The 115,343-nt window shown below is 49.2% G+C and carries 96 protein-coding genes, 1 tRNA gene, 1 other RNA gene, 1 pseudogene and 1 riboswitch (2 of these 100 running past the window's edge); of the genes and pseudogenes, 42 read left to right on the forward strand and 57 right to left on the reverse strand.

Annotated features, from left to right (window positions below; all coding sequences use genetic code 11):
• The 4 genes from ACINK7_RS20360 to ACINK7_RS20375 all read left to right on the forward strand — a co-directional run.
• Positions 1-410, forward strand: the end of a protein-coding gene (locus ACINK7_RS20360; RefSeq protein ID WP_404358174.1) for an alpha/beta fold hydrolase. Its footprint begins 1,930 nt before the window's first position; 410 of the gene's 2,340 nt are visible here — the last part of the coding sequence; the start codon falls outside the window, past its left edge; it ends in the stop codon at positions 408-410.
• Entirely contained in the window at positions 407-1,549 is a 1,143-nt protein-coding gene (locus ACINK7_RS20365) for a thiolase family protein (protein WP_404358177.1), read from the forward strand. Before ACINK7_RS20360 ends, ACINK7_RS20365 begins: the two co-directional genes overlap by 4 nt.
• Entirely contained in the window at positions 1,546-3,861 is a 2,316-nt protein-coding gene (locus tag ACINK7_RS20370; RefSeq protein ID WP_404358179.1) for a 3-hydroxyacyl-CoA dehydrogenase NAD-binding domain-containing protein, read from the forward strand. Before ACINK7_RS20365 ends, ACINK7_RS20370 begins: the two co-directional genes overlap by 4 nt.
• A 228-nt stretch (positions 3,862-4,089) precedes the next feature.
• A complete protein-coding gene (locus tag ACINK7_RS20375; protein WP_404358181.1) occupies positions 4,090-6,393 on the forward strand; it encodes an acyl-CoA dehydrogenase in 2,304 nt (767 codons plus the stop codon).
• Between the two features lie 29 nt (positions 6,394-6,422).
• Here the strand turns inward: ACINK7_RS20375 and ACINK7_RS20380 are convergent, their stop codons facing one another.
• From ACINK7_RS20380 to ACINK7_RS20395, 4 genes are all read right to left on the reverse strand, one after another.
• Positions 6,423-6,566: a hypothetical protein gene (locus tag ACINK7_RS20380; RefSeq protein WP_404358183.1), complete on the reverse strand. Its 144-nt coding sequence runs from the start codon at positions 6,564-6,566 to the stop codon at positions 6,423-6,425.
• 134 nt (positions 6,567-6,700) lie between these two features.
• Entirely contained in the window at positions 6,701-8,521 is a 1,821-nt protein-coding gene (locus ACINK7_RS20385; RefSeq protein ID WP_404358185.1) for a hypothetical protein, read from the reverse strand.
• A gap of 36 nt (positions 8,522-8,557) precedes the next feature.
• Complete coding sequence (locus tag ACINK7_RS20390; RefSeq protein WP_404358186.1) at positions 8,558-9,517, reverse strand: multicopper oxidase domain-containing protein; 960 nt, start codon at positions 9,515-9,517, stop codon at positions 8,558-8,560.
• 757 nt (positions 9,518-10,274) lie between these two features.
• Positions 10,275-10,616, reverse strand: a complete 342-nt coding sequence (locus ACINK7_RS20395; protein ID WP_404358188.1) for a DUF2956 domain-containing protein — start codon at positions 10,614-10,616, stop codon at positions 10,275-10,277.
• A gap of 205 nt (positions 10,617-10,821) precedes the next feature.
• On the opposite strand from ACINK7_RS20395, the gene ACINK7_RS20400 reads away from it, so the two are divergent.
• Positions 10,822-11,655 carry a RibD family protein gene (locus ACINK7_RS20400; RefSeq protein WP_404358190.1) on the forward strand — a complete coding sequence of 278 codons (834 nt, stop codon included), beginning with the start codon at positions 10,822-10,824 and terminating at the stop codon, positions 11,653-11,655.
• A gap of 446 nt (positions 11,656-12,101) precedes the next feature.
• Here the strand turns inward: ACINK7_RS20400 and ACINK7_RS20405 are convergent, their stop codons facing one another.
• From ACINK7_RS20405 to rnpB, 23 genes are all read right to left on the reverse strand, one after another.
• On the reverse strand, positions 12,102-12,368 hold the full coding sequence (locus tag ACINK7_RS20405; RefSeq protein ID WP_404358193.1) for a hypothetical protein: 267 nt from the start codon (positions 12,366-12,368) through the stop codon (positions 12,102-12,104).
• 125 nt (positions 12,369-12,493) lie between these two features.
• Positions 12,494-13,543: a type I glyceraldehyde-3-phosphate dehydrogenase gene (locus tag ACINK7_RS20410; RefSeq protein ID WP_404358195.1), complete on the reverse strand. Its 1,050-nt coding sequence runs from the start codon at positions 13,541-13,543 to the stop codon at positions 12,494-12,496.
• Between the two features lie 117 nt (positions 13,544-13,660).
• Entirely contained in the window at positions 13,661-14,605 is a 945-nt protein-coding gene (locus ACINK7_RS20415; protein WP_404358197.1) for a diguanylate cyclase, read from the reverse strand.
• Between the two features lie 61 nt (positions 14,606-14,666).
• Positions 14,667-18,113: a response regulator gene (locus ACINK7_RS20420; RefSeq protein ID WP_404361488.1), complete on the reverse strand. Its 3,447-nt coding sequence runs from the start codon at positions 18,111-18,113 to the stop codon at positions 14,667-14,669.
• A gap of 506 nt (positions 18,114-18,619) precedes the next feature.
• On the reverse strand, positions 18,620-20,350 hold the full coding sequence (locus tag ACINK7_RS20425) for an oxygenase MpaB family protein (RefSeq protein WP_404358199.1): 1,731 nt from the start codon (positions 20,348-20,350) through the stop codon (positions 18,620-18,622).
• A 1,288-nt stretch (positions 20,351-21,638) separates the two neighbouring features.
• Complete coding sequence (gene lpxC, locus ACINK7_RS20430; protein ID WP_404358201.1) at positions 21,639-22,562, reverse strand: UDP-3-O-acyl-N-acetylglucosamine deacetylase; 924 nt, start codon at positions 22,560-22,562, stop codon at positions 21,639-21,641.
• 332 nt (positions 22,563-22,894) lie between these two features.
• Positions 22,895-24,052, reverse strand: coding sequence for a cell division protein FtsZ (ftsZ, locus tag ACINK7_RS20435; RefSeq protein ID WP_404358203.1), 1,158 nt, complete (start codon positions 24,050-24,052; stop codon positions 22,895-22,897).
• Between the two features lie 35 nt (positions 24,053-24,087).
• The gene (gene ftsA / locus ACINK7_RS20440) at positions 24,088-25,314 is read right to left on the reverse strand and encodes a cell division protein FtsA (protein WP_404358205.1); all 1,227 of its coding nucleotides are present in this window, start codon (positions 25,312-25,314) and stop codon (positions 24,088-24,090) included.
• 35 nt (positions 25,315-25,349) lie between these two features.
• Positions 25,350-26,090, reverse strand: a complete 741-nt coding sequence (locus tag ACINK7_RS20445; protein ID WP_404358207.1) for a cell division protein FtsQ/DivIB — start codon at positions 26,088-26,090, stop codon at positions 25,350-25,352.
• A gap of 6 nt (positions 26,091-26,096) precedes the next feature.
• Entirely contained in the window at positions 26,097-27,029 is a 933-nt protein-coding gene (locus ACINK7_RS20450; RefSeq protein WP_404358209.1) for a D-alanine--D-alanine ligase, read from the reverse strand.
• Positions 27,026-27,919: a UDP-N-acetylmuramate dehydrogenase gene (gene murB / locus ACINK7_RS20455; protein ID WP_404358211.1), complete on the reverse strand. Its 894-nt coding sequence runs from the start codon at positions 27,917-27,919 to the stop codon at positions 27,026-27,028. Before murB ends, ACINK7_RS20450 begins: the two co-directional genes overlap by 4 nt.
• Positions 27,920-27,980: 61 nt before the next feature.
• Entirely contained in the window at positions 27,981-29,420 is a 1,440-nt protein-coding gene (murC, locus tag ACINK7_RS20460; RefSeq protein WP_404358213.1) for a UDP-N-acetylmuramate--L-alanine ligase, read from the reverse strand.
• Positions 29,417-30,472: an undecaprenyldiphospho-muramoylpentapeptide beta-N-acetylglucosaminyltransferase gene (gene murG / locus ACINK7_RS20465; RefSeq protein WP_404358215.1), complete on the reverse strand. Its 1,056-nt coding sequence runs from the start codon at positions 30,470-30,472 to the stop codon at positions 29,417-29,419. The genes murC and murG overlap by 4 nt, the downstream gene beginning before the upstream one ends.
• Positions 30,454-31,632: a putative lipid II flippase FtsW gene (gene ftsW / locus ACINK7_RS20470; protein WP_404358217.1), complete on the reverse strand. Its 1,179-nt coding sequence runs from the start codon at positions 31,630-31,632 to the stop codon at positions 30,454-30,456. The genes murG and ftsW overlap by 19 nt, the downstream gene beginning before the upstream one ends.
• Positions 31,629-33,005 (reverse strand): UDP-N-acetylmuramoyl-L-alanine--D-glutamate ligase, encoded by a 1,377-nt coding sequence (gene murD / locus ACINK7_RS20475; RefSeq protein WP_404358219.1) that lies wholly within the window; start codon positions 33,003-33,005, stop codon positions 31,629-31,631. The genes ftsW and murD overlap by 4 nt, the downstream gene beginning before the upstream one ends.
• A complete protein-coding gene (mraY, locus tag ACINK7_RS20480) occupies positions 33,002-34,084 on the reverse strand; it encodes a phospho-N-acetylmuramoyl-pentapeptide-transferase (protein ID WP_404358221.1) in 1,083 nt (360 codons plus the stop codon). The genes murD and mraY overlap by 4 nt, the downstream gene beginning before the upstream one ends.
• A 1-nt stretch (position 34,085) precedes the next feature.
• Complete coding sequence (gene murF, locus ACINK7_RS20485) at positions 34,086-35,447, reverse strand: UDP-N-acetylmuramoyl-tripeptide--D-alanyl-D-alanine ligase (protein ID WP_404358223.1); 1,362 nt, start codon at positions 35,445-35,447, stop codon at positions 34,086-34,088.
• On the reverse strand, positions 35,444-36,910 hold the full coding sequence (locus tag ACINK7_RS20490) for a UDP-N-acetylmuramoyl-L-alanyl-D-glutamate--2,6-diaminopimelate ligase (protein ID WP_404358225.1): 1,467 nt from the start codon (positions 36,908-36,910) through the stop codon (positions 35,444-35,446). The genes murF and ACINK7_RS20490 overlap by 4 nt, the downstream gene beginning before the upstream one ends.
• Positions 36,907-38,646 (reverse strand): peptidoglycan D,D-transpeptidase FtsI family protein, encoded by a 1,740-nt coding sequence (locus tag ACINK7_RS20495; protein ID WP_404358227.1) that lies wholly within the window; start codon positions 38,644-38,646, stop codon positions 36,907-36,909. The genes ACINK7_RS20490 and ACINK7_RS20495 overlap by 4 nt, the downstream gene beginning before the upstream one ends.
• Positions 38,647-38,925 (reverse strand): cell division protein FtsL, encoded by a 279-nt coding sequence (gene ftsL / locus ACINK7_RS20500; protein ID WP_404358229.1) that lies wholly within the window; start codon positions 38,923-38,925, stop codon positions 38,647-38,649.
• Positions 38,922-39,848, reverse strand: a complete 927-nt coding sequence (gene rsmH, locus ACINK7_RS20505) for a 16S rRNA (cytosine(1402)-N(4))-methyltransferase RsmH (RefSeq protein WP_404358231.1) — start codon at positions 39,846-39,848, stop codon at positions 38,922-38,924. Before rsmH ends, ftsL begins: the two co-directional genes overlap by 4 nt.
• Positions 39,849-39,963: 115 nt before the next feature.
• Complete coding sequence (gene mraZ / locus ACINK7_RS20510) at positions 39,964-40,431, reverse strand: division/cell wall cluster transcriptional repressor MraZ (protein ID WP_404358233.1); 468 nt, start codon at positions 40,429-40,431, stop codon at positions 39,964-39,966.
• 764 nt (positions 40,432-41,195) lie between these two features.
• An RNA gene (gene rnpB, locus ACINK7_RS20515) (RNase P RNA component class A) lies at positions 41,196-41,552 on the reverse strand.
• A gap of 182 nt (positions 41,553-41,734) precedes the next feature.
• Here rnpB and tnpA point away from each other — a divergent pair.
• The 3 genes from tnpA to tnpC all read left to right on the forward strand — a co-directional run bounded on the left by tnpA (position 41,735) and on the right by tnpC (position 44,065).
• Positions 41,735-42,028, forward strand: coding sequence for an IS66 family insertion sequence element accessory protein TnpA (gene tnpA, locus ACINK7_RS20520; RefSeq protein ID WP_404355498.1), 294 nt, complete (start codon positions 41,735-41,737; stop codon positions 42,026-42,028).
• Positions 42,016-42,366, forward strand: coding sequence for an IS66 family insertion sequence element accessory protein TnpB (gene tnpB / locus ACINK7_RS20525; RefSeq protein ID WP_404355496.1), 351 nt, complete (start codon positions 42,016-42,018; stop codon positions 42,364-42,366). The genes tnpA and tnpB overlap by 13 nt, the downstream gene beginning before the upstream one ends.
• An 85-nt stretch (positions 42,367-42,451) precedes the next feature.
• Complete coding sequence (gene tnpC, locus ACINK7_RS20530; protein ID WP_404355494.1) at positions 42,452-44,065, forward strand: IS66 family transposase; 1,614 nt, start codon at positions 42,452-42,454, stop codon at positions 44,063-44,065.
• A gap of 93 nt (positions 44,066-44,158) precedes the next feature.
• On the opposite strand, the gene rsmI is transcribed toward tnpC, so the two are convergent.
• Positions 44,159-45,019, reverse strand: coding sequence for a 16S rRNA (cytidine(1402)-2'-O)-methyltransferase (gene rsmI / locus ACINK7_RS20535; protein WP_404358235.1), 861 nt, complete (start codon positions 45,017-45,019; stop codon positions 44,159-44,161).
• 107 nt (positions 45,020-45,126) lie between these two features.
• Here rsmI and ACINK7_RS20540 point away from each other — a divergent pair, with 107 nt between their 5' ends.
• From ACINK7_RS20540 to ACINK7_RS20550, 3 genes are read left to right on the forward strand one after another with little or no spacing between them, the layout of a single operon-like run.
• Positions 45,127-46,944: a penicillin-binding protein activator gene (locus tag ACINK7_RS20540; RefSeq protein ID WP_404358237.1), complete on the forward strand. Its 1,818-nt coding sequence runs from the start codon at positions 45,127-45,129 to the stop codon at positions 46,942-46,944.
• A gap of 22 nt (positions 46,945-46,966) precedes the next feature.
• Positions 46,967-47,329 carry a YraN family protein gene (locus tag ACINK7_RS20545; RefSeq protein ID WP_404361489.1) on the forward strand — a complete coding sequence of 121 codons (363 nt, stop codon included), beginning with the start codon at positions 46,967-46,969 and terminating at the stop codon, positions 47,327-47,329.
• An 8-nt stretch (positions 47,330-47,337) separates the two neighbouring features.
• Complete coding sequence (locus ACINK7_RS20550; protein WP_404361490.1) at positions 47,338-47,928, forward strand: SIS domain-containing protein; 591 nt, start codon at positions 47,338-47,340, stop codon at positions 47,926-47,928.
• 396 nt (positions 47,929-48,324) lie between these two features.
• On the opposite strand, the gene ACINK7_RS20555 is transcribed toward ACINK7_RS20550, so the two are convergent.
• The 3 genes from ACINK7_RS20555 to recD form a co-directional block, all read right to left on the reverse strand.
• On the reverse strand, positions 48,325-49,662 hold the full coding sequence (locus ACINK7_RS20555) for a DNA recombination protein RmuC (protein WP_404358239.1): 1,338 nt from the start codon (positions 49,660-49,662) through the stop codon (positions 48,325-48,327).
• Positions 49,663-50,171: 509 nt separating this feature from the next.
• Positions 50,172-50,303, reverse strand: coding sequence for a hypothetical protein (locus ACINK7_RS20560; RefSeq protein WP_404358241.1), 132 nt, complete (start codon positions 50,301-50,303; stop codon positions 50,172-50,174).
• Positions 50,304-50,319: 16 nt separating this feature from the next.
• Complete coding sequence (gene recD / locus ACINK7_RS20565) at positions 50,320-51,954, reverse strand: exodeoxyribonuclease V subunit alpha (RefSeq protein ID WP_404358243.1); 1,635 nt, start codon at positions 51,952-51,954, stop codon at positions 50,320-50,322.
• 221 nt (positions 51,955-52,175) lie between these two features.
• Here recD and ACINK7_RS20570 point away from each other — a divergent pair, with 221 nt between their 5' ends.
• The gene (locus ACINK7_RS20570) at positions 52,176-52,637 is read left to right on the forward strand and encodes a septal ring lytic transglycosylase RlpA family protein (RefSeq protein ID WP_404358245.1); all 462 of its coding nucleotides are present in this window, start codon (positions 52,176-52,178) and stop codon (positions 52,635-52,637) included.
• Between the two features lie 152 nt (positions 52,638-52,789).
• On the opposite strand, the gene recB is transcribed toward ACINK7_RS20570, so the two are convergent.
• Both recB and ACINK7_RS20580 read right to left on the reverse strand, forming a co-directional pair.
• Positions 52,790-56,335, reverse strand: coding sequence for an exodeoxyribonuclease V subunit beta (recB, locus tag ACINK7_RS20575; protein ID WP_404358247.1), 3,546 nt, complete (start codon positions 56,333-56,335; stop codon positions 52,790-52,792).
• Positions 56,336-56,428: 93 nt separating this feature from the next.
• Positions 56,429-57,157: an SPOR domain-containing protein gene (locus ACINK7_RS20580; protein WP_404358249.1), complete on the reverse strand. Its 729-nt coding sequence runs from the start codon at positions 57,155-57,157 to the stop codon at positions 56,429-56,431.
• 253 nt (positions 57,158-57,410) lie between these two features.
• On the opposite strand from ACINK7_RS20580, the gene ACINK7_RS20585 reads away from it, so the two are divergent.
• A complete protein-coding gene (locus tag ACINK7_RS20585; RefSeq protein ID WP_404358250.1) occupies positions 57,411-57,878 on the forward strand; it encodes a YaiI/YqxD family protein in 468 nt (155 codons plus the stop codon).
• A 144-nt stretch (positions 57,879-58,022) separates the two neighbouring features.
• The gene (locus ACINK7_RS20590) at positions 58,023-58,904 is read left to right on the forward strand and encodes an alpha/beta hydrolase (RefSeq protein ID WP_404358252.1); all 882 of its coding nucleotides are present in this window, start codon (positions 58,023-58,025) and stop codon (positions 58,902-58,904) included.
• 60 nt (positions 58,905-58,964) lie between these two features.
• Here ACINK7_RS20590 and ACINK7_RS20595 read toward each other — a convergent pair whose 3' ends face one another.
• Both ACINK7_RS20595 and ACINK7_RS20600 read right to left on the reverse strand, forming a co-directional pair.
• Positions 58,965-60,164: an ABC transporter permease gene (locus ACINK7_RS20595; protein WP_404358254.1), complete on the reverse strand. Its 1,200-nt coding sequence runs from the start codon at positions 60,162-60,164 to the stop codon at positions 58,965-58,967.
• Positions 60,165-60,171: 7 nt separating this feature from the next.
• Entirely contained in the window at positions 60,172-61,383 is a 1,212-nt protein-coding gene (locus ACINK7_RS20600) for an ABC transporter permease (protein ID WP_404358256.1), read from the reverse strand.
• Between the two features lie 799 nt (positions 61,384-62,182).
• Here ACINK7_RS20600 and ACINK7_RS20605 point away from each other — a divergent pair.
• Positions 62,183-62,989, forward strand: a complete 807-nt coding sequence (locus tag ACINK7_RS20605) for a heme-binding protein (RefSeq protein WP_404358258.1) — start codon at positions 62,183-62,185, stop codon at positions 62,987-62,989.
• Positions 62,990-63,213: 224 nt separating this feature from the next.
• On the forward strand, positions 63,214-63,867 hold the full coding sequence (locus ACINK7_RS20610) for a HEAT repeat domain-containing protein (RefSeq protein ID WP_404358260.1): 654 nt from the start codon (positions 63,214-63,216) through the stop codon (positions 63,865-63,867).
• A 182-nt stretch (positions 63,868-64,049) separates the two neighbouring features.
• On the opposite strand, the gene amrS is transcribed toward ACINK7_RS20610, so the two are convergent.
• Complete coding sequence (amrS, locus tag ACINK7_RS20615) at positions 64,050-65,135, reverse strand: AmmeMemoRadiSam system radical SAM enzyme (protein ID WP_404358262.1); 1,086 nt, start codon at positions 65,133-65,135, stop codon at positions 64,050-64,052.
• Between the two features lie 102 nt (positions 65,136-65,237).
• Between amrS and amrB the strand changes: the two genes are divergently transcribed.
• From amrB to ACINK7_RS20635, 4 genes are all read left to right on the forward strand, one after another.
• Complete coding sequence (amrB, locus tag ACINK7_RS20620) at positions 65,238-66,017, forward strand: AmmeMemoRadiSam system protein B (protein WP_404358264.1); 780 nt, start codon at positions 65,238-65,240, stop codon at positions 66,015-66,017.
• Positions 66,004-66,561, forward strand: coding sequence for an AmmeMemoRadiSam system protein A (gene amrA / locus ACINK7_RS20625; RefSeq protein WP_404358266.1), 558 nt, complete (start codon positions 66,004-66,006; stop codon positions 66,559-66,561). Before amrB ends, amrA begins: the two co-directional genes overlap by 14 nt.
• 22 nt (positions 66,562-66,583) lie before the next feature.
• Positions 66,584-67,027 (forward strand): SoxR reducing system RseC family protein, encoded by a 444-nt coding sequence (locus tag ACINK7_RS20630; protein ID WP_404358268.1) that lies wholly within the window; start codon positions 66,584-66,586, stop codon positions 67,025-67,027.
• Positions 67,028-67,454: 427 nt separating this feature from the next.
• A complete protein-coding gene (locus ACINK7_RS20635; RefSeq protein ID WP_404358270.1) occupies positions 67,455-68,363 on the forward strand; it encodes a hypothetical protein in 909 nt (302 codons plus the stop codon).
• Between the two features lie 313 nt (positions 68,364-68,676).
• Here the strand turns inward: ACINK7_RS20635 and ACINK7_RS20640 are convergent, their stop codons facing one another.
• Complete coding sequence (locus ACINK7_RS20640; protein ID WP_404358272.1) at positions 68,677-69,024, reverse strand: hypothetical protein; 348 nt, start codon at positions 69,022-69,024, stop codon at positions 68,677-68,679.
• A 540-nt stretch (positions 69,025-69,564) separates the two neighbouring features.
• Between ACINK7_RS20640 and ACINK7_RS20645 the strand changes: the two genes are divergently transcribed.
• Complete coding sequence (locus ACINK7_RS20645; protein ID WP_404361491.1) at positions 69,565-70,032, forward strand: LexA family protein; 468 nt, start codon at positions 69,565-69,567, stop codon at positions 70,030-70,032.
• Positions 70,032-71,312: a Y-family DNA polymerase gene (locus ACINK7_RS20650; protein WP_404358273.1), complete on the forward strand. Its 1,281-nt coding sequence runs from the start codon at positions 70,032-70,034 to the stop codon at positions 71,310-71,312. Before ACINK7_RS20645 ends, ACINK7_RS20650 begins: the two co-directional genes overlap by 1 nt.
• A 435-nt stretch (positions 71,313-71,747) precedes the next feature.
• On the opposite strand, the gene ACINK7_RS20655 is transcribed toward ACINK7_RS20650, so the two are convergent.
• The 5 genes and pseudogenes from ACINK7_RS20655 to ACINK7_RS20675 all read right to left on the reverse strand — a co-directional run bounded on the left by ACINK7_RS20655 (position 71,748) and on the right by ACINK7_RS20675 (position 75,391).
• Positions 71,748-71,824, reverse strand: a tRNA-Arg gene (locus tag ACINK7_RS20655).
• 565 nt (positions 71,825-72,389) lie between these two features.
• On the reverse strand, positions 72,390-73,313 hold the full coding sequence (locus ACINK7_RS20660) for an ExeA family protein (RefSeq protein WP_404358275.1): 924 nt from the start codon (positions 73,311-73,313) through the stop codon (positions 72,390-72,392).
• A 323-nt stretch (positions 73,314-73,636) separates the two neighbouring features.
• A complete protein-coding gene (locus tag ACINK7_RS20665; protein WP_404358277.1) occupies positions 73,637-74,287 on the reverse strand; it encodes a hypothetical protein in 651 nt (216 codons plus the stop codon).
• 213 nt (positions 74,288-74,500) lie between these two features.
• Positions 74,501-74,713 carry a hypothetical protein gene (locus tag ACINK7_RS20670; protein ID WP_404358279.1) on the reverse strand — a complete coding sequence of 71 codons (213 nt, stop codon included), beginning with the start codon at positions 74,711-74,713 and terminating at the stop codon, positions 74,501-74,503.
• A gap of 38 nt (positions 74,714-74,751) precedes the next feature.
• A pseudogene (locus ACINK7_RS20675) lies at positions 74,752-75,391 on the reverse strand (cupin domain-containing protein).
• A gap of 197 nt (positions 75,392-75,588) precedes the next feature.
• Here ACINK7_RS20675 and ACINK7_RS20680 point away from each other — a divergent pair.
• The gene (locus tag ACINK7_RS20680; protein ID WP_404358280.1) at positions 75,589-75,852 is read left to right on the forward strand and encodes a hypothetical protein; all 264 of its coding nucleotides are present in this window, start codon (positions 75,589-75,591) and stop codon (positions 75,850-75,852) included.
• Between the two features lie 222 nt (positions 75,853-76,074).
• Positions 76,075-76,422 carry a hypothetical protein gene (locus ACINK7_RS20685; RefSeq protein ID WP_404358282.1) on the forward strand — a complete coding sequence of 116 codons (348 nt, stop codon included), beginning with the start codon at positions 76,075-76,077 and terminating at the stop codon, positions 76,420-76,422.
• A gap of 22 nt (positions 76,423-76,444) precedes the next feature.
• Here ACINK7_RS20685 and rep read toward each other — a convergent pair whose 3' ends face one another.
• Both rep and ACINK7_RS20695 read right to left on the reverse strand, forming a co-directional pair.
• Positions 76,445-78,448, reverse strand: coding sequence for a DNA helicase Rep (rep, locus tag ACINK7_RS20690; RefSeq protein WP_404358284.1), 2,004 nt, complete (start codon positions 78,446-78,448; stop codon positions 76,445-76,447).
• Between the two features lie 1,154 nt (positions 78,449-79,602).
• Positions 79,603-81,297, reverse strand: a complete 1,695-nt coding sequence (locus tag ACINK7_RS20695; protein WP_404358286.1) for a tetratricopeptide repeat protein — start codon at positions 81,295-81,297, stop codon at positions 79,603-79,605.
• A gap of 643 nt (positions 81,298-81,940) precedes the next feature.
• On the opposite strand from ACINK7_RS20695, the gene ACINK7_RS20700 reads away from it, so the two are divergent.
• Positions 81,941-82,660: a PEP-CTERM sorting domain-containing protein gene (locus ACINK7_RS20700; protein WP_404358288.1), complete on the forward strand. Its 720-nt coding sequence runs from the start codon at positions 81,941-81,943 to the stop codon at positions 82,658-82,660.
• Between the two features lie 920 nt (positions 82,661-83,580).
• Here the strand turns inward: ACINK7_RS20700 and ACINK7_RS20705 are convergent.
• Positions 83,581-85,407, reverse strand: a complete 1,827-nt coding sequence (locus tag ACINK7_RS20705) for a S8 family serine peptidase (RefSeq protein ID WP_404358289.1) — start codon at positions 85,405-85,407, stop codon at positions 83,581-83,583.
• Between the two features lie 84 nt (positions 85,408-85,491).
• A riboswitch (cyclic di-GMP riboswitch) is annotated at positions 85,492-85,577 on the reverse strand.
• 628 nt (positions 85,578-86,205) lie between these two features.
• Here ACINK7_RS20705 and ACINK7_RS20710 point away from each other — a divergent pair.
• Entirely contained in the window at positions 86,206-87,138 is a 933-nt protein-coding gene (locus ACINK7_RS20710) for a bile acid:sodium symporter family protein (RefSeq protein WP_404358291.1), read from the forward strand.
• A gap of 463 nt (positions 87,139-87,601) precedes the next feature.
• On the opposite strand, the gene ACINK7_RS20715 is transcribed toward ACINK7_RS20710, so the two are convergent.
• Positions 87,602-88,420: a VacJ family lipoprotein gene (locus tag ACINK7_RS20715; RefSeq protein WP_404358293.1), complete on the reverse strand. Its 819-nt coding sequence runs from the start codon at positions 88,418-88,420 to the stop codon at positions 87,602-87,604.
• A gap of 1,346 nt (positions 88,421-89,766) precedes the next feature.
• Here ACINK7_RS20715 and ACINK7_RS20720 point away from each other — a divergent pair.
• Positions 89,767-89,931, forward strand: a complete 165-nt coding sequence (locus ACINK7_RS20720; protein ID WP_404358295.1) for a hypothetical protein — start codon at positions 89,767-89,769, stop codon at positions 89,929-89,931.
• Between the two features lie 475 nt (positions 89,932-90,406).
• On the opposite strand, the gene ACINK7_RS20725 is transcribed toward ACINK7_RS20720, so the two are convergent.
• The 4 genes from ACINK7_RS20725 to ACINK7_RS20740 form a co-directional block, all read right to left on the reverse strand.
• Entirely contained in the window at positions 90,407-90,895 is a 489-nt protein-coding gene (locus ACINK7_RS20725) for a PepSY domain-containing protein (RefSeq protein WP_404358297.1), read from the reverse strand.
• A 568-nt stretch (positions 90,896-91,463) separates the two neighbouring features.
• The gene (locus tag ACINK7_RS20730; RefSeq protein WP_404358299.1) at positions 91,464-93,689 is read right to left on the reverse strand and encodes a TonB-dependent receptor family protein; all 2,226 of its coding nucleotides are present in this window, start codon (positions 93,687-93,689) and stop codon (positions 91,464-91,466) included.
• Positions 93,690-94,096: 407 nt separating this feature from the next.
• Positions 94,097-95,176: a ferrochelatase gene (gene hemH, locus ACINK7_RS20735; RefSeq protein ID WP_404358300.1), complete on the reverse strand. Its 1,080-nt coding sequence runs from the start codon at positions 95,174-95,176 to the stop codon at positions 94,097-94,099.
• A 137-nt stretch (positions 95,177-95,313) separates the two neighbouring features.
• Positions 95,314-96,093 (reverse strand): pentapeptide repeat-containing protein, encoded by a 780-nt coding sequence (locus tag ACINK7_RS20740; RefSeq protein WP_404358302.1) that lies wholly within the window; start codon positions 96,091-96,093, stop codon positions 95,314-95,316.
• Positions 96,094-96,271: 178 nt separating this feature from the next.
• On the opposite strand from ACINK7_RS20740, the gene ACINK7_RS20745 reads away from it, so the two are divergent.
• A complete protein-coding gene (locus ACINK7_RS20745; protein WP_404358304.1) occupies positions 96,272-97,576 on the forward strand; it encodes a hypothetical protein in 1,305 nt (434 codons plus the stop codon).
• 9 nt (positions 97,577-97,585) lie between these two features.
• Here the strand turns inward: ACINK7_RS20745 and rdgB are convergent, their stop codons facing one another.
• The 3 genes from rdgB to ACINK7_RS20760 all read right to left on the reverse strand — a co-directional run bounded on the left by rdgB (position 97,586) and on the right by ACINK7_RS20760 (position 99,869).
• A complete protein-coding gene (rdgB, locus tag ACINK7_RS20750; RefSeq protein WP_404358306.1) occupies positions 97,586-98,179 on the reverse strand; it encodes an RdgB/HAM1 family non-canonical purine NTP pyrophosphatase in 594 nt (197 codons plus the stop codon).
• The gene (gene rph / locus ACINK7_RS20755; RefSeq protein ID WP_404358308.1) at positions 98,180-98,899 is read right to left on the reverse strand and encodes a ribonuclease PH; all 720 of its coding nucleotides are present in this window, start codon (positions 98,897-98,899) and stop codon (positions 98,180-98,182) included.
• Positions 98,900-98,969: 70 nt separating this feature from the next.
• Positions 98,970-99,869, reverse strand: a complete 900-nt coding sequence (locus ACINK7_RS20760) for a serine/threonine protein kinase (protein WP_404358309.1) — start codon at positions 99,867-99,869, stop codon at positions 98,970-98,972.
• Positions 99,870-99,923: 54 nt separating this feature from the next.
• On the opposite strand from ACINK7_RS20760, the gene ACINK7_RS20765 reads away from it, so the two are divergent.
• The 14 genes from ACINK7_RS20765 (at position 99,924) to ACINK7_RS20830 (ending at position 110,993) form a co-directional block, all read left to right on the forward strand.
• Positions 99,924-100,781, forward strand: coding sequence for a YicC/YloC family endoribonuclease (locus tag ACINK7_RS20765; RefSeq protein ID WP_404358311.1), 858 nt, complete (start codon positions 99,924-99,926; stop codon positions 100,779-100,781).
• A gap of 357 nt (positions 100,782-101,138) precedes the next feature.
• A complete protein-coding gene (locus tag ACINK7_RS20770) occupies positions 101,139-101,825 on the forward strand; it encodes a beta-ketoacyl synthase chain length factor (protein WP_404358313.1) in 687 nt (228 codons plus the stop codon).
• A gap of 54 nt (positions 101,826-101,879) precedes the next feature.
• The gene (locus tag ACINK7_RS20775) at positions 101,880-102,143 is read left to right on the forward strand and encodes a phosphopantetheine-binding protein (protein WP_341326584.1); all 264 of its coding nucleotides are present in this window, start codon (positions 101,880-101,882) and stop codon (positions 102,141-102,143) included.
• Positions 102,140-102,388 carry an acyl carrier protein gene (locus ACINK7_RS20780; RefSeq protein WP_404358315.1) on the forward strand — a complete coding sequence of 83 codons (249 nt, stop codon included), beginning with the start codon at positions 102,140-102,142 and terminating at the stop codon, positions 102,386-102,388. Before ACINK7_RS20775 ends, ACINK7_RS20780 begins: the two co-directional genes overlap by 4 nt.
• A complete protein-coding gene (locus ACINK7_RS20785) occupies positions 102,388-102,939 on the forward strand; it encodes a hypothetical protein (protein WP_404358317.1) in 552 nt (183 codons plus the stop codon). Before ACINK7_RS20780 ends, ACINK7_RS20785 begins: the two co-directional genes overlap by 1 nt.
• Complete coding sequence (locus ACINK7_RS20790; RefSeq protein ID WP_404358319.1) at positions 102,929-104,623, forward strand: AMP-binding protein; 1,695 nt, start codon at positions 102,929-102,931, stop codon at positions 104,621-104,623. The genes ACINK7_RS20785 and ACINK7_RS20790 overlap by 11 nt, the downstream gene beginning before the upstream one ends.
• Complete coding sequence (locus ACINK7_RS20795) at positions 104,620-105,354, forward strand: glycosyltransferase family 2 protein (RefSeq protein WP_404358321.1); 735 nt, start codon at positions 104,620-104,622, stop codon at positions 105,352-105,354. The genes ACINK7_RS20790 and ACINK7_RS20795 overlap by 4 nt, the downstream gene beginning before the upstream one ends.
• Entirely contained in the window at positions 105,351-106,274 is a 924-nt protein-coding gene (locus ACINK7_RS20800) for a hypothetical protein (protein WP_404358323.1), read from the forward strand. The genes ACINK7_RS20795 and ACINK7_RS20800 overlap by 4 nt, the downstream gene beginning before the upstream one ends.
• Before the next feature lie 72 nt (positions 106,275-106,346).
• A complete protein-coding gene (locus ACINK7_RS20805; RefSeq protein WP_404358325.1) occupies positions 106,347-106,949 on the forward strand; it encodes a Uma2 family endonuclease in 603 nt (200 codons plus the stop codon).
• Positions 106,949-108,478, forward strand: coding sequence for a histidine ammonia-lyase (hutH, locus tag ACINK7_RS20810; RefSeq protein WP_404358327.1), 1,530 nt, complete (start codon positions 106,949-106,951; stop codon positions 108,476-108,478). Before ACINK7_RS20805 ends, hutH begins: the two co-directional genes overlap by 1 nt.
• On the forward strand, positions 108,471-108,893 hold the full coding sequence (locus ACINK7_RS20815; RefSeq protein WP_404358329.1) for an acyl-CoA thioesterase: 423 nt from the start codon (positions 108,471-108,473) through the stop codon (positions 108,891-108,893). The genes hutH and ACINK7_RS20815 overlap by 8 nt, the downstream gene beginning before the upstream one ends.
• Positions 108,890-109,018, forward strand: coding sequence for a hypothetical protein (locus ACINK7_RS20820; protein WP_404358330.1), 129 nt, complete (start codon positions 108,890-108,892; stop codon positions 109,016-109,018). The genes ACINK7_RS20815 and ACINK7_RS20820 overlap by 4 nt, the downstream gene beginning before the upstream one ends.
• Complete coding sequence (locus ACINK7_RS20825) at positions 108,999-109,379, forward strand: GxxExxY protein (protein WP_404358332.1); 381 nt, start codon at positions 108,999-109,001, stop codon at positions 109,377-109,379. The genes ACINK7_RS20820 and ACINK7_RS20825 overlap by 20 nt, the downstream gene beginning before the upstream one ends.
• Positions 109,380-109,469: 90 nt before the next feature.
• Positions 109,470-110,993: a phytoene desaturase family protein gene (locus ACINK7_RS20830; RefSeq protein ID WP_404358334.1), complete on the forward strand. Its 1,524-nt coding sequence runs from the start codon at positions 109,470-109,472 to the stop codon at positions 110,991-110,993.
• Between the two features lie 107 nt (positions 110,994-111,100).
• Here the strand turns inward: ACINK7_RS20830 and yfbR are convergent, their stop codons facing one another.
• The 4 genes from yfbR to ftsH form a co-directional block, all read right to left on the reverse strand.
• Positions 111,101-111,685 carry a 5'-deoxynucleotidase gene (gene yfbR / locus ACINK7_RS20835; protein WP_125217860.1) on the reverse strand — a complete coding sequence of 195 codons (585 nt, stop codon included), beginning with the start codon at positions 111,683-111,685 and terminating at the stop codon, positions 111,101-111,103.
• A gap of 462 nt (positions 111,686-112,147) precedes the next feature.
• Complete coding sequence (locus ACINK7_RS20840; protein WP_404358335.1) at positions 112,148-112,300, reverse strand: hypothetical protein; 153 nt, start codon at positions 112,298-112,300, stop codon at positions 112,148-112,150.
• Positions 112,301-113,099: 799 nt separating this feature from the next.
• A complete protein-coding gene (gene mscL, locus ACINK7_RS20845) occupies positions 113,100-113,504 on the reverse strand; it encodes a large-conductance mechanosensitive channel protein MscL (RefSeq protein WP_404358337.1) in 405 nt (134 codons plus the stop codon).
• Positions 113,505-113,706: 202 nt separating this feature from the next.
• On the reverse strand, positions 113,707-115,343 hold the 3' portion of the coding sequence (gene ftsH / locus ACINK7_RS20850; protein ID WP_404358339.1) for an ATP-dependent zinc metalloprotease FtsH. 319 nt of this gene lie beyond the right edge of the window; 1,637 of the gene's 1,956 nt are visible here — the last part of the coding sequence; the start codon falls outside the window, past its right edge; its stop codon occupies positions 113,707-113,709.

Consider the following 115,343-nt stretch of genomic DNA (forward strand, 5'->3'; position numbering starts at 1 on the left):
GCCTGGTACGCTGGCTGTCTTCTTTCGAGGGCGTCAAACCGTTCATCGACAACACGCCGGAGCATCCCGATATCAATTACTGTAATACACCGATCCGGGCGCTATTCGAATTACGTCGGCTGATTCAGCATCTTGACGAATTACTGCCCGGTATCGAAACGCCGACTCTACTGCTTTATGCCAACCGAGACCCGATCGTCGCTCCGGAAAGCGCCGAAATCGTATTCGCTAGATTAGGCGCGACAAGAAAATATTTACATTCGATCGATGCCGACCGGCACGGCATTCTGATGGAAAACATCGGCGAGACTTGGTCTATGATCGACGATTTTTTAAGCTCGCTGCAACAAACCGAAGACACCGGATACCCCATGCCGCAAGCCATTACCGAAGAGGAGGCAGCATCATGAATAATGTAGTCATCGCAGGATATGCTAGATCGCCGTTCACGCCGGCGGGCAAAGGAGAGTTAGCCCACGTCAGACCCGACGACCTGGCCGCGCAAGTGGTCAAGGCGCTGATCGACAAGTGCAGCGTCGATCCGAACGCTATCGAAGACTTGATCCTCGGCTGCGCCTTTCCGGAAGGCGAGCAAGGCCTCAATATCGCGCGCCTCGTTGTGCAGCTGGCGGAACTGCCGATATCGGTCGCGGGGATGACCGTCAACCGTTTCTGCGGTTCTTCGATGCAAGCGATTCATATCGCGGCCGGCGCAATTCAAATGAACGCCGGCGAAGTTTTCATTTGTGCCGGCGTCGAATCGATGAGCCGTGTCCCGATGGGCGGATTCAATACCTTGCCGCATCCGGGGCTTTATAAAGATCACCCGGAAGCCTACATGAGCATGGGTGAGACCGCAGAAAACCTGGCTCGCCGCTATTCCATAGCCCGCCGGGACCAAGAAAATTTCGCGTTGGCCAGTCAACGCAAAACGCAGCACTCCAGACAAAGCGGCGACTTTGCCGATGAGATCGTACTGATTCAAACGCACCGAGGCGATCGCATCGATCAGGACGGCTGTCCGCGCCCCGATTCGACGGCGGAAGGTCTAGCCGAGCTCAAGCCGGCATTTCTGCAAAACGGCAGCGTCACGGCCGCGACGTCGTCACCGCTGACCGACGGCGCCGCGGCGGTATTGGTTTGCAGCGAAACCTATGCCGACGCACACGGACTGCCGAAACTAGCCCGCATCAAATCGATCGCGGTATCCGCCTGCCAGCCCGAAATCATGGGCATCGGCCCGGTTGTCGCGACGCACAAAGCTTTGCAAAGAGCAGGTTTAACGCTGGAAGACATCGATCTGGTCGAATTGAACGAAGCCTTCGCCGCGCAGGCCCTAGCCGTATTACAAGAATTGCCCATCCCTATCGAAAAACTCAACCTGGACGGCGGCGCGATCGCGCTAGGCCATCCTCTGGGCGCGACCGGCGCGCGCATCACCGGCAAGGCGGCCAGCCTACTGCACCGCGAGCGTAAGCGTTATGCGCTGGCAACACAGTGCATCGGCGGCGGTCAAGGTATCGCAACCATTCTGGAGGCCGCATCATGAATATCGAACGAGCCGCAGTCATCGGCGCCGGCGTGATGGGAGCCGGAATCGCCGCCCATATCGCCAATGCCGGCATTCCGGTCTCCTTATTGGACATCGTCCCCGATAACGCAACGAACCGTAATCAAATCGCCGAGCAAGCGATCGCTAAAATGCTTGCCGCCGAACCCTCGCCGCTGATGCATCCGAACAACGTTCGGCTGATCATGCCGGGTAATATCGAGGATGATTTAGCCCGTCTGGCCACGGCCGACTGGATCGTCGAAGCCGTGATCGAAGACCCTAAGATCAAACGTAGTCTTTACCGACAACTGGAAACGGTCTGCCGACCCGATACGCTGATATCGTCGAACACCTCGACACTACCGTTGCAGGTGTTGACTTTGGAACAATCCGAAAGCTTCAAGCGGCGTTTCATGATCACGCACTTTTTCAACCCGCCGCGCTACATGCGCCTACTCGAACTGGTCGCGCCACCCGACATCGCACCTGATTTATTCGATGCGGTAGCGACGTTCGCAGACCTGCGCCTCGGTAAAGGCTGCGTTACTTGCAAGGACACACCGGGCTTCATCGCGAACCGAATCGGCACCTTCTGGATACAAACGGCATTGCTCGAAGCGATCGCGAATAACTTGACCGTCGAAGAATGCGATGCCGCGATGGCGCTGTTCGGCATTCCGAAAACCGGCGTGTTCGGCTTGCTGGACCTGGTCGGCCTGGATCTGATGCCGCATGTTCTGAGTGGCTTCAAGCAAAGCCTGCCGGCCAAGGACCGCTTGCGGACAATAGGCGCCGTGCCGCCGTTGCTGCGCCGCATGATCGAAAAAGGCTATACAGGACGTAAGGGTCTCGGCGGCTTTTATCGTCTCAAGCCCGATGCCGACGCCAAAATCAAGGAAGCGGTCGATCTCCAAACCGGCGACTATCGCGTCAGTGAAAAATACCGCATCGACGGCGTCAGTCACAGACCCGAAGATTTAAAAAAATTTTTATCCGGCGGCGAAGCGCTCAATCGCTATGCCTGGCGAGTCTGGTCAGACACGCTAAGCTATGCGGCTAGCTTGATTCCGGAAATCGCCGACGATCCGCTTGCGATCGATACCGCGATGCGCCTCGGCTACAACTGGCGTTACGGCCCGTTCGAACTACTCGATCGTCTCGGCGCCGATTGGTTCGTCGAGCGGCTTCAAGAGAAACACCAACCGATTCCCTATCTGCTCGCGGACCGGCAAAGCCTGTATCGCACAGACAAGCAAGGCGTCCTGGAGTGTAAGGACGAAGGCCGCCGCTATCGGCCGATCCACCGTCCCGAAGGCATGTTGTCGCTCGGCGATATCAAACAGCGCACCGGTCCTTTGCTCAAAAATGCATCGGCCAGTCTGTGGGACATCGGCGACGGCATCGTTTGCTTAGAATTCCATAGTAAAATGAATACCTTGGACCCGGACAGCCTGAGCCTGATCCAGCAAAGCATCGGCGTCGTCCGGGACAATTTCGAGGGCATGGTCATTCATAACGAAGCCGAGCATTTTTCGGCCGGGGCCAATCTAACTCTGCTGGCCCCGGCATTGATGCGGCAAGATTGGGATGCCGTTGCCCGAATCGTCGAACTCGGACAACAAACTTATCACGCCTTGAAATACGCGCCTTTCCCGGTCGTCGGCGCACCATCCGGTTTAGCGCTGGGCGGCGGTTGCGAAATCCTGCTGCATTGCGATGCGGTGCAAGCCCATGCCGAGCTGTATACCGGCCTCGTCGAAACCGGAGTCGGCCTGGTGCCGGGATGGGGCGGCTGCAAGGAATTACTGCGCCGATGGCTTAGTTTGCCTAACCGCCCGGGCGGACCGATGCCGGCGATTTCGCAAGCCTTCGAGACCATCGCGCTCGCTAAGACGTCCAAATCGGCCTTGTTGGCGAAGGCATTACTCTATTTATCCGAACGCGACGGCATCACGATGAACAAAGATCGTCTGCTGGCCGACGCGAAGGCGCGCGTCCTGACAATGATCGCCGATTATCGGCCGCCGGAACCTTATGTTTATTATTTACCGGGCGCTTCGGGCCGCGCGGCGCTTGAGATTGCCGTGCGCAACTTATCGCTCTCGGGCAAGGCGACCGCTTACGACAGGGAAATCGCCGGCCAACTGGCTTTCGTATTGAGCGGCGGCGACACCGACAGCCTCGATCCGATCAGCGAACAAGACATGTTGAACCTGGAACGGCAAGCCTTTTTGCACCTGGTCAAGCAACCCGGCACTGTAACAAGGCTCGAACACATGCTGAAAACCGGCAAGCCGTTGAGAAACTGACGGGGCAATCGAGAAACGTAACGTTCATGAAGGCCCGGCCATCGCCCCGGCAAATGAAAGTTTAACCACGTAGCCCGGATGGAGCGCAAGCGCAATCCGGGACGTTCGAGGCCACGCAATCCCCGTATTCCGCTTACGCTTCATACGGGCTACGCGCTCGAATTATCTATCGAAAAATTAGATAAAGAATCCAAATCTACAAACTTTCACAGTAACAGGACTTAAGCCATGACTGAATTCATTATCGTCGTATCGACCGGGCTTATCCTAGCCGGGATCGTTGCCTATGCTCCGATACGCCGCAGCCTACTGACCCGGCCGCTGTTCAAGGCCATGCGCCGCAATCTGCCGCCGATGTCGCAAACCGAGCGCGAGGCACTCGAAGCGGGCAACACCTGGTGGGACGCAGAACTGTTCAAGGGTCGGCCGGACTGGGCCAAACTCGCGGCGCTGCCCGCGGCGCGCCTCAGCGACGAGGAGCGCGCCTTTATCGACGGACCTGTGGAAACCCTGTGCGCGATGCTCGACGACTGGGACATCACCTTCAAGCGCCGCGACTTACCGGCGGAAGTATGGGACTACATCAAACAACATAAATTTTGCGGCATCATCATTCCGAAGCGTTACGGCGGACTGGCGTTTTCCGATTTCGCGCATTCGCAAATTGTCATGAAGCTCGCCAGCCGCAGCACGACCGCCGCGGTCACGGTCATGGTCCCGAATTCATTGGGGCCGGCCAAATTATTGCTGGCCTACGGCACCGATCAGCAAAAGAATCATTATCTACCGCGCCTGGCCGACGGTCTCGAAATACCGGCATTTGCATTAACCGGCCCACTGGCCGGCAGCGACGCCGGCGCAATGCCCGATACCGGCATCGTCTGTTACGGCGCGTTCGAAGGCAACAAACGAGTTTTGGGCATACTGCTCAATTGGGAGAAGCGTTATATTACGCTAGGCCCGGTCGCCACGGTGCTCGGACTGGCGTTCAAGCTTTACGATCCCGACCGGCTGTTGGGCGAAACCGAAGACATCGGCATTACCGTCGCGCTGATTCCGACCGATACGCCGGGCGTTTCAATCGGCCGCCGCCATTTTCCGCTCGATTCGGCCTTCCAAAACGGCCCTAACTGGGGCAAGGACGTTTTCATTCCGCTCGACTGGATCATCGGCGGCGCGGCACAGGCCGGTCAAGGTTGGAAAATGTTGATGCAATGCCTCGCCACCGGCCGCGCGATTTCGCTACCGGCGCTAAGCGTCGGCGCGGCTAAATTCATCTGCCGCAACACCGGCGCCTATGCGCGAATCAGGCATCAGTTCAATCTGCCGATCGGTGCCTTCGAAGGCATCGAAGAGGTACTGGCGCGCATGGCCGGCAGCGCCTATTTAATGGACGCCGCGCGCCAAGTCACCTGCGCGGCACTCGATGTCGGCGAGAAACCGGCGGTGATCTCGGCGATACTGAAATACCAACTCACCGAAGGCATGCGGCGTATCGTCAACGACGGCATGGATATTCAAGGCGGCTCGGGCATTTGTCTGGGGCCTTCCAACGCAATCGGCCGTGTGTATCAGGTCGTCCCGGTCGGCATCACGGTCGAAGGCGCGAACATTCTAACCCGCACGATGATGATTTTCGGCCAAGGTTCGGTACGCTGCCACCCTTTCGTACAACAAGAAATGCAGGCACTGAACCAAACAGATGCGGCCAAAGCCTTGCGCGAATTCGACTCGATATTATGGCGGCATATCCGTTTTTTTCTGAACAATATCTTTCGAGGCTTCTGGTTCGGCGTTGGCGGTTCGCGGCTAACTGCCGCGCCCGGTAACCGCGAAACGAAGCGTTATTACCGGCAATTGACACGGCTTAGCACCGGCTTTGCGCTGGCAGCCGATGTCGCGCTGCTGACGCTGGGCGGCCGGCTCAAACGCAAGGAACGCATTTCCGGCCGGTTGGCCGACGTACTGAGCCACTTGTACTTGTGTTCCTGCGTACTCAAACATTTCGAGAATCAAGACGCGCCCTCGGACGACCTGCCGCTGTTGCATTGGGCCTGCCAAGACAGCCTATATCGTGCCCAACAATCGTTATTGGAGGCACTTCGACTGTTGCCGGCGAAACTTTCGGCCGGCTTGCTGCGTGCCTTGTTGTTTCCGCTCGGCAAACCCTGCGCGCCGCCGTGCGATAGCTTGACCGGTCCTCTCGCAAAATTGCTATTGACCGACAATCCGGCGCGCGAGCGTTTGACCGATGGCATCTATATCAATACCGATCCGGACGATCCTACCGGCCGCATCGAGGGCGCCTTCAGGGCAGTGCTCGAGGCCGCACCGACCGAGGCCAAAATCCGCGCCGCGCAAAAACAAGGAGCGCTACCCAAAGGAATGCCGTCATCCCTACTGCAGCAGGCTTTGGCATCGGAATTGATCGACAAGGACGAATATGCATTACTCGAAAAAGCCGAGCAAGCCAAAATGAAAGCGATCGCGGTCGACGATTTCGCACCGGAACACTTGACCGGACGTGCTTAGGAAGGATCATGAAATATACCTTTCACACTTCAAATTTCGGCAGCGTCTAAGGAGGCGCCGGGGTGCTCGGCGAGGATGTCGGCGGCAGGGGCAGATTTTTGCTCCTCGGCAATTGCTGAGTTACATGGATGTAACGAATGCAGAAAATGCAGGAGCATTTTTCTGCCCTGCATCGCCTAAAGCGCCTACTGTTGGTGCCCTAATACACGCCATCCTTGGCGTAATGCCGCCGCCAAGCCCCCCAATGGATGGGTTTACGGCGTCCTTTGACGGGCACCTCGGTGCCGATTTCGATCTGCGATGAGTATCAAATCCCTTTTTGTTCCTTGGTTAATTGCTTTAACCAGCCTTCCACTTGCGGACTCAGCTCTTTTTTTCCGCTTAATTTCAAGGTTTGCGCCAAATAGCCGTGTTCAACCAACGGCAACGGCAACACGCCCTGCCCGCCCATGCCGTTATGAGCTTTTATGCTGCTATCTTTAGCATCGGCCAACAAAATACTGCCGGCTAACTCGAGCTTGTCCATATCCACAACTATCAGGTTATTCGCAAATTTGCTGGCGACATAAGCATAATACCCGCCACCTTTTTTCATGCCGAAATGAATGCCATGACATCCTGCCTCACAAGGTAAGCTTTTAACGACTTTATTCGTTGCGGTATCGACAATCGTGATGCTCATACTCAAGGTATTCGCGGTCACCACATACTTACCGTCCGGGCTCACCGGCGTTTGTATCGGCAATAAGCCGTATGCCTCGCCGCTTATTTTTCCGGAAATCGGGTCGTAATCGGCGGCGAGGTCGATGTCGGACAATTTTTTCTTACCCGGAATATCGATAACCGTCAAACTGCTTAACAGCGGCGGTGTACCCAACAGATTTGCGGCATAGGCGCGTTGACCGTCAGGCATTCCCCAAACCGCTATCGGAATGACGCCTCCGGTCGGAATCATGGTATTTTTTTCGGTGTCGAGATCGACGACCGACACGCTACTTGCCAAGGCATTCGGGGTTACCATGTATTTACCGTCATCGGTAATGAAATGCCCGTGAGGTCCGCTATTTTTCCCGGTGTTGATGCTTTTTATTACCGCAGGGCGGCTGCCGCCTTTCATTTTAACGACATGCTCGCTATTGTTGATCGCAACATACAGATTATCATCACCGGGACGCGTCAAAACATGCGATGGCGATTCACCGATTTCGACGTTACTGGTCACTTTACCGCTATCGCGCTCGAAGGTCATCAGTCTTTTATCGAACCATTGCGTCTGATAAACATATTGATAGCGTTTATCGGACCACATATTATGCGGGTGATTCAAATTTTGCTCGACTCCCTTGACTTTGTTGACTAATTTCCAGCTAGCCGCATCGATACGCGTCGCCGAACCGGGCTTCGTTTTCCCTTCGATCATTTCAAATTGGGTATTTACCCAAACCTCGCCGACACCGGGCGTTTTGGGATTGAACAACTTATTGGGCATGGATAAACTCAACGCACTGAGACTGATGGTTTGGCCTTTGATATTCAATGGAATATCCGGAAGACTCACTTTCCATTCCGGCTCCCGATAATCGCGCCATAAGTCCGGCGTGGTAACCACGAAAAAGGTACGCAGTAAACGCTTGGCGATATCACTATCGGCCGGGACTTTTATGCCGGTCACCAAAGCCAGTTCGGAACCGATATCAAGACCTTCGGTTGCCGGATCGTCGACCACGACGGCACCGAACATATACGGATGAACTTTACAGGTAAAGACATAAAGCCCAGGTGTGTCCAAAGCTTCAGTAATACTCACGTTAGACGGTTGGTCTTGGTCGATCGGAAAATCCTTCGCACCCGCCGGCCAAAGCAAGCTGGTTATGGTGTGTTCGGTTCGGGTATCGCCCATTTTTATTTGTACCGCTTGCCCCGGCTTTAATACCACCAAGGCATCACCGTCGACCGGGTCTTTAAACCACAAACCGGGCTCGTCGGTCATTTCCAAGGTTGCCGAAGGCATCAACCCCGGCGTACTTAGGATAGCGTCATCCACGTCGGCTTTAGCCGCCTGTGCATTCCAGCTCAACATAATTCCGGCAATCATCGTTGCTAAATAAGTTTTCTTGTAGCTCTTCATGATATTCACCTTCCAATTTTTATATTTGTTTTAGGATTAATTTTTGGCCGATTCGAAGACTTTGAATCCGCCCATCATGCCGCTTTGCATGTGTTGCAACACATGACAGTGGTAATGCCACATACCCGGCCCGACGCCTTCGCCGGCTTTGACTACGAACGACTCTCGTTGAATCGGTCCGATATTGAAGGTATCGACGATATGTGTCGTGCCCGGTTGAATCCAGCGATGAGCATGTAAATGAAAAGTATGAAACGCGGTGCCGATACCGATGACGTGGAAACGAACCAGTTCGTTCTCACGCGCGCCTAGCGTGGGGTTAGTCCAAAGCGGTACTTGACGGTTCACGATATTATTGATTTCCATGCCCCAAAACGTGGTTTCATGCATCCATAGAATAAAGTCCCGCTTAATGTCTTTTATAGCCACGTTTTGGACTTTGCCGTCGATCAAAGCCGGCACCTTGCCGCTTTTCGGATTGATAATCAACGTTCCGTATAAACCTTTATCCTCGGCACCTAACTTAGGATTGCCGAAAGTATGATCGTGATAAGGCCAAGTACCCGCCGTGCCGACTGCAGCCGTCCATTTATAGGTGTAAGGTTTACCGGGAAAAGCGGCTTGGTCGTTGACGTGATTTAGTATTTTCATGGTTCCGTCACTGTCGATTTTGTAATGTACGCCATGAACATGAATACTAACCGGATCGCTGGAACTTTTGATGCCGTGTTCCAAGGTGACTTCTGCTTTATCGCCTTCGGTCATAACGATAGCCGGCCCCGGTATCGATGCCTCCTGACTGTAACGTTGCGTGATGTCTTCGACTTTACCGGAAGGGCTTTTAATCTTGTGCTTGACCATTTGATAGGCTAATTGACCGGAGTCCAGAGCCACCGCTTTCAGTGTGATCGAATGAACAGACCCTGTCTCGGCTCCAGCAAGCATGGAAAATGCCATCAACCCGGCAAACATAGAGACTGCTAGTGTTTTATACATATCGATTGCCTCATTGAATTAAAAAGTTACCGAAGACTTGTTGTTTTGCATAAAAAATAAGGAACAAGCCGTTTCGCCTAAGCATTGACGGACATCTATCCTCATCAGTCTCCGACACCTCGGTCGATATCACAATCGGAAGGCATGAATTCACCCTCTAAAAATCCCGACATCGAAACCTGCGATTTCCATTAACCGAAACATCCGGCAATCGAATAAAAAAATGACTTTCGACTGAATAATCGGTTCTTGAAAAACGCCGGGTGAAGCCACTATGTCATAATAATGAAACTTATACAATATATATATTGTATAAGTTTGTTATCGAATCGAAACCAGCTTTGCATTTTGCCTACGCCGCATCAAAGCGGTAGGCTTTTTGGCGGCGCTTGTTTCTAAAAAAGGAATTGGAACGATAGCGGCAATAAACCGCAAAGACGAAAAGACGAAAAGACGAAAAGACAGAGATAATAAACGCGTTGTCCTTAGCAAAGGTAGCGAATGCGGACACTTTGGTTAACGCTTCGACTGTCTCGGATTAAACGAAACAACCTTAAACGTGCAGGGAACGATATAAAGATTGGTTTTAGATGCCAAGCCGGATGGGGTATGTATACCTTTCGCACTTCAAATTTCGGCAACGCTTAAGGAGGCGCCGAATTTTATTTACGATGGGTAAATGTATCGACACGTAAAAAGCCTGAAAAACAGGCATTAACAACTTATCTCGAAGCGCGTTTCATGCAATGGCGCTCCTCTACTCTAGGAAAATAAAAAAATAAACGCCCCAGCCTATCCAGCTCAAACCCAATAATAACCATGGCAACCAGTGTTGCCGGTAAACGATCCGTTCAACAATAGCTTGATCTTCGGGGCCGACCGAGTCCCATTGTTGACTTGAAACTTTTTTGAGCTTCCGATTCAACTCTCTCGCTTTTTCCTTTTGTTGCTTCTTATAAAGATCGATACCTTTTTCGATTCCTTGCGCAATCAACTTCGTTTGTTCTTTGGTTTGAGCGGGACGTTGCGTTGACTTGGCGATTTTCAGCGCTTCCGCTTGGGTTTCCGGAGACGGCTTTTGCTTAATGTTTTTGGCCATGTTCTGTATTTTTTATCCTAGAAAAAGTATTTCACCATGAAGGTCATGAGGAATAATAAGTTATAGTGTTTGCGCATCAAATTTCGTTTTTTTACCCCCTCATCCCAACCTTCTCCCGGAGGGAGAGTGTCTTGAAGCGCCGAAATTTGAAGTGCGAAAAGTATATGACCAAGCCCTTAATTGCTATTAAGTCTTACGGTAAATCATGACTCGAACCGACTCAACAAAAAAACTCTTACGTCTTTATCCTCCCCCATCCCAGGAAGTGCCTATCAATGGCTTGTATTTGACGCATAGAGTCCATGAATTAGGACGTCCGGGATTGCCTTTCGTCTATGCTAACTTTCTTTCCAGCTTAGACGGGCGTATCGCTCTAGAGGATATTGATAAAGGCCTTTCTTTTATACCCAAGCATTTAACGACGGCTTCCGATTTCAGTTTATTCATGGAGTTGCATGCACAAGCCGACTGTCTAATAACACATGGGGGCTACATGCGCGCATTGGGCGAAAAACGATTAGGCAATATTTTGCAGGTCACGGACAAAGATTTGCTCGAATGGCGGCGCATCAACGGTTTACCCGAGCAACCTGCAATCGTTATTGCTAGCGCTAGCTTGAATTTTCCCATTCATAATAGTCTGCTTGAAACAAGACAATCGGTCTATATCGCCACCGGAAAGAATGCGTCGCCGGAACGCATTCGCTTTTGGCAAGAACAAGGATTTCCGGTTTTATCTGCCGGAACCGATAAGATGGTCGAAGGCGCACCTTTAGTTAAAATATTGGCAAGCCTTGGGCTCAAAAGCATTTATTTGATAGCCGGCCCGAAAATGCTCGAGACCGTTGTTCGGGACAAGCAATTATCGCGACTGTATCTGACGCTCACCCATCAATTAATAGGCGGCAAAGACTTTCGTACCTTACTGACAGGCTCCACATTAGGACCAATAGGAAATCTAAAACTCGAATCGCTATTCCTGGAGTTAGGCTCTCCTCCTGGTGCAGGACAGTTTTTTGCCCAATTCAATCTGCCGTAAAGCAAAGCATCGAATTCCCCTTCTCTTTTACTCCCTTTTGATCGAAAAACCATCTAAGAAAAAAAAGGTATGGGATGTGTCTATCGAGGACCGCCGTTCACCCAGCACCTAAATTATCCTAGATAGTTAACCATAGCCAATGGACTATGGAATTTAGGTGCTGGGTAAACCCATCCATGGGGGCTTGACGGCAGCGCTCGAACGCCAAGGATGGCGTGAATGCAGATTTTGCAGGAGCAAAAATCTGCCCTGCTGCCGACATCCTCGCTAGCCACACCCCATACCTTCGTAAAGTTAACCATTTTTTGAGTATAAAGGGAGTAAATGAGAAGTGAAATATGTATACCTTTCGCACTTCAAATTACGGAAATGTCTGAGTAGGCGTCGGAGTGTGCGCCAAGGATCGATCCGTCGTCTAAATTCCATCGCCTATTGGCTATGATTGATCACTCGGATAATCTATCTTTAATACGCTGGTATGTAGATTTCAATTCTTCGCCGATCACTTCCGCTTTTTCGACCAATCCTTCCTTACTCCCGCTGGTTTCCTTGCTAATTTTATTCAGTTCAGCTAAAAAATGATCTCTTTGCTTTTCGGCACGCTCCCATTCCTGCTTGGATTCCAAGCTTGCCAAATGGAGTTGAATTTTGACCTCGTCCCTTAATTGCTCCAAACCCTCGGCAAATTTATTTAATTCTTGTAGTAAACCCATAATAACCTCTTTAAATTACTTGGTTAATCAATTACATCAGTCGATCAAGAATGGACTATACCCCGACTCTTAAGATCAATCCAATCTTATCGCATCAGGTCATGGCTTTCTTCGATCGTCATCTATCAAAGAACGCCACGGCTCAACACGCCTAATACGTCAATCACGCGCGAACAATAGGCCAGTTCATTATCGTGCATCAACGAGAGTCCCAAGTGCCGGCCGTTACTCAGCGACAAATGGTTCATTACCAAAACCGCCGAATACGGTAGCCCGAGATAATCGATACTGGCTTTTTCATGACCCCAAGCTCCGTAATCACAATGAATTATCCCCGCCATATCGGTCCGAGCATGATGCTCGAACAACTCCACGCACTCTTCGCGCGTCGTATCTCTCGATAAATTGGCAGTCAGATCGATAACCGATACGATTGCGGTGGGAATTCGGTAGGAAAGCGAATCGAGTTTACCCTGGAGTGCCGGCAACACCAACGCAGCCGAATGTGCAACATTGGTCTTGGTCGGCAAAATCGACACTGCACTGGATCTACCGAGATGAGAAGTCGCATGATAACCGTCTAACACACGTTGATCGGATAGGGCGGGGTGAATGGTAATGATTCTCGCGTAATCGATGCCGATATGTTTTTCCAGAATCGAAAACAACGGAACTAACGCATTGCCGGTACAAGTACTCGCCGAAATCACATGATGACGATCCGGGTCGTATTGATTATCGTTGACGCCATAGACCATACTCAAATCACAACCGGATATATTGGTGGTACAAACGACTTTTTTTGCGACGTTATGTTTGATGATCGAGCGCAAATCTTCGATAGTGGCGGTACCGGTCGCATCGAACAATACATCGAGCTCGTACTTACGCAGATGTCCGAAGCTATCTTCCTCCGGCAAAGCACGACGCCTATCGACTCGTTGGTAATGTATCGTCTTACCTGCCACGATTAAGTTATTGCCGTCGCAGTCGAGGCTAAAGGGAGGATTACCGTAAGTGCTATCGTGCGACAATAGGTAAGCGACCTGATCCACCGACATCACGTCGCACATGACTTGGATATCGAAACGCCCGGAGGCCAAATCGGCATAATTTGCCCGCAACATGCCGCGACCGATTCGGCCGAGACCGACAATACCAACTCGTAAACTCATTTTATCCCCCTTTTGTTATTATTATGACGTTTACCGGTCTGGGATTATAAACATATAGCCCAAAAGGCGTTAGGCAGCGCTCCCATTAGCCATATCCATATTACGTTGCGTAGACGATCAATTCGATACCGAAGACGCTGTATCATCGGCAATGACCACTTGGTTGCGCCCGCTCTGTTTGGCTTGATAGAGAGCGACATCGGCTCTTTTTATTATCGAATCCGGAGACGTATCATCATTGCGCAATTGGGTCACGCCGCAACTGACCGTAAACGAAAAGGCTTTATTGTCGGATTCGATTGTTGTCCGGGCAATTTGCATGCATAAGCGGTTCGCGATTTGCGAGGCTTCGGCCAATGGCGTTTCCGGCAACAAAATCGTAAACTCCTCCCCGCCGAATCGGCTGAAAGTATCATTTTTCCGAAGCATCGTCGTACTGACTTTAACCATTTCTATGATCACTTTATCGCCGATGTCGTGCCCATAGTTATCGTTAATGCTTTTGAATCGATCGATATCGAATACCATCAAAATACTCGGATGCCGATATCTTTGCACGCGTTCGAGCTCTTTCTTGAGCGCGTCCAAAAAATAACGCCGATTATACGCGCCGGTTAGCGGATCGCTCATTGCTAATTGTGTCAGGCGGGTATTGGCTTCTTTCAATGCCGTCGTCAATCGTTGCAATTTTAATTGATGCCTTACTCTTGCCTTGACTACGGCCGAGGCAAAGGGCTTGGTAATGTAATCGACAGCACCGAGATTCAAACCTTTTTCCTCGGTTTCGGCATCGGGAATTCCGGTAATAAAGATAATCGGAATGTCCGCTGTGGTCTGCGATTGCTTTAAATGCTCCAGCACTTCGAAACCGTTGAGCCCAGGCATCGAAATATCCAGCAAAATCAAATCGGGCAAACTCGTGCCTGCTATTTTCAAGCCTTCTTCGCCGCTTAACGCAAAAATGATATTAGCCTGCGATTTCAATAGCCTTGAAAGTACGACGATATTTTCCTTGGCATCGTCGATGATCAGTATCGTTTGCATGGTATCGGGCTCGGTCATGGTGTTATACCTTTTTAGGATTCGGCTGCTCAGGATTGTGAATGCGTCATTAGCGTTAAATTCAAATCGACGTGCGTAAACGGTCCCTCAATTCTTTAACGCAATCGGCAGCCACGTCAAAATCAAGATCCATCAAATAATTTTTTATTATTGCCAACTCTTGAGCATATCCGCCGCCCATCCGTAATTCAAGCTCATCTAAACAATCTTCTGCCTGCCAATTATTCGCTTCCAGAAAATCGATCAAACGCTCGCATAATGCCACGGTTTCATTGACGACCTCGGTTGTCATTTCCGAACAATTCCGCGACTCTTCGACGAGACCTGAAGTATCGCTTAGCTGTCGCCAACCGTCCATTTCCTCGACAAATCGATTCATTTCGTAAGCAAAATTAGAGAGTGCTTCACCAACCATCGACGCGTCCGACTGCCGCAACTCAGATTCTAATTGAGCGGCGGTCTCGAAAACCTTCAAAATATGAAGATTGCCGGCCACCCCTTTAATAAGATGCGCTTTATCGGCTGCATTTTCCGGCTTTTCTTCGGCCAACATTGCCGCGACCGAATCCGCTGCGTAGCGCTGTTCGTCTGCGAATTTAAGCAATAGTTTGAGTAATAGAGAATCATCGTCCTGCAATAAACGCAAGGCCGATTGGACATTAACGGTCTCGAGGGAAGCCAGCGCCGGCAAACGGTCACTCGACTCCGTTGTCGGGGCCTGGTTTTCAGGCAATACGGGTGACTCATGATCCCCGCTCAATACCGTCCATCGGGCCAGTTTCGAAAATAACTGTTCAGGATCGATCGGCTTACCGATGTGATCTTGCATGCCGGTAGCCAAACATTGCTGCCGGTCCGATTCGATTGTATGCGCCGTCATCGCTATAATGGGCAACTTATCGAAACGCGAATCCTTACGCAGAATCGTCGTCGCTTCATAACCGTCCATCTCCGGCATCTGCAAATCCATCAGCACGGCATTATATATCGGCTCGTCGGCGTATTGCCGAAGTCGGTTCACCGCTTCCAATCCATTGTTGACAATATCAACGACAACACCGGCACTTTCCAGCGTTTTGCGCACAACCTCCTGATTGATTTCGTTGTCCTCGACAATCAATACTCGAATTCCTCGTACCGCTGCTTCGTAAAATAGTGCGTTTGCCGTATCATGACGATTTTTAAGGTTTTCAATCAATGCCTCCTTACCGCAAGCATTTAAGATCGCATCCATCAGACAAGACGGCGTGCTCGGCTTATTCATCAGCGTAATATTAGCGAATTGTCTCGATACCTTCTTGATACTTTCGGCTTCGAGCGACGAAACATTGATGATGATCGGTGTCTTTTTCCCGAACGCACTCGTTTCCAAAGCTTTAAGAATATCCGCCTTATCGGCGTCATTCATTTTCCAATCCAGCAAAACCAATTCCAGCGTGGACTGCTCGGAATCTTGATGTTCCCGCAATATGTCCTGTAATTTCATTTTTCCGAGAGAACACAGGGTCACATTAAAACGCAGATCGCGCAGCATCGTTTCGAATATCCCGCAGGCTGTTTCATTTTCGCAAATCAACAATACATGCCAGCCTTCCAATTCGGCCGGAATATGATCGACAGGCTTGCTATCGGGAACGACATTCAGAGGCAGTGTAAAATAAAACTCGCTTCCGGCGCCTTCGGCACTGTCGACACCGAGCTCTCCCCCCATCATTTCGACCAAGTGTTTACTGATCGTCAAGCCTAAGCCGGTTCCGCCGAAATGGCGTGTTGTCGAACTATCAGCCTGCGTAAACGAATCGAAAATCCGACTTTTTTGCTTTTCGGATAAGCCGATTCCGGTATCTTTGACGCTAAAGCGCAATTGATCGTCTCCCTCCGTTTTGACCGAAATAACGACTTCGCCTCGTGTGGTAAACTTTATGGCATTGCTGCACAAATTGGTCAGTACTTGAATCAAGCGTAACGAGTCGCCGATCATGCATAATGGCACGCCCAGGCCGCGATCGATCAACAAATCCAAGTGTTTCTCAGCCGCGACCGGTTCGAGCATCGTGCCGATATTTTCCAATACCGCATCTAAATTGAATTCGACATGCTCGACATCGAGCTTGCCCGATTCAATTTTGGAAAAGTCCAAAATATTATTGATAATGCCGAGCAGATTTTCCGAAGATAGCTGAACTTTGTGCAAATAATCCCGTTGCACTTCATTCAGTTCCGACTTAAGCACCAGGCGATTCAGACCGATGATCGCATTGAGCGGCGTCCGGATTTCATGGCTCATATTCGCCAAAAATTCGGCTTTTGCTTTTGCCGAGACTTCTGCAGCCAATTTTGCCTTGGCCAATTCTTCCTCGGATCGCTTGCGGGCAGTCACATCCATGACTAAGCCTTCCCAGATAATATCTCCGTTATCCTGTAAATGCGGCCTGGAAGCGGCATGAAACCATTTCCATTCGCCGTTAGCCGTCATCTGGCGTGCTTCGAAATTCCAAGGGGATAAATGAATCGCGGAATCCAATACGCTGTTCTGAAAGCCCGGGAGATCATCCGGATGTATCGTATGTAAAATGGGAGTAGCATCATTGGCGACAGCGGCCGGCTCGACGCCGAATATTTCCTTACAACCTCGGCTTGCATAAGGAAACGAAAAAACGCCCTCCGGCGTCATCCGAAACTTATAAATGAATCCGGGAACATTGGATGCCAATCGCTCGTAGCTGGCATTTTGAGACTCCAGCTGACGCGCTATTTTGATTTGCTCGGTAATGTCGACAAAACTGACCAAATAACTAGCTAAACCTTGCCCGTTAGCTTGCAAGGGTACCGATGTCATACGCACATGCAGCGAATTTCCGGCTAAATTTTCAAATTCGCATTCGGTTTCGGACTTTTTTTTCCGTAACACATCCCAAACCCTGGTTAAATGCGACTTTGCCGGCGATACGATTTCAAGAAGAGGAACATCAATCAGATCCGCTTCAGAACCGCCGACCAACTTACATAACGCCGGATTGGCAAAACGAATCACACCCAAATCATCCAGCAAGCAAACACTTTCACCCAAACATTGCAAAACACTTAACACATCGCTTTGAGCTAATTTAGCGCTATTGCTTTGCTGTAAGGATTTGGGCCATAAATGAAATGCCGCAAAACTCAAACCGGAAACCTCGACGCATGACACCGAAGCAGTATATTCCATACGGATTCCTTTACTATGCCGCCAAGACAAAGGAAAAACCGGAAGATAGCGATCCTTCCCGATAAGCGGCCACCACTCTTCCCGCCATTGATCGACATCGAGCGACGGAATTAAACGATCCAATGACATACCGTTTAATTCGTCATCACCGTAACCGAAAGTCTGTAAAAAACGTTCATTGGCATAGCCGATAGCCCCTGACGCATCGACCCATAAATTAGCGACGGGCGCTTGGTCAAAGGCGGCTAATTTAGCGGCCAGTTTGGGCAACTGGCTCCAAACCGGTTTGCGGACAGGCATTTGCAACAATTACTCCACTGAATAAAAAAGACAAAAAACACAGATGACGCTAACGTAGCATATCTTATTTTTTCAACCACTTAGGAAAGATCTGTCGGGGCGCTGATGCAGCATAATGTTTATAGCTTATTTTTATTACCATGAAGGGCATGAAGATAATGAAGGAAAGAGAATTGAGTGCTTTATTAACTATCCCAGTTTCACAGATGAACTCAAAATGCAGTAATACTGCAATTTCAAATCCAATTAATGACTAAAAATATCAAAACAAAGCCAGCACTCCAGCGGTAATAATGATGACATAGGATGTTAATGGTTAGTAACGCATTTAACCCAGCTTTAACAAATATAGTGCCTACGGCCTAGATTATTGAATCATAAAGATAAAAAACGCTGTAACTTCAGGTCCTTCATGCTCTTCATGGTAAAAAATAAATGACATTTTTTGGAATCAGCACCCATCTGTCGGGCCCGAATTAGCCGTATTCTATTGTTACCGATAGGCGCTAGAAATAATCCTCGTGACCCGGCCTCATCTTGAACACGACCGGCAGTCTGAACTGCATCCATGCTAGTGAAATACCCCATGACGATAACGCAACGATCAAGGTCGTTTTAAATGCCGCCCATCCCGAAATAAAACCGACCGGCACCGACAACGTCAATCCAAACACTGCAATGATCAAGAACAATAAACCAATACCAATATTCGCGAATAACTTACGTCGCCATTGCCGCAATAAACGTAAACAGTCTTCATCAATTCCCGGAGCCCGAACCCATGTCGAAGCATTGGCCGGTACGAAAAAAGGCTTTCGACGATAACCGTCCCGCCAACTATCGATCAATAACTCGCTAGCCTCATGAATACGGTTAGCGGTCAAACCGCCGAGATGTTTGAATCGTTTGAATACCTTCTCCCGCATGATCAAATAGCCGCGAAAAGATTTTGCAGCAACTTTATATATCGGCCACCGCCAAAACTTACGGGTTTCCTTAATTAGCGTTTCATCTAAAATGAAGGCTGCATGCTCCATCCCTAGTTGATTGATGATCATCGCTGCCGAGAGCCGGTGCGCTAATCCCGGTAAATGAGGCATGTAATCGTCAAGAAATCCCATCAGCGCTTCGGTCAGAACGACTCCCTCATCGGAAGATCCTGCTTGCCTCTGCTGTATCGCCTCATAAAGAGCTAGCGCCTCATCCCAATTATCGGTCAATAACGTCTGATCGACGCCCATGATGTAGCCGATCAAACGCCATAAATGCAGAAAGGCCTCTTTTTGCTCAAGGCTAAGTGGTAATCCCCAGGTTTCAAGCCCCCTAGGGATGACCAACCCGAAAGTTAGCAAGGTATAGGCTAAATCCTCTTGATTGACCGGAACGCCGAAACGCTCGGTATCCCATGGCGACTTTCGGTGACTCATGGTTTCAACCAGCGACTGGGGATTCTCTTTATTGCCCCAAGGGCGGCAGTTTCCCGGCTGAGTGAGCATAAAGCGCATCGATGCATGTAAAAACCGGACTTTTTTAGCGGCAATATAGCCTTTACCCCATAAATAACGCTTAGGTTTACCGCGTAATTTCTCGATTTCCGCCTGGATCAATGAAGGATCGAGTGGGATATCCGGATTTCCGGCCGTCCGGCAACAGCCCCCCCCCTGTCGCTGCCACACCCCTTCTTCATCTAGTTTTTGTAATACCTCAAGGAGCAATCGATCGTCCTCGAATTCGGCATCCTCGACAACTTTGATACCGCCCGGATCCATCGTCGCAGCCAGCATCAAACCCGTTTCGTAGATGCGCTGAAATATATATTTTTTCTCGCGCAGCTTTTCGGTTTGATAGAGCGCCGGAATACCGTTTTTCATCAAATAACACGCCGGCAAACTAGCGGCATATAACGTGATGAGCGTGATCAGCGTATTGTCCTGCCATAGCTTGGCGCCTAGAGCCAGTTTAGACGGGTCGACCCAGTCGGGCGCCTCCATCGGATCGTAGTAATCGGCCAATGGTTTCGGCATCGATTTCAACTGGCGGCTCAACCTGGAGTCCTTGATGACCGACAATTCCGGCGCTTCAATTAATTTGTCGGCAAGCAAAAGTAACGCATTGTAAGCAAACCTGCCGGACGATTCGCCTTCCTGATCGGACAACACTTCGGCGACCAAGCGATCGACGTCCGGATCGCCGGTTTGCCGGTAGGCATCCAAATCGATCGATTGCCATTTCTGCATAATCATCATCCTCCCCACCAATATCGCAATTATTGTTTTTGTTAATATACCCGTAGATCAAAATTCGGCGCAGGGTGCCCGTCAAGCCAGCAGCATGCTGGCAAAGCCTTCACGGCGCCTCCTCAGGCATTGCCGAAATTTGAAATGCGAAAGGTATAAATAGATGAAAGGGTCTCGAATACCGGACTGAAACGATGCCGGCTGAAATACCCTCACTCAACCGATCCAATCATAGCCTATGATTGAAATGTTGACATAAAAGGGATATCTATTTGAATGGAATATCAAAATAGAATACCAAGGCCTAAATGTTAAATCGACGAATTACCCGGGCAAATCCAACCAAATCGCTTTGTCGATGCATCCGGTCTGGAGACACTGACCAAAATCTTGCTGTCGTTGCAAGATGCGAAACCTGGGAGATCGGCCGAAAGTGCGCTGGATAAACTCATCGTGTGGAAGTGGAACAGTCCGCCGCGCGGCGATTCGTCACATTCCTATAAGTACTCCTTTTATACTCAAAAACTAGCTAACTTTATGAAGATGTGGGTTGTGGCTAGCGAGGATATCGGCAGCATCCATGCCGGCATAGCCTTTGCCGAACACCCCTGCGCCTCCTTAGGCACTGCCGAAATTTGAAGCACGAAAGTTATAGGAAACGTGTTGATCAATAGGAATAATTCAATCGGAGGGATACGGCAGCAATGAATACTGCCGTCTAATCTTCAAGCGAAATTGAAAAGAAGCCCTATTCAGGGCAGGGTAAACACATTAAAATAACTAATATATCAATATGTTATCTTGTCGCTTAGAACGCTTAGTCAATTTGGTTTAGCTTATGGTATCCCTCCCTGGGCCCCGTTAGGGAGCGGCAAAGTCGTCAGCGCACAGGATGTAGCGGCCTCCGAGTGTCTGCTGACTCGCGCCATCCGGGCGCTCGCACTTCGTGCGCCTTTGGCGTCCCAATCCGCTCCCGGCGGATTGGTCTTTTGGATACTTTTCTTTGGACAAGCGAAGACAAAATCGCCTGGCGCGATTTTGAACAGCTTTAGCTGGCCCGCAGGGCGAAACCCATGGATGGGTTTTGGAGCAGTATCGCGGCTGTCGGTCCGCGAACCGACCCTACACAAGCGTCGCGATAGCGACACAAAGCCTTATTTAGGGTTCAAATAAACTAAATTTTATAGTTAACCAGAAAAAATAAATATTTTAACTATTTGATTTTCAATAGTGTTTTAATGCGTTTGCCCTGCTATTCAGAGCGTTTTTCAGGCTATAAAACGATCGATTATGTCGGCGTAACCAATGTCTGTGCGGAACGCATAAATGAAATCGGTGCATCGTTTTCGTCGTCAAAGGTCACCATCTCCCAAGCATCACGATCTTTCAGCAAAGCGCGTAACAGCTTGTTATTCAATCCGTGCCCGGATTTATAGCCAATGAACTCGCCGATTAGACTGTGGCCGAGTAAATATAGATCGCCGATCGCATCGAGAATTTTGTGCTTAACAAATTCATCGGCATAACGCAGACCATCTTCATTGAGAATTTTGTCGTCGTCGACCACGATGGCATTGTCGAGACTGCCGCCCAAAGCCAAGTTATTTTGCCTGAGCATATCGATATCTTTCATGAAACCAAAAGTTCTAGCTCGACTGACTTCCTTGACGAAAGTGGTCGATGAAAAGTCCATAACGGCCGTTTTCAAATGATCTTTGAAAGCGGGATGCTCGAAATCGATCGTAAACGTTACTTTGAAACCGTTGAAAGGCTCGAAAGCCGCCCATTTATCGTCTTCTTCGACCCGAATCGGACGTTTGATACGAATATATTGCTTCGGGCTATCTTGTTCTTCGACGCCGGCGGATTGAAGCAAGAAAACGAAAGGCCCTGCGCTTCCGTCCATAATCGGCACCTCGGGAGCACTAAGATCTATGATCGCATTATCAATGCCGAGCCCGGCGAATGCCGATAATAGATGCTCTATTGTCGATATCTTAATATTATTTTGTACGAGAGTTGTCGACAAGGTCGTTTCGCCGACATTTTCGGGTGTGGCATCGATTGTGACCGGCTCTTCTAAATCCACTCTGCGAAACCGAATGCCCGTATTCGGCTCTGCCGGGCGCAAAGTCAAATAAACCTTATCGCCGGTGTGCAAACCGACACCCGTCGCCCGAATAGTATTTTTTAACGTACGCTGTTTTATCATATCAGTAATGCCAAATAAATGGGGCAAAACGCCGAATTTTAACACAATTTGATACTGTTCTAAGTAATAAAGCTAGGCATACTTCACACGGCCATTTTTACGACTTTTATATTACCCATCGGAGATCAAAATTCGGCACCGGGATGCCCGTCTAAGGCCCAGCACCTAAATTATCCAAGATTGTCACGCTCTGGTTTCCTCTCCCTCCCCGTGAGAAGCACTACCTTGGTCGCGGTGAGACAAGTATACGCTCCCACGCTTTAACGTGGAAACGCATACCTGAATTTGAAGTGCTAAGGGTGCAGATACCCATTCTACCCGCCGGGTCCGGATTAATCGGCTTGCCGTCTCAAAAACGCTGGAATATCCAAATAGTCCATGTCGACGTCTTTTTTCGGCTGCGCACCGAAACGTGTGTTACGCGGCTCCGGCCGGTTTTGGCGAATCACGGTTGGCTTCTCAAAGTTGGTATAGTCATTATCCACAGCGGCTTGTTTGACCGCTAGTTTGATCGGTGCCGCGACTGCTGCAGGTTGCGAGCCCATGCCGGTTGCGACGACGGTCACCTTGATTTCATCGCCTAGGCTTGGGTCGATCGCGGTACCGATTTTGATAATGGCGTCCTCTGCTCCGAACTCATGGACGATATTACCAACTTCATCGAATTCGGAAATCATCATATCGGCGGCACTGATGTTAACTAAGATGCCGCGCGCGCCTTGTAGATTGATGTCTTCCAATAATGGACAGGCAATGGCTTTTTCTGCCGCTTCTCTCGCTCTGTTTTCGCCGGATGCGGAACCGGTGCCCATTATTGCGGCTCCCATTCCCGACATCACTGTTCTAACATCGGCAAAATCGACATTGATCATACCCGGATGGGTAATCAATTCAGTAATGCCTTGAACCGCATCTAATAGCACATTGTTAGCGGCACTGAAGGCACTCATCAACGAAATATTGTTACCCAATACCGGCAGTAATTTTTGATTCGGTATCGTTATCAACGAATCGACATATTTTTCCAATGCGACAATGCCTTGTTCGGCGACCGCCATTTTCTTTTTGCCTTCAAAGTGAAACGGCTTAGTCACGACCGCCACGGTTAAAATCCCCAAGTCTTTGGCGATCTCGGCAATAATCGGAATCGCGCCAGTCCCGGTTCCGCCACCCATGCCGGCTGTCAAGAACACCATGTCGGCACCTTGTATGACTTCGCGAATCCTATCCCGATTTTCTTCGGCGGCTTGCTGGCCCACATTTGGATCGGTTCCCGCGCCCAAACCTTTTGTTAATTCCGCGCCTAATTGAATGATCGTATCGACATTAAGTTTCTTCAATGCCTGAGCATCCGTATTGGCACAAATAAATTGTACGCCGTCGATCTGTTTTTCAACCATATGGTTGACCGCGTTTCCGCCGCCACCGCCGACCCCAATGACTTTTATCACGGCATTTTCAGCGCCGATATCCAACAACTCGTATTTCATTTCGATTCCCCTTACAAAATCACAATTTTTTGTTCTTAAAAATTACCCTGAAACCATTTCTTTATCTTGCCGATGAACCCGGTGTTTTCGACATCGAGTCCTTCATAACTTCCTCTATGCTCTTTCCCATAGAGCAACAATCCAACCCCTGTGGAATGAACGGGGTTCTTCACCGCATCGGTCAATCCTGACACATGTTGTGGCACCCCCATGCGAACAGGCATATGAAAAATCTCCTCGGCTAACTCTATCAATCCCGTTACTTTCGAGCTTCCCCCCGTCACCACGATGCCTGCAGCTATCATTTCTTCGTATCCGCTACGTCTTAATTCCGCTTGCACCAGCAGCATCAATTCTTCATAACGCGGCTCGATGATTTCCGCGAGATTTTGCACCGATATCTTGCGCGGAGCTCGATCCCCGATACTCGGCACTTCAATTAACTGTTCGGTATTCGCTAATTGCGTCAATGCGCAGGCGTATTTCTGCTTGATTTGTTCGGCGTTTTGGGTCGGCGTTCTCAGGGCTACCGCAATATCGTTAGTCACCTGGTCGCCGGCTATCGGAATCACAGCCGTATGCTTAATCGCGCCGTTTGCGAATACCGCGATATCGGTCGTGCCGCCTCCGATATCGATCAAACAGACCCCTAAATCCTTTTCATCTTCGGTTAACACCGAATTACAAGACGCCAGCTGCTCCAAAACGATATCGTCGACTTCGAGTCCGCAGCGGCGTATGCATTTGATGATGTTTTGCGCGGCGCTGGCGCTGCCGGTCACCATATGGACTTTCGCTTCGAGTCGAATACCCGACATTCCGATCGGCTCTTTGATACCGTCTTGTAGATCGATCACAAATTCTTGCGGCAAAATATGCAAGATTTTCTGATCGGCCGGAATCGCAACCGCTCGTGCCGAATCTATCACTCGATCGATATCGTATTGCGTCACTTCTTTTTCCTTTATCGCAACGATACCGTGCGAATTGAGGCTGCGAATATGGCCGCCGGCGATTCCAGCGAATACCGAGGTAATTTGGCAACCGGCCATCAGCTCAGCTTCCTCGACAGCTCGCCTAATCGACTGCACGGTCGACTCCAGATTGACCACGACGCCTTTTTTCAAACCTCTTGAGGTGGTACATCCGATACCGATGACTTCCATTTCTCCGCCGTCCGTATATTCGCCGACAATAGCCGCGACTTTGGAAGTTCCTATATCAAGCCCGACTACTACATTTCGATCTGATTTTTTTGCCATTATATAAACTCTTACAACGCTCTTATCTTCGTCTGTTAGGACTGTCGCCGCTCGGCGGCCATTTTTTTCCAGTCTATTGCTTTAGCATCCGGCTTCCACAACACGGTATATCCGTTTGGATATCTTAAATCGACTTTGGCCATCGCATCGATTTGCTCCGGCTCAAACAATTGCAGTGTTTTCAAAAATCGCTGAAAACTTTTAAGTTGCTCCTTCCTGCCCAACAAAACCTCCGTTCCATTACTCAACAGAATCCGCCATGATCGCCTTTCATCAATAACGAATTCGCTTAACCCTAAGGCCCGATCGGCTAACGTTGTGCTGATGCCTTTCATAATCTCCAGTACTTTTTGCTGCTGCCCGGAAGGCCCCACCAACATCGGTAAATGATCGAAGCGGTCGACATTCGCCGGGATAAACACCTCTCCACGAGCATTGAGTAAGCCGATCTTCCCCCAGCGTGCTACAGCTGCCTGCTCATATACTTTTATATCAATCGCATCGGGCCAAACTCTTTTGACGCTGGCTTTATCGACCCAAGGCATTTGTTCGACTGCTTCCTTGATCGCCTCGATATCGGCGGAAAAAAAACCCGTCTTGACCAGAGGCAACAATATTTCCTTCACTTCGCTTTTGCTAATATATTGAAAAACCCCTTCCGTCCTTACGTATTTGATGGCAGTAGCATGCGCTTCGTAATTTTTCAGATTGCTCCATACGACCCACGATATGCCTATCAGTATCAAGGCACTCGCTATAATTCCGGAACCTCGCATGATTCCTTATCCGTAACTCGTTTCGAGAATTCGCCATACCAATTCCTCAAAGCTTATTCCTGCCTGTTTGGCGGCCATCGGCACTAAGCTGTGATCGGTCATGCCGGGCACGGTATTGACTTCAATCAGTTGCGTTTGACTAGAATTATCGATGAACGCATCAACCCGCGCCCAACCCTCTACCGCCAGTGCCTCGCAAGCCGACACCGCCAATGCCTGAAGACGCTGTTCCGTCTCAGCATCTAGTCCGCATGGACAATGATAGCAAGTGGTATTCGCTCTATATTTCGCTTCGAAATCGTAAAACACATTCGGCGTTTCGAGGCGAATAACAGGCAACGCTTCCCCGTTCAATACCGCGATCGTATATTCGTTGCCGCTAACCCAGGCCTCGGCATAGACATCGCACCCGGATTGCATAGCCAGACGATAAGCTTCAATCAATTCCGTTAAGCTATTCGCCTTGCTCATGCCAATGCTGGACCCTTCCAAGGCTGGCTTAACGATAAGCGGTAAGCCAAGCTTTTCTATGCAAGCCGGCGCATCGTTTTCGCTTTTCAATAAAAACCATTTCGGTGTCGGCAAGCCTAACCCCCGCCAACATAATTTTGTGCGCAGTTTATCCATACTCAAGGCTGAAGCTAATACGCCGCTACCCGTATAAGGCAAATGCATCGCTTCTAAAACGCCTTGTAACACGCCGTCCTCGCCACCGCGACCGTGGATAATATTGAAGATGCGGTCCGCTTTGACGCCGGTCAGTGCATCAATTGCGCTGCCGGTGACATCAACGGCCTCAACATCTAAACCTTGGCTTTTCAATGCCTGAAACACCGCCGCGCCACTGATCAATGAAATCTCCCGCTCGGCTGCCGTACCTCCCATGAGCACGGCCACGCGCCCGAATTGTCCGGGTTGTTTTATTTGAGTCGGCTTCATAAAGGTTCACCTACCACACAAACTTCTGTTAGCAATCTTATCCCCTGCATTGTTTCTACGGTGTCTTGGACATAACCGATCAACGCTTCGATATCCGCCGCGTTTGCACCGCCTGTATTGACGATGAAGTTGGCGTGCTTAGCCGATACTTCGGCGCCTCCAATACGGTAGCCTTTCAATCCGCATGCTTCTATCAGCCGAGCGGCAAAATCGCCCGGCGGATTTTTGAATACCGAGCCGCAACTAGGCTGGTTGGTCGGTTGTGTCTGATTGCGTCGTTCCAACAATATCTTTATTTTTTGCTGGCTCTCGGCGACATCTCCCGGTTCCAGTCTCAACTCGGCGGACAAAAACCATTCTTGCGCCGGACCCGATACCGAACGATAGGCTATGTCGTAATCCGGGCGGTTTCGTTGTCTGACTTGTCCGAACGCATCAACCGTTTCAACGCTGTCAACGATAGCCCAGGTCTCACCACCGAAAGCCCCCGCGTTCATTTTCAACGCACCGCCGAGAGTACCGGGAATACCCGCTAGGAATTCGGCGCCAACCATGCCTTGTTCGCCGCAATATCTGGCGATTAATGCACAAGGAACGCCGGCTTCGACATATACGCGAGACCCATCTTTTTTACTCATGCTCTTCAGTCGGTTACGCGTATTGATAACCGTCCCGCGAATACCACCATCCCTAACCAACAAATTACTACCTAGACCCAACCAAAAAAGCGACTCTCTGCCCTGCTGTGCCTTTATAAAATTGATCAGATCTTGTTTATCCTGCGGTATAAACATCCAATCGGCCTCGCCGCCTACCCGCCAACTGGTATATTTGGCTAATTTTTCATGAGCAATTAACCGCCCCTTTATTTCATCACGCACTGATTTCATCGCTCAATGATTGCGTTTTTCATCATATCTTGGCCACCTGTTTTCATCACGGGGTCTACGATCAACGATGTTCCAGCGCTGCCGCCAATTGCTCCGGCAAATCGGCAGCAATTTGTCCGACATTGCCTGCCCCCATTGTCAGCAATACGTCGCCAGCTTGTAAAATGCCGGCCAAAATTTCCGGTAGCTCTTCCAAGTCTTCGACGAAAACCGGATCAACCTGCCCTCTAACCCTGATCGCGCGACTCAAGGCCCGCCCGTCGGCACCGGTAATCGGGGATTCTCCGGCCGAGTAAACATCAAGCAAAATCAAGACGTCGACACTCGACAGCACCTGTACAAAATCCTCGAACAAATCCCGAGTACGTGTATAGCGATGTGGCTGAAAAACAATGACTTCCCGCCGATTCGGCCATGCCTGCCGCAAAGCCTCCAGCGTCGCGGCAATTTCGCGGGGATGATGCCCGTAATCATCGACCATCGTTAATCTGCCCTTATCGATCGGCAAATCGCCATGTATTTGAAACCGCCTTCCGACGCCTTTAAATGCTTGAAGACTTTTGACAATGGCTTCGTCTTCGACATCCAAAGCCGTCGCGATCGCAATCGCTGCCAATGCATTAAGCATGTTATGCCAGCCCGGCATATTCAAAGTTACCTTCAGCGGTTCGTAGCCTCCGACACGTAATACCGTAAACGTGGTAAACATACCGTCTTGAACGATCTCTACGGCCCGAATATCGGCTTGTTTATCAACCCCGTATGTCTTGAAGGGTTTGGACATCTGCGACAACACTTCTCGAACACCTTCATCATCGATACATATCACCGCCAACCCGTAAAACGGCAATTGATGAATGAACTTGATGAAAGTATCTTTTAGATTGCTATAGCTGCCTTGATAGGTCGCCATATGATCTTGATCGATATTGGTCACGACCGCCATCATCGGCTGTAAAAATAAAAACGACGCATCGCTTTCATCGGCTTCGGCAACTAAATAATGCCCTTGTCCGAGCTTGGCATTCGCACCTGCGCTGTTCAACCGTCCGCCAATCACGAAAGTCGGATCCAGGCCGGCTTCGGCTAGAATGCTCGCGATCAAACTGGTCGTCGTCGTCTTTCCATGCGTTCCGGCGACGGCAATGCCGAAACGGAACCGCATTAATTCGGCAAGCATTTCGGCGCGCGGAATAACCGGGATTCGCTTGATAACGGCTTCGTCGACTTCCGCATTACTGCGGTCGACTGCCGACGAAACAACAACCACATCGGCATCGCTAATATTCTCTCGGCGATGTCCGATAGTGACGCTAACACCTAGTTCAACCAATCTTTTGGTAACAGCGCTTTCCTTAAGATCTGATCCTGAAACTTGGTAACCTAAATTCGATAAAACTTCGGCAATTCCACTCATACCGGTACCGCCAATACCGACGAAATGAATGCGATCAATGTTACCTAAGGCCTTGGTGGGCATTTTGACTTTCGGAAGATTCATCGTCCGGACTCCGCTTGACAACACAATGCCACAGCCGCTGTCGCATCTAACTTGGCACAGGCTCTTGTTTTCTTGCTCATTTCAGCTAAACGTTCGATCACGTCCTTAATTCGCTCAGCCAATGTTTCGGGCGATAAATCTATCTGCGGTAGGATCATGGCCGCTCCGACATCGGCTAAATAGCGCGCATTCGCGTTTTGATGGTCGTCAATTGCGTGCGGTAATGGAATCAATACCGCCGGAATACCGGCTGCAGCCAATTCGCTAATCGTCATCGCCCCGGCTCGGCACACCGCGATATCGGCCCATCGGTATGCCTCTGCCATATCTTCGATGAATGCGGACACTTCCGCATCGACACCTAATTCTTGGTAACGCTGTTCGACTTGAGTACGCATGATTTCGCCTGTTTGATGCCTGACGTTCAATCCGCTCACGGCCGCAACCGCATCCGGAACAACTTGATTCAGCACCTGCGCCCCCTGACTACCGCCGATGACCAGCAACCTGAGCGCATCTCCGGGCTGACGCGCTTTTTTTTCAGGAATCCCGATTAATTCTTTACGCAGCGGATTGCCGCTCCATAGTGCATTTATTTTTTTATCGAAACTTCCAGGAAAAGCTTCCAGTACTCGGTTAGCCCATCTTGCCAATAAGCGGTTAGTCGTACCCGGCACTCGATTTTGTTCGTGAATCACCAGAGGAATGCCCATTAATTTGGCCATTAACCCTCCCGGTCCCGCGACAAAGCCGCCCATTCCTAAAACGACATCCGGCTTGCGGCGACGCAAAATCCGCCACGCTTGTCCGCATGCTTTGATCAACAAGAATACGGCCTTGATTTTCGAAAATAACCCTTTACCGCGAACACCCGCCACCGACAACCAATCGATATCAATCTTGTGCGCCGGAACGACGCGGCTTTCCAAGCCGTTTTTTGTCCCGAGCCAACTCATTTGCCAGCCTTGTTCGACAAGATAATTGGCTACCGCCAGTGCCGGAAACACATGCCCGCCGGTTCCGCCTGCCATAATTAAGATACGCGAGCCCAAACCGGCCTCCTTTTAGGCTGACTTGCTGTCATTTCCTGGACTTCGCTATTGACTCGACACAATATTGCCACCGCACAACACATCACGATCATGCTGCCGCCTCCGTAACTCATCAGCGGCAAAGTCAAGCCTTTAGTCGGCAACATTCCCATGTTGACACCCATATTGATGAACGACTGAAAGCCGAACCAAATCCCGGTACCGTAGGCAATGAAAGCTCCAAATTTATTACCGACCGCTTCGGCTTTGGCGCCTATGTCAATAGCGCGCCAAACCAAAAGTGCGAACAGTACAATGACCGTGACGACACCTAACAAACCCAATTCCTCGGCAATCACCGAAAACAAAAAATCGGTATGCGCCTCGGGCAAATAAAACAATTTTTGAATTCCGCTGCCGAGTCCTACGCCGAACCACTCGCCCCGCCCAAACGATATCAACGCCTGAACCAATTGAAAACCGGTGTCCTGCGGGTCAGCCCAAGGATCCAAAAAACTGATCACCCGACGTAGACGATAGGGCGAAACAATCACCAGCATCGCGGCCATCGCTAAAACTGAGGCCAATAAGATGCCGAATTGCCATAAGCGGGCACCGGCCAAAAACATCACGCCCAAGGCAATAATTAGAATCACGACTGCCGAGCCGAAATCGGGCTCCATCAGCAACAATACGCATGCAACCGTGAACAAAAACAATGGCTTAAGTAATCCGAACGAAGAATTTCTAACCGAGCCCTCGTAACGCGTGACATAACTCGCCATATAAATGACCGAAATCAATTTTACGACTTCCGAAACCTGAATACGGAAACCACCTACCGATAACCAACGAACCGCACCATTGACCCTGACGCCAAGCCCAGGTATCAATACCAATACCAACAAACCGAGACCGAATACGAATAAATTCGGCCCCCATTGCTCCCATTTGCTGAGCGGCACGGTAAAAACGCCGGCCGCCAACATCAAACCCAGTCCAATATGGATCATCTGTTTGATCGGATAGAGTAAGCTGTTGTTGTCCAGTTTCGCACCCAAGTGCAACGAAGAAGACGACACCATTACATAACCAATAAGCAATAATCCCGTAATTACCGCAAGCAATAACGGGTCGAAATAAAACCGGCCGGCTTTAATTGGCGCTATCTGAAGGCTCATGCTTTTAGCTCCATAACTGAAGTCGCAAATTTTTCGCCGCGTTCTTTATAGCTTTTATATTGATCGAGACTCGCGCAAGCCGGAGAAAGCAATACGGTATCGCCTTCATCGGCAATTTCGGCAGCAATTTTTACCGCCCGGGCGACATTTTCAGCTTTATAAATGGGCACGCTATTATTCAATGCTTGCTCGATTAAAGGCCCGTCCTTGCCCATTAGAATCACGCTTTTTGCTTGGCGCTTGATCGCCGGGACTAATTCGTTCATGTCCGCGCCCTTTGCATCGCCACCTGCTATCAAAATCACCTGCCGGGTATAACCTTCTAATGCCGCAACGCAGGCACCGATATTCGTTGCCTTTGAATCGTTGACCCAAGTGATACCGTTTTTAACGGCAACTCGCTGCATGCGATGATCTAAACCTTTAAATTTTTTTAATGCTTTGCACATCGACTGTTCGTCCAAACCGATCGCCGCACCCAACGCTATTGCCGCCAATGCGTTCGCGGCATTATGCAGTCCTTCAAGCGGCAACTCGTCCAGCGTCATCAAACGCTTGTCATTCCGCATCAAAAATCCTTTATGGCCATCCCAAGACAAATGAAACTCCGCCTCGCTATTAATCGCAAAAGTCGACATTTTCCGACCCGGCACTGCCATATCGATAACCAAGGGGTCGTCGGCGTTCAAAACCATTGCCCCGGTGCCCCGAAATATTTTTTGTTTTTCCCGAGCATATTCAGCAACATTGCTATATCGGTCCAGATGATCCGGCGATATATTCAACACTGTCGCTGCAGAAGCATTCAGTATCTCGGTACGTTCCAATTGAAAACTGGATAATTCCAAAATATAAAGTTCGATATCCGGTGCCAATAAGTCCAACGCCGGCGTACCCAAGTTGCCTCCGACGGCCGCTTTTTTTCCGCTTTCCTTTGCCATTGCACCGAGCATGGTCGTAACGGTACTTTTACCGTTCGATCCGGTAATCGCAACGATCGGAGCCGCAACACAAGCCGCCAACAAATCGATATCGCCGATGATTTTAGCGCCTTGCGCATGCGCCTTGACGATCGAATCCTCACTAAGAGAAACGCCGGGACTGACAATCAAATGAGTCGCAACTTTAAAAGCATCGGCATCGAAACCGCCGGTAAATACCGCCGCATCGGGCAGGTTTTCCAATAGCTTGTCGAGCAGCGGCGGCTTTGCCCGGCTGTCGACGATGGCAAAGCGTATCCCTTGTGTATCTAAGAAACGAGCTACCGAGAACCCCGTTTCGCCGGCTCCGACTACCAGGGCTCTAGAATTGGTCGAATCCAGACCAAACTTTTCGGCTAAAGCCGAGGCTGTATTGACTGCATTCATCGTCATCTCAACTTCAAAGTCGACAAACCGATTAGTACTAAAATAAAGGTAATGATCCAAAACCTGACGATAACGCGCGGCTCCGGCCAACCTTTCAATTCAAAGTGATGATGAATCGGCGCCATGCGAAACACGCGTTTACCGGTCATTTTGAATGACGCGACTTGTATAATCACCGACAGGGTTTCCATCACGAATACGCCGCCCATAATCACCAAAACAATTTCCTGTCTAACGAGGACCGCCAAAACACCCAGCGCCGCGCCAAGCGACAGAGCGCCGACATCGCCCATGAACACCATGGCAGGATAGGTGTTGAACCACAAAAAACCTAGCCCGGCGCCGATTAACGCAGCGCAAAACACGATCAATTCGCCCGAATTCGGTAAAAACGGGATCGCCAAATATTTCGCAAACTCGACATGGCCCGACAAATAGGCGAATATCCCAAGTCCTGCCGCCACCATGATAGTCGGCATAATCGCCAAGCCATCCAAGCCATCGGTCAAATTCACCGCATTGCTGCTTCCGACGATGACAAAATAAGTCATGACAATATATAGCCACCCCATTTCGATACCGACATCTTTGAAAAAAGGCACGATGAATTGAGTCTCTGCCGGTGCGCTTGCTGTGACAAACAAGTAGACGGCTGCACTCATTCCGATTAGCGATTGCCAAAAATATTTGGCCTTGGCCGACAACCCGTCGCTATTACCCAGCATGACTTTTTTATAATCGTCGACAAAACCGATGATGCCGAAGCCCATCGTAACGATAAAAATCACCCAGACATAACGGTTGTCGAGATTACTCCATAACAAGGTACTAATGCCGACCGCAACTAGTATTAATGCACCGCCCATCGTCGGCGTTCCAGCTTTGTCGAAATGCGTTTTAGGCCCATCCGTGCGCACACATTGACCGATTTTTCTTCTGGTCAATTTTTTGATCATGAACGGCCCGATCACCAGCGAGATAATCAACGCGGTGAGCGCACCCAAAATGGCCCGCATCGTCAAATATTGAAAAACCCGAAACGCGCTATCGAGCGTCATCAAATATTCGGTTAAATAAAGTAACATGCTATTTCCTGTAATTCTCTACGATGGCTCCGACCACACGTTCCATGCGCTGGGTCCTCGACCCTTTAACCAGTAAGGTTTCATGACCGTTCATTTCGCGCTTCAAAGCTTCTGTCAATTCATCTTGTGTTTCGTAAAAAATGCCTCCTTCACCAAAAGACTGCACGGTATTCCGAGCGTCGGATCCGGTCGCGAACAGCCTTTTTACGCCAATCGCTTTCATGTCTTCGCCCATTTCGCGGTGTATTTCTGCGCTTTCGGGTCCCAGTTCGCCAAAGGCCCCCAAAACCACCCAAGGCTCACCGCCGCATTCGATCAACACATCGAGCCCCGCCTTTAGCGATGCCGAGTTAGCGTTGTAGGTATCATCGATCACGATATTGCCCTGACGCCCGACCAGCGGCTGTAAACGCCCGGTAACCGGATGCACCTTTTCCAGTCCTTGTTTGATCGTCATCGGCTCAAAACCCAATGCGGTAGCGGCGGCACCTGCGGCCAAGGCATTCAGTACATTATGCCGGCCGGCCAATTTGAGCCGCATCGGATAACGCACCGAACCATGAACCCATTCGAAAGCTGTCGCAAATTCGCCGTTTTCGATACGCGTTATGATGTTTTCGGCACGAATATCGGCGCCTGGCTTTAACCCGAACGACAATACCTTGCGTGTTCCTGCCAACTCCAGCCAATAATCGAAATAAGTATCGTCATGGTTCAGCACGGCCGTCCCATCCGATCCGAGAGAGCCAATAATTTCGCCCTTCGCTCGAGCGATGCCGTCGACACTGCCGAAGCCTTCTAAATGTGCGGGACCGACATTGCAAATAATCGTCACATGCGGCTTGGCATATCGACTGGTATAGGCAATTTCACCGGCATGATTCGCGCCCATTTCGATCACCGCATAGCGATGCTCTGCGCTCATCCTCATTAAGGTCAACGGCACACCGATGTCATTGTTCAAGTTGCCTTGGGTATAAAGAACAGGACCTTGCCCCCCCAATATCGCGGCGGTCATTTCTTTGACCGTGGTTTTGCCATTGCTGCCGGTAATGCCGACCACACGCGCGGATTGTCTGTTCCGCCAAAAACCAGCCAATTCAGCCAAAGCCAGGCGGGTATCGTGCACTAAGACAATCGGCATCGCCACCTCAACCTTACGGCTTAGGATCGCCGCAGCCGCTCCGGCCTGCTCGGCATTGCCGGCAAAATCATTGCCATCGAATCGCTCGCCTTTGATCGCGCAATAGAGACTGCCCTGTTCGATGGTGCGCGTGTCAATACTGACTCCCGTAACGACCTGATCCTCGCCGAACAGAACTCCACCGACACAATTCGCGATTTCGCTCAACATTAATTTCATTGCCTGGCTAACCTCAGTGCTTTTATTACAGTCTCACTATCGCTAAAAGGTATCTTTCGGCCTTTCACTTCTTGATATTCTTCATGACCTTTACCCGCGATCAACACACAATCGCCGGAGCCGGTCTCGCTAATCGCTGTTTGTATCGCCAGCGCCCTGTCATGAATGACGGAAACGCCGCCCGACCGACAGCCCTCCATAATGGCTTCGACAATCATTTCCGGGGCTTCTCCGCGCGGGTTGTCATCTGTCAAAATAACCCGGTCAGCCCACTGTTGTGCAATACTGCCCATTTGCGACCGCTTGCCCTCATCCCGATCGCCGCCGCAGCCGAATACGATCGTCAATTTTTTTTCGCATTGCTTACGAAGTCCCTTTAATACTTTTTCAAGAGCATCCGGCGTATGCGCATAGTCGACAAAAACCCATGGCTCATCGTCGCCGCCATAACGCTCCATGCGCCCTGGGATCGCTTGTAAGCTTTCGATTTTGATAGCCGCTTCGTCAAAACCCATGCCGGAAGCCAATAAAGTGGTAAAAACCGTCAACGCATTTTCCGCGTTGAATTCACCAAATAAAGGGATACAAACTTTTTTTTGTCGATCCCGCCAGCTCAAGTTAAGCTCGATTCCTAATAATGTCTGACGAAGCGAATCGCCGAGAACCGATTCGCCATAGGGTAAGGTTTTGCCTCGGAGACTGCCGGCCCATACGAGCACACCGTCGGGAACCGCTGCCAGCACTTGCTGACTGTAGGCATCATCCAAATTGATCACGGCAAACTTCACACCAGGCATTGCCAACAACTTTAATTTGGCTTGAACATACCGCTCCATCGAGCCGTGATAATCCAAATGATCGCGACTGATATTCGTATAAACGACCCCTTGAAAACGGATACCGTTCACTCGTCCCTGCTCTAAGCCATGCGAAGAAACTTCCATCGCAACCGCCGCCAGTCGGTCGTCGACCAAATTCGCCAGCATGCATTGAATCGCCAATGCATCCGGGGTCGTATTGATCGTTTGGTGTAAGCGCCCCCAAATTCCCCAACCTAAGGTACCGATAATCCCGCATCGATCCAAGGCTTGAGCTAAAAACTGGCTGCACGAAGTTTTTCCGTTAGTGCCGGTTATGCCAATCACATGCAATCGACCGGACGGATCGCCGTAGAATCGGCTTGCGATCTCTCCCAACTTCATATTCAGATCTTCGACCGCGATGAATGGCACGTCACGATGATCAACGTCTAACCATTCGCTCGCCCCACGAGGCTCATAGAACACTGCACTTGCCCCGAGTTCGAGAGCTTGGCGAACATGCGTTAAGCCATGCTGCCTAGCGCCTTGCACGGCGATGAACACGTCGCCCGGTTTAATATTGCGACTATTCAGAGATAACCCTTGAACGGTGATATCCGCTCCGGTCCGTGCATTTCCCGAGAGCAGGTCTGCTAATTTCATTGCGCTACGAGATCCGGGCTTTTGCTGATCAAAACCGGCATGGTTTCTTCTTGGTCCGGCGCGACATCGAGTATTCTCAGCGCACCGGCCATTACCTTGGAAAATATGGGACCTGCCACCGCACCTCCGTAATAAGCACCAGCCGAGGGTTCATCCACCATCACCGCGATCACGACGCGCGGATCGCTAGCCGGTGCCATACCGACAAAAATCGATAAATATTTTTTTTCTTTATAGCCGCCCTCACCGGCTTTTTTAGCCGTTCCGGTTTTGCCTGCGACTCGATAGCCATCGACCCTAGCTTGATAGGCAGTACCGTCTTTCAACACGACTTGCTCCAGCATGGTTCTAATCAATTGGGCCGTTTTCTCGGAAAACACGCGCTTGGCTTCGGGGTCCCGATCGCGCTTCAACAAGCTCACCGAATGCAGCACGCCGTTATCGGCTAATGCCGTATAAGCCCTTGCCAACTGCAACACCGAAGCATTCAAGCCATAGCCGAACGATATGGTCGCCTGTGCGAATTGATTCCAGCGTTGGTAATCCAGTACGCTACCACTTGCTTCTCCTGGGAAACCGATACCCGCCGCGTTGCCGAATCCCAATTGATTGTAAATGCCCCAAAAATAGTCCGGAGGCATCTCCAGTGCGACAATGCTGGTTGCAACATTGCTTGATTTTTTCAAGACATGCGTTAAATCGAGCGTGCCGTAGTTATGCACGTCCCTGACGACATTTCGGCCAATTCGGTATATTCCATTCGTTTCGATTTTTAAGTCAGGCTTGATGTAACCGCCGTCGAGCGCCGCAGCGATAACAAAGGGCTTGACCGTTGACCCCGGTTCGAAAACATCGGTAATCGCTCGATTCCTAAAAGCATTGCCTTTAAGGTGCGTTCGGGTATTTGGATTGAACGCAGGATGGTTGGCATCGGCCAGCACCTCGCCGGTTTTTGCGTCTAAGATAACCAATGCCGCTGCTTTCGCGCGGTGCTCTAGTACTGCCGACTGCAATTCTCGATAAGCCAAATATTGAATGCGCTCGTCGATACTTAACTGCACATTCCGCCCATCGACCGGTGCGGAGATCGCCTCGACATCACCGATAATTTGCCTTTTGCCGTCGCGAATAACCCGCTTGCTCCCGGCCGTCCCTCTCAGTACTGAGTCATAGGCAAGCTCAATACCTTCTTGACCGACATCATCGACATTCGTAAAACCTACCAAATGTGCCGATACCGGGCCCGCCGGATAATAGCGTTTAAATTCCCGCTCGAAATAAACACCGGGGACATCTAATGCTTTTACTTGCGCAGCCAAATGCGGATTGATGCGCCGTTTAACATAAGCAAATCGCCGCTTAGTACCTGGCACGATCAAGTTTTTAATTTTCTTATCAGGCAAATCGAGAAGCTTTTCCATTTGCCCGATTGCAGCCGGTTCAGCACCCGCGAGTTCTTTCGGATTGACCCAAATCGATTGAACTGGCGTGCTGATCGCCAATGGCTCGCCGTTTCGATCCAGTATCATACCTCGATAAGCAGACACCGATACCGCACTGACATGGCGCATGTCGCCCTGCTGTTTGAGAAATTGCTTTCTCAATACTTGCAGATCGAAGGCCCGAACAGCCAGCAAGCCCATCGCTCCAAGCATAAAAACCAGTAACACTTTACGTCTGACGGTAAAGTCCGTTTCCGGCTCCCCCTTTTTTTTACGCGTTGAAAAACCGTGCATTTAAGGTTTCAAATAAATAATTTTGTCTCGTTCCGGCATGACCAGTTTTAGCTTATCCCGAGCAATTTGTTCGACTCGATTTTCTTCCGCTAATGTCGTCAACTCCAACTGTAATTGCCCCCACTCCACTTCGTATCGATCCAGCTCGCGTTCTTGTTGCTGTATTTCGACAAACAGCAATCGCGACTGATACTTGCTGTAAATGACCCCCAGTGCAGACACCACTAATAGAGGCAATAAACTTGCCAAGGATAAAATAGCACTCCTGTTTTCCGTCACAACCGCTCCGCCACGCGCATGATTGCGCTTCTTGCTCGTGGATTTTTCGCCACCTCGTCTACACCGGCTTTAATCGCCTTGCCGACTTTGCGCAAAATGCCCTTCTTTATCTCAGATTCCATAATCGGCAATCTGCCTGGATCGTGCTTAGCACCCGACTCAGCGCGGATAAAGCGTTTGGCGACTCGATCCTCCAATGAATGAAACGAGATCACAACCAGGCGTCCTCCGGGTTTCAATACATCGACCGCCTGTTCCAATCCACTTTTCAATTCTTCGAGCTCTCGATTGACCGCAATCCGAATTGCTTGAAAAGTCCGGGTTGCAGGGTGTTTATGCTTTTCTCTAACAGGCACACTGTTTACAATTAGCTCGGCAAGTTGCCGCGTCGTCGATAGCGGTTGCTCCCGGCGTTGTTCGACAATGGCGCGGGCAATTCGACGTGCAAAACGCTCTTCGCCGAATTCGAATAACACTTGAACCAAATCGCGCTCATCGACTTCGGCCAACCATTGTGCTGCAGACAAACCCGAGCGATGATCCATACGCATATCTAAAGGGCCGTCATATAAAAAACTAAACCCCCGTTCGGGGGTATCCAATTGCGGCGACGAGACGCCTAAGTCCATTAGCAGGCCATCCACCCGCCCTTGCACATTTTCCTGTTCGGCGATAGCTTGTAATGACGAAAAGCATGCATGATGCAGGCTAAAACGCTTATCGCTCGCTATTTCTCGCGCCCATTCCGATTGAATCGCATCGGCATCCCGGTCTAAGGCGAGTAATCGGCCGGAAGGACCTAACCGATTTAAAATCCCCCGGCTGTGTCCGCCACGCCCAAACGTACAATCGATATAAATGCCATCTGCTTTAATGGCAAGCGCCTGTAACGCTTCCGAAAACAATACGGGCAAATGCTCCATTTAATAAATCTCCCGTATTAACCCCGCCCTAACATTTGGCGAGGAAAAGGAATTAAAATTTAATGATCATATTCAATGCCATAATCCACAGTCACTACAAATTATTAAGGCTGGGTTAAAAAGACAAAGAACCTAGTTCTTCGAGACCTTCGGTATCGTCGCTATTCATCCATTCGGCTTCCTTGGCATTCCAAGCCTCCTCATTCCATATTTCGAATTTGTTCAATTGCCCGACTAACATAATTTTCTTGTCCATGCCGGCAAAGGTTCTCAATTTTTCCGGTAACAATACCCGGCCTTGCGCATCCATTTCACATTCTGTCGCGTTTCCGATTAAGAATCTCTTGAGCTTCGTCAACATTTTATTCAAGGTCGGCTTCTTAAGAATGGCTTGCTCGACTTTATCCCACTCCGGCAATGGATAGAGCCACAAACAGCCGTTCTCTCCGACGCAATGCTCATTGACCGCAACCGTGACAATCAATTGGCGATCGCAACTTTCCATCAACTCCTCCCGGTATTTAGTCGGAATTGCAAAACGCCCTTTCGCGTCAAGATTGATTGGATTGATACCTCTTAACAAGATAAGCCCCGGCTCGCCAAAAAATTCCCTTTTTTTCCACTTTACACCACTTTTGTTCACTATAGATTTCAATCTGACCTTAGTCAAGATCGATTTGAATTTAATTATTTTCGACAAGACAATGACTTATGAAAACAGAACAAAACGCTTTGAAGAGGGCACAGCCGGAAAAATAATTTATCCGCCTTATCAGAAAGTTAATTCATAATGCTAAACAAAACTATTACCAAATAATAAGGTGTCGAATCAGAACCATCTTAGGATTAAGCAAATCCAATCCGACAAATACTGCAAAGAACTTCAGCAATTCCCAATTTGGGGATCAAACAGGGTGTGGAGTATGCTTGGCGAGGATGTCGGCAGCAGGGCTTTTGCTCCATGCAAAATCTGCATTCACGCCATCCTTGGCGTTCGAGCTACCGTCAAGCCCCCATGGATCGGTTCACGGCGTTCCTCGACAGGGATACCCCACACCCTAAATCCAGTGAGAATGCTCAAACTGGGAATTGCTGAAAGAACTTGCTACCACCGTAAAACTTAATCGGCAACAAATAGCCCTGAACCTGGTTTACAATATTAAAGGCATGAAAATAGGTTTTTTGTCGCACTGAGAAAGAAGAGCACTATATGGATTTTGAAAACGGTAATGCCGCTAAGGACTGAGATTATCTGAAGCACCCATCGCTCTTGAGACTTTATACGGCGATCGGATTTAGGGGGAATGTGTCGTTATTATTTGCACAGACGCAAAAACTCGGAAATGAGAAAAGAGTCGGCCTGTAAGCCGGGTTCTGTCGCGAACAGTCATTCATCTAGGCCGCAAGTCACCTTACGGCTCGAGCGATCTACCCGGGAACCGCGCGGGCCACGCGTCTGTCCCCCTATTTGATCTTGCTCCGAGTGGGGTTTGCCCTGCCACGCCTGTTGCCAGTCGCGCGGTGCGCTCTTACCGCACCATTTCACCCTTACCCAGCCCCTCGATGAGGGGCTGGGCGGTATATTTTCTGTGGCACTTTCCGTAGACTCGCGCCTCCCAGGCATTACCTGGCACTCTGCCCAATGGAGCCCGGACTTTCCTCTCTTCTACCCTAAGGCAAAACAGCGACTGTCCGGCCGACTCTCGGCGGAAATTATACGTGAATTAATACTTGACGGAAAATTAATTTGCAGTGAGCAGTGAGCAGTGAGCAGTGAGCAGTGAGCAGTGAAATGATGAGGCATTTCAATGTAAGCGTCCAACGCCACCATCTAAAAATCCCTCGCAGCCACTGTTATCCTCAGGATTTTTCCACGAGGAGAGCACATGGCATTATCGGACAAACAGAAACATCACATCGAAGCCTGGCAAGCCAGCGGATTGACGAAATCAGCGTATTGCCGTCAGACGGGTTTGAACGTCAAAACCTTTGGCCGCTGGTGCCGATTGGCTCGGCAAGCGGTTGACGCCGATGCGCCGACATTGATACCGGTCCGGCTGCAACCGGAGCCGGCGGTCTCGGGTTCGTTGTCGTTACGTTGGCCGCAAGGCCACGTTTTAGAGCTGCCGGTCAGTGTATCGCCGCATTGGCTCGGGGAGTTGCTGCAATGTCTGGTTTGATTGAGAGTCCGGCGCAAATCTGGCTGGCGGTCGAGCCGGTCGATATGAGGCGGGGCATCGATGGCTTGTCGGCGATTGTCCAACAGCGCTTAGGACATGCGCCATGCGCCGGGGCAGCGTTTATTTTTCGCAATCGCGCCGGTAATCGTTTGAAAGTGTTGCTGTGGGACGGCAATGGCGTTTGGTTGTGTCAACGCCGTCTGCATCGAGGCTCGTTTACCTGGCCCAAGGCCTCCGAAACCGTATTTGCCCTGAGTCAGGCGCAGTGGCAATGGTTGATTGCCGGGGTCGATTGGCAGCGCTTATCGGCGTCATCGTCAGCCGATTGGCAAGTCTAAAAGGCCTGAAAAAAACACGTAAAAATTCGTAGAAACCCAGTTGAATCAAGTGCTTCAGAGGGCTTGATAGGGTATAATAAGCCCCATGAATCCACTGGCCGAACTCGATCAATTGAACCTGGAGCCCGCCGCGAAAAACCATGTCGCGGCGTTGCTGCAGGCGCTTCTTGATCAAGCTGCTCAGGACGCCAAAACCATTGAGGCTAAAGAAGCTGACATCCAGGCTAAAGACCTCAAAATCGGCGCCCTGACCTACGAATTGGCCTACTACAAGCGTATCCGCTTCAGCACCAAGAGCGAAGCGCTGGCACCACTGCAACGCGACGTGTTCGAGGAAACTCTCGATGCCGACATTGCCGCTATCGAAGCCGAGGTCGAGCAGCTTCAAGACGGCCCGGCGTGTGATACTGTGGTTCGCCCCAAACGTCCGCGCGCCGGCCGCCAGCCCTTACCGGATCATTTGCCCCGCATCGAGCACCGTCACGACCCCGAATCCTGCACTTGCGGTCAGTGCGGCAAGGACTTGGTCAAGATCGGCGAAGACGTCACCGAACAACTGGACGTCGAGCCGGCTAAATTCTTTGTCCATCGTCATATCCGCCCGCAATATGCCTGCCGAGCCTGTGAAACCGTCACGGCGGCGCCGATTCCTCCAGCCGTGATCGACGGCGGTATGGCGGCAGTCGGCTTGCTGACCTGGGTGCTGATCGGCAAATTCCTCGATCACTTGCCGTTGTACCGATTGGAACAGATCGCCGCCCGTAGCGGTGTGATCTTGTCCCGCTCGACACTGGCCGATTGGGTCGGACGCCTCGGCGTCGCCCTGGAGCCCTTGGCCGATCGTTTAACCTGGCACTTATTGCATCGCGATAGCTTGCATGCCGACGAAACCCCGGTTTCGCAACTGGATCCCGGCAACGGCAAAACCAAGAAAGCCTATTTATGGGCTTATCGCAGCAACGATTTGCAACCCGGCCCCAAGATCCTCGTCTTCGACTACCAAGCCGGCCGGAGTGGCCGGCATGCGCAGCAATTTCTACAAGGCTGGCACGGTCACCTGCTGGTCGATGACTACAGTGGCTACAAAGCCCTGTTTGCGACGGCGCGTGCGCATCCCGAATCATCTTGCCTACTCGAACCGTGTGTCGAATTGGCGTGCTGGGCGCATGTGCGCCGAAAATTCTTCGATCTGTATCAGGCCAATCAGAGCCCGATCGCGCAGGAGGCGTTAAATCGTATCGCGGTCTTATATGTGGTAGAAGCCGACGCGCGGGAACTGACATCCCGAGAGCGCCAAACCCTTCGGGCCGAAAAAAGCCTGCCGGCACTCACGGACTTACACGACTGGCTGCACCAAACCCGGTTGCGCACCGCACCGAATACCGCGACCGCCAAAGCCATCGATCACGCGTTAAAACGCTGGCCAGCCCTGACACGATATGCCGAAACTGGCGATTTACCCATAGACAACAACCCGGTAGAAAACGCCATCCGGCCCATTGCCCTGGGCAAAAAAAACTGGCTGTTCGCCGGATCCGAGCGTGCCGGTCAACGGGCCGCCGTCATCCAAACCCTGCTCGGCACTGCCAAACTCAATGGCCTCGATCCCGCCGCTTGGTTAAATGAAACCCTGGAAAAACTCCCTACCTGGCCCAATAGCCGGATCGACGAGCTGTTGCCTTTCGACCATCTGGATTAAATCATGCTCAGTTGAGTACGAATAGGTGGCTCGGCTGGACGCTTACATTTCAATTAGGTGTCAAGCCCTAAATTCCTCTTTCCTCTTTCCTCTTTAACCTTTCGCTTCGCCCATCATCTCCAAAGCCGCCTGATACAACACCTTCTTCCGGGCCCCGGTGATTTCTGCAGCCAAGGCCGCGGCGGTCTTAACAGAACACTCGTTTAAAAGAATCTTTAATACCGATAAATGCTCAGCACTCAATTCTTGATTATTTTTGTCAATGACAGCGCCTTCGACAATCACGACGAATTCGCCTTTGCGCATGTTTTCGTCGCTTTCGACTAATTCCAGCATCTCATCCAAACGCCGCTTGACGATTGTTTCGTGTAATTTTGTGATTTCCCTCGCAATTACCAACTGCCTGCCCGCCGGCAATATTTGCGACATATCCTTCAATGCCTCTAAAATTCGATGACTGGACTCATAGAAAACCCATGTCGATTCGCAATTCAACCGCTCCTTAAAAAATGTTTTACGTGCGGACGATGTCCGAGGTAAGAAACCTTCGAAAATAAAACGGCTCACAGGCAAACCTGCAGCGGACAAGGCGGCAATTAAAGCGCAAGCCCCCGGAATCGGCAAAACCTCGATTCCGGCATCTTTGGCCATGCGCACCAAAGGCATGCCGGGATCGCTCAACAGTGGTGTACCGGCATCCGAGACCAGCGCAATATCGAGCCCACCACGAATTTTATCGAGCAATCCAACCGAAGCCGTTTCTTCGTTGTGCTGATGCAATGAGACTAAGCGGTTGGCAATACCGTAATGCTGTAATAGCATTCTGACATGTCGAGTATCTTCAGCGGCAATCAAATCGACTTCCTTTAGCACGTCGACAGCCCGGAAACTAAAATCCGCTAAATTACCTATCGGCGTGGCAACCACGTATAATTTGCCGCATTGATTAGACATTGGATTCTCTCATCTGATTAAACCGAACTATTTTAAAGGTATACCCATCTATGAGTCGCCATTTTCATTCGCCATTCTTGCTACTTTGCACTTTTCTCGCAGGGTGCATGCCCCCTCAAGACCGTGAACCGGCTTTCCCGGCAGACGCTCAAACGGCTAAAGCCTTCATGGACCAAGGCCAACCCGCCAAAGCCGCGCAACTTTATCGACGCATCGCCGACGAGCAATCCGAGTTTCAAGACCAATTACGCTTGTTTACGATCGAATCGTTAATCCAATCCGGCGATAGCGATACGGCTAAAAACTATGCCGACGCAATCAACCCGAATAATCTTACGTTGTTGCAACGCAACCAGCTTAATCTCTATTATGCGCAGATCGACCTCAGCTTCGGCAATGCGGAACAAGCGAGTGCCAGGCTAAATCTAGTCAAACCGCTGCAACTGTCGCGGTCCGATCAAATCAAATTTCATCAATCCAGCGCCTTTGCTTATTCATTAACCGGCGAACTGAAAAAAAGCGCTGCTTCGAGAGTCGAATTGAGCCATTTGCTGCCGCCCGCTCAACAACCGGCCAATCATGCCGCAATTCTTGAGACCTTAAGCTTGCTACCCCTAGCGACGCTGGAACAAACAAGCAGCGAAAGCACCAATGCTTTATCCGGATGGATGGCGTTAGCGCAATTACTCAAAACCAATCAGCATAATCGCGCTCTGCTGGATACCGCGCTGGATCAATGGCGGCAGAACTATCCTCATCACCCCGCTGACTCGGCATTTCTGCATGATTACCTGGCGCAATCGGCGCATGCCTTTAAGCAACCGGGTAAAATCGCCGTATTTTTACCCGAAACCGGCCCTATCGGACGCGCCGGGAAAGCGATTCGCGAAGGCATCATGGCCGCCTATTACCAGGATCGAAATGAAACCAAGCCCGGTCTTCGTTTTTACGACAGCGGTCAAAGCACACTACCGGTACTTTATCATCAGGCTATCGCCGAAGGCGCGGAAATGGTCATCGGCCCGCTCAGCAAAACCGAAATTGAAAGCCTAGCTGCATCATCTGATTTGAGCGTTCCGGTGCTTGCATTAAACCATGTTCCGGAAATAAACAAAGCCAACCTTTACCAATTCGGACTTAGCCCTATTGACGACGCCGAGCAAATCGCCAGTCTTGCCTGGTTCGAAGGCCGACAAAACGCCTTGTTATTGATACCCGATACCGAGCAAGGATTGAGGATCGGCGAATACATCCGGGATTTCTGGAACAAAGCCGACGCAAACCTGCTGGAAACTCAAACGTATCAAGCCAATCAGACTGACTTTTCCGAACCGATTAAAAAGCTATTGAATTTAGATGAAAGCAATCAGCGCTATCAAAAAATCAGACAATTCTTACCAACGGCCGTTTTCGTCCCGAGAATCCGACGCGATGCCGATGTCATTTTTCTGAATGCCTATGAAACGGCGGCGCGTTCAATCAATCCGCAATTGCGCTTTTTTCATGCCCAACACCTTCCGGTTTATGCCACGCCGCATATCTATAGCGGCCTGCCTAACCCTCGGCTGGACATGGATTTAAACACGATCACGTTTTGCGACATTCCCTGGCTATTCGACAATGTTTACCAAGGCGAATTAAGTATCAATGCCTTACGCAGCACTTGGCAACAATTCCCCAGCGTTTATTTACGTTTGATGGCTATGGGTATCGACGCCTACAATCTGGTCCCGCATCTTGGTAAACTGAGCACCGTTCAATATCATGGCGCGACAGGCAACTTGCTGCTGACAAGGGACGGCCGAATCAAAAGAAATCTGGTTTGCGCCAAATTCAATCAAGGAGTTCCTAAAGTCATCGGCTTTGTTCAAAGCGCCAATGACGGATACCAAAGCATCGCAGTTCCGAACGACGACTCGTATTAACAGACTTCATCAAGGACAGCATTTGTTAAATCCATTCAAAGCCAAACACCTGGTCAGCGGCGAATCTGCCGAGGAAAAAGTTCACCGCTTTCTTATTGAGCAAGGACTGAAACCGGTGGCTCGTAATTTTCGCTGCCGCTTGGGAGAATTGGATTTGATCATGAAAGACAGAGAAACACTGGTAATTATCGAAGTCCGCTACCGTAAATCCAACCGTTACGGCAGTGCTTTGGAAAGCGTTACCCCGCGAAAACAATCGCGCATCATTGCCGCCACACGGTTCTATTTATCACGACACCCGTCGCCTTGTCCGATACGCTTCGACGTCGTTGCCGTTTCCGGCGATGCTACTATCGATTGGATAAAAAACGCCTTTTTAACTTGACTACTTCCATCATGTTACAAGAACGAATTACCCTGCATTTCAACGAAAGCCTACAAACTCTACAAGAGACTTTGACCGGTCTCGGCGAAACGATCGAATTCGCCTCACAAAAACTAGTTACGGCGATATTAAACGACAACAAAATCCTTGTCTGCGGTAACGGCGCTTGTGCCGCAAATGCCGGACAGTTTTCGGCCGCGATGCTGAACCGATTGGAACGCGAACGCCCGGCCTTACCGGCGATTGCATTGACTGCCGATACTGCCGTTATTACCTCGATTGCCGCAGACTACCATTTCGACGACATTTTCGCCAAACAAGTCAAGGCCCTTGGCCAAAGCGAAGATATCTTGCTGGTCTTCTCCAGCAATGGCAATCCTGCCAACATCCTTAAATCGGTTACGGCCGCGCACGACAAAAATATATCGGTGATCGCATTGACCGGACATGATGGCGGTATGCTGGCACCGATTTTAAATACCTCGGACATTGAGATCCGAGTCCCCTCCAGTAACGATATCCGGATCCAAGAAACGCATTTATTGATTAGCCACTGCTTATGCGATCTGATCGACCAACAAATATTCGGAAGCCTTTAACCTAGAAAAAGCGTTTCACTATGAATAATAAGAAGTTAATTCAATAACTTGCTGTAGGTTTGCATAGAACTTTCGCTCACCGAATAGGCTAATGAGAATGTTTAAGTTTTTTCTTGAAATCCTTCATGTGCTTCATGGTTAAACTGCCGATTTTAGATTTAACGCTAAAGTTTCATTCTTTTCAAACTAACGCTCATGAAGACCCCGCCATCGCCCCAACAAATGAAAATTCGGCCAGGGAGGGTGCGATCACTCGCCCGACAGGACGCCGTGAATACGTCCTAGCAGGCTCGACGGCGGCTATCCCTGCCGCCGACACCTGCCAATCGAGCAATCGAACCCTTCATGAAATAGGGACGTCGTTATTTATAACCAAATCCTTACCGCACACAAAGTCTAGTTTGATACATTTGACTCATCTACCTGTTCTATGCCTGCTCGGTCGGCAATCGACTTCGGAAATTCCTTTTTCACTTTTACACCGAGATCGACGAAGCTACCGGCCTGCCGAATCAGGTTGCCGTTTCCAGTCGTCAATTTATTCATGATGCCGTCGTATGTTTGCCCGACTGTTGCAAGTTGTCTGCCGAGCTTTTCGAAGTCTTCGACAAACCCCCTAATTTTATCGTACAGCGCTCCGGCTTTGTCGGCGATCGCGCGCGCGTTTTCATTTTGGCGTTCATAGCGCCAAATATTGTCGACGGTGCGTAGCGTAGCCAGCAACGTGGTCGGCGTGACTACGACGATTTTGTGTTCGAAGGCATCATTGAACAGCTTTTCATCGGCCTGAAATGCAGCCATGAATGCCGCTTCGATCGGCATAAACAACAGCACGAAATCGAGAGAACGCAGGCCCTTTAAGTCGGAATAGTCTTTACCGCTCAAGCCTTTAATGTGTTCGCGCACTGCTTGTACATGGGCCTTGAGCGCCGCTTCACGCTCTTGGTCGTCCTCGGTCGAACAATATTTTTCATACGCCAAGAGCGATACTTTCGAGTCGATCACGACATCCTTATTTTCCGGCAAACGAACAATCACATCGGGCTTGAACAAGCGATTATCATGATCTCTGAACGCGCCTTGGGTCTCGTATTCGACGCCTTTGCGCAAACCGGATTGCTCCAAAACTTTTTCCAGAATCATTTCTCCCCAATTGCCCTGTGTTTTCTTGCTGCCTTTGAGCGCACGGGTCAAATTCAATGCTTCCTGATTCATTTTTTCGGTATCGCGACGTAGCGAGATGATTTCCTGGCGAAGAGAAATGCGGTCTTTGGTTTCGTTGTCGTAAATATTCTCGATGCGAGTCTTGAAATCTCCGAGCTGCTGCCGAAGTGGGGCAACAATATGATCGAGCGCGGTTTTATTATGTTCGGCGAATTGCTTGCCGCGCTCCTCGAAAATTTTGGCGGCCAGATTTTCGAATTGGGTTTTGAGTTGTTGCTCAGCTTGCTGCAGTAATAGCAGTTTTTCCGAAGCGCTTTTACCTTGTTCTTCGAGCCGGGCATGCAGGTCGGCGTTTGCGGTTTTGGTTCTGAGTAACTGTTGCTGTAAATGATCGCATTCTCTCTCCTTAGCATCGAGAATTTTAAGTTTTTCCTCCGCGACGGCTAGGCGAGTTAGCATTTGCTGATTGTTTTTTTTCTCTCTAAGGTTGAATAGCAGCACCGATACAATGCCGGCGAGAAATCCGATCAATAACATAACCGGTCCGGGTATTTGGTTTAGTAATTCCATTAGGCTTATTCAAGAGTCAAAGAAAATACTCCCTTTTGATCGAAAAACCGTCTAAGAAAAAAGGTATGGGATATGTCTATCGAGGACCGCCGTAAACCCATCCATGGGGGCTTGACGGCAGCAATCCCTGCTGCCGACATCCTCGCTAGCCACACCCCCATACCTTCATAAAGTTAGCCATTTTTTGAGCATAAAGGGAGTAGCACGCTGATAACACTGATTAACACCTATAAAGGGATCATTGTTCATCTCCCTATGTTAAAGCCAAATTGGTAGACGGGCTTTTTCTTTGAAAAGAGGGGTTAAGGTGGGCTTAGTTTAAACAGTATCTCTTAATTCTTCTTTATAAGTGAATCGTTACTGTGAAAGTTCATGAATTCGGACTCCTTATCTAATTTTTCGATATGCAAAAGACTGCTGTACAAATGCCGGTACCGAGGAGGGTACGGTTGCTCGATCGACAGGCGTCGGCGGCAGGGAAAGCCGCCGTCGAGCCTACATGGACGTATTCACGGCGTCCTGTCGGGCGAGTGACCGCATTCTCCACCACGCCTCGAGCTTTCATTTGCCGGGGCGATGACGGCTTCTTCATGATCGTTACGATAAAAGAAGACTTTGGCGCCCAAAATTATCCGGCACATCAGCGTCATCCTAGCTTCATAAGTCGGCCGTGGTCGTTAGCTTTTGCGCCAAGCCACCGAAACGTTCGATTTTACGCAGCACGGTTTCGTTGAAAACCTTTTGATCGGACAGTATTTTGACCGATTTCCGGGCGCGAGTAATCGCGGTATAAAGCAATTCTTTGGTCAACACCGGATTATGTTTATCCGGAAGAGCAATAAGAATTTCGTCGAATTCCGAACCCTGGCTTTTATGGATCGTCATTGCATATACGGTTTCGCAATGCGGCAATCGAGCCGGCAAGCATTTTTTGATGCTACCGTCGGGACTTTGGAAAAACACCATCAATTTACCGTTTTGCTCGGCGTCTTTCAGACACAGGCCGATATCGCCGTTATATAGTTGCAGCGAGGCATCGTTTTGCGTAATCATGACCGGACGTCCATGATACCAAGTCCCGATAGGGTTGATATGACCCGTTGAAGCTAATCGGCGTTCAACTTGGCTATTAATATCGGCGACGCTATATTTTCCGGCCCGATTCGCACAGAGCACTTGAAATCGCTTAAAGACATTAAAAATTTGCTCGATATCATTTGAATTCTCGATCGCGCGTAAATAATCGAGCCGATGACCGGCAATATAGGCGATCGCATCTTGATTCAATAAGCCGATGTTTTCATTAGCGGCCTGCAATGCCGACCAAGCGGCTTCAGGGTGCTGCAAATTGACCGCTTCGGCCAGGTTTTTGATCGTCACATCAAATCGGTGCGCTTTTTTTAGTTCGACAGTATGATCCGGCAACGCTGCAGTCAAGTCTGCCAATACCGCGCCCGATTCGACCGATGCCAATTGATCCTTATCGCCGAGCAAGATCAACCGGGCACTGGGTTTGAGTGCATCGACCAATTTACTCATCAACGCTAAATCGACCATCGAAGCTTCATCGACTACGACCAAATCGAAAGGCAGGGGTTTTTCGGCGTTATGCCGGAAATAAGGCGAAGGCGGACGAGAACCTAGCAGGCGATGCAGGGTCGTGACCGATTCGGGAAGAGATTGTTTGACAGCTTCCGAGCAAGGCAAGGCACTCTTGCTGTTACCTATCGATTCCTGCAGGCGCATTGCGGCTTTTCCGGTCGGTGCTGCAAGGGCGATGAATAACGGGCGTTGTGCCAATTCCTGCAGCAAAGCCAGAATCTTAACGATAGTCGTTGTTTTACCGGTCCCGGGACCGCCGGTAATTATGCAGAACGTTCGATTAAGCGCGGTTTTTGCTGCTTCACGCTGCCAGTCGATTTCCGCAATGGCGAACGGGAAGTAGCGGTCCAATAAGGCTTCGGCGTCAACAGGGGAGACATTGACGCGGGTCATTGCGCCGATCCGGTTGACCAAGTTTTTTTCATAGGCCCAATAACGCTGAAGATAAAGTCGGTCGTCTTCAACTATTAACGGCGCGGTATCGGTCGTCGAAGCCAGACCTGAAGCCAAGACTGCCTCACGGGCTTTGGCATCGATACGAATACAACTATGCCCTTGATTTTGCTCGAAGGAAAGACGAGCGATCAGTTTTTCGAAATTATCTTGCTCGGCACCGGTCAAGGCGCTACGGCGGCTCAAAAAACGAGAAAAAGCCATATCGAGGCGGGTAAAAGTAGATTCTTCTTTCATTTGTCAGATAAATTTCGGCGCTTGTTGCCGGAAAATGAAGCCAATAGGACGCTTTAAAACATCACGAGAGAAATAGAGGGAGCCCTTATAAGGCAGTGTCTCAATAGCTTTTAACATGGAGATATGTACCCGAATATTGATTTTGAGTTCTACGACTTAAGTTTAGCTTAATATTCCCAAGGGTAAAATCATTTTGTTGTTAAATAATAAGGCTTTACATTATGAATAAAATCATATTGGCAAGTTCTGTGTTTATGATGAGTAGTCTATTTACTCAGCCTATAAAGACAGTTGAGGCATCCGACCAGCATAAAGCTAAGTTGACTTCGGGCAAAACCGCTGGAAAGCTTACGAAAAAGCGATTGGGCCAAGCGTCTTGGTACGGCCCTAAGTTTCACGGCAAAAAAACCGCGAGCGGACGCAAATTCGATATGTATGCGATGACTGCGGCCCATAAAACACTGCCATTGTTATCCTACGTGAAAGTCACTAATCCCAAAAGCCATAAATCGGTTGTCGTACAAATCACCGACCGCGGGCCTTATCATGGTAAAAGGGAACTGGACTTGTCCTATGCCGCCGCCATGCAAGTGGGCATTCAAAAGCAGGGGGTCGGTTTTGTAGAGATTCAACCGTTGAGTCGCTCTCAAGCGATAGCCGAAATTCACAACAATGATTCCTAATTGACTACGCAATCTCTCTGAATTGGCGAATCCCTAAAAGCCGAAAGCGCATTGACTTTGTCTCGTTCCCAAGTTCCAGCTTGGGAATGCCTACCGTCAAGATCTGCTTGTATACACGCCAAGCGGAGCTTGGGCTATTATAGACTACAAAGCTAGAGCTTGGGAGCGAGAGCCTCCGCTCCGTCAAAAATCTCCGATAAGGCCTCGATACGTCGTAAATCCGGCCTATCCCGATAAACACCGTTCATCGGCTGTTCGGGCTGCATGCCGCGCACGAATAAATATAGTGCCCCACCGAAATGCTTTTCGTAATCGTAATCGGCCAAGCGTTGACCCAAATAGCGGTGTAACACCAGCGTATACAGCCAATATTGCAATCCGTAATTATGCTCGCGCATCGCGTCCGTCAACGCTTCCGATCGGTAGTCCAGCAGGCTGTTGGTTTTATAATCGATGACATAATAACGGCCGCCGTATTCGCAAATTAAATCGATGAAACCGGTCAAATAACCGCACATTTGCTTGCTGTTCAGCGCTTGATAAACCGGGGAGTCCGATAAGATCGCATTGATTTGTGCGGCGTTCATCGACTGCATTGCCAGATAAAACGGCATTTCTTTCAAACATAGCTCATCGGCAATATTCATCAGCAAAAAAGCCGGATCATCTTCGGCCAAGGGGGTTGTCACGACGGCTTGCAATAAGTTATCGATGGCTTCAGGATGCTCCGTTTGCAACCCGTAACGCCGACAGGTGCTATCGCGCAACTCGGCGATGTTCGGCATATCGGCCAAGTACGCGAAATCGAGACGCTCCAGCAAGTCGTGCACGACGTTGCCAGTATGCGCGCCTTTCGGCAAATCCTCTTGCATGCCGGCCGCCGACAAGGCCGGTTCCGCATCGAGCGAAACCAATTCGCGGGCCTTGTCTTCCGGCAATTCCGGCGCGTCCTGTAGACTCAAAGCCGAGAGTGCTGTGTAACTACTCATTTGCCAATCGGTGCGTAGCGAACGCAGCCTCGACCTTGCCGATAGCCGGGTTTCGTCGAGCCATTTTTCGTAACGGCCCTTTGACATCGCCGGTAATTCCAATAACCGATATTCGAAAGCATTCGGGGCGCGGCTGCAATAATCGATCAGGATCGATTGTTGCGCGGCAAAATCGCAATCTTCGAAACCGAGTAGCCAAGCCAATGCCGATTGATTCGGAACATCCTTGCTTCGCACATCGGCCCAGGCCAGATAACTGCGATATTTAGCCCGGGTCAACGCTACATAACATACGCGCAAATCCTCGGCCAATTCTTCGTCGATCGCTTGCGCGCGGCGTCGTTCGAAATCCTCCGAGCCTAAATCGGCGACGATGCGCCCTTGCTCGTGACATTGAATCAAGGGCCGACCGGTGGAGAGCCGGCTGCTGCGTTGCCAGAGGGACGGACAAAAAACAATATTATACTCGAGCCCCTTCGACCGATGCATCGTGACGATCTTGACCGCTTCGTCATCGCTTTCTAAGCGCATGCATTGCTCTTCGAGACTGACTTTACCGCCCGCCGTATCGGTGATACGCGCGCGCAGCCAATCCAATGTTTTTCCGATGCCTAAATGCTCGTCGACAGCGGCTTGCTGCACTAACTCGATCAGATGATGCAAGTTGGTCAAGCGGCGCTCGGCAAGACGGCTAGCCGATAGCTGCAAACGTATTTGCTCTTGGTCGAGCAAACGCTGCATCATCGCCATCAGTCCTTGGTTTTGCCAGTGCTGATAATAATTCAAAAAATGCGACAGCCAGGCATCCAAGGCCGCTTCTTGATTCAGCATGCAATATAAAGTCTGCCCATCTAATCCGAACCAGTCGAGCGTTAAGGCTTGCTTCAATAATGCTGTGTCGCCAGGATGTGCAATGGCCTGCAGCAAGCAAAAAAAGTCGGCCGCTTCGGCGGTCGCGAATACCGATTCGGTGCTGTTCAAAACCGAAGGGACGCCGGCTTCGCGCAATGCCGCTTGATATTCCGAGGCTTGGCGATTGGTTCTAACCAATACCGCGATATCGCCCGGCAGAACTCGCCTGCCGCTATCGCTCAAAAAGTAAGGCTCATTGAGCAATCCGACGATTTCGTTGACGACCTCGGCCTGAAGACATTCGCCGGCTTTGCCGGAACTCCAGTGGCCCTTGTCGCTTTGTGGCAGTTGCCAGAGCACCATCGGCGCCAGCGTCTTTTTATCGAGACTTAGGGTTTTATCCGCATTGGCGGGAGCGCCTACAACCGGTTGGAATTGCAACTGTTCGAGAAAAAAGGCCCGCTCGCGGCTGAATAAGGCATTCACCGCCTCGACCAGGGTCGGCTGCGAACGCCAGTTCGTGCCGAGGGTAAACCGATGATGCGCCTGTTGCTGCGCGGCAAGGTAGGAAAAAATATCGGCACCGCGAAATTTATAGATCGCTTGCTTGGGATCGCCGATCAGATACAAATAATGTGCGTCTGAACCGAATAAGGTCGAAAATATCAGCCACTGATTCTGATCGGTATCCTGAAATTCGTCGATCAATGCGGCCTTGAAGCGTTGTCTCAATTCGGCGGTCAATAATGCCCCTTGATTGCCTTGCAAGGCAAGGGCAAGCCGGCTAATCAAATCATCGAACGACAATATATTGAGTTGCTTCATCTGCTTGTCCAGCTCTATGCGGACATGCTCTAACAGCGCCCGACGAAAAACCAGGCTGATTTGATCGATCGAGTCGGACAAGGCATCAAAAGGCGTGCTGTCGATTTTCAGTGTTGCCAGATACTCGTGCTTGCGCTGCTCGCCGGTTTGCGTTTTGGTTTTTCTAAACTTGTTACCGTTCAAGCCATCGACCAGGCCGGTTACCGTCAAACATGCAAAAGCCTCGGGGCTTGGAGGTTGCAGTGTTTCCTGGTTTAGCCAGGCGCGCAACTCTTGGAGGTGATGTTCAAAAATTTCGGTACAAGACGATTTGAAGAAGCCGTCACCAAAGTGGTTCAGCAGCGTTTGAGCAGCCTGCTCTAGGTGGATACGCGCTTGCTCTGCCTGCTCCCGGCAGGCGGCTAATGCTTCGTTCGGATCGCGATACTCCGGAAAAATCTCGATATCGAGCGGAATGCGATCGATGCCGGCTAATAATGCATCTGGAGTTGAGTTCGCTGCGGTCAACAAAGCCGCTTCCCAGGAGGCTCTTTGATAAATTTGGCCGCGCCAGAAATCGTCGGCACAAGCTTGCTTAACGGCAGCCGCATCGACGGTCAGTTCGGAATCGAAAAGCTGGCCGCTTTCCAGCGCATGCTCCTTCAAGACCCGCTGGCAAAAACCGTGAATCGTAAACACAGCGGCCTGATCGATATCGAGCAGGGCCAACTCCAGTCTTTTTTTGATCCGATCGCGGTCGATCTCGAGACGGTTTAGCCATTTGATAATCGCACCGTCAATGTTTTCGGTTTTCCCGCTTGCGGCCTGTTTAGCCTCATTGAGCCTGAGCCTGATCCGCTCCTTCAGCTCCTCGGTGGCGGCCTTCGTAAAAGTCACCACCAACAACTCGTCGATTTTCATATCGAATTCGACGACAAAGCGTAGCGCCAGCATCGCAATCGCATAGGTCTTGCCGGTACCGGCGCTGGCTTCGATTAAGTTGATACCTTGGCGACAATCGGTTGTTATCGGGTCGAAATGTTCGGATGGCATGGAGCTTTGAGTGAGGGTTTTAGCGTGCTTGAATTTATGTATCGCTTCGCGGGTTTTCCGAGTGAGTCATCGACAATAATCGGCTATGTTTCATCAGCCTCGACCCCAGGCTTGATCGACACCGATCCAAACCGATTTGATACCGAATTGCTTCTTTAAGGCTTCGGAAAAACGTTGGGCTTCCTGCATGCTGGTAAAGCCGGGGATGGTCAATCGATACCAGGTTTTGCCGTCGACGACTACTTCATTAATGTCAACGGTAACACCTTCTATTCTCAGACGTTCCGCTTTCTTTTCAGCAGTAGCCGCTTTTTGAAAGGCGCCAATATTAATCGAGTAATCCTGAGCTTCTGCCGCATGACTGCGTGGCTGGGCCGCGCGTTTAGGCTCTGCTGCCCGTTCAATTGATAATTGCTGAACTTTGTTTTCCAAACGACTCAGTCTATCAAGCAAGTTTTTTTGTTGTTCGAGTAAATCGTTTGATTTATCGGCGGAAATCGGCTTTTGTTCAGCCGTGTCGAGTGCCGTCGTTTTTCCAGAGGCCAGTTCCGAAACATGTTGACTCAAGCTTTCGATTTTAGCTGCCAATTCGTCATACCCGTGCTGGCTATCGAGACGCCTAACCTGAGCTTGTTGCGCGCTTAGCCGTGAAACTTCCGCGCGAAGATCGGTATTCCGGTTGTTACTAATGAAAGCAAAGCCCGCTGCAATTAATAATGCAATGATAGCAAGGACTAGTGCTGTAAAATTCAAAGTCGATGTTTTGGCTAGGTTCGTTTCAAAATCTTGTTGCTTGCTAGTCAACTCGTCTAGTTCTGTCACTGGCTTTCTCCGCTGATTTGGCTTGATTAAGCGGCGGCAATCGACTCAACCATTTTTTTAATTACCGCAAAAATGCATTAGCTTTTATTATAGACTCAAAAATGAGACGCTACATTAAACAGGTCCCAAGCTTCGGCAAATAACCTCTTTTTATAAAGAGGGGAAATCGAACATGTTTTGGCGGATAAAATGTTAGTCTCCTTGAGGTTTACGAAGAAACCTCGATAATCGACTCAATTAATAGAGATACAATATGAAAATATGGGTGGATGCCGATGCGTGTCCGGTAGTGATCAAGGAGATTTTGTTCAAGGCGGCCGAGCGCACCAAGACGCAATTGACGCTGGTCGCCAATCATTCAGTGAATGTGCCACCTTCGCGTTTTATCGCTTTCCTTCGGGTGCCGAAGGGTTTCGATGTGGCCGACAATGAAATCGTCAAAAAACTCGCTCCGGGCGACCTTGTCATTACCGGCGATATTCCGTTGGCAGCGGAAGCGATCGAAAAAGGCGCTAAAGCATTGAATCCGCGCGGAGAATTATATACCAGCGAAAATATTCGATCGCTGCTGAATATGAGGGATTTCATGGATACATTGCGATCCAGCGGCATTCAAACCGAAGGCCCCGCGGCTCTCAATCAAAACGACCGAAAAAACTTTGCCAATCATCTGGATAAATTATTGACGCAATACGCTAACGGTAAATGTCAACTACGTTGACATTTACCGGGGGTTACCTCGCCAAGCAGGGATATGCTAACCGTCCGTATTGGGCAGCTGATGGTAGAGGGACTTTCACTCTCCTTGATTCTTAGCCTTGCTGGCTGCACCTAAGGCTTGCCCCCTTTATTCAGGTGATTTTTAATGAGCCGACTCAATTATTGGCAAACGCGTGCATCGGCCTTGCTTTTGGGGTTAGTCTTCGTCACGGTTGCGGCATGGCAAGTCGGCAGTATTTTGATCGCACCGGCCTATCGTAATGTAGACAAACCGAATTTGGATTTTCCGGTTTACGATGCGAGGTTAAACAGCGAGTCCGGTGCCGAAATAGCTGTTTGGTATGCACCTGCGGACAGGGCCGAAGCAACGGTTATTTTGTTGCATCCGATCCGCTCGGACCGAAGAGCAATGCTCGGCCGCGCCAGGCTTTTTCACCGGGCGGGATACGCTGTAGTTTTGATCGATTTGCAAGCGCATGGAGAAAGTACGGGACCGCATATTACATTCGGCTATATTGAACGCCACGATGTCAGCGCTGCTGTTGCCTACGCCCGGAAGCTGAATCCACGACATCGAATCGGTATCGTCGCGATTTCCTTGGGCGGTGCGGCGGCGCTAATGGCTTCGCCTTTACCTATCGATGCGCTGGTTTTGGAGTCGGTATACACGACGATCGAGGATGCGGCCAAAAACCGGCTTGCAATGCGTGCGGGTCCGTTGAGCACACTATTAACACCGTTATTGCTGTGGCAATTGAAGCCCCGACTTGGCGTTTCATCATCGGAACTACGCCCGATCGATTTCATGGCAAAAATCGAAGCGCCGGTGTTAATTGCAAACGGCGATATCGACCGGCATACGCCGATCGCCCAAGCACGGCAGTTGTTCGATACTGCGGATACGCCTAAACAATGGGTCGTTTTCAAGGGCGCTGCCCATAACGACTTGTTGGCATTCAACGCCAAGCACTATGAAAACGAGGTATTGCCGTTTCTCGACCGATACTTAAGGTTTCGTAACAAATAACTTCCCGATTTGTCTTCGTACCTACGCACTACACTCGTTAGATGATCCCCTCATTTCCGGTTATTCAGTCCGCAAGGCTTCCAGCGGATTCAACCGGGCGGCTTTGATTGCCGGCATTACGCCGGCAGCCATGCCGATCGCCAGCGACAACACAAAGGCAGCGGCCAGATAACTCCAAGCCAATTGCACCGGCAGGGCCGGAATGAACTCAACGATCAATTGCACAGTAAGCATGCCGACGGCTATACCGGCCAATCCTCCTGCGAGACTGAGCGCCAAGGCTTCGGCTAAAAACAACTGAAAAACCACGCGGCGCTCGGCGCCGAGCGCACGCAACAGGCCGATTTCGGAGATACGTTCGGAAACGGCGATCGTCATGATTGTCAAAATGCCGACCGAACCGACCAATAACGAAATACCGCCTAACGCGCCGATCCCCAGCGTCAAAATCGATAACACCGAATCCATGGTTTCGAGCATTTTGTTTTGCGTTATGATCGTAAAATCCTCGAAACCGTGGCGCCGAATCAATAAATCCTTGATAACTTGCTCGACTATTTCGACCGAAATGTCGGGATTGTAAATGACATCGATCTCTATCAGGCTTTGCCGGTTGAATAATTCCAAGGCCTTATCCGCCGGGATATAGACCGTATCGTCCAGATCGAAGCCGAGCATTTGGCCTTTCGATTCCATCACGCCGATAATCCGATAACGGTCTCCGCCGATGCGAATACGCTCGCCCAGCGGATTAGTGCGACCGAATAGTTCGCTAGCCAATTTACTACCCAAAACTGCGAATGCTCGAGAAGCGCTCTGATCGTCCTCGGGTAAAAACCGGCCGCTAGCGATATTGATTTTCCAAATTTCCGGTAATGCAGAACCCACGCCGAAAACGTTGGCACGCCGGTGGCGGCCTATCGTTTCCACGCGCGCATTGCCTTGCACCATGGGCATTGCGGCGATGACATTCGGGAGTCTGCCGACACTCTCGGCATCATCGATCGTCAAGGGCCTCACCGTGCTGATGGTGGCTCCCGATATGCCGAAGGTCGTGGTTTTGCCCGGGGTGATCGCGAGCAGATTCGTTCCGAATTGCGTGAATTCGTCCAACACGAAACGATGAATGCCTTGTCCGATCGATGTCAGAATCACGACAGCGGCAATGCCGATAATCAAACCCAGCGCGGTCAACGAAGAACGCAGCTTTTGATTCAGTACGGTCCGTAGCGACAATCCGGCCAAATCGAAAATAGTCATCGCCAGCTTACCTTTTCGAAAGCGCGGAAACCGGGTCCATCTTCGCCGCCTTCCGTGCCGGCAACACCCCGAAAATCAAGCCTGTCGCCAGCGATACGGCTAGCGCGGCGGCAAGCGCCCAATCCGGAAGAATGAACGGAAACGCCGGATAAAGCATTTGTAACACGAACAGAATCGACTGACCGGCGGCGAGTCCTAAAACCGCCCCGGCCAACGATAACAGCGCCGCCTCGGTCAAAAACAAACGCTGCAACTGGCTCTTAGTGGCGCCTAATGCCCGCAACAAGCCGATTTCCGAAGTTCGCTGCGTCACGCTGACTAGCATCACATTCATAACCAGCACGCCCGCTACCGCAAGGCTTATCCCGGCAATGCCGGTCACAGTTAAGGTCAGCGCAGTCAATATTTTGTCGAAGGTTTGCACCACGCTGTCTTGGGTGATGATCGTCACATCGTCTTCACCTTCATGACGGGCCTTGATGATCTCGCGTATATCATCGACTGCTTTATACATCGCCGGTTTCGATTTGGCTTCGACCAACACTCGGAACAGTCCTTCCGTATCGAATAGTGCTTGCGCCGAGGCAACCGGAACGATCACGATTTCATCGAAACCGACGCCAATCGACTGGCCTTCGGTCGACAGCACGCCGACGACTCGAAAACGCCGGTCATGAATACGCAGCCATTGCCCGATGGCCGGTCTCTTCGGAAATAATTCCTCGCGGATCGTTTGGCCGATGACGCAGACTTGTTGCGCACGCTTGACATCCGTATCCGGTAAGAAACGGCCCTGAGCCATAGTCAATCGGCGCACGCGCTGCAGCGCATGAGTCGAGCCCAAAATATTCGCCTCGCGCTCGAGCGCTTGGCCGCGCACCGAAACCGGCGCCGAGCCGACCGAAATCGGCGCTACCGCGGCGATATAATGACTCCTGAACAAGGCTTCGGCATCGTCGAGCGTTAAATCGCGCGGCGTTTCGCCCATAATCGGCGGGTGCCCGCCGACAGTTTCCGTTCTGCCCGGCAAAATGATCACTAAATGCGTACCGAGCGTTTCGAATTCTTGGACTATGTAATTGCGAGCACTTTCGCCCAATGCAACCAATACCGTGACCGACGCCACACCGATGCTCATCGCGAGAATAATCAAAGAAACTCGAAGCGGCTGTGTTTTAATCGCGCTTATGGCTTGATTTAGGGTGTCGGTTATTCTCATGAAAAATTTAGGGGCGCAGATATCGGGATGTTTACATAGACTGAAAGCAAATTAAGGCTTGGCAGATTTTTTGATTTCTTATGTTAAGAAGGAATCATCGAGCATTTATTGTTTTTTAGTTAAGACAATGTTTATAAAGTACTTATTTATAGCTATTTTAGATAAGTTGATTATAATCGACCTGTGTTCCCTTAGAGTCAATACTTCCTTCTTCGTTGTTTTAGTCATGCGTTTGAAGGTAAAACGAATTGACTAGCGTAAACATAACAGCTGTATCTATGGATTAGATGGTTTGGTTTGTGTTAGTTGCGATTACTTGACTGTTCGTGAATGCAATATTAACTAGCTCGGCAACGTTTTGTTTGAGTTAAGCTTAATTTAAAAAGGTAGTTATTAAAAATAATAACGGTATGTCCGTTTTTCGCTTCGTTTTGATGCTGCGCAATTTTGAACATTAATGAGTTTAAAACCGCCCTTGTTAACATGAAGAGTTTATTTTATCGGAGATGCCGGCAGCAGATGGGGCATGAAGTCTGCTTGGAAGGGTTTGTTCTGCATTTTCAATCGCTGCGCTAAGCAAAAAAGCTTAATCATCTTTAAGGGTGCGATTTGTGTTTTATGGCGGTAATGCCAGCCGCGTTTTGCATATCGAAAAATTAGATAAGGAATGCAAAACTGCGAACTTTCACAGTAATAACCTCTCTATCTTGTTTATTTATTTTGGTAATTGCCGAATGACATCCTGTCAATATTTGAACAGGTTTTTTTTATTGTGAAAACGAGTATAGGTGAAATAACGATGAAAACAATAACAACAGTTTATTTGACTTTAAGTTCGACAGTTTTACTATTCGGCAGTCAACCCTTAATGGCGGCGTGTAACGACGTTCCACGGCAAGCATTGGAAAATGCAATAGTCGCAGCTGAATCTGCAGGAACTGACACTGGCGGCTATGGTTTGCCGATGTGGGTTACGATGGTTGATGAAACGGGAAAGGTTTGCCATGTGGCGACTAGCGGTACGACCGGTGCGAGTGCGGGAAACTCTCAATGGCTGGGTAGCCGGGTGATTTCGGTTCAAAAAGCCAATACGGCTAATGCGTTCAGCTTGGATGGCTATGCCATATCGACAGCCAATTTATATAGCGCTGTGCAGCCGGGAGGAAGCTTATACGGACTCCAGCATAGTAATCCGGTTGATTCCACGCGTGCTTATGCGGGAAGCCCTAATTCTTACGGTACGAATCGCGACCCTTTGAAAAATCGACGGATCGGTGGTGTCAACGTCTTTGGCGGCGGTTTGGCTTTGTACTCAGGGGGCAAAAAAATCGGCGCGATCGGCGTTTCCGGGGATACCTCTTGCCGTGACCATGCCTATGCATGGCGAGTAAGAACAGCGCTTAACATGCATCCGAGCGGCACCGGGATAAGCACTGTCAATCTTAATGCCGACGGAGATGTTCAAACGCCTCTTGCAGGTGCAACCGTCGGAGACGAGATGATTTTGACCGGCAATGGCGGTTACTGGGATGCTTGGTCGCAGCCGGCTTGCCCTAATTCAACAAATGCTGTAACGCTCGATAACGGAACTTTGCAGGCACCTTGATAAAAACCTCGTGGAACACAGAGAGCAGGGATAGCTCTCTTGCTTTAAGGATTTGGTTGTAAATAACTTCCCTATTTTGGAGGGTTCGGTTGCTCGATTGGCAGGTGCCGGCTACAGGGAAAGTAGTTGTCACGGCATCCTGTCAAGCGAATTGCCGAATCCTCAATAAAGCTCATTGCTCCAGGACCTCATTTATCGTGTAATTCTAAATAAAATTTTTTCCGATGAATAAAATTTTGCTGCTGTGTGTTTTGATAGTGCCTTATACAATACTTGCGGTTTTACCGCTTCTGCTCCCTTCAAAACCAGGCAGCTTCTGCAGCCAGAAGTCAAGTAAAGCAGACATCAAGCCAACGCGGACACAAATTCCGGACTTACGAGTTTTAGCCGCAACATCCAGTGGACAAGTCATACCGACTCCGGAACAAATCGAAGAAGAGCGGCTCGTCGAGGATGAGCAAGTTACTCTGGCCGGCGATTGGTTGAAAGATCAAGACCCAAGACAGCGCGTTATCGGAGCCGAGCAGCTTTCAGCCTACCCGACAAGAAAAGCCGGAGATCACCTTTTGGACGCATTGAGAAATGATGCGTCCGCCGAAGTGCGTTCGGCAGCGGCGGAAAGTCTCGGTTTTTTCGAATCTGCGGAAAAGAATATTCTCGATAGTTTAATCAGTGCGTTATCGGACAGCGATGCAGCTGTGCGGTCCAGTGCATTCAGTTCATTACAAGTGTTACTGAATCTTAGCGAGAACAATCAGGCGGTACAGAAGCACATCGAGAGTCAGCTTAAAGAATTGCTCGAAATCCGCCACCTTCCCGACGAGGTGCGCGACGCTATCCAAAGCTATTTAGACGATAACACAACTTCTTTGGAATGAGCCTCATTTGCAGGGCAAACTGAAAACGAAGAAACCACATGTTTCGTTTACGCTTAATCTTAAATTCGGCAGCTATCCCTTTAACCAACAAGAATTCGGCGCCGTGGCGATTAACCGCACCCTGCCCAACGCTTAGCTCTTTCATTTACTTGGGCGATTACCAGGCTTTCATGAACGTTAGGTTAATTGATAATTACCGCTCTTCGCTGCGCACCCCAATTCCCCGGCTTTTCATTGAAAACGCCGGCGCAACGCGTTCCGCAAAATTTACAACACCCTTTTTCGTCGAGATTCCAGTCGGATAATTGATACCAATCGCGACCGATCAAGAGCTTTCCGCAGTGATGACAGTAAGTGCTGTCCGCTTCTTTTCGATGCACATTACCGACATAGGCGTAACGGACGCCGTTTTTGATGGCGATATCTCGCGCGAGCAATAGAGAAGAAACCGGCGTATGCGGCTTATCCATCATTTTCCAATCGGGGTGAAACGCCGTAAAATGCATCGGCACATCGGGACCTAAGTTTTCGACGACCCATTGTGTCATCGCTTCGAATTCGTTTTCCGAATCGTTCTCGCCGGGAATGACCAAAGTTGTCAATTCAAACCAAACTGAAGTCTCATGCTTAAGATAAAGCAGGGTATCGAGCACGGCATCCAAATGACTGCCGGTAATTTTATGATAAAAGTTTTCGGTGAAAGCCTTTAGATCGACATTGGCGGCATCCATATATCGATAAAACTCGGCCCTAGGCTCAGGGCAGACATAGCCGGCCGTCACCGCGACCGATTTGATTCCGAGCTCTCGGCAAGCGATTGCGGTATCGATGGCATATTCATGAAAGATAACCGGATCATTGTAAGTATATGCGACGCTATCGCAGCCGTTTTCCCGCGCCGCTCTAGCAATCGCCTCAGGCGATGCCAAACTCATCAGCGCATCCATCTCGCGCGATTTACTGATATCCCAGTTTTGACAGAATTTACACGCTAGATTGCAACCGGCCGTGCCGAAGGATAAAATGGGCGTGCCCGGTAAAAAATGGTTCAACGGTTTCTTTTCGATCGGATCGATCGCAAAGCCGCTAGACCGGCCGTAACTGGTCATGACGACTTGACCGTTTTGGTTTTGCCTGACGAAACACAATCCTCGCTGACCTTCATGCAATTTGCAAAATCTAGGACAAAGATCGCATTGTACGCGCCCATCCTCTAAAGCATGCCAATAGCGTGTCGTAACGGTGTCTGGGGTAATCAAGTTAGGCATTAGCGCTCTCCCGGAACCAATAAATGTTTTAACGGGTCAGTGGATTGTAAGCTTTCTGTTATAAAATTCTCTCCATCCCACTTCTTATACAGGATATTGTCTATGAACAGAAGACCCGCAGTCGCAGGCTTGTTTTATCCTGACGATCCGATTGAGTTGCGAACAATGGTGGATCATTATATTAATGATGCCGAAACCGAGGCGAAAGTTCCGAAGGCGATTATCGCCCCCCACGCCGGTTACATTTATTCAGGGCCGGTTGCTGCCAGCGCCTATGCGAGACTAAAACAAGCCCGCGATACCATCACCCGCGTCGTGCTGATCGGCCCTTCGCACCGAGTGGCTTTTCGCGGTTTGGCCGTTACCCGCACCGACTACTACACAACGCCATTGGGCAATGTGGCTATCGACCGGACTGCGGTTGAAGCATTGATGAAGCTACCGTTTGTCGAATATATCGAACAAGCGCATACTCATGAGCACAGCTTGGAAGTGCATTTGCCTTTCTTGCAGGAAACACTGGCCAATTTCAAATTAGTCCCGATTGTCGCCGGAGATGCTTCGGCCGATCAAGTCAGCCGTGCTCTCGATTTGGTTTGGGGCGGTCCCGAAACCTTGATCGTCATCAGCTCCGACCTGAGCCATTATCACGATTATTTAACTGCGAAAAAACTCGATCAACAAACCAGTACCTTGATCGAGCAAATGCAATACGAAAAGCTATCGTCCGAGGACGCCTGCGGCAAAGTGCCGGTATCCGGATTATTGAAATTGTTGCGGCAAAAATCGATGCGTATCAAAACCGTTGATCTCAGAAATTCCGGCGATACCGCAGGCGATAAAGACCGAGTCGTGGGGTATGGCGCCTATGTCGTTGACTGAACAAGACCGCAGGCGTCTTCTGGATTTAGCCAAGCTGTCCATTACTCATGGTTTAAACACCGGCAAAGCGCTCAAGATCGATCTAAGCGATTATGCACCCGAATTGACTGTGCCGCGCGCAACATTCGTGACCTTACAAAAACAAGGGCAACTGCGCGGCTGCATCGGCATGCTTGAAGCGGTTAGACCAATGGCCGAGGATGTCGCCGAGAATGCTTTTTCCGCAGCATTCAAGGATTACCGTTTCCCACCGCTCGAAGCCGACGAGCTCGATGAATTGGACATTCATATTTCGATACTGAGTCCCGCCGAGCCGATTGCATTCACTTCGGAGCAAAACCTCATCGATCAATTGCGCCCAGGTATCGACGGCTTAATTTTGGAAGAAGGCCTCAAACGAGGCACGTTTTTACCTTCAGTCTGGGAATCCTTGTCCGATCCTCGGCAGTTCTTACAACATCTCAAACAAAAAGCCAGGCTTCCCTCGCATTATTGGTCGGATAGCATTAAGATTTCGCGGTATACTGCCGAAATTATCGATTGATTCAAAGTGGCGAGGAACCATCATGATCGAAGAAAATGCAATCGTGGCAAAAATCGAGCATAACCAAGTGTGGGTCGAAAGCAAGCCGAAGCAGGGCTGCGGTGGTTGTCTGCAAAAAAGCTCCTGCTCCACTTCGGTGCTCGATAAGTTTATCAAGAAGCGCTCGATCGCCGTTGATTGCGACATCGAGATAAAAACCGGCGACGAAGTCGTTATCGGAATCAGTGAAGGGATTTTAATCAAGGCCTCGTTATTGCTCTATATGCTGCCTTTGGTTGTGATGGTTCTGTGCGGCGCGGTCGCGGAAGCATTTCTGCCGTCCGGATACGAATATGCCGACCTGGCGATTGCCGGCACCGCGATTTCGGCATTATTACTGTCCCTTTGGGCAATTTCCAAACTGCAGCAATCTTTTTTCTATACCTTTTTTTCACGGCCTATCGTCATTAGAAGAGCAATGGACTAACATTTGCACCGTTTTAGTCCATTACGCTTTGAGATTGCGCGTCTGCTTACAATCCAATAATAACGTAAGTATCAGACTCCGTTGCCAAAAAAAGGAAATTCAGGCTTAATTTTGCCGGCCTCCCCCTTTAAAATAGAGGGATTTATTTTTAAAAAATCTCCCCTAGCCCCTCTTTTTCAAAGAGGGGACTGAATACTTACATAATGATTATCAAAGCCCGCGATCGCAAGAGAGGACGATTGTTCGAAAATGTCGTAGGCCATGTATTTACACCATTTTACATGGATTCCGGCGCTGCCAAGCCTGAAAAAGGCAGGCGGTGTGTACGCGAATGCTTTCAAGCCCCGACATGGACCGCTATTTGCGTCTATTATGTCAATTCCTTCCTTTTTACGAATTCGATTTTTATTTTCCATGGAAACACGCTATGCATCCTTTTAAATCTCATCTCAAAGAGCTCGACCTTCCGATCAAAGTCTTGTTTACCGGCTATTTAGGCACCGTTGCTATCGGTTATCTGTTCGCTTTGATACAAATTCTATTCACGCACGGCATGGCCGACGGCAAGTTCGGGCTATCGATAGACGACATCGTCTACAGTTATTATGGCAACCGCTCGGGCACCCTATTGGAAACCAAGCTAAACGGGTCAATGAAACCCTATGCGACCGAGCAAGAGCGCTTCACACTTATTCAGTGGACTCGGGACGGTGCGGAGCAATCGGAATATGCATCCAGCGGATCCAAGCAAATCATCGAAACCAAATGTGTGATGTGTCATAACGCCGATGCATCGGGAATTCCCAATTATAACGATTTTGCGCAATTGAAAGCCGTGACCGAACAAGACGAAGGCGCTACCTTCGCCTCGTTGATTCGCATATCGCATATCCACTTATTCGGTATTGCTTTTATTTTCATGTTCGTCGGTCTGATTTTTAGTTTTTCTGAAACCGCCTCGGTCATGATAAAAAGCACCGCAATCGGTATGCCTTACGTATTCTTGATAGCGGATATCATGTCATGGTGGCTCACTAAGCTGCACCCTATGTTTGCGTGGCTCGTGATTATCGCCGGCATGGGCATGGCCGTATCGTTCGCATTCATGTGGTTTACATCGATTGCCGAAATGTGGGCGTATCGTTACGTCTTTGTCGATGGCTTGGCGGTTCACTATCACAACATCAGAAAAGCGTCGGCCAAGAAGCTGTCTCTCGATGAACAGACTTCGATGAGCGCCGTGATTTTTCATGCGGCAAAGCAAACCGTCTGTTTTTTCATCGAAAATGGCGTAAAACCGCTCATCTCGTTCATCAAAAGCAAAATCAATAGATAATCAGACTACCCTATTAGCCTAAAAAGAGCAGTTGAGAGCCTCAAACTACCGTTCGCCCTGAGCCCTTCGGCTGCGCTCAGGAGAGCCCCGTCGAAGGGTGATCGGTGGTTTGAGGCTTCACCAAGACGATGAAAGTATTGTAGGCCCTTCATGCTTCGACTTAGCTCAGCACGAATGGTCTAACTGCTCTTTTTAGGATTAGGGCAAAAAATGCCTGATTTCCGGGGGGTACGGAATGTCGGCAACAATGAGCTGCCGACATTCCCAACAACTTAGGATTTCGTGATAAATAAAGTCTTAGAACTATGCGCTATTAGCGCCGACCTCGACCACTCCTAATGCTGCGGCGACCGCCTAGCGAACCTTGTCGGCCCTTCCCTGAAAAACCGCCCCGACTACGCAGATAACTTCTCCCGTCATAACCGCTACGCCAACCGAAATTTCCGTAAAATTTACGCCCCTGATAGCCATAGGGCCTATAGTAAGGCGGGTATCTATAGCGATAAGGCCGATAATAAGGCCTGTAACTATAACTGAACCCGTAAGAGGGACCATATCCATAGTAAGCCACGGAACGACTATAAGGCGAAGTATAAACGGCGCAGCCTTGCAACAGCAGCGTCAACATTAAAACAGCTAGCGGTCGTATCAATCGCTTCATAAAACCTTTCCTCGCAGCAATTAACCCTCTTCGGTCTTTTTGGCTTGGATTGGCGACAGTATCAATAATTCAATATATAGCCATCGTAGATAAAATTTCGGCACTACCGAAACTTGAAGTAAGAAAGGTATACACCTTCGTGTTTTACTCTTGACGCCCCTCCAGGAATGATCTGCGTTTATTTCTGAAAATTTGTTTCTCACCGGCGACAATATTCATTAAGCCATGATTGCCCATACCAATACTTTACTTCCTAAGCGCCAACTTAGGATTTCTTGACCAATAACGTCCTGGATCCATGGCCAATGACCTCCTGCAGTTCATACCGGGGCGACGCCCACTATTAGCGCATTGCTTTTTGCTAATTGAATGCTGTACACTTTTCATTTGTTGACCGAAGACCCTCCGATGACAGACGACTCTCCTTCCAAACGCGGCGGCTTTCGAGCCGGCGCCGGGCGAAAGAAAGGCTCTTCCGCCTATGGCGAAACGACCCGCGCGATTCGCGTACCCGAAAGCCTGATTCCCGAGGTAACAACCATGTTGGCAATACGCAAACGCCAATTTGAAACCGTTAAATCCTGTTCCACCGATGTTTTGGTTCCGGCCCAGCGCCTCAACGCCGTCAAAATTCCTTTATTCATCGGCAAAGTCGCGGCCGGCTTTCCGTCGCCTGCCGACGATTACATCGAAAAAACGCTCGATCTGAACGACTTGCTCATCAAGAAACCGGCCGCGACCTTCTTCGTGCGCGCCGAGGGCGAATCGATGCTCGGTGCCGGCATTCATCCGAACGACATTCTGATCGTTGACCGTTCGCTGAAACCGGTGCCCGGTAAAATCGTGATCTGCGCATTGAACGGCGAACTAACCGTCAAACGACTGAAAAAACTCGGTGGCGAAATCGTGCTTGCCGCAGAAAATCCGGCCTATCCCGATATCCATATCCGCGAAAATAGCGAATTGGTCATCTGGGGCGTCGTCACCAATGTCATTCATGCTGTCTAATGTTTTCGCAAACCCGCATCGCCCTAGTCGATTGCAATAATTTCTATGTGAGCTGCGAACGAGTATTCCGGCCCGACCTTTGGCAAAAACCGGTCGCGGTATTGAGCAATAACGACGGCTGCATCGTCGCACGTAGCGCGGAAGTCAAGGCTCTCGGAATCAAGATGGGAACACCCGTCTATCAGATCGAAAACTTGATCAAGCGCCACCAGATACAGCTGTTCTCGTCGAATTATGCACTCTATGCCGATATGTCGGCGCGCGTGATGCAATTGCTGGAAAGTTTTGCGCCACACACCGAAGTCTATTCGATCGACGAGGCGTTTCTGGATCTAACCGGCGCGTGCGACCGGGACCCTATCGCCTATGCCCGGACGATCAAGGAAACGATCTTGCGTGATGTCGGGATTCCTGTCTGTGTCGGCATCGGACCAACCAAAACTCTGGCGAAACTGGCCAATTTCGCAGCCAAAAAATGGCCAGGGACCGGCGGCGTACTCGACCTTTCCTGTCCTTTACGCAGAGAAAAGCTGATGCGTATCGTGCCTGTCGACGAAGTCTGGGGAATCGGTATCAAAACCGCACAACGCCTTAACCGACTCGGCATTCATATGACGTATGATTTGGCCGCGCAAAACCCCGACCGCATGCAGGCCCGATTCAATATTGTCATCGCCCGGACCGTGTTAGAGCTCAACGGTGTCGGTTGTTTGGCGATGGAAGAGATCACGCCTGCCAAACAACAGATCGTGTGCTCGCGAAGTTTCAGGCAAAAAGTCACGCAATTCGACGAATTGGCCAGCGCGCTGGCGGAGTTTTGCAGCCGCGCAGCCGAAAAACTAAGGCAACAAAACTCGGCCGCCGGAGCACTAACCGTTTTTCTCCGAACCAACCCACATAATTCCCAAGAACCGCAATATCACCGCGCCGTCACGCTAACCTTGGACTTTGCAACTCAAGACACGCGCGTATTAATCGGCACAGCCAAAAAATTGCTGGGGGAAATCTTCAGGCCCGGTTACCGTTATCAAAAATGCGGAGTGCAATTGGACCGTATCGAATCCGTAAAACATCCCGCTCAATTGGATCTATTTACTGCCGCTGAATCCAACTGTGCCAGACAGCTAATGACAGCGGTCGACACGATTAATCGGCGTTTCCCGAAAGCCATCGCCATTGCTTCGACCGGCATCCGCAAAGACTGGAAGTTTCATGTTGAACACTTATCGAGGCACTATACGACCGACTGGAATCAACTAGCTATCGTGCAATGCCGGTAGCAGTCCGTATGATCCTAAAAATCAATTAAAGCGCTTGGAATCTGTTCGTGCCGGATCCTGTCGAAGGGTGAAGGGTAGTTTGAGGCTTCACCAGGCCGGTGAAAGTGTTGTAGACCCTTCATGCTTCGACTTAGCTCAGCACGAACGGTCTACAACACATGCCAACTGCTCTTTTCAGGTTTATACTTTTTGCGCTTCAAATTTCGGCAGTGAATTAAATATTGTCGCTAATACATCAAGGAATAGCTCAATATCCATTCAAAAAATAGAATTCAAAACCGTGCTGATTTATTTTGAAATGGGCGAAATGCGCAATCGGGGGGGGGTAAAGGTCGAAATCTTTAATTGACCTCAATCGATTTTAAAGGGCATGGCACAGATAGGGCACATACAGGGCACGGAGTAAAAATGGCCGTTTTGGGGTAGATGTCAAAATGGCGCGCCCGAGAGGATTCGAACCTCTGGCCTCGGCCTCCGGAGGGCCGCGCTCTATCCAGCTGAGCTACGGGCGCTTGATAAAACCTGCCGATTAATCGGAAAGACGTGCAATATCGAAAAATCGTATAGTAAACTGACAGACGCTGATTATAAATGAAGTTAAATCATTTTACCTCTTTATTAAAAAATTATTCGTCATCATGGTGCCTTTCGGCAAAAACCTCACCACGATAAAAAGCGAGATACTGCGAATCAAGTCTTACACGGCAATCGGCTCGGCATGATAATTTCAAGAAAAAGTTCGCAATCATAAGCAAACCCGCTCAGCGGTAATAATTCAGCCCCCTCCATCTAAAACAAGTTGGAACTTTGCCTACCTTTGAAAGGGGAGGTTGAGAGGGGTTTATTTAAATAATCTTCCCAGCTACTCGGCAACTGCTGAATTACAGGGATGTAATGAATGCTGAAAATTCATTACGCCATGGATGGTGTGTATTAGGGCAATGCGGGAGCAATTGCCGAGGAGCATTTTTCTGTGCCCTGTGTCAGACTAGTTGTCGCCTAAAGCGCCTACTGTTGGACCCTACCTTCCGCATCCATGCAGTCGTCTTTTTCAAAGAGGGGAACTGATTTTTACGCTCAGTGAGTAATGAGCGTTCTCGATTTAGTATTCACAGAACTGGAACCGTTAGACCTAAACCCCAACATTTCAGTAATATCGAGTTCCGAATGCGATGTTTGATTAGAGGTAGATTTCCGAATACCGCCGGTTCGCCTTTCATTTACGACTTCCATAACGGTTTCGTATTCGACGCCGGAATCGTTGGCGAAGGCAAATACCATGGCCAAATCGCAGATATTGTTGATGACTCTAGGGACGCCCCCGCTGTGTTCAAACACGGCTAAAACGGCTTTGCGGCTGAAAATATCAGACCTTCCACCCGCCACGCTCAACCGGTGGCCAATATAGTCTTTGGTTTCTTGATAGCTTAAAGGCTTGATATGCGATTCTATGGAGATTCGCTGCGCGAATTGAATCAATTTCGGATCGTTGATCTTTTCCAATAGCTCGGACTGCCCTGCCAAAATAATTTGAAGCATGCATTTTCCGTCGTCATTGATATTAGAAAGCAGCCTAAGCGATTCCAATGCCGGGATATCCATATTTTGTGCTTCGTCGATAACCAATAAGACTCGTCGATTGCTGAGCTGCCGCTTATCCATAAAGCGTTTAAAAACCCGGTAGCGTTCGGCTTCATCATTTGCAGTGCTATCAACGTTAAAAGCTCGTAACACCCAAGTTAACAACTCCCCGAATGATGGATGCGTATTCGTAATCAACCCTAGATCCACATCGCACTTAATGTCGTTGAGCAGCTTTTGAAGCAACGTGGTTTTTCCGCAGCCGATATCGCCGGTCAACAACGTAAATCCGGCTTGTTGAAAAACGCCATACCTCAATGTATTTAGCGCTTTTTTGTGATGCTGGCTCAGATATAAATATTCCGGTTCCGGAATTAGCGAAAAAGGAGATTTTTTTAAACCGAAAAACTTTTGATACATATAGTAATTTCCCAATTGTTGGTTTTAATCCTTACCAATCGAATCCCTGTACTAACGATCTAAAGTTGCTAAAGCTAGCTGCTGCAACCCAAGTATTTTCAAATTAGAGTACGAGAAAACGCTTACTTCACGCAGTAAAGAAAACCACAAGTTTTTGGCAAACAATTACCTTGACAAATGAGAACTTAATTAGATTGAATTTTGAGTGTTATTTTCACAAGCACCCTGATAATGGAGAAGCTTCGATAGTAAATCTTCTCAGCAGATTCAAGCTGATTGAGAAAAACCGCCGTTATTTTTATAAACAACGGCGGTGTAACAGTTTATCGAGCGATTAATCCTGTTGCGCTGTTAGGAATAGCTGCCATTCCACGAGGCGCAATCGCTCCTGAACGATTCACCCAGAAGCTGCGCACTCGCCCCTCATCGTTATTGAGAGTAAACAAAAAGTGATTGTTTTGCAGGAGAACAGCATCCCGCACACCCGCGCCGGACGGAATCGGCGTATCGACGGACGAATTGAAAAAATAATCCATTGTACCGTTAAAATTGACTCGGTATAAAGAGACGGTGCCGCCAACGGTATTGGTTGTATAACCCACGGTTTGGTCGCTCGAAAGAACAGTCCAGCAAGCGGCATTGCCTTGTTCGATTCGGTCTACCGCATTGGAAACTGCGCCCGTTACGCGATCGATCCGGTAGGAAACCGTTTCGCCGAGACCGCCACCATTTGCTTCGGTGATAAAGACAAAGTCGCGATCACCGAATGTAAACCCGAACGGAGTCGGAACTGCAGAAAGTCTTTTCAAGGGTTGCAAAGACGGCGTGGCGTCTTGTTGCACCAGGTAGGTCGTCAACGTATTGGTTGCTTTTTCGGTTATCAATAAAACCGTTCCTGATTTGTTAAAGCCGATTTGTGCCGGTGCGGTAGGTTGTGAGTTATCGATAATACGGGTGGAATTGGGAATAGGCACTAATACTCCGCCACCTGAAAAACGGAAACCGCTAATATTGTCATAGCGAATCTCACCCGGATCCGAGGGATTATGACTCCCTCATTTAAAACATAGACGAGCGCCCCGAAGACTGTCACGCTGATCGGCTGATAACCGCCGGAATTAACGACATTGACCAGCTGAAGCCCGGTAGGTTGTAGCCGAAAGCTTGTCAAGCTACTACTGCCGGCATTAGTTACAAACATCCAGCGCAATCGCACTTTGATTGCCCAACAGCGCTCCGGTGCCTACGCCTTCCGTATCGAAACGGCCTAGTTCGGCAATTCTACCTCGACTGTCCACCACATCGAATGCGATGACTTGATTGCCGCTAGCTTCATTGCTGGCTGTATAAACAATCGCCTCGGCAGTATTATGAAAAGTAAGAGCGCATATTAGGCCCATTACAGAAAATAATGATTTTGAGTGCTTAAAAATTGTATTCAGGGTTGTTCGTGAATACATTGCAGGGCTTTATGGATCTTTGGATCTTTCAAGGCGACTAGAAATCCAGGCCTCAAATCTTCAAATTTATTGATATATGGAAAAGCCTGGATAAAAAAAATTTCGCAAAGGCGATCCATCAGAATAGTCGAACCGGGATTGGCGCAATCGAATTCGTCGAATAACCAATGAGCTGTATGCATCAAAAACCGACTTTCGACTGAATCGCTGAAGTGCAAGTGAATGATGGACGGTAACGATTCGATTAATGGATGAGGGCTATCTGCATCGAATCTGAACAGCCCACACAACAATCGCGTTGTCGGATGATTTCCTTGGAACATGGGACTGCGCCGAAGCAGAGCGGCACCTGCATCAGCGCTCGGCGTCAAGTCGCGGCCGGTCTGAACCGCGATCCAATGCCATTCGCCTTCAGGAATAATCAATATCTCCGGCTTCCATTTTTTGAGGTTGCGGCATTTTTTCGGTCTGAAACCATAAATGTCCCGCCAATACAATATGAAAACGCGGTTCGTGAGCGGCCGGAAGCTCTATACCCCATGGCGCTGATAAATCGGATCGAAAAAATACGCTGCCCTCAAGCCTAAGAGATCGACAAATATCACTCATTATATCCATTGAAGCTCTCCTCTTTATCTGCAGGAAAAAATACGATTAGTCAAAGAATCAAGACGATCGGTGCTGGTTTGCTATCAATTTGCCGGGTATGACCAAAATGTTTGAAATGTCCAGAATTATTCGATGCGAAACAATAACATAAATCAATACGCAAAAAAGCCTACCAAGAACAATGTTTTATCGATGATGCGACGCTTATGGACAAAAAGTTTGGTATCGATTACTCCCGTCGCTCATTGCCTAGCAAACGTTTCGGACCGTTCGTTTTGGATAAGGCCAATGCTCGTTTACTTCAGGAAGGGCGCGCCGTCCTGTTGACATCGGCAGAGACGGAAACAGTTCGGTTTACGAAGCATTGGCGCTATACGCCCCTTCTTGGCTACCCTATTTTCCATAGCTATCATCGTCGAAAAATCTGCAAAATCGACAACAAGGAGTATCTCTCGATGCTGAAAGCTTGATCAGAGAATTAGCTGATGCTTTGGATGCCATCAGCCTCCAACAACCCCTGATTATTTGTCTGGAAGATTTACACTGGTGCGACTCTTCGACCGTCGAATTTATCTCATTCTGGGCCCGACGAACCGATCCCGCCAAGATTCTTTTGCTGGGTACGCTAAGACAGTCCGATACCATCGTCAACAATCTTCCGCTAAGAGATTGTAAACACGATCTTCAGTTACGTGGCATCTACTCAACTGCCATTAGAGTTTTTATCATTAGCCGATACGGCGGAGTATTTATCGGTTCACTTTCAACCTAACGACTTTCCTGCAACGTTTGCTGCGGTGCTCCATCGGCAATCCTTATCATTAAGTTCGGAGCAAAGAGCCAAAAGCTATTCGTTGCGATCTGCGGTCGGTTTAAGTCGAGTACCTCTCTTACATCGCTGCTATGACGAGGCGAATTTGTTGTTATCGAATCACTTGGCCTCGTTCGATGAAGGATTTACCACCACGGATTGGCGAGAAGGCGAGCGTATTTTGCATGAACTGAAACACTGTATACCCGGCTCCCTATCATTATCCTGACCTTAAATTCGGCACCCGTTGATCATGTCAAAATATTTTTCAGATGAGCCAAATTTGCCTTCCCCCGCTCTTTGATGACGGCCGGATCCAGCTTTTTTTTATTACTCCATTCCAGATCATCGGCCGGCAACTCGCTTAAAAATCGGCTCGGTTCGCATTCGGAAATTTCCCCGTAGCGCTTTCGGTGCGTGCAATAGCTAAAAGTTAACGAACGCTGCGCACGCGTGATGCCGACGTAGGCGAGGCGGCGTTCTTCCTCGATATTATCGGTTTCGATGCTGTTTTGATGCGGCAGCAAATTTTCTTCCATACCGATCAAAAACACATGAGGAAACTCGAGACCCTTGGCCGCGTGCAGTGTCATTAGGCTGACCTGGTCGCCGGCCTCTTCTTCCTGATTGCGCTCGAGTATATCCATCAACATGATTTTCGAGACGATTTCAGACAATGATTTCTCGCTGCCCTGGTCTTTGTCGGCGATGCGCTTCAACCAGTCGATCAGTTCGTAAACATTTTGCATCTTACGTTCGGCCGATTGTGGCGTTTTCGCGTTTTCGCGCAGCCAGGCTTCGTAGCCGATTTGGCTAATCATCTGCTCGATCACTGCGAAAGTATCGCCTCGCTCCATGCGATCGGCGGTATCGTTCACCCAGTCGGTAAATTTTTGTAAACGCTGTCGCGCCTTGTCGGACAGCCGCTGCATCAGGCCCATTTCGGTGCTGGCCTTAAACAAGCTGACGTGACGCTCGTTCGCATAGGCGCCGAGATTTTCCAGCGTGGTCGGACCGATTTCACGGCGCGGCGTGTTGATAATGCGCAAAAACGCGGCATCATCGTCCGGATTCACGAACAAGCGCAGATAACTAAGTATGTCTTTGATTTCGGTATATGCGAAAAACGACGTGCTGCCGCTGATAAAATACGGCACGTTGTTTTCGCGTAGCGCCCGTTCGAACAGTCGCGATTGATGATTGCCTCGGTATAGAATCGCGTAGTCCTTGTAGCTACTGCCTGTTTTAAACTTGTGATGAATGATTTCCGAAACAATCTGTTTCGCTTCGATGGTTTCGTCCTTATGACTCAACACGCGCAGCGGATCACCGAAGCCCAAATCGCTCCACAAGCGCTTTTCAAAAGTATGCGGGTTATTCGCGATCAATTGGTTCGCAACCTTCAAAATCCGCCCGGCCGAGCGGTAATTTTGCTCAAGCTTAATAACCTTCAAGCGCGAAAAGTCTTTTTGCAATTGTGCCAAATTTTCCGGTTGCGCGCCGCGCCAGGCGTAAATCGACTGATCGTCGTCGCCGACCACGGTGAAACGTCCGAGGTTACCGGCCAGCAGCTTCACCAATTGATATTGCGTGATATTGGTATCCTGATATTCGTCGACCAGCAGATAACGAATCTTGTTCTGCCATTTTTCGAGAACTTCCGGGTGCTGTTGAAACAATAATACCGGCATCAAAATCAAATCGTCGAAATCGACTGCATTGTAGGCTTTCAAGCTGCGCGTGTAATCGGTATATAAATGCGCGGCCGGCGCTTGTTCTTGCGAGGCATGAGACAAGGCCTGTTCCGGCGTCACGAAGGCGTTTTTCCATTGGCCGATCTGCCAGGCGTAATGATCGGCCTTATCGATATCGCATTCCTTCCCGTTGTGCATAACCAGGTTTTTCAGAAGCGTTTGTTTGTCCTGTTCGTCGAACAGCGTCAACGCGGCTTTGTAACCGAGCGCCTTGTGTTCCTTGCGGAGAATATTCAAACCGAGCGAATGAAAAGTCGAGACGGTCAAACCGCGAATGTCTTTGTCGTTCAGCAGTTTCGAAACGCGCGATTTCATCTCTCGCGCAGCCTTGTTCGTGAACGTTACAGCGGCGATATGCCGGGCCGGCGTACCTTGCTTGACCAGATAAGCGATTTTCTCGGTGATCACACGCGTCTTGCCGCTGCCGGCACCTGCCAGCACGAGCAAAGGCACATCGACGGTACGCACCGCCGCAAGTTGTTGAGGATTGAGTTCGGCCATGTTGTTTAACGAAACGTGATGAAAAGCTTTCGAGGATTAATGATTGGAATATAAGTAGACTGGTTACTTCGGTTATCCGTTCATCGTTATACACATCATTATGTAAGCCACGTCATTCCGGCAGGGGTTGCCGGAGTCCAGGCTACATGGATGGATTTAGCTTGCCGTCCTTGGTATTGGATAACCGCGTCCCGGCGGTTATGATGGCTCTTGTGTATAACGATGAGCTATCATCCTTGGGAAGTCATATGCGTATTTTAAGCTCGGCATGCATTCCCACGCAGGAGAGACTGTGAAAGCATTGGCGAATACATCATAAAAAAATTTATTTACCATGAAGGAAATGAAGAAAAAGACTATAAATTCAACAGCCTAATACTTAATATTACTTCATGCTCTTTATCCTAAAAAGAGCAGTTGGCATGTGTTGTAGGCCGTTCGTGCTGAGCCAAGTCGAAGCCTGAAGGATCTACAACACTTTCACCGCGGTGGCTTCCGCGTGTTGCATATGAATACTCCCCATCCTTTTGTAATTTGAAGAGAATTTCAGAAACTTTCATCCGGCAAATTGTTCCCTGGCTTCATTACTCGAAATTATAGCATTCTTGCCAAACCGTTTGTGAAACAAGGCGGTAACATAAAAAGGGGTTAAATTAATAATTCAATCCTTTTTACTCGGAATCTGACATCGACTAGAAAACGCATGGACAAAGGGACTCGCAAATAGTTGTAATCATCGACGCAAAAGAAGAGCCTGTAATCCATAACTGACAAAAGTGTCAGAAATTCTTACAATCATTGCCAAGTTCGTTTGCGGAAAAATTCACTGTGAAACCTGAAAAGCATGCCTTGACCAATTCTCAATCTAATTTGAACAGATGATTTATTAAATTTAATTGTTTCAAGCACATAACGGCGAAACGTTCGAACGAATTTAGAAAATCTCCTCAACGAAAAGATTGTAAGCATTCGCTGACAAGAGTATCAGCTTTTACAACAAAAAACTTACCGTCATTCTGCGAATTTCTCAACGGACGTTTGGAAATTCTAATTAAAATACAATTCAGACCGGTTAAAAAAACGTTCAAAAAAGAATAAAGACAGGGGGGGGTAAAACGCTACGGACGGGCTTACAAAAAGCATCCGGCAGAGCATTATCGGCCGCTTAACGCTTTCAACAAATCGCTAGCGGCTTGCTTGTTTTCGAACGGAGCGGGAGCATTCGCAATTTTTTGCAGAATTTCGATCGCAGCCTGTTTATTACCATTGGCTTGTTGTGCATTAGCAAGATGGAATTGGATATCCAGGGAATTAGGTGCTAGGTCGGCAGCTTTTTGCAATTTAGCCAAGGCGTCTTTCGCTTGGCCATTTTGCAACAATACAATACCATAAGTATCGGCAACAGCCGCAGCCTCAGGCGACAACTTATAGGCTTTTTCCGCTAATTCCAAAGCCTTCGGATTATTCTGGCCGAAATAAATCATTGCCAGGTTATTCAAAATCACGACATTCTCTGGCTTTTCGTTGAGGATGGATTGATAGTGGCTCTCAGCTTTGCCATAGTTTTTTTGACTAAGATAAAGATTGGCGATTTGCAGGTGCGCGTCTAAATTCTTGGGATTTTTATCAATTTCACTGCTAAACATTTGAATGGCTTCGTCGGTCTTGCCTTGCGCAGCAAGTAAGCCGCCAATTTGATTCAACAATCTCGCATTGGGCTTGATTTCATAAGCACGTCGATTATATTCCAACGCCTTATCGAGTTGCTTTTGAGCCAGATAAATATCGGCTTTTAAGATATTACCGACCGCGGACTCGGGGTACTGTTTTTCGATCCGATCAGCCAGCTCCATCGCCAAATCGTTTTTTTCCTCTTTGATCAAATAGATAGCTTTCAAAGTCATGACCTGATGATTATCGGGACTGGCAGCGCTCGCATCTTCGATCAATTTTGCAATGTCCGCTGAAGCATCCGGTCGCGTCATCAAAAGTCGAGCCAGTAATATCCGATGAAAAATGTCTTTTTGATCTTGCGTAATTATTGTCTTTAAAGTTTGGGCGGCGCTATCGAAATCTTTATTGAGTATTTGTGCCCTCGCCAGCATCGAGAGGACAGATTTTTCGTTCGGATAACGATTGACTATTCCTTGCATTAACTCAAGTACTTTTAATGGCTCTTGCTTGAGCTCGTAGAGCTTGATCAGATTATTGACGACCAAAAGCACCTGCTCTTTATTGCTCTGTGCCTGTTTCAACGCGGTCGATAAAATATTTTCAACTTCGACGAGATCATTCTGCCGATAAGCAAGGTTCGCCTTCAAAATATACGGAACAGCCGCTTTCGGATGAGCTGCCAGCGCTGTATCGATATACTCTTGAGCCACTTTTAACTCATTATTTTCAAGCGCAAACAAAGCTAGACCTTGCAGTGCGCTTAGATTGCGGGGATTTAAGTTAAGAGCCTCTTGAAAGCTTACGACTGCGGCTTTTTGATCTTTTTGAAGGGTTTTTATCAGTGCTTGTAAATTATGATACTCGGCTTCATTCGGGAACTGCTTGAGCAGGCCTTTGAGCTTGGCCTGCGCCTCATCGAGTTTTTTTTGTTTGATCAATTCCAATACAAGCTGATGGTTTTGCTCGAGAGTCTGCTGATCTGTTTCAGGCGCCGATTCGAAAAAAGTAATGAAGTCTTCATCATAAGTGGAATCGATTTTTAGTTCGTCCTCTAACGGAGCCCAAAGATCCTGACTTTGTGGATCATATTTTGCTGCTTGGCTGAGTCCACTCATCAGGCCAACAATAATGGCGAAGGCCGCTTTTTTGGGCAATGCTAATACTTTGTACTTCATGGTTTATACCTTAATTTATTCAGGTCTGCGAGGGGTTAACGCAACACTTTGACAAAAATAACGGCGATTACAAAAAATGTACAGCGTTAAGGGTTTCTTAGCTTCGCATTGTATAAAGAAAGCAGATCTCAACTAATCTTTCGTTTACTATCGCGCCGCCTTGAGAAGAGGAAAAAATCCTGAATCAGTGTCAGTAAATTTTACATTGTTTCGAAATGCGTTTTTCACGATCTTTTGCTCAAAGCTCAAATACACCTAGATCATTGTTATTTATATGATTTATTTTATTACTATAAACATACAGCTCATCCAATCCATTACGATCGAGCCAAATGAGAAAATCTTTACCAATCTTAGTATAGGAGCACTTTAGATTGTGAGGTGATTCACATTTTTCGCCAAATACACGACAACCTCTTTGAATCAACAAGATCCCGCTCAAATTAAATCATCCTCCAAATTTTACGCACTAAACCTATTCGTCAGATATTGTCAGAAAAATTTACACTCCTCCCGAAAAATAAGCACTTTGCTTAATATAAACCGAACAACCTAATGAATTATTTAATATTTTTTAAAATGGCATAAATTTAGCTTACAAACATATAAATATTACTAAAGTTTTTCTATAGTGGTGGGCATCATGAAGACAATAGAAACAAAAATTAACAGACCGGCGATAGCGGCATTTGCTTTAGCTGCTGCATTATTTGCTGGCGGCAGTCAGGCTGCAACGTTATGCTCCGCTTATACAGCGCCTGACACTCACCTAGATGGCTTATCGGTCGAGGATGTGACTTTCAAGGGAAACAATGCTAATGATTGCTACGGCTTCATTGACACGAGCGCAGGCCCTGGCGGCAATCCAACAAGCGATACAGTTTGGGCGGATACCGGCTGGACACAGTTTGCGAAAGACGAATCCGGTACAAGCGGTGATATTGAAGGCACGGTACTAGGCATTGAATTCACCTTATCTGCATCAACGTTCGCTAGCAATAGTGGCACTTGGTTACTTGCATGGGAAAAAGTTGATGAGCCTGGATACGATTTAAAGATGGATGTAGTCGCTAATTTAAAAGCAGCTAATGGTTCTGCTTCATATTTGTTTGAAGATTTGACTTTTACATCCAATGGCAATGGCTCTGGAGCATGGGAAATTACTTTTGCCGGTCCAGGACAAGGCGATAACCCAAGCCTTTCTAACATGACTCTTTGGTATCAAAACGCAACCTCAACGCCTCCTAACGGCGGCGGAGGCCCAGGAGGCGGCCAAGTCCCAGAACCCCATCTGATCTTATTGATGGGCATCGGACTAGTGGGTTTTGGCGCCACAAAATTTCGCAAAACGACCAAAGCCTAATAACTTAGAATCACCTTCGAAAAAAAACGCCGGCAATTGCCGGCGTTTTTTTACTTTTTGACTCGTCCATCCACACTATTGATCCTAAATTCGACAGCCTAGCCATGAAGCACCTGAACCATTCAAGAGATTGCCTAAATATTCTTGCTAACCTCTTGGATGAACGAAAGTTCTATACAAACGAATAAGAAGTTATTAAGTTGACGTCTCATTCCTTATGATCTTCATTGTGAAATGCTTTTTTCAGGCTAAAGGTTGACTATTGGATTCGTAATGATTCACACCCCTTATCGTCCCCATGCTGGAGCGGTACTCAGGTATTCCCACGCAGAGCGCTCATCGTTATACATAAGTCAAAAATTACTGTTTTGCAATCTTAGCTAATGAGGCTTCGATACCATTTTTTGTCGCCCAACGTTCCCGACTTCGAAATCGCGATCTGGGGATCGCTCCCACAGAGCATCCGCCCCCCTCTTGTGGGAGCGACGCCTTCGTCGCGATTTCGAAGCCACTGATGTTCAATATCCGCAGATTTATCAAACAGCACCGTCTCCAGGTATACGACGAACTCTGTTTAGCAAGTTTACGGATACTTGTGTATAACGGCGAGCGCAGAGCGTGGGAACGATAATTGCCGGAGGATTGAATAGTTACTTGAATTCAGCTTATAAAAAAACCTCGTAAAAAAGACTATATCCGCATTAATAGATGAAAAGATGAAAAAACTAGCCAATTACGAAACATAAAGATTTTAGAGCACGCACCGCGCACTTTTTCGCAATATTCCGAAGCAGTTAATTACCAAGCCAAAAAGGTACGCGATACGTACCCTACGACTGCATACAGAACTTTATAAAAATCCTGCTAAAAAAAACGCCGACTGACGCCGGCGTTTTTTGGATTGCAGATTTTAGTTTTGCTTATTTGAAAACTGTAACGGTATGTTTGGAGGTTTTATTCGAAGTATCGGTCGCGATCGCTTCGATGATATAGGTACCTCGGCTTTCTCTATTGGTATTCCAATTGTGGGATAAACTACCGCCATCTACTGAACTTACCATCCTGCCGTTAATGAACAACCGGATATTGGCAACCGCAACGTCGTCTTCCGCCGAAACATTTATTTTAACTACTCGTGATACTCGGCTACCGTCGGCTAGATTACTGATTGCTACGGTTGGAGCCGCCATATCTTCAATCACTTCTTCGATAGGCTCATCAACGACTTCTTCAATCGTATTTTTGACCGTTACATTAACATCATTTGAAACCCCGTCATTACCCACCGCATCGATTGCGGTTGCGCTCAAGGTTACGGAGCCATCTGCGACTTGATTGGAATCCCAGCTAAATTGGTAAGGTGCGGTCGTATCGGTACCGACATAGAAACCATTGGCATAGAGCGTCACTTCGCTCACACCGACATTATCGGTGGCATTGACCTCGACTTCAACCAATCCGCTGACGGTATTTCCCCCCGTTGGCGAGAAAATATTGACTGAAGGCGCCTCGTTATCGACAGTGACATTCACCATGCTTTGCGCCATTTCAACCGCTACGGCGGCATTGATGCGGCCGTGACCATAGTATGGGTGGATATCGCCAGCGATTTTATCGGCCGAGGATTTCAAGATTTGCTCGACTTCATCGGGCGTTAGTGTTGGATTCGCGCCCTGAATCAGGGCAACCACGCCTGCAGCCACTGGTGACGAAAACGATGTGCCGTTCCAACTTCCATAGCCGCCGCCGCGCGTAGTGGTTTGAATCGATGCGCCCGGCGCCGCAACATCGATGAACTCGCCATAATTCGACCAAGAAGCCTTGGCATCGGAGCTAGTCGTAGCCGAAACGCTGATCATATGAACATTATCTTTAAATCCAGGATCGACGCCGTCGTTACCGGCCGCAACAACAACCAGGCCACCTTTGCTGCGCATGTATTGTGCGGCATTGGTTACCGCAGAACTGTTGGAAACGCCGTAACTGATGTTCGCGACGTCAGCACCTTGATCGGCCGCCCAGTTCAAGCCACGAGCAATATCGCTCCAATAAGCCCAACCATCACTACTGTTGGTAATGCGCACCGGCAATATTTGCGCATTCCAAGCGACGCCGGCAACGCCGTTAGCGTTATCGGTTGTGGCAGCTGCCGTACCCGCTACCGCCGTGCCGTGTCCATGTACATCAGAACTGTTGGTGCTGCCGTCGACCGCATTCCAACCGGGCAGCATTTTGCTGGATAAGTCAGAGTGCGCGCTATCGACACCGGTATCCAAAATAGCAATCACGGTGTTGTCAGCTTTTGTTGAGCTCCAAGAGGTTGGTGCTTGAATTTTGGGCAAATGCCATTGGTTGCCGTAACGCGGATCGTTGGGCGTCGTCAAGCTGAGTTCGACCGCCATATCGAGCTCTGCGAATTCGACATGAGGATTTTTGGATAATGCTCGAATAACGGCTTGCTCGGCTTGTGGTGGTACAGAGATAACATGCACTCCGATGTTACCGATTATCTCTTTTTTTTGGCCTTTATTGCGTTTCAGAATTTTGTCGAATTCTCTGTCCGATAATCCGGCTTTCGGTTTGACCAAAATTTGGCCTTCTTTCCAAGGCTTGTCGGGGGCTGCGTAGGTTGGTCCGGCTGTACCGCCCAACACACCGGCAAGCAATACCGCCGCTACGGCTTTGGAAAGCTGAGTTGAATTAAATGTGTTTTGATTTTTTTGACTTCTTCGGCTGTTAGAGCTCATGACCCCACTCCTTATTTAAAATAAAGGTCCGAAGGAGTTCCTTGAAGCTGAATATAAATTGGCGTAATGTTTGCGCTATGCCAATTTAGCAATCCCACTGTCATAGGAATAACTCCGTTAGACTGGAAACTTTGCGTCGCCACCTTTCGATGGTTTTGCCCTTTTATGATTTTCGATTGACTGGAGCGTCTAAAAGCCCTTTGAAAGCTTTTTTCGTTCCGGTTGAGTTACAGTGTATAAATTTCAGAAAAAATTGATGTGATTTGCTTGGCAAAAAATTATTTAGAAAAATCATCTTGTTATTGTTAATATCGGTTCAGTGAATTAGTAAGCACTTTTGCGTTGCCCATTTCGACCTCCCCCACAAAAACTTTTTGAGTTTTAGCCATTCGTTCATCTTTAATTAGGCGCAATGGCCGACAGTGCATAGATCAAATCGCCTAAGAAAGAAATTTCTTTTAGGCGAGTTTTTGTCAGCAAAAGATTACACAAGAAGTCTTATTTTGACCTTAACTCAGATAAGCGCTTGGCCTAAATTCAATAGTTCTCTCTATCGCAATTTAGATTTAGGCATGAGGGATTGGTGATCATAGGTTATAAAGCGCCAGGCGTAGGGTGCGCATCGCGCACCTGGGCCGGGAAATCTTGTCGGCTTGGAACCGTGGAAAGGTGCGTGATGCGCACCCTACGGTGCTAAATTCAATAGTTCTCTCTATAGACAAACTCAGGGTTGAGCAACAGCAAATACGCCCATTTGAAGTATACTTGTCGCCTATCATTTATTCGGTTTAAAACGACGTGCTTCGCTTACTTAATTTGCTCGCCAATCTTTTTCCTTTTTGGGTCATCACCTGTAGCGGTTTAGCATTATTTTTTCCTGCTTGGTTTACTTGGTTCAGCGGTCCGATGATCGTTTGGGGCTTGGCTATTATCATGATCGGCATGGGTATTACGCTTAGCTTCGAGGATTTTCGACGGGTAACGCGCACGACTCGACCGGTTTTAATCGGCGTCGTTGCTCAATTTGCCGTGATGCCTCTTTTGGGATGGGCCATAGCTTATGGATTTTCGCTCAATCCGCAATTGGCGGTCGGCCTGATACTGGTGGCATGCTGCCCCGGCGGTACCGCATCAAACGTGGTTAGCTACATTGCTCATGCCGATGTCGCGCTATCGGTATTGATGACGATGTGCTCCACATTCGCCGCCGTTGTCATGACGCCGCTATTGACTCACTGGCTAGCCGGTGCCTATGTTCCGGTGGATGCTTGGAGCTTATTTTTCAATACTCTACAAGTGGTGATTCTGCCGGTTTTGTCGGGTATGTTGCTAAATCGTTATACGCCGCGCCTGGTTCAGGCTGTAACACCTGTCGCACCGCTCGTTTCAGTGATGGTCATCGCATTGATTTGCGCAAGCATCATTGGCGCGAATGCAGGCACGATAAAGGATTCGGCTTTACCTTTGTTGAGCGCGGTTGCCTTATTGCATCTAGGCGGATTTACAATCGGCTATGCAATGGCTCGCTTGATGAAGCTTGAAGAAAACGCATCCCGCACAATTTCAATTGAGGTGGGCATGCAAAACTCCGGCTTAGGCGCGGTACTTGCTCAATCCAGCTTTGCACAAATGGCCCTTGCACCGATTCCCTCTGCCATTTCGGCGAGTTTTCATTCGATCATCGGCAGTGTACTGGCAGCCTGGTGGCGTATACGAAAGACTAAAAGATAGACGGGAATAATGCCGAATGAATTATTTGCTTTTTGCTGCTCGGCAATTGCCGAGCAGCATCCCCCATAAGCGCTAACTTAGTGCCTATAATATGGTGTATTTGTGGCTTTATTCGTCATATCGGCTGGATTGCCGATATTCAGGTTACATAAGTGTGAAGCTAAGCATTGCCATCCCTGGCCCTGGATTCCGCCAATCCCTGGCGGAATGACGCGCTTTTCCTTAAGTTGGCGCCTTATTATGGCAGCCCCCCAACATCATCGCCTAAGAGCCTTTTACTACACACCACCCTTGGCGTTATGCAAAATCAGCATTCACCCAGCACCTAAATTCCATGAGTCTATGATTTAACATCTTGGTTATTAGGTACTGTGACTTTGACAGGCGCCCAGACGACGAAATTTAGCTAGCAAAGGAGATCTCAAACATAGCCTGCTTATATGACTTTAATCCGCCTGTCGCACTATTGATCGGCAGGGCTGTCCAATTGCAAGTGATGACTGGTGTCTTCATCGTCAAAGTAGCCATCCAGATCATCGAACAAATCATCATGATCGTCCAGCAACATGACTCCGTCATTAATCAAATATTCACGACGTTGAAAATAAGCGGTCTTGATGAATTCGTAACGATCGACTGCGGCTTCATCTAAAATCTTCTCCGAAGACAACAAACCAGCACGCTTGTCGACACCCTCTACCGCATTGGCCGCTGTACTTGCTGCGCTAACCGCTGCTCCGGCAAACATCGTATAAGTTAACGGATCCATCAAGGCATCGCCAACCAGGCCGGCTACACCTCGCGGAGAACCGGGCCCGATGAATGGCAGCACCAAATATGGGCCGGTTGGAACACCCCAGTAGCCAAGAGTTTGATCAAAGTCTTCAATATTCTTAGGCAAATCGACTTCACTTGCTACGTCGAAAAAGCCTCCCAAGCCTAAGGTCGTATTAAGAAAAAAACGTCCGGTATCTTTTCCGGCCTGAGCCAATTTTAATTGAAAAACATCGTTGAGAATCACGCCGATATCGTCGATATTGCTAAAGAAATTGGTAATCCCTTGGCTGACCGGCTCAGGAGTCACGTAATCATAGCCCTTGGCGATTGGCTTCATGATGTAATGATCGAGATCTTCATTAAAGGAATGTACGCTACGATTCCAACCCTCCCATGGATCGTCTGGGTTGACGGGAGTCGCGGCACAGCCGCTCAACAGGACCGTACATAACAAGCCTACTGTTGTAAAAGTATGAGGCCCGGAGGCGAGTAATTTTAGGCGCATAGTCTTCTTATTTAGTTATTCATTAAATAAATCGGCGTCATTTTAGCAGTAATTCCTGATTGTTATGAGTTCTTATTGCTGATTCTGCCAACAGCTGACGAAAAAAAAGAATAAATCCCGCTGTACCTCCTCGGAATGTCCAGTAAACAAAGTAAATCAAGATTCATTAGGCCGACCTTTAATCGCCGAACATAAGCGTTCGCAATTAAAATTCAGGTCAATTGGCGCCTGAATGACCGGCATAAACGACTATTCCCTTAATACTAAAAAATTTAGTTTAAGTATTCAGCCCCCTCTTTGAAAAAGACGTCCGCATAGATGCAGGAGATAGGGCAATGCAGGAGCAATTGCCGAGGGGCTAGAGAAAATTTTTTAATACCCCCCCTTTTTTCAAAGGTCAATAATTACGCCTGAATGCGGTAATTTACCAACGGGGCCTGAATACTTATAACTTTAAGAAGGCGAGGATGTCGCCAGCGAGCGGCCCTCGATAGACACCTTCACACCGTTTTTTATTAGACGGTTTATCGATCAAAAAAGAGTCAACCCCAAATCAATGGGCATTAGCATAGCAGACTGAACTTACTATTAGCTTTCAATTTAACAAAGGCCAATATTCACCCTCGTATTAAAATCGTAGTCTTAACGACAACTTAGAATAATTTATACTTCACACGGTCACATTTTTGGTTTTTAGTACACGTCACTCACGCACATTGCTTGGTCAAATCTAGAAAAAGCATTTCACCATGAAGACCCTGAAGAATAAGAAGTTAATTCAATGACTTATTCTGCCTATGCAAATCACTTCCGCTTCCCTAAAAGGTTATTCAAAAATTTAAGAAAAGCCGTTGAAAGAAGCCATTAAATTCATGTGTTTCATGGTTAAACTGCCGAGTTTAGGTTAAAACGTTAATCAAAAAAGCAATAACAGCTTTTCTATTCAATTATTTGATTCTATAAGCGTAATGGACACAAGGTTTAAAAATAAAATCACCAAAATTAGGAGATGCACGAATGAACCGACAATGGCCTTGGTCTTTTATCTTTATTACGATAATTGCAGCCCCTGCTTTTAGCGCATCGCCATCGATAGAGGGCAGCACCCAATCGATGCCCGCAGTTTTTTTTATTCATCGCTATTTTACTGATCAGCGCAAAAACCTGTAGCCTGATTGAAAAAGTCAGTCAACCGGCTATTTTGGGCGAATTACTTTTAGGTCTTGCGCTCGGTAATTTAGGACTCATCGGCATCGATTTTTTCGAAGCGGTAACTCGATACGTGTTCTTCGATAACCAAACGTTATTGACGGCTTAGGTTTTGACCGTAGTCGCGGTCGTCGGCATTGGCATGGTGCCGGTCGGTTTGGTATTTGCTATGTCCGGACACACCACAGGAATCCTATCTGCCGATAGTCTTTTCGGTGATCGTATTAATGGCAATCATCACCACACTGATGACGCCGCCGCTGTTGTCTTATTTACTGAAAAAACACGTCGATAATCATTGACCCCGCAGAGGGAGGGCGCGGGGGATAAAAGAGCAGGATAGCTATGAGGCGAGAGCGTCTCGATTGCATCGAGAGCCATCTAATTTTCGAGCTCTTTGAAAAGTCGGACATAGGGTTTGAGGAACAAGCTGTTGATAGTTTGCGCTTTACAGCGGCTATCACCGATTGAAAGCCTCGCTGCATGAGTCGTCTTTTATCATTTCTCCGCGCCTCTGCGCGAATTACTTTTAATTAACCGCCCGGAGCGCGTTGGCACTATCTATACCTTTCGCATTTCAAATTTCGGCAGTGTCAGCGGGGGCCTCGGGGTGCTCGGTCGATTTTTGCTCCTGTAAAATAGACATTCACGCCATCCATGGCGCTCGCAAAGGCTTTGCCAGCATGGAGCTGGAATAGCGCCTACATGGACGTATTTACGGCGTCCTTTGACGGGCACCCCGAGACCGAAATTTTATCTACGATGAGTATATAAAAATCAATCTTCCTCGGCCTTGATGATTTTACCGGTTCCGGCGTCGACTTCGACTTCCATTTCGCGTCCATCCGCCATTTTTATTTCAAATTCATAGACCGCAAAACCGTCGGTATTGATTTCATACTCCACTTCGCTAATCCTGCCCGGATAGGCTTCTAGCGCTATTTTACGGGCCTGGGCTTCATCGATTTTTTTCAATGCCGCGAAAGCCGGATGATCGGCACTCGGCAGTTCTTGTTCTTTTTCGAAAATGTTGCCGGTTTTATCGCATTTAAATTCCCATTTAGCGCCGTCAGCCGATTTTGCCTTGACCTTGTAAAGTTCGACGCCTTTTTTGTTTTTCAACCTCATTTTGACAATCGGGTCTTGCGTCACTTCGCCGACAGCTTTGCGACAGGCGTCGAAGGCCGTATTGTCTTGAGCGACAGCGACCGTGCCGAATAAACCCAGTAAGGCGCTCAAATAAAAATTTTTATTTTTATAATTCATGATGATAGACCTCATTGAAAAGTTAACAGGTGCACTCATTGCCGATGCCGACAAGCTCTCTCGAGTTCGGGGCGAGGCATCGGCCGAAGGGTACAAAAATATGAAAGTATTTCCTATTTCTGGTTCCCACGGTCCTCCGTGGGAACCCATACCTTGGCTGCCGAGGCAAGATCGGTATACATTCCCACGCTGGAGCGGTGGGAGCGAGGAATGTTTTCGGCATTAGTTAGGCGATCTTTTCGACCGTCTTTATCTTACACAGCCAATCTTAGCTGCCGCAACTTTAAAGAATCACTATCAGAAAGCAGCAATTCTCAGTTTGAGAAATTTCTCCGTGTTCAGGGTGCGGGGTATGCCTGTCGAGGAACGCCATAAACCCATTCATGGGGGCTTGGCGGCGGCTAAACACCAAGGGTGGCGTGAATGCAGATTTTGCATTACGCCAGGGGTGGCGTGTATTAGGGCAATGCAGGAGCAATTGCCGAGGAGCAAAAATCAGCCCCTGCCGCCGACATCCTCGCCAAGCAATCGCCGCACCATTTTTTATTCTCAAATTGGGAGTTGCTGATCAGAAAGTCCATTTAACACCGCCCATCATTTGGAAACCTTGACCCGGATGGATACCGTCGACACGGCTAGCTATGTATTTTTTGTCGCTCAGGTTATAACCGTTCATAAACACATTGACGTTTTTGACGACTTGATAATTAGCCGAGACATTGAAAACCGTATAACCGGGAATAATGCCTTCTTGTCCGTTCGCATTTTCTTCTCGTGTATTTTCAATGTCGACATATTGCTGACTGACACTTTGAATACCAAAACGTATATCTAGACCCCAAGGCGTTTCGACACCGACATTGGCGTTGATTAAATGTTCCGGCGCATAGGGTAAACGATTGTCTTTAACGATCCCCGCCCTAGGTTCGTTACTGGCAAAATATGCATCGAGATAGGTGTAAGACGTTGTTAAATAATAATTATAATCGGTACCGAATAATTGATTGGAGTCCAAACGAAAACCGGTTTCCACCCCTTGATGTACCGTTTCGCCGACATTGACAAATCGGGTATCTTCGACCGTTATGTCTTCCACGATTTGGTTTTCAAAATCGATTCGGAAATAGGTCATTTCCAGATTAACACCCGGTGTAGGCGAGGTTCGAATGCCGGCTTCGTAATTCAAACTTAATTCGGGCTCTACTTGGCTCAGGATATTTTTCGTCGGGTCGACGAAATCACCGATTCTACCCGGCGCGAAACCTCGATGAACGCCGGCAAATAGTGTGGTGTTATCTATGCCGCTATAGGTCACGCCGACGCCGGGCAGGGCTTCCGTCCTAACTAAACTTTCCGTGGCACCGTCGATATTGTTGATATTGTCTTGATGATAATGTTCGACACGGACACCCGGCGTTACGGTAAAGTCGCCGAGAAAAAAGCGGTTTTGCGCGAAAAACGATAGCGCTTGGGTTTCTAATGAATTATCTTGATAACGATTTCGAGTTGTTGGAGAACCATCTAGTCGAACTCGGTTATTGTTAAGACCGGTTCCGCGAGTCTTATCTCTAGGTCCGGCATTACCAACATAACGTTCGCGATCAGCCCATTCGAAATGGCCACGAATACCCAGCGTGGTTTCGCTCTGTACGCCGAATGCGTCATGCATGAACACCAATTTCGGTTCGATACCGAATACATTGTACGTTCTAGGCCGCTGTTCGTTGCCGCAAGAAGGCGCTACTTCCGCAGAAATCGGCTGACCTCTGACGAAACAGTTATTCATCTCAGAGGAGTCATTAGCCTGGCGAATCGATTCCCTGAACATATGATTGCCGTAGATATTGGTGCTAAATTGCATCGTATCGGAGATATCGAATTCATAGAGCGCTTGCCCTGCATAACGACGCACCTCGAAGCTATCGTTACGTAAGTAGTTGGTCCGTTGACTGCGGCGGAACATTTCGCTGGTTATGCCGGCCTCGCCCATATCCGCGTCTTCATGAGTCAATATCCCTTTTAGCATGAGGCGTTGACGGTCATCGATTTTAATTAAGGCTTTGAGTGCCAAATCGTCCACTTCTTGATGCTGGCCGCTACGATTGCCGTCCGATTCCTGCCGAATATAATCCAAGGACAAGCCGACATTTTCGAGCGTACCACCCAATCTTAAATGGGTATCGTAATAGCCATTATTGCCGCCGGCCGCCGAAATCGACCCGCCGAATTCCTCCGGAATCGGCGCACTGACAAAATTGACTGCGCCGCCAACGGTTTGCGGTCCGTACATGATTTGCCCGGAACCCTTCAAGACTTCGATACGGTCGATACGTTTATTGGTTGGAATGTAGTGATTGCTCGGGTCGCTGTAAGGCGCCAATTGTATCGGCGCGCCATCTTCCAATAATTGCGTGCGAACCGATCGCCTTGGATCCAACCCGCGTATGCCTAAATTAAACCGCCGTCCCAACACGTCTTCGTCAACGATGTGAATACCCGGAATGGTGCGCATGGCATCTTTCGTCGACAATGGGCCTTGCCGGTCGAGTGTTGTTTTATCGATGACAAAGCCGGAGCCAGGAATATGCGCTAATTGCGAAGATTCCTCACCGATAATTTCCAGAGGAGGTAATTTTACGGCCGGTGGACGATCATCCACTTTAGCAGCATTTGCATTCACGGCAACCAAGACGGCAGCCGTCATCAAACTCAGACGGAACGGAGCTACTTGGCTCTGCCCGCTCCCCATCGTATTCTGATTAGATTCGATTTTTATTATAGAAATTAAAGACATTGCGTTACCACTCATAAGCCACTTTTTTGAATGCGGCCATTTTAGTGAGCGCTGTCCCTTTTACCTATAGGAAAAACTCCCGAATTTATTTGTTGAGGAACTTTTTAGCAGTGAGCAGTGAGCAGTGAGCAGTGAGCAGTGAGCAGTGAGCAGTGAGCAGTGAGCAGTGAGCAGTGAGCAGTGAGCAGTGAGCAGTGAGCAGTGAGCAGTGAGCAGTGAGCAGTGAGCAGTGAGCAGTGAAATGATCCAATATTTTAACCTTTTGTCAAGACCCAACTTCCTCTTTCCTCTTTCCTCTTTCCTCTTTCCTCTTTCCTCTTTCCTCTTTCACTATTCACTATTCACTGCTTACTGCTTACTGCTTTCCGCTTACTCCTTCCCGCTTACTGTTAACCGCTAACTAACCCCTAAACCTTCGCCCCCAACGCTTTTGCCAAACGATCACGCTTCCCTGTATCGTTTTCGACCTCCCAGCCTTGCAGGTTCTGCCGAATCAATTGACCCAGCGCGTCGATATGTCCGGGTTCGGCGTTGAGCGCATCGATGTATTCATAACGGTCGCCGCCGCTGCTTAAAAAATAAGCACGGTTTTCGACGCCGATTTCTTCGATCGTTTCGAGACAATCAGCGGCAAATCCCGGGCAAAATATTTGTACCGACTTGCAGCCTTGTCCTGGCAAGGCTTTCAGCGTCTCGTCGGTATAAGGCTTAAGCCATTCCTCCCGGCCGAAACGAGACTGAAACGTCGTCATGTATTCGTCTGGAGCTAGTTTTAGCGCTTCGGCGATCAATCGAGACGTTTTGTAGCACTCGCAGTGATATGGATCACCGTTATGTAGGTAGCGCAGCGGAATGCCGTGATAAGAAAAAATCAATTTATCGGCACGGCCATGCGCATGCCAATGATGCCGGATATGCTCGGCCGCTGCTTGAATGAACGGGTCGAAATCATGATAGTGAGTGATGAAGCGCAATTCCGGCAGCCAGCGGCGCTTTTTGAATTGATCCGCCAAGGCATCGAAAGTCGAGGCGGTCGTCGACGCCGAATATTGCGGGTATAGCGGTAGCACCAATAATTTTCGGACGCCTTGTTGCAATAGTCTATCCAATACCGATGCGATCGACGGAGTGCCATAGCGCATCGCGAAATCGAGCACCAGATCGTCGCCCCAATCCGCCTGTAGATTTTTTTGCAAGGCTTCGGCTTGGTGCCGGGTATGAAACATCAACGGCGATCCTTTTTCGGTCCATACCGATTTGTAGGATTTTGCCGAACGCCGGGGCCGAATTCGCAGAATGATGAAATTCAAGACGAACCACCAGATAAATCGAGGAACCTCGACGACCCGCGGGTCAGACAAGAACTCCTTAAGGTAAACGCGCAATTCCTTCGCGGTCGGTGCTTTCGGCGTACCGAGATTGGTAATCAAAACACCGATTTTATCGTTTTGTTGATGCGTGAATGCGGGACTGCCTTTAAATTTCATGCTTTTTTCGCTTTGGAATATTATTATTTTGTCGAAGCTTGTCAACTCAGCCTTATTTATACCTTTAGCACTTCAAATTTCGGCAGTGTCTGAGGAGGCTCCGAAATTTGATCTACGATAGGTATATCAAGGTTGGGTTAATCGAAAAGCGCCTGGTCTAAATTTTTACTATTTTCTAAACCTCTAAGTTCGCCTTTATCTTTTATGCCATGAAATTTTGTGCCGGCAAGGTTGGCTTGTGAAAAATCGGCATCAAGCAGTTTGGCTTCGGACAGATCGGCACCCGACAAATCGGCGCCGGCGAGGTCTGCACCGGCCATGTCGGCGACCATTAAATTAGCGTTTTGCAGATTGGCGCCGTTCAATTTGGCCAAACGCAACATTGCCCGACTCAAATTAGCCCCTGCCAAATTGGCTCCGGTTAAATCGGCGCCTTTTAAATTGGCGCGCATCAAACCCATCGGCTGATTTTTCATATCCGCGCCCCAATTGGCTTCTCTCAGATCGGCGCCCTTTAAATTAGCACCGTCCATCACGGCAATAAAACGACTGCCTCTTAGATTAGCCTTGCTCAAATTGGCCTTGACTAAACTGACACCGAACACGCTGCTATTCGAAAGATCGGCGCCGGATAAATTGATGCCGGTCATTACGGTCAAATCCAATACCAAACCGGACAAATTACTATTACTAAAATCGGCCTTTCTCAAATCGGCGCCCCATAAATCGGCATGGCGAAAATCCAAGCCGGATAAGTCGACTCCGCGTAAGTCCTTCCGGCGCAAATCAGCCGGTTTCTCTTTTGTGGCCGTGCTTAGCAGTTGTTCGATTTGCGCACGGTCGAGATCGGCAGCAAATGCCGAGGAAGTATTCAGTGCCAATAAAAACAACGAGGTAAATAGGGTAGGTATTTTCATCGTATCATCTCCTAATGCGTTGGCTTGATCAAAACTTATTATATACTCAGAGCAAGGGCATGTTCAGTTTTCTAAAACGCCCATTACAAACGAAATGCTTTGTTCCTGACGTTCCGATAATTCTGAGTTAAACTGTGCTATTTTCTCACCCTCTCCGCATTTATCTCAAAACGCATTCATGACTCCTTGTAACGATCCGGCATGCGCCAAAAAAGTCGAATTATTAAATAGCGAATGCCGTTGCGTGTCGTTAGACCGTCATGCTCTGCGCGATGAATTGCTGGCTCTTAACGATCTTAATCTATTCCGCATGCTCACCGAAGAGCGTCCGTATTTATTCGCAGAATCGGCCGTATTCGTCGATGAATCCTGCTTACGGCGGCAATGGGAAATTATCGCGGCACTGGAAAAAGTCATCGATTTACCGGCTTATCAACAGCGGGTATTGGCTTATGCGCCTGAAACCGCCCTTTTTACGCCGAAAGCCCGGGGCGTTTTTTTGGGCTACGATTTTCATATCGGACCCAACGGACCGCAATTAATCGAAATTAATACGAATGCCGGCGGCGCCCTGGTCAATGCGATCCTGGCGCGCGCTCAAGTCGCTTGTTGCGAGCAAGCAGGCGACAGGCGCCCGGGTCAATTACCCGGGGTGGAGTTAAAACAATCGCTCGAGCAAGTTTTCATCGATATGTTCCTCGAAGAATGGCGGCAGGAGCGGGGCGAGCAAGCATTAAAAACGGTTGCCATCGTCGATGAGCAACCGGCCGAGCAATATATGTATCCGGAGTTTTTACTATTCGAAAAACTCTTCGAGCGGCACGGTATCAAAGCGGTAATTTGCGATCCGTCGGAGTTGACCTTCAGCAATGGCAAGCTGTTCTATCGAGAGCTTCACATCGATCTCGTTTATAACCGTCTGACCGATTTCGGTTTGGAAGAAATAGCCTCGCAAGCATTGCGCAATGCCTACTTAGGCAATGCCGTGGTTGTGACGCCTTATCCCAGAAATCACGCATTGTATGCTGACAAACGCAATTTGGCCGTGTTGACCGACACTGCGGTTTTAGAAGAAATCGGCGTAGATGCTGCCACTCGCGAGATTTTATTATCAGGAATCGCACAAACCGTCGTTGTGCGAGAACAAGACGGGGAAAAACTTTGGTCTGACCGTAAACGTTTATTTTTCAAACCAGCCAAAGGCTTCGGCAGTAAGGCTGCTTATCGCGGCGATAAACTCACTCGGCGAGTATTTGGGGAAATCTTGCAAGGCGATTATGTCGCGCAACAATGGGTAGCGCCGAGCGAAAGGCACTTGGAAGTTGATGACGCAGTGATGGGTTTTAAATTGGACTTGCGTAATTATGTTTACAACGGTCAAGTGCAGTTAGTCAGCGCAAGATTGTATCAAGGCCAGACGACTAATTTCCGTACACCCGGCGGAGGATTCGCGCAGGTTGTCGTCGTCGATCCGGCAGGATAGCGCTCGACTTTAAAGAGCCGATACCAAAACGCTTAACGCCTTGCCCCGATGACTGATCGCATTTTTGACTTCAGGCGCCAACTGCGCCGATGCACATTCGTACTCGGGCACCCAAAAGATAGGGTCGTAACCAAAGCCGTTGTCTCCGACCGGTTCATCCAAAATCCGACCTTCCCAAGTCCCTTGTGCGATCACGGGACAGGGATCTTCGGCATGCTCGATGAACACGATCACGCAGATGAAACGCGCAGTGCGCTGTTCGAACGGCACTCCGGCCAATTCCTTCAACAACTTATCGACATTATCTTGATCGCTGGCATCCGAACCCGCATAACGCGCCGAGATCACTCCCGGGGCGCCGTGCAAATAATCCACCGCCAACCCGGAATCGTCGGCGATTGCAGGCAGTCCCGAATGGAATGCCGCATTACGGGCTTTCAATAGCGCGTTTTCGACGAAGGTCTTGCCGGTTTCATCGGCTTCCGCGATTTGGAACTGCGACTGCGGCACAATCGGATGACCGGCCAAAATAGCTTGAATTTCCCGGATCTTACCGGGATTACCGCTGGCCAGAACGACCGGCTGGGAAGGATTCGATAACATTTAAAAGTTTTCCAGAGCTTCGGCTTGTTTTTCCAACAATTGTTTGATGCCATGCTCGGCTAGACTCAGCATCGCATCGAGCTCGTCCTTACGAAACGCGTGGCCTTCGGCAGTGCCTTGTACTTCAATGAATGCCGAAGCGTCATTCATAACGACATTCATGTCGGTCTCGGCATTGCTGTCTTCGGCATAATCCAAGTCCAAAACCGGAACGCCTTTGAAAATGCCGACCGATACCGATGCGACTTGTCCGTGCAGCGGATTTTTCTTGATTTGCTTTTTAGCGAGCATTTTCTGCACCGCCAATGACAAGGCAACGAAACCGCCGGTAATCGATGCCGTTCGCGTTCCGCCATCGGCTTGCAGCACGTCGCAATCGATCGTGATGGTATTTTCACCCAGCGCTTTCATATCGACCGCGGCTCTCAGCGATCGACCGATCAAGCGTTGAATTTCCTGAGTGCGCCCGCCTTGTTTGCCGCGACTCGCTTCACGCCCCATTCGGTCGTGTGTGGAGCGGGGCAACATCCCGTATTCGGCGGTAATCCAGCCTTCGCCCTTACCTTTGAGAAATCGCGGCACGTTAGTTTCGACACTGGCCGTGCATATCACACGCGTGTCGCCAAATTCTACCAGCACGGAACCTTCCGCATGCTTGGTGTATCCGCAGGTAAATTTAATGTCTCTCAATTGATCAGGATTACGTCCGCTTGGTCTCATAGTGCTACTCATGATTAAATAACGCGACAGTATAACCGAAAGCTTTCATTTAAAGAGGGCTTTTGAGCATTCAATTAGCAGTCAACTCTTTTAGATAATCGGCCACAGATTGCGGACGATCGGACGGCTTAACCGCCATCGCCCAATCGATAACCGCCAACAGTTTTTTTGAATATTTTTTTTTGTGAGCCTTCACCGCAGGGATCAACGAGTCATTCTGAGCTCGCTCTGTTGCTTGAGGAGGCGCTTTATAGTCGAGGCAGGCCCGCATGCTCGCGCCGATCGCATAAAGATCGGTCCAAGGCCCTAGCGGTTTATTGCTTAAATATTGTTCGACCGGCGAAAACCCGTTGGTCAGTACTTTGCTTTGTTTATGTCGAGCCGGATTAGGAAAAGTCTGAATCGCGCCGAAATCCAGCAATACAGGATCGTTTCCCGGGCGAATCAAAATATTGGCCGGCTTGATGTCCAGATGAACGAGATTATGTTGATGAATAAACCCGACGCCATCTAATAATGAAACGAATACTTGTACTAAAAACTCCTCGCTCATCTCCAGTAATCTTTTTTGCAGAATTTTTTCCAAGGTAAGCCCGTAGTCGTAAGTCATCACCATGTACACGGTCGAATTTTCTTGAAAAAAATTGATGACTTCAACAATATTCGGGTGTTTTAACTTCGCCAACACCATCGCTTCTTCGAAAAATAGCGCTCTACCTCGCTTGAACAACGCTTTGGTTTCCTCGCTATTAGCCACGACTTGATTATTCCAAGTTCTATGGGCTAGTTTTCTAGGTAGATACTCCTTGATCGCGACTTGAACCTGATCCAATCGCCTGCGGGCCAAGTAAACGGAACTAAATCCGCCGCGCGCCAATTCACGCTCGATCATATAGTCGTCTATAATGGTGCCGGATTGGAGATAATTCCATTGCTTAGGATAGTTATCCGGATCGTAGTATTCAGCCACTGAGTCGCGTCATTGGGTTAATTCGTGTAAAAACACGACAATTATAGGTGAAAAATGATCAGAAGTATGACGGCATTTGCCGGAGATGAGGCAGTCATCGAAAATTTAACCGTTCTTTGCGAACTGCGATCGGTTAATCATCGTTATTGCGACATCACTGTCAAATTACCCGAGCGCCTCCGCTTTGCCGAAGCGCCGATACGTAGCGCCATTGCCGCAAAAATCAAACGCGGTAAAGTCGAATGCGCATTAAATTATAAAAAGCTTCCGCAAAACTTTAACGTCGATCTACAGGCGGTTGAAGCACTTTTAAACGCAGCCCGCACTATCGAATCGCTAATGCCCGAGCACCGAACTTTTTCGGCTCTCGATATTTTGACTTACCCAGGCATTCAACAGGAAGTCGGCACAGATAATGCCGTTCTTAGTCAAGGGATTACCGCTTTAGTCGACCTTACCCTCGAACAAATGCTCGAGGTCAGAAATCGGGAAGGCGAACAATTAGCAAGCCTCATCGACGAACGTTGCCGAAAGATGAGCGAATTAGTCGTTGCAGCGCGTAGCAGAATGCCCGAAGTTTTGGTTCATCTGCGGGAAAAACTGAAGCTCCGAATTCACGATTTAGTAATCGAACCCGATTTCGACCGACTGGAACAGGAATTAGTTTTTTTGACCCAAAAACTGGATGTCGAAGAAGAGTTAGATCGTCTCGAAACGCATGTCAACGAAGTAAGACGTACCCTCAAAGACTCAGAGCCAGTCGGTCGCAGACTGGATTTTCTAATGCAGGAAATGAACCGCGAAGCCAATACCTTAGGCTCTAAGTCTGCCGACAAGGAAATGACCGGCATTGCGATAGACTTGAAAGTCTTGATTGAACAAATGCGCGAACAAATTCAAAATATCGAATAGACCAAAAGGCGCTCGAAAAAGACGCATTCCGCCAAACTTAAGTCTGTAAAATCTACACTTAATCTTTCTCACAACTACATTTTCGGATTAGTTATACGCATCGCAGATCAAAATTCGGCACCGGGGTGTCCGTCAAAGGACGCCGTGAACCCAGCACCTAAATTCCATAGGTCATTGGTAATGATTTAATATTATGGCTAATTTAGGTGCTGGGTGAATACATCCCTGTAGGCTCTATGCCAGCTCCATGCTGGCCCCTCACCTAGCGTTAGGTGAGAGGGCCGAACACCCGGTGCCTCCTCAGGCACTGCCGAAATTTGATGTACGAAAGGTATACCATTAACGACACGCATGCAATTGGATTTCATCATAGCTAAATGGGCTGTCTGGCCACCTTTGTCGCCCGAGCAAGATAGCGCCGCCCAATGGCTTTCCGACATATCCCCCATACTGAAAAGGCGCTTGACACCGCTGGCTAAGACCGTATTCTGTACCGTTGCTCAGTGCCTTGACGAAGACGGCATGGTGCCTGCGGTATTCAGTTCCGCTCACGGCGAATTGGCTAAATCCTTGTCGATGATGGAAATGCTCGAGGTCGGCGAGGAAATCTCGCCGACCGGGTTTAGCCTGTCGGTCCACAATGCCATTGCCGGTTTGTTTTCGATGGCCTGGAAAAACAAGCTGCAATGTACCGTGCTCGCTCCCGGCGAGGAAGGCATGGCGCCGGCATTTATTGAAGGATTAGGCTTACTTCAAGAAGGCGCGGAACGGGTATTGTTGGTGTTTTACGATGAACCCTTGCCCGCCTTTTATCCGTCTTCTCCTTATCGATTGTCTTCGGATTCGAGCTGTGCGCTAGCATTGATGATTGCAAAAAGCGGTACAGGACAAGCGCTGACGCTATTTTCTTCAGCATTAACCGGAAACGACGGCGAACAACCGGTACAATTGCCGGCCTTTATTCGCTTTTTGACCGAGCCGCAGACTCGACTGACCTTCTGCATGCCGCGCCGGAGTTGGAGTTGGGAAAAACGTTCCGACTGACGTTATCCTCGATTTTGGCGGCAACCGCTATTGATATAATTTTTAGAGAAATGTATGAGCAGTTTGGAAAATGAATTAAAAAAATTGATTATCGAGTCGCTCGATTTGGAGGATATCGGCGTGGACGATATCGATAGTCACGAAGCTTTGTTTAACGACGGCTTGGGGCTGGACTCAATCGATGCCCTGGAACTGGGCCTCGCGATTAGAAAAAAATATAATATCCGGATCGATTCGGAAAAAGACGACGTGGTCAATATTTTCGCGTCGGTCGCCGCGCTGGCTGAATTTATTGATTCCGAGCAGAGGGCAGCATGAACAATCGCGATGACATTCTGCAAATGATCAAGGACATCATGCAGGAGATGTTCGAGATAGACGCGGAAGACGTGACGCCCGAAGCCCGTCTTTATGAAGACCTCGATTTCGACAGCATCGACGCGGTCGACATGATTGTCAAACTCAAGGAATTGACCGGCAAGGCCGTGAAGCCGGAAGATTTCAAGAACGCACGCACCGTGGGCGATGTCGTCGAAGCCGTCGATAAACTGATCCATATCTAATGCGCAAATGGCTTAACGGCGTCATCGGTGTCTTGATGCTGTTATATCCGCTGGCCGTTTATTTCGGCATTCAATCGGTGCAGCCCTGGCAGATTGCCATGTCCTTGGCCACGCTGTTGCTCGTGCGCCTGGTTTACGGACGGACTACCGGCGCGGCCAATCAAGGCTTGGTCATCGCCGCGCTGCTGTTTTGCGGTTTGGCTGTCTGGAATAATAACGAGATCACGCTGCGTTTTTATCCTGCTTTGATGAACCTGGGCTTATTGTTGGTATTTGCTTCGAGCCTGTATTTTCCGCCGCCGGTGATCGAAAGGCTGGCGCGTCTTCAACATCCCGATTTGCCGCCACAAGGCGTGCTTTACACCAGAAGGGTCACCCAGGTCTGGTGCGTGTTTTTTTTACTGAACGGACTGATCGCCGCCGCGACCGCGCTGTGGTGCAGCTTTGCCTGCTGGAGCCTGTATAATGGTCTGCTGGCTTATGTGTTGATGGGTTTATTGATGGCGATCGAATATTGGGTGCGAATCAGGACGCAGGATCATGTGCGCTGAACCGACTCCGCTGAGCCGCTGCGCATTACCCGCGCATCCCAAACGGACTCTCGCCGTGCATGCAGGACAACGGTTGGACCGGCAACGCTTCTGCGCCGATGTCGCGGCCGCAGCCTCGGTATTACAACGCCGAACGCAGTCTTGCTATGCCCTCTATCATGAAGACGCCTATCCGTTCGGGGTGGCGCTGTTTGCCTTGTGGCATTCAAACAAAAAAGTCATCATTCCCGGCAATAACTGTCCGGCGACCGCCGACGAGCTGGCCGGGCAAGGCTACGTGTTGATCGGTGCCTGGCAAGGGCGCGAATCGTCATTGCCGAGTTCTGCCGAAGCACTCATCGAATTACATGCGCTGAGTTCGATCGATACGCAGTTGACGCTTTTTACCTCCGGTTCGAACGGCAGGCCTAAGGCCATCGTCAAGACCTTGCTGCAATTGCAACGCGAGGTCGATGTCCTGGAAGCCCAGTGGGGCCGACTATTGGGAGAGTCGGCGGCGGCCGCGACCGTCAGTCACCAGCATATTTACGGATTGTTGTTCAGGTTGTTATGGCCGTTGGCGTCGGGTCGCTGTTTTTACAGCCAGCTATTTTTGAGTCCCGAGCCGATGTTGAAAGCACTGTCCGGCCAACCCGCCTATTGGGCCGCGAGCCCCGCGCAATTGAAAAGGCTCGATGAACTGACCGATTGGGATAAATTAGCCGGGTTCAGCGCTATTTTCAGTTCGGGCGGACCGTTGCCGCCTGAGGCCGCAGCAAAAATCGAGCGGCACTGCGGGCAGAAGGTCATCGAAGTCTACGGCAGTTCCGAAACCGGCGGCATTGCGTGGCGCCGTTCAAGTCACGATACGCGATGGACGCCCTTTGCCGGTATCGGTCTCAGTCGGGGCGAGGATGGGCGCTGTTTGCTTTCATCGCCCTATTTGCCCGATGTAAGCACCTATCCGATGGATGACCGGATCGAACTGCACGATGATGGAAGCTTTAGTTTGCTGGGCCGGCTCGACCGCATCGTCAAGGTGGAGGAAAAACGCTTGTCGTTGGACGCATTGGAAAACGCCTTGGCTCAATCCGATTGGGTCGAGCAGGCGCACTGCTTGCTGGTCAGCAACCGGCGAGACCGTGTGGCGGCCGCTATCGCGTTGACCGAAAGCGGCTTGGCGGCTTTACGCCACCAAGGCCGCGCGGCCATATTCAAGTCATTGCGGCGGCAGTTGCAGCGGAATTTCGAATCGGTAGTGTTGCCGCGCAAATGGCTGTGCTTCGACGGCTTGCCGATGACCCGGCAAGGCAAAATCGATCATGTTTTACTGCGGCAATCGTTCGCGTTGGACTCGGCCATATATCCGCAATTGCTATACTGCCGAATCGCGGCCAACCGCGTCGAACTGGAATTTCGCATTCAACCCGAACTGGTCTATTTCGACGGACATTTTCCGGGCATGCCGATTCTGCCGGGCGTGACGCAATTGGCTTGGGCGGAACATTACGGCAAGCTGTTTTTTTCGATCGAACAACCTTTTTTGACGATGGAAGCGGTCAAATTTAAAAAAATCATTCTACCGGATGCCTTGATCAAGATGACGCTGGAATGGCGAGACGAGAACGGCAAGCTCTATTTCGATCTGAGTTCGGTCAGCGAATCGCATAGTTCCGGACGGATGGTGTACGGAGTCCGACCATGAAGGTTTGCGTCATTATCCCGGTTTACAATCACGAAGACGCGGTCGGCACGGTCGTCGAGCAATTAAAACCCTACGGCCTGCCTTGCTATCTGATCAACGACGGCAGCACGCCATCCTGCACTTCGGTGTTGAAGCGATTGGCCGAACGTGAGCAGGATTGGATCGTGTTATACGAACGCCCAGAAAACGGCGGCAAAGGCGCGGCAGTCATCGACGGTTTGCGCTTGGCGATAGCCGATGGCTTCAGCCATGCGCTACAAATCGATGCCGACGGACAGCACCGGCTCGAGGACATCGATCGCCTGCTGAAGGTAGCCGAACGACACCCAAACCGGCTGATTCTCGGCAAGCCTCGTTTCGATGACACCGTGCCCAAGGGCCGATTGTATGGCCGTCAATTCACGAACCTGTGGATTTGGATCAATACGCTGTCGCTTTCGATCGCCGACGGCATGTGCGGTTTTCGTTGCTATCCGCTCGCGGCTGTCGAACCCTTGCTGAGATCGGCCCGAATGGGCCTGCGCATGGACTTCGACATCGAAATCGCCGTGCGTCTCTACTGGCAGGGCGTCGATGTGGTCAATGTCGAAACCGAAGTGCGTTATCCGCTGGACGGCGTTTCGCATTTCGACATGCTGCGCGACAATCTGTTGATTTCGAGAAAACATGCGCAATTGTTTTTCGGCATGCTCATACGCCTGCCGCGCTTGTTGATGAGGCATTGGCGATGAAACATTGGGCCAACATGGAGGAACGCGGAGTCATCTGGGGCATGCAGTTGCTGCTCAAGGTCTATCTGTTGTTCGGACGCCGGGTGCTGCAAGTGTTTTTGTATCCGGTGGTCAGTTATTACTGGCTGCTCAACGGTAAGGCGCGCGCAGCCAGTATCGATTATTTGCGCCGCGTGTCGGACTTTTTGCCCGCAGACACGATACGAGACAGACGCTACGGCAGTTATCTGCATTTCATCGCTTTTGCGAATGCGATCATCGATAAGCTGGCGGCCTGGAGCGGCGCGATCTCGTTGAACGATGTCGAATACCATGGTCGAGACGCCATCGTCAGTCATCTCGAACACGGCCAGGGCGTTTTGATCCTGGGTTCGCACCTGGGTAATATGGAAGTGTGCCGAGTCATCGCCAAGTTGCGCAAAAACGTCACAGTCAATGTTTTGGTGCATACCAAGCATGCCGAAAAATTCAATGCGCTGCTGAACCGTTATGCCGAATCCGGGCGCATGAATCTGATTCAAGTCACCGAAATGAATGCCGCGACGGCCATGCTGCTGCAAGATAAAATCGAAGCCGGCGAACTGGTCGTGATCGCCGCCGACAGAATTCCGGTCACAGGGCAAGGGCGTGTCGCCAAAGCGCGCTTTCTCGGCGCAACGGCGCTGTTTCCGCAAGGACCGTATATTTTGGCGTCATTGCTGAAATGTCCGGTCTATACCTTGTTTTGCTTGAAGCGTCAGGATAAGCAAGCGATTTATTTCGATCATTTCAGCGATGGTTTGAATCTACCGAGAAAACTTCGCGACGAACGTGCCCGGCGTTATGCTCAGGACTATGCCGACCGCTTGCAGCACTATTGTCTGCAAGAACCGCTGCAGTGGTTCAATTTTTACGATTTTTGGCTGGATGGAAATGACTAAGGGGCAATATGATAGGATGTCATGCTCTTAGCACTTCGCCCCCCCGGCTACAATTAGAGAAAGCTAAATATCATGCCTAAAATCACCGATTTGTCGCAACTCGACCCTGAGCAAACCTATAGCTATGCCGATTATCTGACCTGGCAAATCAAAGAAACCATCGAATTGATCAAAGGCAAGGTCATGTTGATGTCGCCCGCGCCGAGCGTCCGGCACCAACGTATTGAAAGAAAACTACTGGTCGGCATCGACCTCCATTTGAAAAATAAGCTATGCGAAATTTTTCCGGCACCTTTCGACGTGCGTTTATACGATAGAAATAAATCCGTGCTGAGTAGTCAGGAAATTTTTACCGTCGTACAACCTGACCTATGCGTCATTTGTAATCCTGAAATTTTGGATAAACAAGGTTGCAACGGCGCGCCGGATTGGATTATCGAAATTCTCTCTCCAGGCAATTCCAAGCGGGAGATGCAAATCAAATATCAGCTTTATCAAGAATGCGGCGTACAAGAATATTGGTTGGTTTACCCGGAACAACAAGCGATTCACCAGTTTGTTCTCGATTCTGCAGGGCAGTATCGGCTCAAGGCCATGTTTGCCGATAAGTGGGCATCATCTTATCTATTTCCTGACTTATCAATTGATTTGATTGATCTTTTTGCTAGCCGCTAATGACTAAACGAACCGTAATCGTCGACGGACAGGATTTGACGATCGAAAACATTGCCGCGCTTGCGGAACGCTCGTATCGACTCGAATTAAGCAATGCGCCGGCCTTCGTCGCACGCATCGACAAGGGCGCCGAATTCATCGAAACGCTGCTGCGCGAGGAAGGCTTCGTCTACGGCGTCACGACCGGTTACGGCGACTCTTGCACCGTGTCGATCCCGCTGGACAAGACCGGCGACTTGTCGCGGCATCTTTATACCTTCCACGGCTGCGGTCTCGGCGCGCATTTCGACGAACAACAAACCCGCGCGATCATGGCGGTGCGTTTGAACAGTTTGGCGCGGGGCTTTTCCGGCGTACGTTACCGCTTGCTGCAACAGATCGCCGAATTACTGAAACACGATGTGCTGCCGTTGATTCCGCAGGAAGGCTCGGTCGGTGCCAGCGGCGACTTGACGCCGTTGTCTTATCTCGCGGCTGTGCTGGCCGGCGAGCGCGAAGTGCTCTATCGCGGCAAAAAGCAGGAGGCCGCGAGAGTGCTGGCGACATTGGGCATCGCTCCGTTGACGCTGAAACCGAAGGAAGGTCTCGCGATCATGAACGGCACGGCCGTAATGACGGCGGTGGCCTGCCTGGCCTTTCAACGCGCGGCCTATTTGTCGCAATTGTGCACGCGCATCACCGCGCTGGCTTCGGTTGCGCTGAACGGCAACGCTTATCATTTCGACGAAAAACTGTTCTCGGTCAAGCCGCATGCCGGACAAATCAAGGTCGCGGCGCGTATTCGAGACGACTTGCATGTCACCGAACAGACGCCGCGCAACGATACGCGTCTGCAGGACCGCTATTCGCTACGCTGCGCGCCGCATGTGATCGGCGTACTCGAAGACGCGCTGCCGTGGCTGCGGCAGTTCATCGAAAACGAATTGAACAGCGCGAACGACAATCCGATCATCGACGCCGAAGGCGAGCATGTCTTGCACGGCGGACATTTTTACGGCGGTCATATCGCGTTCGCGATGGACAGCTTAAAAACGGCGGTCGCGAATCTGGCCGACCTGATGGACCGGCAGATGGCGCAATTGATGGATACCAAGTTCAATCACGGCTTGCCGGCCAACTTGTCCGGCGCGAAGGGTGAGGAGGCGATGCTGAATCACGGCTTCAAGGCGGTGCAGATTGCCGTGTCCGCCTGGACCGCCGAGGCCTTGAAATTGACGATGCCGGCCAGCGTATTTTCGCGTTCGACCGAATGCCACAATCAAGACAAGGTCAGCATGGGCACGATTGCCGCGAGAGACTGCGTGCGCATCATCGAATTGACCGAGCAGGTCGCGGCGGCCGTTTTGATCGTTGTCATCCAGGGCGTCGAATTGCGAGGAGAACGGCCGGGGTTGAGTGCCGGTCTCAAGCATACGCTGCAACAAGTGAGGGCCGAGATCGGTTTTCTCGAAGCCGACCGAGCAATGGAACGGGAATTGCGCCTCTGTCTGCAATTGATCCGCGACCGGCATTGGCTTCTGTATGACTAAGGCCATCGTCTCCTGTGAAGTCGAAATCGAGGTGCCGTTTTTCGATGTCGACCTGATGGAAATCGTCTGGCACGGCCATTATCTAAAATATTTCGAAATCGCCCGCTGCGCACTGCTCGATAAGATCGATTACGGCTATATGCAAATGCGCGAATCCGGCTATGCCTGGCCGGTCGTCGACGTGCGCGTCCGCTATGCGAAACCGGCGAAGTTCGGTCAAAAAATCATCGTGCATGCTGAATTGACCGAATGGGAAAACCGCATGAAAATCAATTATCTGATTCTCGACAAACAAACCGGCGCGCGCTTGACGCGCGGCTATACCTACCAAGTCGCGGTCGAGATCTCCAGCGGCGAAATGTGCTACGAATCGCCGCCGATTTTATTCGAAAAACTAGGGCTATTTGCATCATGAAAGCCTTCATTTATCATTTTTTCATCACCATGAAGAGCATGAAGGTAATGAAGGAAACAGAATTAAACCTAGAAAAAGCATTTCACCATGAAGGGCATGAAGATAATGAAGGGAAGAGAATTTAGTGATTTGTCGACTAAAGTCATTGGCTGTGCAATCGAAGTTCATAGAACTCTTGGTCCTGGCTTGTTGGAATCAACTTATCTAAATTGTCTTGCTCACGAACTCAATATCAAACGAATTAATTTCAAAACGGAGTATCCTTTGTCAATTCAATATAAAGGGATTCATTTGGATTGTGGTTATAAATTAGATCTATTAGTTGAAAATCAAATCATTTTGGAATTAAAGAGCGTAGATCAATTGAAAAGTATTCATGAAGTGCAGCTTTTGACTTATATGAAATTGATGAATATCAAACAAGGTTTTTTAATCAACTTTAATGTCAAGCTTTTGAAGCAAGGGCTGAGAAGTTTTGTTTTATGACATATTCTTTGCCGAACAAACCAAACTCTTCAATTTCTTCATGTTCTTCATGGTAAAAAATAAATATACAATCTTGGATTCGACAGCATCGTGACGGACTATGATGTCATTGTGATCGGTAGCGGCATCGGAGGCTTGACTGCGGCCGGCTTGCTCGCGAAATCCGGTAAGTCGGTGTTGGTACTCGAAAGCCATGACCGGCCGGGTGGTTATGCGCACGGATTCAGGCGCAAAAAATACCGTTTCGATTCCGGCGTGCATTTGATCAGCGGCTGCGGCCCTGACGGTTACCGAGGCGGACAAATCATCTACAAGGTGTTACAGGCGCTCGATGTCGAACACAGTATCGAATTCATCAACATAGACCCATTCAGCCATGCCCGTTATCCGGATTTGAACACCGCTTTGCCGCAGTCGGTCGAGGCGTTTTGTGAACGGTTGGGACGGCTGTTTCCGGAAGAGCAGCAGGGTTTGCGCGACTTGACCCGTTTATGTCTGCAGGTGGCCGAAGAAATTACCGTCGCCGATGAGATCATAGCCGGGACGAACCTAGCCGAGGCACAACGCTTGCTGCCAGCCTTATGCAAATACCGCAAAGCAACCCTGGCCGAAGTGGCGCGGGAGTTCATCGCCAACCCGAAATTACTGGGGCTCTTCGCAAGCAATTGGCCTTATCTTGGCCTGCCGCCTTCGGAAGTCTCTTTTGTCTATTGGTCGACGATGTTGATTGGCTACATGGTCGACGGTGCTTATTACTGCAAGGGCGGTTTCCAGCATTTGGCAGATACGCTGGTCGACGGTCTCGCACGGCACGGTGGCGAGATCCGCTTCAAATCGCCGGCCGATAAAATTCTGATCGAAAACGGAAGGGTTGCCGGTGTCGAGGTAAAAAATGAAAAGTTTGCCGCGCCGGTCGTGATCGCCAATGCCGACATCCGGCATACGGTTTGCGAGATGATCGGCGAACAGCATTTTCCGACACGCTATATTCAACGCATCAAAAAAATGCAGCATTCTTTGTCGATTTTCGCGGTCTATATCGCGACCGATATCGATCTCATCGCGCAGAAATTGGCTCACGAGTCGTTTTGTTTCCAAGACTTCGATCATGAGAAGAATTTTGCCGCGACCTGCAACGGCGAGATTACTTGGCTCAGTATCACCGCTCCGACGCTGGTCGACCCGAGTCTGGCCCCGCCAGGTCAGCATCTTTTGATGCTGACGACCTTGCTGCCTTATCAAGCAACGGACTCTTGGCAACAGGCCAAACCGGGCTATATGGATGCGATGCTAAAACTGGCTGGAAAGTATATCGCCGGGCTCGAGGATCATGTCTTGTTTATCGAAGGCGGGTCTCCGGCGACGATGCGCCGCTACACGCAAAATTTTCAGGGCGCGGCTTACGGCTGGGACGTTTCGCCGAGCCAAGTCGGCCCTGCGCGCCTACCCAATCAATCGCCGCTGCCGGGGCTGTATTTCGCCGGCCATTGGACTTCGCCGGGCGGCGGCGTATACGGCGTCAGCGTCTCCGGCGTGCAGGCTGCGCAAAGAGTGTTGGGAATTAGGCAGCAGGCCGAATTCTGGCGATTGATTGAAACGCTTGGGCAAACATAGAATCCGCTGCTAGCTCACTGCTGTTAAGCTAAGCCGTTCATGGTGAGCCAGTCGAACAGCTTAGCTTAATTGGTAGTGGCTTGCTAGCTTCTAACCGCTAACCGACATTATTCTCCTTGATATAGCTGATCCACCGTTAAATGCACGGCCGGAAGGAAATGTTCCCGAAAATAATCGACCTCCGGTAAATCGATCTTGTTGAGTCGTATTTCAATGTCGTCCATGGCATCCTTAAACTCGAAATTGCCGGCCCGAGTCTCTTCGACGCATTTGACATAGGCGCTGATCGTATCGGCAGCTTTGACCAATTCGGAAATCGACTCCTCGCAAGATTCGGTGACATAGTTATACAGGTCGTCTTTTAACGCATCGGGCAAGGTATCGACTAAGGCCTGCGAGGCGACCGACTCGATGTCCTTATAATGATTTAATATTCCGGGATTGAATTTTTTGATCGGCGTCGGCAAATCTCCGGTAATACTTTCGTGCGCGTCGTGATAAAGCGCGGCCAAAACGACCTCGCCGGGGTCGATCGCTCCGCCGAATAGCTCGTTTTTGATGGTGCATAATAAATGCGCTATCACGCAAACATCGAATGAATGTTCCTTGACGTTTTCATTGATCGAATTACGCTTAAGTCCCCAACGTTGAATATATTTCAAACGATTGATGGTAGCGAAAAATCCCGACATGATTGTGGCTCCGTAGCAAAATTACGTAACTTATTCTAACGATAAAATATCACGGATAATAATATACTTTGCGCCGCCACATTCGCTCGAAGTTTAACCATACTCCCTTTTGGTCGAAAAACCGTCTAAGAATAAAAGGTATGGGATGTGTCTATCGAGGACCGCCGTTCACCCAGCACCTAAATTATCTCAGATAGTTAACCATAGCCAATGGACTATGGAATTTAGGTGCTGGGTAAACCCATCCATGGGGGCTTGACGGCAGCGATCCCTGCTGCCGACATCCTCGCTAGCCACACCCCATACCTTCATAAAGTTAACTAATTTTTGAGTATAAAGGGAGTAATAGATTAAATTTAGGCGCTTTATTTATTTGCGAGAATTCGCAGGACAAAAAAAAGCCGGAGCGTAAAGCTCCGGCAAAACAACACACGAGGTAAAAAAGGTAACGAGGGGAGAGAATCAATCGCGAATACGGCGATTGGAAAACATGATGCTAAACATCGCGGCCGAGGCAAATGTCATTGCTGAAACGATAAAAGCTCCGGAAATGAATCCGAAAATTCCGATAATAAACATCAAACCGAGCGCGACATCTTTCTGAAAATCAGTCATTTCGCAATATCCTAGTGAAAAGGTATGAATTAGTGGGATTGAGGACAACTATACCTAGTTACCTTTGTGTTAACAATAGACTCAATTATTGATAGATTGTTTCTTATTACGTAATAAAAGAGATTTAGCTCATTCTTTGTTTAGTTTGAGAGTCCCTTCTGCGCTTCTGGCCGTCATTTCCCGACAGACATAACTGCCTTTTTTATCTGCCAAAGCATAATTAACCCAGCCGTTACAACCAAGGCTGGGTACATCCTAGCGTCAAAACTTTTATTTGCACTATGTTTTCAATGCCTTGTGGGTAGCCGATGGAAAAGCTTACTGCCATTAAGTTAAGGAAACTCCGTCATTCCGCCACCTGATTAGCAAGATGCTTCAGCTTACCGAAGCCAAGTATCCGAGCAGGGGCCAGTCGTAGTCGCAAAAACTAAAATATGCTGTTACCCAAGCTCCGGCTTGGGTAACCTGTTAAGGAAGCTCTAGCTTCCCGACAATCAAGAAAGATTGAACAAGCGAGCCGGGGGTGATTGAGAATGTGCGAAGGTTGTGTCGGTCTCAGGAAGCTCTTGCCCTGAGCCCTTCGGCTGCGCTCAGGAGAGCCTTGTCGAAGGCTTGCCCTGAGCTTGTCGAAGGGGGAGCTTCCGGGGGGCTTTCCCAAGCTGGAGCTTGGGAAAGAGCGTGATGTGGGTTGGCCGTTTTAGCTTGACGCGCATGGCTTGCGAACCCCGTCCTGCTATGGATATGCTGATCTTTGGGCTTTAGCTGAAGAAGCTTACTAATCAGTAAGATTTATGAGTTTTTATTTTTTCTCTTTAAGCAGATCCCTAATCTCAGTTAATAGTTGTTCTTCCTTGGAAGGCTCCGGCTCAACTTCCGGCGCTGCCGCCTCTTGCTTCTTAAGCCTGTTAATAAATTTGACTGCAATGAAAATCGCAAAAGCGACGATAGTAAAGTCGATCAATGTTTGAATGAATTTACCGTAACTTAACGTGACTGCTTCCGCACCTTCCGTGGCTTCCTTTAACACAATAGCCAGATCGGAAAAATCTACGCCCCCGATCAAAACTCCGATTGGAGGCATGATAATGTCACCGACAAATGACGAAACGATTTTACCGAATGCCGCTCCGATAATAATACCGACCGCCATGTCGATTACATTGCCCTTGACCGCGAATTCCTTGAACTCTTTTAAAATACTCATAGTAAAACTCCCCAAAAGTTAAAATTGTTATTATTGTTCTTGCCATAGAAGTCCACTCCAATACCATCCCTTGTTAATGAGATCGAGGTTAAGCTCGTCTCACCGATGCTCCAAATTCGCTCTGGGTCCCTTTTTAAAGGGAGAGCAGTATTTTTCGCCGATAAATGTCTTTTGCCCCTATATATTTCCGCTTTGACTCTCCTTAACCCAAAAGCGCATCGATATCCTCTCCATGAATCACTTCTTTTTCCTGAAGAATTTCGGCAAGCTGATCCAAAATGTGCCGTTTAGCAGTCAAAATATCCATTGCGCGCTCGATTCCCTCATCGACCAGCGCCTTGACTTCGGCATCAATCAGCTTAGCGGTTTCCTCGCTGTAATTGCGATATTCGGTCCCTTCGGTTTCGAGAAATTGCAGTTGTTGACGCTTGCCGTAAGTCAACGCACCGAGTTTGGCGCTCATGCCCAAATAACACACCATGGCCCGAGCGATTTCACTGGCTTTTTCCAAGTCGTTTTGCGCGCCGGTCGACACATTGCCCAATGCGATCGCCTCCGCCATGCGCCCGCCCATCAAAATCGCAATTTGATCTTTAAGTTCGGCATCGGTGGACAGAAACTTTTCCTCGACCGGAAGTTGTAGCGTAAAGCCCAAAGCCGAAACGCCGCGCGGAATGATCGATACCTTATGAATCGGCTGACCGGTGGGTACATGCTTCGCGACCAATGCATGGCCTGCCTCGTGGTAAGCAACGCGGCGTTTTTCCTCGGGTCCCAGCGCACGCGATTTTTTCTCGGGACCGGCCAAAATACGGTCGATCGCCGCTTCGAAGTCTTCCATGCCAACATTATCATGATTGACGCGCGCCGCTAGAATCGCGGCTTCGTTCGCGATATTCGACAAATCAGCGCCGACCAATCCCGGCGTGCGTTTGCCGACGACGGTCAAATCGACGTCGGAAGCAAGCTGCATTTTCGCGGTATGCAGTTTGAGAATTTTGACACGGTCTTCGAGGTCCGGTTTGTCGACAATAATCTGCCGGTCGAAGCGCCCGGCGCGCAGCAAGGCTTTGTCGAGAATTTCCGGACGATTGGTCGCGGCCAATACGACCACCCCCGATGAAGGATCGAAACCGTCCATTTCGGTCAGCAATTGATTGAGCGTTTGCTCCCGTTCGTCATGGCCGCCCATCACCATCGGCCCGCCGCGCGAGCGTCCGATCGCATCGAGTTCGTCGATAAAGATAATACAAGGGGCTTTTTGGCGAGCCTGTTCGAATAAATCGCGAACTCGTGCGGCACCGACGCCGACGAACAGTTCGATAAATTCCGAACCGCTAATGTTGAAAAACGGCACGCCGGCTTCGCCCGACACCGCTCGCGCCAGCAAGGTTTTCCCGGTACCGGGTGGGCCGACCAACAATGCGCCTTTCGGCATACGGCCGCCGAGTTTTTGAATTTTTTCCGGGGCTTTAAGAAATTCGATCGACTCCTTCAGTTCCTGCTTCGCACTCTCGCTACCGGCAACATCGTCGAACGTAATTTTCGGTTGCGTTTCCGGATGTATCTTGATTTTATTACCGATATTCAAAAAGCCGCGTCCGGCCGGTCCACCGCCGGCCATGCGCCGAAACAGCCAGGACCAAATCGCGACTAAGATCAGCATCGGAATGATCCAATTGAATAGTATATTACCAAGCCAACTTTCTCCGCTTCTAACGACATAATCGACATCGTGTTCGGCAAGCGTCTCTGCGAGATGCTCATCCCACAGAGGAATAGTCATGAAGTGTTGGGGAGAATCAGACGGTTCGTCGGGTTTTATCAGGCCGGTAATCG

Source organism: Methylotuvimicrobium sp. KM1 (assembly GCF_044788715.1).
Taxonomy (GTDB): domain Bacteria; phylum Pseudomonadota; class Gammaproteobacteria; order Methylococcales; family Methylomonadaceae; genus Methylotuvimicrobium.

What these genes read in the sequence shown, in the direction of transcription:
- ACINK7_RS20395 (WP_404358188.1), bottom strand. Translation starts at nt 10,616, where the DNA reads ATGGCCAAAAACATTAAGCAAAAGCCGTCTCCGGAAACCCAAGCGGAA.
- ACINK7_RS20700 (WP_404358288.1), top strand. Translation starts at nt 81,941, where the DNA reads ATGAAGACAATAGAAACAAAAATTAACAGACCGGCGATAGCGGCATTT.
- ACINK7_RS20800 (WP_404358323.1), top strand. Translation starts at nt 105,351, where the DNA reads ATGAAACATTGGGCCAACATGGAGGAACGCGGAGTCATCTGGGGCATG.
- ACINK7_RS20780 (WP_404358315.1), top strand. Translation starts at nt 102,140, where the DNA reads ATGAACAATCGCGATGACATTCTGCAAATGATCAAGGACATCATGCAG.
- ACINK7_RS20585 (WP_404358250.1), top strand. Translation starts at nt 57,411, where the DNA reads ATGAAAATATGGGTGGATGCCGATGCGTGTCCGGTAGTGATCAAGGAG.
- amrS (WP_404358262.1), bottom strand. Translation starts at nt 65,135, where the DNA reads ATGCCTAACTTGATTACCCCAGACACCGTTACGACACGCTATTGGCAT.
- ACINK7_RS20680 (WP_404358280.1), top strand. Translation starts at nt 75,589, where the DNA reads ATGGACAAAAAGTTTGGTATCGATTACTCCCGTCGCTCATTGCCTAGC.
- rdgB (WP_404358306.1), bottom strand. Translation starts at nt 98,179, where the DNA reads ATGTTATCGAATCCTTCCCAGCCGGTCGTTCTGGCCAGCGGTAATCCC.
- rsmH (WP_404358231.1), bottom strand. Translation starts at nt 39,848, where the DNA reads ATGGAGCATTTGCCCGTATTGTTTTCGGAAGCGTTACAGGCGCTTGCC.
- lpxC (WP_404358201.1), bottom strand. Translation starts at nt 22,562, where the DNA reads ATGATAAAACAGCGTACGTTAAAAAATACTATTCGGGCGACGGGTGTC.
- ACINK7_RS20695 (WP_404358286.1), bottom strand. Translation starts at nt 81,297, where the DNA reads ATGAAGTACAAAGTATTAGCATTGCCCAAAAAAGCGGCCTTCGCCATT.
- ACINK7_RS20670 (WP_404358279.1), bottom strand. Translation starts at nt 74,713, where the DNA reads ATGGGCCTAATATGCGCTCTTACTTTTCATAATACTGCCGAGGCGATT.
- ACINK7_RS20825 (WP_404358332.1), top strand. Translation starts at nt 108,999, where the DNA reads ATGAAGGGAAGAGAATTTAGTGATTTGTCGACTAAAGTCATTGGCTGT.
- ACINK7_RS20555 (WP_404358239.1), bottom strand. Translation starts at nt 49,662, where the DNA reads ATGGAATTACTAAACCAAATACCCGGACCGGTTATGTTATTGATCGGA.
- ACINK7_RS20725 (WP_404358297.1), bottom strand. Translation starts at nt 90,895, where the DNA reads ATGAATTATAAAAATAAAAATTTTTATTTGAGCGCCTTACTGGGTTTA.
- ACINK7_RS20365 (WP_404358177.1), top strand. Translation starts at nt 407, where the DNA reads ATGAATAATGTAGTCATCGCAGGATATGCTAGATCGCCGTTCACGCCG.
- ftsA (WP_404358205.1), bottom strand. Translation starts at nt 25,314, where the DNA reads ATGGCAAAAAAATCAGATCGAAATGTAGTAGTCGGGCTTGATATAGGA.
- ACINK7_RS20600 (WP_404358256.1), bottom strand. Translation starts at nt 61,383, where the DNA reads ATGAGAATAACCGACACCCTAAATCAAGCCATAAGCGCGATTAAAACA.
- ACINK7_RS20730 (WP_404358299.1), bottom strand. Translation starts at nt 93,689, where the DNA reads ATGTCTTTAATTTCTATAATAAAAATCGAATCTAATCAGAATACGATG.
- ACINK7_RS20740 (WP_404358302.1), bottom strand. Translation starts at nt 96,093, where the DNA reads ATGAAAATACCTACCCTATTTACCTCGTTGTTTTTATTGGCACTGAAT.
- ftsZ (WP_404358203.1), bottom strand. Translation starts at nt 24,052, where the DNA reads ATGAAATACGAGTTGTTGGATATCGGCGCTGAAAATGCCGTGATAAAA.
- ACINK7_RS20630 (WP_404358268.1), top strand. Translation starts at nt 66,584, where the DNA reads ATGATCGAAGAAAATGCAATCGTGGCAAAAATCGAGCATAACCAAGTG.
- ACINK7_RS20560 (WP_404358241.1), bottom strand. Translation starts at nt 50,303, where the DNA reads ATGTGCCGGATAATTTTGGGCGCCAAAGTCTTCTTTTATCGTAACGAT.
- ACINK7_RS20595 (WP_404358254.1), bottom strand. Translation starts at nt 60,164, where the DNA reads ATGACTATTTTCGATTTGGCCGGATTGTCGCTACGGACCGTACTGAAT.
- ACINK7_RS20610 (WP_404358260.1), top strand. Translation starts at nt 63,214, where the DNA reads ATGAATAAAATTTTGCTGCTGTGTGTTTTGATAGTGCCTTATACAATA.
- ACINK7_RS20445 (WP_404358207.1), bottom strand. Translation starts at nt 26,090, where the DNA reads ATGCGAGGTTCCGGAATTATAGCGAGTGCCTTGATACTGATAGGCATA.
- hutH (WP_404358327.1), top strand. Translation starts at nt 106,949, where the DNA reads ATGACTAAACGAACCGTAATCGTCGACGGACAGGATTTGACGATCGAA.
- ACINK7_RS20660 (WP_404358275.1), bottom strand. Translation starts at nt 73,313, where the DNA reads ATGTATCAAAAGTTTTTCGGTTTAAAAAAATCTCCTTTTTCGCTAATT.
- tnpA (WP_404355498.1), top strand. Translation starts at nt 41,735, where the DNA reads ATGGCATTATCGGACAAACAGAAACATCACATCGAAGCCTGGCAAGCC.
- ACINK7_RS20590 (WP_404358252.1), top strand. Translation starts at nt 58,023, where the DNA reads ATGAGCCGACTCAATTATTGGCAAACGCGTGCATCGGCCTTGCTTTTG.
- ACINK7_RS20540 (WP_404358237.1), top strand. Translation starts at nt 45,127, where the DNA reads ATGCCCCCTCAAGACCGTGAACCGGCTTTCCCGGCAGACGCTCAAACG.
- ACINK7_RS20405 (WP_404358193.1), bottom strand. Translation starts at nt 12,368, where the DNA reads ATGGGTTTACTACAAGAATTAAATAAATTTGCCGAGGGTTTGGAGCAA.
- tnpC (WP_404355494.1), top strand. Translation starts at nt 42,452, where the DNA reads ATGAATCCACTGGCCGAACTCGATCAATTGAACCTGGAGCCCGCCGCG.
- murF (WP_404358223.1), bottom strand. Translation starts at nt 35,447, where the DNA reads ATGAAATTAATGTTGAGCGAAATCGCGAATTGTGTCGGTGGAGTTCTG.
- murB (WP_404358211.1), bottom strand. Translation starts at nt 27,919, where the DNA reads ATGAAATCAGTGCGTGATGAAATAAAGGGGCGGTTAATTGCTCATGAA.
- ACINK7_RS20805 (WP_404358325.1), top strand. Translation starts at nt 106,347, where the DNA reads ATGCCTAAAATCACCGATTTGTCGCAACTCGACCCTGAGCAAACCTAT.
- ACINK7_RS20745 (WP_404358304.1), top strand. Translation starts at nt 96,272, where the DNA reads ATGACTCCTTGTAACGATCCGGCATGCGCCAAAAAAGTCGAATTATTA.
- rsmI (WP_404358235.1), bottom strand. Translation starts at nt 45,019, where the DNA reads ATGTCTAATCAATGCGGCAAATTATACGTGGTTGCCACGCCGATAGGT.
- mraY (WP_404358221.1), bottom strand. Translation starts at nt 34,084, where the DNA reads ATGTTACTTTATTTAACCGAATATTTGATGACGCTCGATAGCGCGTTT.
- ACINK7_RS20645 (WP_404361491.1), top strand. Translation starts at nt 69,565, where the DNA reads ATGTTGGCAATACGCAAACGCCAATTTGAAACCGTTAAATCCTGTTCC.
- ACINK7_RS20570 (WP_404358245.1), top strand. Translation starts at nt 52,176, where the DNA reads ATGAATAAAATCATATTGGCAAGTTCTGTGTTTATGATGAGTAGTCTA.
- ACINK7_RS20425 (WP_404358199.1), bottom strand. Translation starts at nt 20,350, where the DNA reads ATGCAGAAATGGCAATCGATCGATTTGGATGCCTACCGGCAAACCGGC.
- rep (WP_404358284.1), bottom strand. Translation starts at nt 78,448, where the DNA reads ATGGCCGAACTCAATCCTCAACAACTTGCGGCGGTGCGTACCGTCGAT.
- ACINK7_RS20795 (WP_404358321.1), top strand. Translation starts at nt 104,620, where the DNA reads ATGAAGGTTTGCGTCATTATCCCGGTTTACAATCACGAAGACGCGGTC.
- hemH (WP_404358300.1), bottom strand. Translation starts at nt 95,176, where the DNA reads ATGAAATTTAAAGGCAGTCCCGCATTCACGCATCAACAAAACGATAAA.
- ACINK7_RS20375 (WP_404358181.1), top strand. Translation starts at nt 4,090, where the DNA reads ATGACTGAATTCATTATCGTCGTATCGACCGGGCTTATCCTAGCCGGG.
- ftsW (WP_404358217.1), bottom strand. Translation starts at nt 31,632, where the DNA reads ATGAGCCTTCAGATAGCGCCAATTAAAGCCGGCCGGTTTTATTTCGAC.
- ACINK7_RS20635 (WP_404358270.1), top strand. Translation starts at nt 67,455, where the DNA reads ATGCATCCTTTTAAATCTCATCTCAAAGAGCTCGACCTTCCGATCAAA.
- ACINK7_RS20790 (WP_404358319.1), top strand. Translation starts at nt 102,929, where the DNA reads ATGTGCGCTGAACCGACTCCGCTGAGCCGCTGCGCATTACCCGCGCAT.
- tnpB (WP_404355496.1), top strand. Translation starts at nt 42,016, where the DNA reads ATGTCTGGTTTGATTGAGAGTCCGGCGCAAATCTGGCTGGCGGTCGAG.
- ACINK7_RS20815 (WP_404358329.1), top strand. Translation starts at nt 108,471, where the DNA reads ATGACTAAGGCCATCGTCTCCTGTGAAGTCGAAATCGAGGTGCCGTTT.
- ACINK7_RS20420 (WP_404361488.1), bottom strand. Translation starts at nt 18,113, where the DNA reads ATGCCTGTCCGCAAACCGGTTTGGAGCCAGTTGCCCAAACTGGCCGCT.
- recB (WP_404358247.1), bottom strand. Translation starts at nt 56,335, where the DNA reads ATGCCATCCGAACATTTCGACCCGATAACAACCGATTGTCGCCAAGGT.
- ACINK7_RS20380 (WP_404358183.1), bottom strand. Translation starts at nt 6,566, where the DNA reads ATGCAGGGCAGAAAAATGCTCCTGCATTTTCTGCATTCGTTACATCCA.
- rph (WP_404358308.1), bottom strand. Translation starts at nt 98,899, where the DNA reads ATGAGACCAAGCGGACGTAATCCTGATCAATTGAGAGACATTAAATTT.
- recD (WP_404358243.1), bottom strand. Translation starts at nt 51,954, where the DNA reads ATGAAAGAAGAATCTACTTTTACCCGCCTCGATATGGCTTTTTCTCGT.
- murC (WP_404358213.1), bottom strand. Translation starts at nt 29,420, where the DNA reads ATGAATCTTCCGAAAGTCAAAATGCCCACCAAGGCCTTAGGTAACATT.
- ACINK7_RS20785 (WP_404358317.1), top strand. Translation starts at nt 102,388, where the DNA reads ATGCGCAAATGGCTTAACGGCGTCATCGGTGTCTTGATGCTGTTATAT.
- ACINK7_RS20775 (WP_341326584.1), top strand. Translation starts at nt 101,880, where the DNA reads ATGAGCAGTTTGGAAAATGAATTAAAAAAATTGATTATCGAGTCGCTC.
- ACINK7_RS20495 (WP_404358227.1), bottom strand. Translation starts at nt 38,646, where the DNA reads ATGCACGGTTTTTCAACGCGTAAAAAAAAGGGGGAGCCGGAAACGGAC.
- amrB (WP_404358264.1), top strand. Translation starts at nt 65,238, where the DNA reads ATGAACAGAAGACCCGCAGTCGCAGGCTTGTTTTATCCTGACGATCCG.
- ACINK7_RS20715 (WP_404358293.1), bottom strand. Translation starts at nt 88,420, where the DNA reads ATGCGCCTAAAATTACTCGCCTCCGGGCCTCATACTTTTACAACAGTA.
- murD (WP_404358219.1), bottom strand. Translation starts at nt 33,005, where the DNA reads ATGACGATGAATGCAGTCAATACAGCCTCGGCTTTAGCCGAAAAGTTT.
- ACINK7_RS20820 (WP_404358330.1), top strand. Translation starts at nt 108,890, where the DNA reads ATGAAAGCCTTCATTTATCATTTTTTCATCACCATGAAGAGCATGAAG.
- ACINK7_RS20390 (WP_404358186.1), bottom strand. Translation starts at nt 9,517, where the DNA reads ATGTATAAAACACTAGCAGTCTCTATGTTTGCCGGGTTGATGGCATTT.
- ACINK7_RS20415 (WP_404358197.1), bottom strand. Translation starts at nt 14,605, where the DNA reads ATGACCGAGCCCGATACCATGCAAACGATACTGATCATCGACGATGCC.
- ACINK7_RS20385 (WP_404358185.1), bottom strand. Translation starts at nt 8,521, where the DNA reads ATGAAGAGCTACAAGAAAACTTATTTAGCAACGATGATTGCCGGAATT.
- amrA (WP_404358266.1), top strand. Translation starts at nt 66,004, where the DNA reads ATGTCGTTGACTGAACAAGACCGCAGGCGTCTTCTGGATTTAGCCAAG.
- ACINK7_RS20640 (WP_404358272.1), bottom strand. Translation starts at nt 69,024, where the DNA reads ATGAAGCGATTGATACGACCGCTAGCTGTTTTAATGTTGACGCTGCTG.
- ACINK7_RS20650 (WP_404358273.1), top strand. Translation starts at nt 70,032, where the DNA reads ATGTTTTCGCAAACCCGCATCGCCCTAGTCGATTGCAATAATTTCTAT.
- yfbR (WP_125217860.1), bottom strand. Translation starts at nt 111,685, where the DNA reads ATGTCGGGATTTTTCGCTACCATCAATCGTTTGAAATATATTCAACGT.
- ACINK7_RS20605 (WP_404358258.1), top strand. Translation starts at nt 62,183, where the DNA reads ATGAAAACAATAACAACAGTTTATTTGACTTTAAGTTCGACAGTTTTA.
- ACINK7_RS20765 (WP_404358311.1), top strand. Translation starts at nt 99,924, where the DNA reads ATGATCAGAAGTATGACGGCATTTGCCGGAGATGAGGCAGTCATCGAA.
- ACINK7_RS20400 (WP_404358190.1), top strand. Translation starts at nt 10,822, where the DNA reads ATGACTCGAACCGACTCAACAAAAAAACTCTTACGTCTTTATCCTCCC.
- ACINK7_RS20410 (WP_404358195.1), bottom strand. Translation starts at nt 13,543, where the DNA reads ATGAGTTTACGAGTTGGTATTGTCGGTCTCGGCCGAATCGGTCGCGGC.
- ACINK7_RS20450 (WP_404358209.1), bottom strand. Translation starts at nt 27,029, where the DNA reads ATGAAGCCGACTCAAATAAAACAACCCGGACAATTCGGGCGCGTGGCC.
- ACINK7_RS20370 (WP_404358179.1), top strand. Translation starts at nt 1,546, where the DNA reads ATGAATATCGAACGAGCCGCAGTCATCGGCGCCGGCGTGATGGGAGCC.
- mscL (WP_404358337.1), bottom strand. Translation starts at nt 113,504, where the DNA reads ATGAGTATTTTAAAAGAGTTCAAGGAATTCGCGGTCAAGGGCAATGTA.
- ACINK7_RS20840 (WP_404358335.1), bottom strand. Translation starts at nt 112,300, where the DNA reads ATGACTGATTTTCAGAAAGATGTCGCGCTCGGTTTGATGTTTATTATC.
- ACINK7_RS20705 (WP_404358289.1), bottom strand. Translation starts at nt 85,407, where the DNA reads ATGAGCTCTAACAGCCGAAGAAGTCAAAAAAATCAAAACACATTTAAT.
- ACINK7_RS20490 (WP_404358225.1), bottom strand. Translation starts at nt 36,910, where the DNA reads ATGAAATTAGCAGACCTGCTCTCGGGAAATGCACGGACCGGAGCGGAT.